The organism is Streptomyces sp. NPDC008313, assembly GCF_042956125.1.
Lineage (GTDB): Bacteria > Actinomycetota > Actinomycetes > Streptomycetales > Streptomycetaceae > Streptomyces.
Map to the genome: position 1 here is coordinate 115,046 of NZ_JBIBFR010000002.1, position 80,976 is coordinate 196,021.

The window sequence follows — 80,976 nt, forward strand, 5'->3', positions numbered from 1 at the left end:
CGAGGAGCGGCTGCGCGGCGCGGCGGCCGACGTCGTCGTCACCACCATCGACAACCTCGACGACGCCTCGATCTTCTTCCGCTCCATGCACCATCTGAGCCCCGAGAAGAACAAGCAGGTGCGCGCCGCCCGCCGGCATTACCACGAGCGCTTCCGCGCCCTGGTGGAGGAGGGCCAGAAGTCCGGCGTGTTCTCCACGGCCACCCCAGCCGACCTGGTCGTCGACTACCACTTCGGCAGCGTGCACCACCTGTCGACCTGGTACCGGCCGGGCGGCCCCCTCGGTCCGCAGGAGGTCGCCGGCCACCTGGCCGACCTGCTGCTGCGCGCCCTGCGCCCGTAGCGGCACGGTGAGGGGGGCGGACGCCGTGGCGTCCGCCCCCCTCACGTTCACCGCGTACGGCGGCTCACAGGTACTTCTTGATCTCCCGCCGCGCCAGCGACCGCTGGTGCACCTCGTCGGGTCCGTCGGCCAGCCGCAGGGTGCGGGCGCCCGCCCAGAGTTCGGCCAGCGGGAAGTCCTGGCTGACCCCGCCCGCGCCGTGCAGCTGCACCGCCTTGTCGATGATGTCGACGACCGTGCGCGGGGTGGCGATCTTGATGGCCTGGATCTCGGTGTGCGCCCCCCGGTTGCCGACCGTGTCCATCATCCAGGCCGTCTTCAGGACCAGCAGCCGCAGCTGCTCGACGGCCACGCGCGCGTCGGCGATCCAGTTGTGCACCACGCCCTGCCGGGCCAGCGGCTTCCCGAACGCCGTGCGCTCCACCGCCCGCCGGCACATCAGCTCGATCGCCCGCTCGGCCATGCCGATCAGCCGCATGCAGTGGTGGATGCGGCCCGGGCCGAGCCGGGCCTGGGCGATCGCGAACCCGCCGCCCTCCTCGCCGACCAGGTTGGCCACCGGCACGCGCGCGTGGTCGAAGACCACCTCGGCGTGACCCCCGTGGTAGTGGTCCTCGTACCCGTAGACCTGCATGGCGCGCCGGATCTCGACGCCGGGCGTGTCACGCGGGACCAGGACCATCGACTGCTGGCGGCGGATGTCGTCGCCGTCCGGGTCGGTCTTGCCCATCACGATGAGGATCGCGCAGTCCGGGTTCATCGCACCGGAGATGTACCACTTGCGTCCCGTGATGACGTACTCGTCGCCGTCCCGCTCGATCAGCGTCGTGATGTTCGTGGCGTCGGAGGAGGCCACCTCCGGCTCGGTCATCGCGAACGCCGAGCGGATCTCGCCCGCCAGCAGCGGCTCGAGCCACTGCTTGCGCTGCCGCTCGTCGCCGAACTGCGCCAGCACCTCCATGTTGCCGGTGTCCGGCGCCGCGCAGTTCAGCGCGGTCGGCGCCAGCTGCGGACTGCGGCCGGTGATCTCGGCGAGCGGCGCGTACTGGAGGTTCGTCAGCCCGCCCCCGTACGCGGGGTCCGGCAGGAAGAGGTTCCACAGGCCCTGCCTGCGGGCCTCGGCCTTCAGCTCCTCCACCACCGCCGGCGTGTCCCACGGCGAGGCGAGCAGGGCGCGCTGCTCGTGCGCCGTGGTCTCCGCCGGGTACACGTACTCGTCCATGAAGGCCAGCAGCCTGTGGCGCAGTTCCTCGGTGCGCGCGTCGAATGCGAAGTCCATGCGGATCAGCCCTCCTGAAGAGTGGTCAGGCCGTGCTCGATGAAGACCGGGACCAGGTCGCCGATGCGGTCGAAACCGCCGCCGACGGTCTGGCCGAGGGTGTAGCGGTAGTGGATGCCCTCGAGGATCACGGCGAGCTTGAACCAGGCGAACGCCGTGTACCAGGAGACCGCCGACACGTCGCGCCCCGAGCGCGCGGCGTACCGCTCGGTGATCTCCGCGGCGGACGGGTGGCCCTGCGCCGTCGCCGTCGTGCTGATGGGGGAGCCGGGCAGCTCCAGCGGCGTGCTGTACATCACCAGGAGCCCGAGGTCGGTCAGCGGGTCGCCGAGCGTGGACATCTCCCAGTCGAGGATGGCGTTGATGCGGTCGTCCGAGCCGATCAGGACGTTGTCCAGCCGGTAGTCGCCGTGCACCACGCAGGGCGCGGGAGAGGCCGGCAGGTCACGGCCCAGCGCGGCGTGCAGCTCGTCGATCCCGGCCAGCTCGCGGTTGCGGGAGGCGTCCAGCTGCTTGCCCCAGCGGCGCAGCTGCCGGTCCAGGAAGCCCTCGGGACGCCCGAAGTCCCCCAGGCCCACCTCCGCGGGGTCGACGGCGTGCAGCTCGACGAGGGTGTCGACGAGCGAGAGGACCGCGGCGCGGGTGCGTTCGGGGCCGAGCGGCGCGAGCTGGGCGGCGGTGCGGTACGGGGTGCCCTCCACGAACTCCATGACGTAGAACGGAGCGCCCAGTACCGTGTCGTCCTCGCACAGCAGCAGCGGCCGGGGCACCGGCACGGCCGTCGGGTGCAGCGCGCTGATCACCCGGTGCTCGCGCCGCATGTCGTGCGCGGTGGCCAGGACGTGGCCCAGCGGAGGCCGCCGCACGACCCACTCCGAGGTGCCGTCCGTGACCGCGTACGTGAGGTTCGACCGCCCGCCCTCGATGAGCCGGCCGGTGAGAGGGCCGAGCGCCAGGCCGGGCCGCTCGCTGTCGAGAAGGCCGCGCAGCCGGTCGAGGTCGAGACCCGGCGGGTGGTCTGGGCTCATCATTGCTCCTGTTCGGGCGTGGACGGGACGGCACTATGATGCCGACCGGTCGGTATGTCGTCCAGTAGGGGAACCGAACGTGATCGGCGTCTCGCGGGTGCGCCAGGCCCCGCGAGCCCGGCGTGATCCGAACGAGAGGCCTAGATCACCAGCGCCGCCGCGCACACCGCCAGCGCCAGCGTGCACAGGGCGGCCGCCGACGCGTGCCGCGCGCCGAGCACCGGGGGCGGGACCCGGCCGGACGCCGCGAGCACCCGGATACGGCGGTGGGCGACGGCCAGGAAGCCCAGCCAGAGCGCGCAGCACAGGGCGCCGGCCGCCGCGTACACCGGCCGCACGTCCTGCAGCGCCGCCTTCACGGCCAGCACGGTGGCGACGGTGCTCGACAGGGTCGTACGCCGCCAGGCCAGCCGGGTCCGTTCGGGCTGGAGTCCCGGATCGCGTTCCGGGGCGGGCCCGGTCATCCTTCCCAGCCGAAGAGCACGACGAGGACCATCGCGACGGCGACGACCGCGACCGCGATGCTCAGCAGCGCGGGGAAACGCGACACCGGCAGATCGCCGCCCCGCCGGATCGCCCGCTCGCAGCGCACCCAGTGGTTGACCGCGCGCAGCGAGCACAGCACGCCCGCCGCGAGGAGCGCCAGCGCCAGCCCGACCCGCCATCCCCACCGCAGGTCCGGCAGGAACTGGTCCACCGCGAACCCGCCGCCGATCAGCGCCAGCGCGGTGCGCAGCCACGCGAGGAAGGTCCGCTCGTTGGCCAGGGAGAACCGGTAGTCGGGCGTGTCGCCCTCCTCCCGTACCTCCTGCGGCGCGAACCACAGCCGGACGTTCCGCGCGAATTCGATCACGCTCGCGACACTAACGGCGGCGGCCGCCCGCGTCACGCGGCGCCCCGACGCCGGTCCGGCCTCAGCCCATGGCGCGGCGGGCCCTGAGGTGTTCGTGGGCGGCCAGGCCGTCCGGGACCCAGGGCCACTCGGCCAGGCGCAGCTCCAGCTCGTCCTCGGTGAGGAAGCCGTACCAGGCGACCTCCTCCTTCTGCGGATCGACCGGGAGCTCGCAGCGCACCTCGTACACGGCCGACCACCAGCTCCGCCCCGCGCCGTCGTCGTAGAGGAACCGGAGCACGGGGACGGGCCGGGGGAGACCCGAGACGCCCAGCTCCTCCTCTGCCTCGCGCAGTGCCGCCTCGTCGTACGTCTCGCCCGCGCCGACGACACCGCCGACGAACATGTCGTACAGGGAGGGGAAGACCGCCTTGGCGGCGGTCCGGCGGTGGACGAAGACCCGGCCCTCGGCGTCCCGGACCCGGACGAAGGCGCAGCGGTGGCGCAGGCCCCGCGCGTACACCTCACCCCGGGGCGCCTGCCCGACGACCCGGTCGTCCTCGTCCACGATGTCGAGCAGTTCGTCGGCGTCACGCATGGGCATGGTCATGTCCGTAGTCTCCTCCGCGGTCGCCCGGGGCATTCCCGGGCCCGGCCGTCCGCGCTCAGCGTGCCTGGAGGTCGCGCGGCTCGGCCTGGTGCGTCGCGTACCCCGGCATCGCCGGGTGCAGCCCGAGCAGCACGATGCCCACCACGATCGCGGCGAGGCCCGTCGCCTGCCAGGCGAGGGCGGCCACGTCCGTGCGCAGCTGGTCCCCCATGAACCCGATCCCGCAGAAGATCCCGGCGAGCGGCTCGGCCGCGGTGAGCGCGGGCAGGGACATGCGCAGCGGCGCCGTCTCGAAGGCGCTCTGCATCAGCAGCAGCCCGGTCGTCCCGAGCAGCACCACCGCGTACGGCTGCCAGCTGGTGAGGACCCCGGTCAGCCCGCCCTCGCCGAACCGCTGGCCGCTGACCCGGGTGAGCGCGTCCTGCACCCCGTACAGCAGTCCCGCGGCCGTGCCCAGCAGGACCGGGGCGACGCCGAGCCGGGTACGTTTCGCGTACGTGGTGAGCAGCAGGGCGAGGCCGACGACGATGCCGATGACCAGCCAGTGGCGCAGGGGGTCGGTGACGGCGTCGCCGCCCTTGGGCCGCCCCGCGACGATGAACAGGGTGACGCCCCCCGCCAGCAGCGCGAGCCCGGCCCAGCCCTGATGGCTCAGCGGCTGCTTGGTCTGTTTGCGCGACAGCGCCAGGGCGAACAGCAGGTTGGTCGCGAGGAGCGGCTCGACCAGGGAGATCTCGCCCTGCCCCAGGGCGACGGCGCCGAGGACCATGCCGCAGATCATGAGCCCGATGCCGCCCAGCCAGACCGGAACGCGCACCAGGTCGAGCAGCAGCCGGGGGGAGAGGTAGTCGCTCAGCGGCGCGTGCGAGGCGGCGTTCTGCTGGAGCACGAAGCCGAAACCCAGGCAGCAGGCCGCGCACAGGGAGAGGACCAGAACGAGAACCGACACGCTGCGTACCTCGCTACCTCAGGATTCAGCTCAGGCCACGGGCGGGTGTCCCACCGGCTCCGGCGTCGAAGGCCTGAGCCTGCCACCGAGAGTACCCGTAACCGCACGGTTGACTCGGTCACTCCCGTACCCAAGGATCTGACCGACCGGTAATTACGGGGTCCCGACCAGCGGGAACACCGGAGAACCCCAGGGAACACCAGAGAGGGCGGGCGCATGGCGTACGACGCGGACGTGATCGTGATCGGGGCGGGTCTGGCGGGACTCGCGGCGACCGCGGAGCTCGTCGACGCCGGCCGTACGGTGATCCTCCTCGACCAGGAGCCCGAGCAGTCGATCGGCGGCCAGGCCCACTGGTCCTTCGGCGGCCTCTTCTTCGTCGACTCGCCGGAACAGCGCCGGATGCGGATCAAGGACAGCCACGCGCTCGCCCTCCAGGACTGGATGGGCACGGCCGCGTTCGACCGTCCGGAGGACCACTGGCCGCGCAAGTGGGCCGAGGCGTATGTCGACTTCGCGGCCGGCGAGAAGCGCTCCTGGCTGCACCGGCAGGGTGTCCGCTTCTTCCCGGTGGTCGGCTGGGCCGAGCGCGGCGGCTACGACGCGGGCGGGCACGGCAACTCCGTACCCCGTTTCCACATCACCTGGGGCACCGGACCCGGCCTCGTCGCCCCCTTCGAGCGCCGGGTGCGGGCCGGGGTCGCGAAGGGCCTGGTCCGCCTGGCGTTCCGCCACCGCGTCACCGGCCTCGGGCGCAGCGCGGGCGCCGTCGACACGGTCACCGGCGAGATCCTGGAGCCCTCGGCGGCCGAACGCGGCGAGGCCAGCAGCCGGGAGGCCACCGGCTCCTTCGAGTTCCGGGCGCAGGCGGTGATCGTCACCTCGGGCGGGATCGGCGGCAACCACGACCTGGTACGCGCGAACTGGCCCGAGCGCCTCGGCAGCCCGCCCCGGCGGATGATCTCCGGGGTGCCCGCACACGTCGACGGCCGGATGATCGGCATCGCCGAGGACGCGGGAGCCCACCACATCAACCGCGACCGCATGTGGCACTACACCGAGGGCATCCAGAACTGGAGCCCCATCTGGGAGAACCACGGCATCCGCATCCTGCCCGGCCCCTCCTCGCTCTGGCTCGACGCGCGCGGCAACCGGCTGCCCGTGCCGCTCTTCCCCGGCTTCGACACGCTCGGCACCCTCGAACACATCATGGGCACCGGGTACGACCACACCTGGTTCGTGCTCGACCAGAAGATCATCGGCAAGGAGTTCGCCCTCTCCGGCTCCGAACAGAACCCCGACCTCACGGGCAAGTCCGTCCGGGGTGTGTTCGAGCGGGCGCGGACCGAGGTGCCCGGCCCCGTCAAGGCGTTCATGGACCACGGAGCCGACTTCGTCGTCGAGAAGGACCTGGGCGCCCTGGTCCGGGGGATGAACGCGCTCACCGAGGAGCCGCTCATCGACGAGGCCGCGCTGCGCCGCGTGATCACCGAACGGGACCGGGAGATCGCCAACCCGTTCACCAAGGACCTCCAGGTGACCGCCATGCGCGGCGCCCGCGCCTACCTCGGCGACAAGCTGATCCGCACGGCGGCGCCGCACCGCATCCTCGACCCGAAGGCCGGCCCGCTGATCGCCGTGCGCCTCAACATCCTCACCCGCAAGTCCCTGGGCGGCCTGGAGACCGACCTCTCCGCGCGCGTGCTCACCGAGGGCGGCACCCCGCTGCCCGGCGTGTACGCCGCGGGGGAGGCCGCCGGGTTCGGCGGCGGCGGCGTGCACGGTTACCGGTCGCTGGAGGGCACCTTCCTCGGCGGCTGCCTGTTCTCCGGCCGCGCCGCGGGGCGGGCGGCGGCCCGCGCGGTGGACTGAGCTTCGGGTGATGGGTGGACTGAGCTTCGGGCGGTGGGCTGAGTCCCGAGTGGTGGGCTGAGTCCCGCGTGGTGGGCTGAGTCCCGGCCGGCCTGGCCCGGCCGGTGGCGGACCGGACCCGGCCGGGTGGCGGCACGGATCCGGGCTGGCGGCGGTCCGGACCCGGGCCCGGGGTCAACTCCACGGCGTGTCGGGTGTGTTGACACGTGTAAGGGCACAGTCTGCCCTTGACGGGAAGCATTGGCTCCGGGTTGGCTGTCCGTGATCAGCCCCTGACAATGCGCACCTTGTGAGGAATGCCCGCGGTGCCCCCACCTCCGCCACCCCTCGGCCGCGGTCGCAAGCGCGCGGCCCACGTCTTCGACGCCGCCCTCGACGACGCCGAACTCGTCACCGCGCGCGCCGCCCTCACCCAGGGCCGCTGGGCCGCCGTCCGCGCCCTGCTGGCCGCGACCGGCGACGACTGGGACCGGCGCGGGCACCGGGTCACCGTCCTCGCCCGCGAGCCCGCCGCCCGCGCCTGGGTCCGCGACTGGCTGCTCGCCGAAGCCGAGTCGGCCGATGCCTCCGTTCTGCTCGCCTGCGCCACCGTCGAGAGCGCTCTCGGCGGCAGGGAGCGGCCCGAGCGGGCCCGCGAGGCCTGCCGCGCCGCGGCCGGGCTGGCCCCCGCCGACCCCACTCCGTGGCTCGGCATGCTCCTCCTGGAACGCACCCTCGGCACCGAGGAGGACGTGGTCCGGCTCTTCGACGAGGTGCGCCTGCGGCACGCCGACCACCACCACGCCCACCACCTGATGGTCGCCCGGCTCGCCGAGCGCCGCGCCGGCGCCGGACAGGACCCGCTGCACGAGGTCTACGACTTCGCGAACTGGGCCGCCGAACAGGCCCCGGCCGATTCCCCGCTCGCCATCCTCCCGGTCGTCGCCCACGCCGAGCGCTACCGCGTCCTCGCCACCGCCGGGAGCGAGCCCGCCGACCCCGCCGCCTCCGGGCACTGGGTCGGACGCCGGGCGCGCCAGGTGATGAAGGCGGCCTTCGACTGGTGGCTGGAATGGGAGCACGAGGGCCACCCACGCCGTCACGTCGACCTGAACTACCTGGCCCACGCCAAGTCGTGCGAGGGCCGGGGCGCCGAGGCTGCCGCCCTCTTCCACCGCATCGGACCGCACGCCACCCCCACCCCGTGGTCGTACCCGGACCGCGATCCGTCCGTCGCCTTCCGTACCGCACGCGCCGGCGCGCTCGGCACGGCCTGAGACCCCCGATGAAACCGACCAGCCGAAAGGGCGACCCCGCGATGACCACGGGCAGTTCGAGCACGCCGAGCACCTCTCCGAGCAAGGCGAGAGCCGCCGCCGCGGACGGCGGCATCAGCACCTTCAAGGGCCAGGACCGCGCCCTGCGCGCCGACCGGCTGGGCACGGGAGGGCTGCTGCTGTCCGTCCTGGCGGCCACCGCGCCCCTCATGGTCGTCGCGGGTGTCATGCCCACCACATTCGCGGTGATGGGGGTCGTCGGACAGCCCCTCCTCTTCGTCGTCCTCGGCCTGGTCCTCGCGCTCTTCAGCGTCGGATACGCCGAGATGAGCCGTCATGTCCACAACGCGGGCGCCTTCTATGCGTACATCTCGCGCGGTCTCGGGGGCACCGCGGGCGCCGGGGCCGCCCTGGTCGCGCTCGTCGCCTACAGCTCGCTCCAGGTCGGCATCTACGGCATCTTCGGCTTCGAGGTCTCCGGGCTGTGCGCCACCTACCTCGACGTCGAGGTCGTCTGGTGGGTGCCCGCGCTGGCCGCCGTGCTCGCCGTCGGTGTGCTCGCCTGGCTGAAGATCGACGTCAACGCGCGCGTGCTGGGCGTCCTCCTGCTGATCGAGGTCGTCCTCGTCGTCGTCTTCGACGTCGCGGCGGTCGCCGACCCCGCCAAGGAGGGGCTGTCCCTGCACGCGTTCAACCCGGACACGCTCACCGGGGCGGGCATCGGCACCGCGCTGTGCTTCTGCATCGCGGCCTTCCTCGGCTTCGAGCAGGCCCCCGTGTACGCGGAGGAGACCAGCAGGCCGCACATCCTGGTCCCGCGTGTCATGTTCCTCGCGGTCTCCGGGGTCGCCGTCTTCTTCGCCCTCAGCTCCTGGGCGCTCACGGTGGCCGCCGGGCCCTCCGCGATCGTCGGCCTCTCCCAGAAGCAGAGCGCCGGGCTGCTGTTCTTCCTCACCGAGTCGCGGCTCGGCACCACCTTCACCGACGTCCTGCACGTCCTGTTCGTCACCGGGATGCTGGCCGCGATGCTCAGCTTCCACAACGTGGTCGCCCGGTACGCGTTCGCCATGGGCCGCGAGGGCCTGCTGCCCTCCGCCTTCGGCCGCACCACCGGCACGAACGGCGCCCCCGGCACCGGCTCCCTGCTGCAGACCGCCGTCGCCCTGATCGCCGTCGTCGCCTTCGCCGTGGCCGACGACAAGCCGACCGGCGACCCGACCGCGCCCGTGCTCCACCTCTTCACCTGGTTCGGCAACGTCGGCGCCCTCGGCGTCATCGTGCTGATGGCCGCCGCCTCCCTCTCCGTCATCGTGTTCTTCGCCCGCCGCGGCGCCGCCCGCGCCCAGGCGTGGCGCCTCGTGGCGTCGGCACTCGCGGGGATCGCGCTGCTCGTCATCGCCGGATACACGGTCAAGGACTTCGACGTCCTCGTCGGGGCCGGCCCCGGCTCCTCGCTGAGCTGGCTGCTGCCCGGCATCATCGGGGCCGCACTCGTCGCCGGCCTGGTCCAGGGCCTCGTCCTGCGCTCCCGCAGGCCCGAGGCACACGCGAGGATCGGCCTCGGCAACGAGGCCTTCCAGCTCGACAAGGCCGCAGACCCGGCCCCCTGAGGCGCGTACGCGGGGCAATGGTCACGGTGTTCCGTGGGGCACTGGTTACGGAATCCTGACGGGCACCCGTCTCCCCTGGCCGAACGGGGGTGGCGGGTGTTCGAATCAAGAGGTGACACGAGAACACCCCGAAGAACCGGAGACCGAGGAACCGGAGCACGGGGAACCGGAGCGCGGAGAGCCGGATACCGGGGAACCGGAGGACGGACACCCCCGGGAACAGGGGGCGCCCATCGGCCGCCGGGTCCTCCTCGGCACCCTGGGGCTCGGCGCGCTGGGCGTGCTGGCCGCCCCCACGCTCCAGCGCGGCCTGGAGTCCTTCCTCGGCGGCGCCGCCGACCGCGACCCCACCGGCCTGACCGGACTGCTCCCCAACGGCGGCGGCTTCCGCTACTACTCGGTGACGTCCTCCGTCCCGCACAAGGACGAGAGCGACTACCGCCTCACCGTCGGCGGACTGGTCGACCACCCGAAGAGCTACACCCTCGCCGACCTGCGCGCGCTGCGGCAGACCCGGCTCGTGCGCGACGTCCAGTGCGTCACGGGCTGGCGGGTGCCCGGCACCCCGTTCGAGGGGGTGCGGCTGTCCCGGCTGCTGGACGCCGCGGGAGTACGCCCGTCGGCCAGGGCGGTCCGCTTCCGCTGCTTCGACGGCGCGTACACGGAGAGCCTCACCCTCGACCAGGCCCGCCGCGCGGACGTCCTGGTGGCCCTGCGGATGCGGGACGAGGACCTCGGCCACAGCCACGGCGGCCCCGTCCGCCTCTACGTGGCCCCCATGTACTTCTACAAGTCCGCCAAGTGGCTCTCCGGCGTCGAGCTCACCGAGGACGTCCGTCCCGGGTACTGGGAGCACCGCGGCTACGACGTGGACGCGTGGGTCGGCAGATCGAACGGGCGGGGCGATGAACCCACGAGCTGACAGCACGTCCGAGACGCCCGGGGCGGCCGGGCCCGCCGCGCCCTCCGTACGCCCCTCGCGCGTGCCCCGCTTCACCCGGGCCGAGCGCTGGGTGCACCGGGCGACGGCCGTGCTGATGGGCCTGTGCGTGGCGACGGCCGCCTGCCTCTACATCCCGACGTTCGCCGAACTCGTGGGCCGCCGCGCGCTCGTCGTCACGGTGCACGAGTGGGCCGGGCTGCTGCTGCCCGTACCCGTCCTCGCGGGGCTCGCCTCCCGCGCCTTCCGCGCGGATCTGGGACGCCTCAACCGCTGGGGCCCGCACGACCGGGCCTGGCTGCGTGCCGCACTGCGCCGGGACACGCGCGGCCCGGCGCGCCCGGCGGCCAAGTTCAACGCGGGGCAGAAGACCTACGCGGCCTGGATCGCCGGCGCCGCGCTGGTGATGCTGGGCACGGGTCTCCTGATGTGGTTCACCCACCTCACCCCGCTGATGTGGCGGACCAGCGCGACATTCGTGCACGACTGGCTCGCCCTGACCGTCGGCGTCGTCCTCGGCGGCCACATCGGCATGGCCCTCGCCGACCCAGAGGCCCGCCGCGGCCTGCGCACGGGCTCGGTGAGCCGTGAGTGGGCCGAGCGGGAACACCCCTTGTGGCGCCCGTGGGCGGCCTGGGGAGACGGGAACGGGGACGGGGACGGGAGGGCGAGCCGTGGTCGTACGCAGGACCGCCCGTCCGGATCAGGCCGGGGCCGCGGGGCCTGATCCGGACGAGAGTCCCTAGATGACCAGGGACAGGAGCAGGACAAGACCGCCGGCGACCACCGAGATGATCGTCTCCATGACGGACCAGGTCTTGACGGTCTGCCCGACGTTCAGGCCGAAGTACTCCTTCACCAGCCAGAAGCCGGCGTCGTTGACGTGGCTGAAGAAGAGCGAGCCGGCGCCGATGGCCAGGACCAGCAGGGCCGCGTGGGTCGTCGACATGTCGGCCGCGAGCGGGGCGACGAGGCCGGCCGCCGAGACGGTGGCCACGGTCGCCGAGCCGGTGGCCAGTCGGATCGCCACCGCGATCAGCCAGGCCAGCAGCAGCGCCGGGATCGACCAGTCCTTGGAGATCTCCAGAATCATCTGGCCCACCCCGGAGTCGATCAGCGTCTGCTTGAAGCCGCCGCCCGCGCCGACGATCAGCAGGATGCCCGCGATGGGCGCGAGGCCCTTCTCGACGAGGCCCGAGACGCGGTCCTTGGCGAAGCCCGCGGGCCGCAGCAGCGTGAAGATGCCCAAGAGCACGGAGGCGAGCAGGGCGATCAGCGGCGAGCCGATGACGTCGAAGACGCGCTGCACCAGGTGGCCGGGGTCGTCGACGATGATGTCGACGAGGGCCTTGGCGAGCATCAGCACGACCGGCAGCAGGATCGTGGCGAGGGTGGCGCCGAAGCTCGGCCGCTTGTCGAGCTGCTCGGAGGCGCGCTGCGGGATCATGCGGTCGGGAGCGGGGACGTCCACCCAGCGGGCCGCGTACTTCGAGAACACCGGACCGGCGATGATCACCGTCGGGACGGCCACCAGGACACCCAGCGCCAGCGTGACACCGAGGTTGGCGCCGACCGCGTCGATCGCGACCAGCGGACCGGGGTGCGGCGGGACCAGGCCGTGCATCACGGACAGGCCGGCGAGGGCGGGGATGCCGATGCGCATCAGGGAGTAGTTGCCGCGCTTGGCGACCATCAGCACCACCGGGATCAGCAGCACGATGCCGACCTCGAAGAACAGCGGCAGACCGATGACGGAGGCGATCAGCACCATCGCCCACGGCATGGACCGGGCGCTCGACCGGGCCAGGATCGTGTCCACGACCTGGTCCGCGCCGCCGGAGTCGGCGAGCATCTTGCCGAGGATCGCGCCGAGGGCGATCAGGACGCCCACACCGGCGACGGTGGAGCCGAGCCCGCTGGAGAAGCTGGCGATGACCTTGTCCAGGGGCGCCCCGGCGAACGCGCCGAGGGCCAGCGACCCGATGGTCAGCGCCAGGAAGGCGTGCAACTTGAACTTGGTGATGAGCAGGACGATGACGGCGATGCCTGCGAGCACGGCGATGCCCAGCTGGGCGTGGCCCGCGGAGGTGATCGGCTCGACAGTGTCCGCTGCCAGTATCTCGGCGCTGAGTCTGGTCACGGTGGTTTCCCTTGTGTGTACGGGGACGGGGGTGCGGGGGAAGGGGCCCCGGGCCGGGAAGCGGCCAGGGGCGGCCCGGCGGGACTACCGCGAGGGTCGGGCCAGGGCATCGAGAGCGGTGACGGCCCGCTCGGTGATCTCCTCGGGGCTGCCGGAGACGTCCACGGCGACACCCGCCTCGTCCGCCTGGAGCGGCTGGAGGGTGGCGAACTGGGAGTGCAGGAGCGCCGTCGGCATGAAGTGGCCCTGGCGGTGCGACATCCGGTCCTCGATCAGTTTCCGGTCACCGGTCAGATGCACGAAGACGACTCCGGGAGCGGCTGCCCGCAACCGGTCGCGGTAACTCCGCTTCAGCGCCGAACTGCTGACCACCCCGCCGAGCTCCGCCCGGCCGTGCGCCCACCGGCCGATGGCGTCGAGCCACGGCCGGCGGTCGTCGTCGGTGAGCGGGGTCCCGGCCGACATCTTGGCGACGTTGGCCTCGGGGTGGAAGTCGTCGCCCTCGGCGTACGGGACGCCGAGCCGGTCCGCCAGCAGAGGACCGATGGTGGTCTTGCCGGTACCCGCGACCCCCATGACCACGATCACGAGGGGGCTGCGACTCTGCTGCTTCATTCTGCGCTCGCTGTCTTCGTCGACATCTGATGTCGACGACACTGAAACCTATTAGGTACGACGAATTCAAGAGTCTGTGACGTATAAGTCTGACTTTTTGTTCGGAGCGCTGTCCTCGTACGCTGACCTCATGACCACACGGGGCCGGGGGCTGCACGGACATGTACTGGACACCCTCGGGCCCGCCATCACCGCGGGGGAGTATCCACCCGGGAGCGTGCTGCGCACGGACGAACTGGCGCAGCGTTTCGAGGTGTCGCGCTCCGTCATGCGCGAGGCCGTCCGCGTCCTGGAGTCCATGCACCTGGTGGAGTCCCGCCGCCGCGTCGGCGTGACCGTCCGCCCCAAGGCCGAATGGAACGTCTACGACCCGCAGGTCATCCGCTGGCGGCTGGCCGGCGCCGACCGCCCGCACCAGCTGCGCTCGCTCACCGTGCTGCGCTCCGCCCTGGAACCCGTCGCCGCGGGCCTGGCCGCACGGCACGCCACGGCCGCCCAGTGCGCCGAGCTGACGGAGTGCGCCCTGGGCATGGTCGCCACCTCACGCGGCCAGCAGCTGGAGGGGTACCTGGTCCACGACATCGCCTTCCACCGGGTGATCCTCAACGCCTCGGGCAACGAGATGTTCGCCCGCCTCGGTGACGTCGTCGCCGAGGTCCTCGCCGGACGCACCCATCACGAGGTCATGTTCGAGGACCCCGACCCGGCCGCCGTCACCCTGCACGTCGGGGTCGCCGAGGCGGTCCGCGAGGGCGACGCCGTCCGCGCCGAGGAACTCACCCGCGAGATCACCGTCGGCGCCCTCCAGGAACTGGACATCCTGGCGCCCTGAGGCGCGGGACCCGGCTGGTGGCCGCCCGCCCCGCGGGGCGGGTCACTCCAGGAAGTCCCCGTCGACGTACACCCAGGCGCCGTCGGCCCTCTCGAACCGGCTCCGCTCGTGCAGCGAGCCGCCGCGGTACGAGGCCCGGAACGTCACGGTCCCGGTGGCATGGAAGGCGGAGCCGTCGGTGGCGTCCACGATCTCCAGCCCGGTCCACCGCGTCCCGCCGTCGAACTCCACGCGCGCGGGCCGCTTCGCCGGATGCCAGGTCCGCAGCAGATACGCCTCGTCCCGCTTCACGAAGGCGCTGTACCGGGACCGCATGAGGGCCTGGGCCGTCGGAGCCGCGGCCTCGCCCCGGTGGAAGCGGCCGCAGCACTCGGCATAGGTCTTCGGCAGGCCGCAGGGACAGGAGGGCGAGGTCATGCCGCCATTGTGCCGTCTCCGGCCGCGCGAGCCACCGCCCGCTCCCGTACCCCCACGACGACGAACGAGGGCCGCGATCATGTGATCGCGGCCCTCGTTCGACTGAAGTGTCCGAGGGGGGACTTGAACCCCCACGCCCGATAAAGGGCACTAGCACCTCAAGCTAGCGCGTCTGCCATTCCGCCACCCGGACAAGGTGTCTGCCGCGCGGTCTCCCGCGGCGACAGAGAAAACATTACCAGGCTTTCGAGCACCCCTGATCACCCCCTTTGCCGTGTGGACGGCGTGTGACGGGCCGGGTCCGGCCTTGGGGCGCGACCGGGTCGGAGGCAGGATGAGGGGGACCGTCGGCAGCGACAGTGGGAGGAAGCAGCGTGAGCGAGTCGAACACGGCAGGGAGCCCGGTCTCGGGCGAGGACGAGGTCGTGGACCTCTGCCGCGAGCTGATCCGGATCGACACCAGCAACTACGGGGACCACTCGGGGCCGGGCGAGCGCAAGGCCGCCGAGTACGTGGCCGAGAAGCTCGCCGAGGTCGGCCTCGAACCCCGCATCTTCGAGTCGCACCAGGGGCGCGCCTCCACGGTGGCCCGCATCGAGGGCGAGGACCCCTCGCGGCCCGCGCTGCTCATCCACGGCCACACCGACGTCGTACCGGCGAACGCGGCGGACTGGACGCACCACCCGTTCTCCGGGGAGATCGCGGACGGCTGCGTGTGGGGCCGCGGCGCGGTCGACATGAAGGACATGGACGCGATGACCCTCGCGGTCGTACGCGAGCGGATGCGCACCGGCCGCAAGCCCCCGCGGGACATCGTCCTCGCCTTCCTCGCGGACGAGGAGGCGGGCGGTACGTGGGGCGCGCGGCACCTGGTCGACAGGCACCCGGAGCTCTTCGAGGGCGTCACGGAGGCGATCGGCGAGGTCGGCGGCTTCTCCTTCACGGTCAACGAGAAGCTGCGGCTCTATCTCGTCGAGACCGCCCAGAAGGGCATGCACTGGATGAAGCTGACCGTGGACGGCACCGCCGGGCACGGTTCGATGATCCACCGGGACAACGCCATCACCGAGCTGTCCGAGGCCGTGGGCCGGCTCGGCCGGCACACCTTCCCGGTCCGGGTGACCAAGACGCTGCGGCACTTCCTCGACGAACTCGGCGACGCGCTCGGCACCGAACTGGACCCCGAGAACATGGACGAGACGCTCGCCAGGCTCGGCGGCATCGCCAAGCTGATCGGCGCCTCGCTCCAGAACACCGCGAACCCGACCCAGCTGGGCGCGGGCTACAAGGTGAACGTGATCCCGGGGCAGGCCACCGCGCACGTCGACGGCCGCTATCTGCCGGGGTACGAGGAGGAGTTCCTCGCGGACCTGGACCGCGTCCTCGGCCCGCGGGTGAGGCGCGAGGACGTGCACGCGGACAAGGCGCTGGAGACCACCTTCGACGGAGCCCTCGTCGACGCCATGCAGACCGCGCTGTCCGCCGAGGACCCGATCGCCCGGGCCGTGCCGTACATGCTCTCCGCCGGTACCGACGCCAAGTCCTTCGACGACCTCGGCATCCGCTGCTTCGGCTTCGCGCCGCTGAAGCTGCCGCCGGAGCTGGACTTCGCGGGCATGTTCCACGGCGTCGACGAGCGGGTCCCGGTCGACGCGCTGAAGTTCGGCGTCCGGGTGCTCGACCGGTTCATCGAGGCGTCGTGAGCCGGAGGCGGCTCCCGGCATTCGCCAGCGTGTACGGAGTTGACTGAGAAGAGTGAATCCGACCATAAGCTCGTAGCTCCATTACTCCCTCCTCGTTACAGATCATGCGGTCCGAGGCTTGGACCGCTCTTGCCAACTAGGAGGAATAATGATCAAGAAGGTTGCCGCCATCGCGGCCGCCACCGGTGGCCTGGTTCTCGCGGGTGCGGGTCTGGCCGCCGCCGACTCGGGCGCCCAGGGTGCCGCCGTGCACTCCCCGGGTGTCCTCTCCGGCAACGTGGTCCAGGTCCCCGTTCACGTCCCCGTGAACGTCTGCGGCAACACCGTTTCCGTGATCGGGCTGCTGAACCCGGCCTTCGGCAACACCTGCGTCAACGACTGACGTCGTTCCTCACCCCATGAGGTTCTGAGTCCGTCGGCTCCGGAGCGCACGCGCTGCGCTCCGGAGCCGACCGGCCTTTCCGCGCGCACGTCGTCCCGTGCGCGCCTCCCACGCAGTCCACGACAAGGGCTAAGGCAGGAAATCAGCTATGCGACAGGTCACCCGCAAGGGCCTGATGACCGTGGCGGCCGCGACCGGCGTACTCGCCGCCACAGGTGGCTACGCACACGCCGACTCGGGTGCGTACGGCTCCGCTTCGGACTCTCCCGGCGTGCTGTCGGGCAACACCGTCCAGGCACCGGTTCACGTCCCGGTCAACGTCTGCGGCAACACCGTGAACGTCATCGGACTGCTCAACCCGGCGGTGGGCAACACCTGCGTCAACCGGGGCGGCCACGGCGGTGCGCACGGCGGCGGTTCGCACGGGGACTCCCACGGCGGCGGCTCGCACGCCGGCGGTCACACCAGCGGCTCCCCGGGCGTCGGCTCCGGCAACCACGTGCAGGTCCCGGTCGACGTGCCCGTCAACGTGTGCGGCAACAGCGTGAACGTGGTGGGGCTCGGCAACCCGGCGGCGGGCAACAAGTGCGCCAACGACTCGGGCGGCGGCCACACCACGCCTCCGGGCGGTGGCCACGAGACGCCTCCCGGCGGCGGTCACGAGACGCCTCCCGGTGGTGGCCACGAGACGCCCCCGGGCGGCGGTCACGAGACGCCCCCGGGCGGCGGTCACGAGACGCCCCCCGGTGGTGGTCACGAGACGCCTCCCGGCGGCTCCTCGCACGGCAACACCCCGGGGACGCGGACCGTCACCCACCCCGAGGGCACTGACCAGCTCGCCCACACCGGCAGCGACATGCCGCTCGGCCTGCTGCTGCCGGCCGGCGCGGGCGCGCTGCTCGGCGGCGCCGTGCTCTACCGCAAGGCGCGCGCTGCGGCGTGACCGCCCGGCGCGCGCCCGCGGGCCCGGCGGACGGGCCCGCGGCGGCGACGCCCGTGCCATGAGCACGTGTGCCGGAGGAAACGGAGTGGGCCCCGCCGCGGCGGGGCCCACTCCGTTCCGTTCTCTCGCTCACCAGGTGGCGCGCACCTGGCGGATGATCCGTCGGCGCAGCCGCACCCTGCGACTCCCGTCCGGGTGCAGGCTGAGGCGGTCCAACTCCCAGTGTCCGTACTCCGCGTGGTCCGTCAGCAGGCGTGTCGTCTCCTTGCGGGACACCCCGCGCGGCACGTACACGTCGACAAATTCGTATTCCGGCATCGCATCTATTGTGCGGGCAGAGGCCCGGTACGGATAGCGTCTGCACTATGTCTGATGCTGCGCAGCCCACCGCTGCCGAGGTACGTGCCGCCGCCGAGGCGGTCAAGACCGCGCTCGACCGCCACCTGGCCGCGGTCGAGCGCAGGACGGGGGACGACGACCCGGCCGTCTACGAGGCGTTCAACGAGCTGGCCGCCGCCGCCGAGGAGTACGACGAACTGCTCTACGACCGCTACGACGAGGTCACGCCCTTCGAGATCCCCGGCGCCGAGGACACGCTGCCCCGGTACGAGGGCCCCGAGGAGCCGAACGCGCTGAGCGTGCTGATCCGCCGGGACTACGCGGTGGTGGAGCCGCAGCGGCTGCTGGCGCAGGCCGAGCGCGTGGAGGCCGTCGAGGAGGAGGGGGCCACCGCCACGGCGGGCTTCGACGCGGCGTCCGGCACGGTCCACGGGGCGCTCGGCGTCCTGTTCGGCGAGTTCGAACCGGACGAGATCGCCTCGCGGCACAAGGAGTTCGGCCTGGAGGAGGGCGACTCGACCCTCTGGGTCACGGCAGCGGACGAACCCGCGGAGCCCGGCGACTGGCTCGAAGCGCCCTTCGACGAGGTCGACGCGCAGCGGGTCGTCTGCCGCTTCGACGTGAGCTCCGTCTTCGACGACGAGCTGGACGACGAGCTGGAGGACGACCTCGCCCCGGACACCGAGCTGGTGGGCGGCGGCCTGGCCGACGCGGACGACGTGGCGGACGACGAGGACCGCTGAGCATCTCGCACACGGCGGCGGGGGTGGCGATCACCGGGTCACGGTGATCACCACCCCCGCCGCCGTACGGCCGGCCGGCGCGGCGGGTCAGCCAGCGGCCGAGGGGACCTGCGTCCTGAGCAGCACCGGCAGGCGGGTGGTGCGCGGCTTCTGCGGAACCTCCGCGACCGCCCGCGGCAGCGCCTGGTCGACGCCGTGGACGACCGACAGATGGCGCTCCGCCCGGCCGAAGGCCGTGTACACCCAGGGCCTGGTCAGCGCCTGAGCCGCATCACCGGGGAGCACCACGACGACGGCGGGCGAGCGCAGGCCGGCCGCCTGGTGCGCGGTCAGCGCCCAGCCGTGCCGCACGGACTGCTCGACCCGCTCCCTCGGTACGACGACGGCGGTGCCCGCGCACTCCAGGCGCAGCCCCTCCGCGTCGGCGCCCACCACGTGCCCCAGGGCCGTACGCCCCGGCGCGGGGGAGTAGGCGATCCGGTCACCCGGGTCGAAACCGCCGAACCGGCCGGGGCCCGGGTTGAGCCGCTCCTTGAGCGCGGCGTTCAGCGCGCGGGTGCCGGCCGCGCCGCCGTGACCCGGCGTGATCACCTGCGTCTGCGCGTCCGGGACGCCGATCGCCCGCGGCACCGAGTCGGCGACGAGCTGCACGGTGCGGTGGACGGCCTCGGCGGCGTCCCTGACCGGCACGATCACGACCTCCTTGCCGGGCGCCTCGATCTGGTTGAGCTCGCCGATGCCGATCCCGGAGACCAGCTCGCCCACGGGCCCGGGGTCCGGGGTGCGGGATGCCACCTGGGGGCAGACCCGCGCGGCGACGAGGTCCGCGAAGACCCGGCCGGGCCCCGCCGACCAGAGCACCCCCGGGTCACCGCTGAGCACCAGGCGGGCACCGTCCGGCAGCGACTCGGCCAGCGCGGCGGCGCTCTCCACGTCCAGCTGCGGTGCGTCGAGCACCACCAGCAGGTCGAGGCGGAGGGCGCCGTCCGCGTCCCGGCCGGGGCCCTCGACGCCGGAGAGCAGCCCGGCCACGGTCGTCACCGCCTCGGCGGCCTCGGCCGGCGGCGCGGGCAGCAGTCCGGTGAAACGCCGGCGGCCGTCCGGGGTGTGCGTGGCCGCGTACGCCCGCAGCCCGAGCGTGCGCGCCGCCGCGACGAGCGCGGCCGCCTCCGCGCGGGAGGCCTCGCCGCCGGTGTGCAGGACCAGACCGTGGCCGGCGGCGGCGCGGATCAGCTCGGCCGCGGAACCGGTCGCCCGCCCGGCCGCCCCGCTCCAGTCCGTGGCGTCCTCCCTGGGCAGCGAGTTGACGATCCGGGCCAGGCCGTCCGCGAGGCTCTCCTCCGCGAGGGCGTACCGCTCCAGGCCGATGAGGACGCGGACCGGCCGCTCCTCGCCCTCCTCGCCTCCGTCGCCGGACTCCCGCGCGGGGCCCGTCGTCTCCAGGGCGTCCTGGAAGGCGAACGCCTCTCCCTCGGCCAGGGCGCTCTGCACGGCCGCGTCCGGGTCGGGTACCGCGTACCTCCCGAGCGCGGCGGTGAGCGCCGGGGCCTCCAGCGCGGTGTGCCCGGCGACGGCCGCCTGCTCCAGCAGCCAGCCGGTGACGGCGCGGCCGCGCCGCTCGTCGTCCGGGCCGCACTCCGCGCCGAGCAGGGCCCGCGCGAACGTGTCGGCCTGCTCGGGGCGCACCCCGGGGACGCGCAGCAGCAGCCAGGGGTCGGAGCGCAGCGCGTCCGCCGCGCCGTCGCCCAGGGCGGTCACGGCCGGGAGGGCGAGGGAGCCGGGCGCGCCGCCCTCGGTCAGCACGGCGCGGACGGCGTCGGCGCTCGCCGCGGAGGGCGCGGCCGCCGCGGGCGCCTGCCGCGCGGGCTCGCGCGGCGCGGCGGGGGCGGGTGCCTGCCGCCGGGGGGCGGGGTCGGGCCCGGGGAAGGGGCCGGACACCGGCTTCTCGCCGCTCTCCACGGCCCGTACGGCCGCGAGCAGATCGGCGGCGGTGCCGCTGAGCTTGGTACCGGCGGCGATGGGCCCCGCCTTCTCGGCCTTGCGCCGGGCGATCCGCTCCTGAAGCTCCCGCTGAGCCGCCAGTTCGGCCTCCGCCTCGGACATCTCCCCCGCGGCGCCGGGCTCACCGACCCCCTCTGCGTCGGCCGTGCCCCCCTCCGCGTCAGCCGCGTGAGCCTCCCCGCCGGCGGTGTCCGCCTCCGCCTTCGCGTCCGCCTCCCCGTCGGCCGTGTCCGTGTCAGGCGCGTCCGCCTCCCCGTCGGCCTCGACGCCCTCGCCTTCGGAGGCCGCGCCCGCCCCGGCCCCCGGCGTGCCCTCGTCCCGGTCCCCGGCGTCCCCGGCGGCCTCCGCGGCCCCGGGCTCCGGGCCGGTGCCCGGGGTCCCCGGCTCGGGCTGCTCCGTGCTGGCGGGGTCCGTGCTCACAGCGTGCTCCAGTCGTGATCGGGATAGCGGTGCACCGGCGCCGACACGTCGTCGAGGGCCCGGCAGATCTCGTCAGGAAGACTAAGGGTCTCCACTGACAACGCCGCCGTGAGCTGGTGCGCGTTGCGCGCGCCGACGATGGGCGCGGCCACCCCGGGCCGGTCCCGGACCCAGGCGAGCGCCACCTGCAGCGGCGTCGCGGCGAGTCCGTCCGCGGCGGTCGCCAGCGCGTCCACGACACTGTTCGCCGCGTCGTCGAGGTACGGCGCGACGAACGCGGCGAGATGCTCCGACCCGCCCCGCGAGTCGGCGGGCGTCCCCTTGCGGTACTTGCCCGTCAGCACGCCCCGCCCCAGCGGCGAGGAGGGCAGCAGCCCGACGCCCAGGTCCAGCGCGGCCGGCAGCACCTCCCGCTCCACGCCCCGCTGCAGCAGGGAGTACTCCATCTGCGTGCTGGCGAGCCGGGTCCGTGTCCCGGGCGCCGCGAGCTGCCAGGTCGCCGCCTTCGTCAGCTGCCAGCCGCAGAAGTTGGACACGCCGACGTACCGGGCGCGGCCGCTGCTCACGGCCAGGTCGAGTGCCTGGAGCGTCTCCTCCAGCGGCGTGCACGGGTCGAAGGCGTGGATCTGCCACAGGTCCACGTAGTCCGTGCCGAGCCGCTGGAGCGAGGCGTCGAGCGCGGCCAGCAGATGGCCCCGCGAGCCGTCGAAGCGCCGGTCGGGGTCCGGGACGCTGCCGGCCTTCGTCGACACCACCAGGTCGCGGCGGGGGACGAGCCCCTCCATGAGCCGGCCCAGCAGATACTCGGCCTCCCCGTCCCCGTACACGTCCGCGGTGTCGACGAGGGTCCCGCCCGCCTCCCAGAACACCTTCAACAGGTCCGCGGCGTCGTGCTCGTCGGTGTCACGGCCCCAGGTGAGGGTGCCGAGTCCGATCCGGGACACACGCAGGCCGGTACGGCCGAGATGCCTCTGCTCCATGGACGCCGAGATTACTGTCCGGACGCCGGCGCGTGGTGCCCTGTGGACAACGGAAATCACGCGAGCGGCGAACCCGTTCCCGCCCCGCCGCGGGCCCGCACGCTAGGGTCTCGGGCACAAGGTACGTTACCGATCGGTAAGGGGAATCGGCCATGCAGCTCGGGATCAACCTCGGCTACTGGGGTGCCGGAATGGACGCGGACAATCTCGCCGTCGCCCGGGAGGCCGACCGTCTCGGCTACGCGGTCTGCTGGGCCGCCGAGGCCTACGGCTCCGACGCGGCGACCGTGCTCAGCTGGGTCGCGGCCCAGACCGAGCGCATCGACGTGGGATCGGCCATCTTCCAGATCCCCGCCCGCCAGCCCGCGATGACCGCGATGACCGCCGCCACCCTCGACTCGCTGTCCGGCGGCCGCTTCCGCCTCGGCCTCGGCGTCTCGGGCCCCCAGGTCTCCGAGGGCTGGTACGGCGTCAGGTTCGACAAGCCGCTGGCCCGCACCCGCGAGTACGTGGAGATCGTCCGCAGGGCGATGACCCGCGAGCGCCTCTCCTACGAGGGCGAGCACTGGACGCTGCCGCTGCCCGGCGGCCCCGGCAAGCCGCTCAAGCTGACCGTGCACCCCGAGCGCGAGCACATCCCGCTGTACATCGCCGCGATCGGCCCGAAGAACCTGGAGCAGACCGGCGAGATCGCCGACGGCGCCCTGCTGATCTTCCCCTCGGCCGAGCACCTGGAGGACACGGCCATCGCCCCGCTGCGCGCGGGCCGCGAGAAGGCCGGGCTCACGATGGAGGGCTTCGACGTCTGCCCGACGCTGCCGCTCGCGCTGGGCGAGGACAAGGACGTGCCCGCGCTGGCCGACATGTTCCGCCCGTACACCGCGCTGTACGTCGGCGGCATGGGCAGTCGCAAGCAGAACTTCTACAACCGGCTCGCGCAGCGCATGGGGTACGAGAAGGAGGCCGCCGAGATCCAGGACAAGTACCTCGCCGGCGACAAGGAGGGCGCCGCCGCCGCGATCCCGCACGCGCTCATCGACCAGACCACGCTGCTCGGCTCCGTCGACCGCATCGCCGACCGGATGAAGGCGTACGCGGCGGCCGGCGTCACCACGCTCACGCTCGCTCCCGCGGGATTCACCCTGGACGACCGGCTGGCCTCGCTCCGGGCCGGCACCGAGGCCCTGGAGCGCGCCGGCCTCGGGTGACCCCACCGGGGCGGCCGTGGGCGGGGCTGGCGGACGCCGTGCGGGCCCGGCCGTAAGGCCGGGCACCGCCGCGCAGGTGGCGCGGAGAGGTTTCCGCGGCCGCGGTGGGGGCTCGGGGGTCTCCCCGCCACGGCCGTTCCCGGGAGAACGCTCCGGCACCCCGGCCGGTCACGCGCCGAACCCGCCGGCACCGCGAACTCGCCCGCCCCGCGAGCCCGGCGGCGCCGGGGACGGCCCCGCGCGTCCTTCGTTCGGCTCAACGGGCCGCCGCTTCGGTTGCCGACGCACCACCGTGCCCGTTGACTCGGAGTCCTGCGAAGTCCGTGGGGGCGACCTCCGGGAAGGCGGCGGCGATGCTCTCGGCCAAGGGGCTGTTCCAGGAGATCCTCGACAACGACGAGTCGTTCCGGCTCTTCTGCTCCATCGCCGCCGGCGGCGAGTCCCAGGGCGGCTGGGAGAACGGGCGGATCGCCGCCCTCGTCCCGCCCGGCCGGCGGGAACTCGCGCCCAGGATCAGCCGGCACGGCGCGGACGAGGACAAGCACGGACGGATCTTCCGCGCCCTGCTGCGCAGACGCGGCCTCGCGCCCGTCGACGTACCGCCCGAGACCGACTACACGATGCTCCTGGAGCAGCGCGGCATCGGCCTCTCCCACGACAGGCTGCGCGGCCGTGAACCCCTGACCGAGCGGGACCTCATCACCTACCTCGCCCACAGCCGGGTCACCGAACAGCGCGCCTCGGAGCAGATGGGGATGCTGCGCGGGCACTTCGCCGACCACCCGGACATCGGCCGCGCGGTGCGGATGATCGCCGACGACGAGGACAACCACCTCGCCTACTGCCACGAGGAACTGCTGCGCCTCGCCTACGAGGGGCACGGCCGGGTCGTCCAGCGGACGCTGCGGGCCTGCGCGCGCGCCGAGATCCGCGTCTACCGGGACGTCAGCCTGGCCGTGACGGACCACATGGGCCGCGCCCTGCACTGGTCCCGCCCCAAGGCGGCGGTGCTCGCCGCGGGCATCCGGGCCGTGTACGCGTACGAGCGGCTGTGGGGCTGGCGGCGCATGGTGACGCTCCGGATGCCCGAACGGCGCGACGCGCTCGGCGGACCGGCGACGCAGGCGCCCGAGTTCGCGTAGACCCGGCCGACGGGTCGCACGGCCGCCCGCACCGCTCGACGGGCGTCACAGCCGTCCCCTCACAGCCACTCCCGCCGCTTGAAGAGCCGGTACAGGCCGACCTCCAGCACCGCCATCACCCCGATGACCGCGGGATACGACCAGACCCAGCGCAGTTCCGGCATGTGCTCGAAGTTCATCCCGTAGATCCCCGCGAGCATGGTGGGGATCGCGGCCATGGCGGCCCACGCCGAGATCTTGCGCATGTCGTCGTTCTGCCGGACGCCCGTCTGCGCGAGATGCGCGGAGAGGATGTCGGAGACGAGCCGGTCGAGACCCTCCACCGACTCGTTCACGCGCGTGACGTGGTCGCTGACGTCGCGGAAGAAGGGCTGCGCGTCGTCGTTCACGAAGGGCACCCCCGTGCTGTAGCCGCCCGAGCCGGAGAGGCGGCCGAGCGGGACGGCCAGTGGCCCCGTCGCCCTGCGGAACTCCAGGACCTGCCGCTTGAACGTGTAGATGCGGGAGGCGGTGTTGCGCGAACCGCCGATGTTCGGCGAGAACACCTCGGCCTCCAGCTCCTCCAGGTCCGTCTGGAGTTCGGCCGCCACGTCCAGGTAGTGGTCGACGGTCGCGTCCGCGATCGAGTACAGCACCGACGTCGGACCGTGGCTGAGCGTCTGCGGGTCCTTCTCCAGACGGTCCCGCACCGTGTCCAGCGGCGAGCTGTCGCCGTGCCGGACGGTCACGACGAACGAGTCGCCGATGAAGACCATGATCTCGCCGGTGGACACGGAGTCGCTGTCCTGCTCGTACACGACCGGCTTGATGACCATGAACAGCGAGTCGTCGTACACCTCCAGCTTGGGCCGCTGATGCGCCTTCAGGGCGTCCTCGACCGCCAGGGGGTGCAGGCCGAACTCCTCGGTGACGTGTTCGAACTCCTCCGGCGTCGGCTCGTGCAGCCCGATCCAGACGAAGTCGTCCCTGCGGGCCCGGGCCCGGTCGAGAGCCTCGGAGAGGTCGTCCGGGCCCTCCGTCCGGCGCCCGTCGTGGTAGATGGCACAGTCGACGATCACGAAGCGCATTCTCCCGTCGCTCGATGCGGGGCGCACCGCCACGGCACCCCCGGTTCCGCTCTGGACCTACGCTGGAGCGCATGCCCACGTTGATCCTCGTCCGGCACGGACGTTCCACCGCCAACACCGCGGGACTGCTCGCCGGGCGGACCCCCGGTGTCGCCCTCGACGAGCGCGGCGCCGCGCAGGCAGCGGCGCTGCCCGGGCGGCTCGCCGCCCTGCCGGTCGCCGAGGTGGTCACCAGCCCCCTGCAGCGCTGCCTGGAGACCGTACAGCCGCTGCTCGACGCCCGCCCCGGCCTGCGGCCGCACACCGACGAGCGCATCGGCGAGTGCGACTACGGGGACTGGTCCGGCCGCAAGCTCGCCGAACTCAAGGACGAACCGCTGATGGAGGTCGTCCAGGCGCACCCCACCGCGGCCGCGTTCCCCGGCGGCGAGTCGATGCGGACCATGCAGACCCGCGCCGCCGAGGCCGTACGCGAGTGGAACGCGCGCGTGGAGCGCGATCACGGCGGTGACGCCGTCTACCTGATGTGCTCGCACGGCGACATCATCAAGTCCCTCGTCGCGGACGCACTCGGACTTCATCTCGACCTCTTCCAGCGGATCTCTGTGGAACCGTGTTCCATCACCGCGATCCGTTACACCCGTCTGCGGCCGTTTCTCGTCCGGCTCGGGGACACCGGCGACTTCGACTCGCTGGCCCCGCGCGAGGAGGGGCCGGGCGGGGACGCACCGGTCGGGGGCGGTGCGGGCGCACCGTGATCGTCGGCCGCAGTAGGGTGAAGCGGTCCAGGGTCTGTCCGGCGGATCAAGTCCCCACTCACCGGCGTTGATCATGCGGACAGATCCTGAGCAGCACAGCAGTTGTCAGCAACCGATGGGAACCCCCGCGGGCCGACCCGGCCGGCCGGTTCCGACGCCGATTCCAATGGAGACAGGACGTGTCGCGTCAGGTGTTCCTCTTTGACCCGCCGGACCGCTTCGTGGCCGGTACGGTCGGGCTGCCCGGGCGCCGTACCTTCTTCCTGCAGGCCACCTCGGGGCCCAGGGTGACGAGTGTGGCCCTGGAGAAGACGCAGGTGGCCGCGCTCGCCGAGCGGATGGACGAACTCCTCGACGAGGTCGTCCGGCGTACCGGCGGCAGCGCCCCCGTCCCCGCGATGGTCCCCGCCGAGGTCACCGACACGGGACCGCTGGACACCCCCGTCGAGGAGGAGTTCCGGGTCGGCACCATGGCGCTGGCCTGGGACGGCGACGAGCAGCGCATGATCGTCGAGGCGCAGGCACTGGTGGAGCTCGACGCGGAGTCCGACGAGGACCTCGCCGAGGCCGAGGAAAGGCTTCTGCAGGACGAGGAGAGCGGGCCGCCGATGCTGCGGGTGCGGCTCACCGGCGCGCAGGCCCGCGCCTTCGCCAAGCGTGCCCTGGACGTCGTCAACGCGGGGCGTCCGCCCTGCCCGCTGTGCAGCCTCCCGCTCGACCCGGAAGGACACGTATGCCCGCGCCAGAACGGATACCGCCGCGGAGCGTGACCACCGCCGAGCTGCTCGCCGAGGGCGAGCTGACCGTTCGCGGGCAGATCCGTGAGGCGTCCAACGCGGTGCTCTACTGCTCCGTCTCCCACGAGGGCCGGGAGGCGTTCTGCGTCTACAAGCCGGTCGCCGGCGAGCGCCCCCTGTGGGACTTCCCCGACGGGACCCTCGCCGAGCGCGAGGTCGCCGCGTACGAGGTGTCGGAGGCGACGGGCTGGGGCCTGGTGCCGCCCACCGTGCTGCGCGAGGGGCCGTACGGCCGGGGCATGTGCCAGCTGTGGATCGAGGGCGAGGCGGGCGACGGGCTGCTCTCCCTGGTGGACGCCGAGGAGCCCGGGGAGGGCTGGCGGGCCGTCGGCCTCGCCGACGTGGGTCAGGGACGTACGGCCCTGCTCGTGCACGCCGACGACGAGCGGCTGCGCAGGCTCGCCGTCCTCGATGCCGTGATCAACAACGCCGACCGCAAGGGCGGTCACCTGCTGCCCGCCGCCGGGGGCAGGCTGTACGGCATCGACCACGGGGTCACCTTCAACGCCGAGAACAAGCTGCGCACGCTCCTGTGGGGCTGGGCGGGGGAGCGGCTCACCCCGGAGGCGGTCGGGGCCCTGGAGCGCCTCCGGGGCTCTCTGGCCGAGGGCGGCCCGCTCGCCGCCCGGCTGTCCGAGCTGATCACCGCCGCCGAGGTCGACGCCACGCGCGCGCGTGTGGACGCCCTGCTGGCCTCCGGCCGTCACCCCGAGCCGGGCGGCGAGTGGCCCGCCATTCCGTGGCCGCCCGTGTAGCGGGCGGGTGAGCGTGCCGTGTGCCGGAGGAGCGGAACACGATGCACACGGGGAGGGAAGGCACAAGAGCGCCTTCCCGGCCATCCGGCCCGGTCCGGTTCGTGTACGGAACACCAGTCCGGTTACGCTCATGGAATGCATGCCTGGCCCGCTTCTGAGGTCCCCGCCCTGCCCGGTCAGGGCCGCGACCTCCGGATCCACGACACCGCGACCGGGGGCCCTGTGACCCTCGACCCCGGTCCCGTCGCCCGTATCTACGTCTGCGGCATCACGCCGTACGACGCGACCCACATCGGTCACGCGGCGACCTACAACGCGTTCGACCTCGTTCAGCGCGTATGGCTGGACACCAAGCGGCAGGTTCACTACATCCAGAACGTGACCGACGTCGACGATCCGCTGCTGGAGCGCGCCCAGCGGGACGGCGTCGACTGGGTCGGGCTCGCCGAGAAGGAGACCGCCCTCTTCCGCGAGGACATGACCGCCCTGCGCATCCTGCCCCCGGCCCACTACATCGGCGCGGTCGAGGCGATACCCGGGATCGTCCCGCTCGTCGAGCGGCTGCGCGACGCCGGAGCCGCGTACGAACTCGGGGGCGACCTCTACTTCTCCGTCGAGTCCGACCCGCACTTCGGCAAGGTGTCCCGCCTGGACGCCGAGGCCATGCGGCTGCTGTCGGCCGAGCGCGGCGGCGACCCGGACCGTCCGGGCAAGAAGAACCCCCTCGACCCGATGCTCTGGATGGCCGCCCGCGAGGGCGAGCCGAGCTGGGACGGCGGCACGCTGGGCCGCGGCCGGCCCGGCTGGCACATCGAGTGCGTCGCCATAGCCCTCGATCACCTCGGCATGGGCTTCGACGTCCAGGGCGGCGGGTCCGACCTCGCCTTCCCGCACCACGAGATGGGCGCCTCGCACGCCCAGGTGCTGACCGGCGAGTTCCCCATGGCCAAGGCGTACGTCCACGCCGGCATGGTGGCCCTGGACGGCGAGAAGATGTCGAAGTCCAAGGGCAACCTGGTCTTCGTCTCGAAGCTGCGCCACGACGGCGTCGACCCGGCGGCCATCCGCCTCGCCCTGCTCGCCCACCACTACCGGGCCGACTGGGAGTGGACCGACTCCGTCCTCGAAGCGGCGGTCGCGCGGCTGGCGACCTGGCGCTCGGCGGTGTCGCGGCCCGACGGCCCCACGGCCGACGCGCTCGTCGAGGAGATCCGCGACGCCCTCGCCGACGACCTGGACGCGCCCGCCGCGCTCGCCGCCGTCGACCGCTGGGCCGCCCGGCAGCACACCGAGGGCGGTACGGACGCGTCCGCCCCCGGCGTCGTCTCACGGTCCGTGGACGCCCTGCTGGGCGTGGCCCTGTAACGCGGTCCCACCGGACAGGGCCCGAGGGGCGGTGCGCTCGACGCGCACCGCCCCTCGGGCCCTTCCGTTCAGTGGACCCGGCTCAGTCCCCGTCGCCTTCCGAGTCCCCGGGAGCCGTGCCGTCGCCCTCGGAGCCCTCGCCCGCGCCCTCCGGGCCGGTCTCGGGACGCTCCGGACGCGGGGAGCGCGTGCGCCCGCCCGGGGTGTCCCTGAGGTACGGCGCGGCGTCGCCGCTCTCCGTCGCGTGGCCGCCGGGCGGGGCCGGCGGGCCGCCGCCGTCGCGGCGCCGCAGATAGCGCTCGAACTCCCGGGCGATCGCCTCGCCCGACGCCTCCGGCAGCTCCGCGGTGTCCCGGGCCTCCTCCAGCGTCTGCACGTACTCGGCGACCTCGCTGTCCTCGGCCGCCAGCTGGTCCACGCCCAGCTGCCAGGCCCGTGCGTCCTCGGGCAGCTCGCCCAGCGGGATGCGCAGGCCGATCAGGTCCTCCAGACGGTTCAGGAGGGCCAGCGTCGCCTTCGGGTTCGGCGGCTGCGAGACGTAGTGCGGAACGGCCGCCCACAGGGACACGGCCGGGACGCCCGCGTGCGTGCACGCCTCCTGGAGAATGCCGACGATCCCCGTGGGGCCCTCGTACTTGGTCTCCTCCAGGTCCATGGTGCGCGCCAGGTCCGGATCGGACGTGACGCCGCTGACCGGCACCGGACGGGTGTGCGGGGTGTCGCCGAGCAGCGCGCCCAGGACCACCACCAGTTCCACGCCCAGCTCGTGCGCGAAGCCCAGGATCTCGTTGCAGAACGAACGCCAGCGCATCGACGGCTCGATACCGCGCACCAGCACCAGGTCGCGCGGCTTGTCGCCGCCCACCCGGACCACCGACAGCCGTGTCGTGGGCCAGGTGACCTTGCGCACCCCGTTGTCCAGCCAGACCGTGGGGCGGTTGACCTGGAAGTCGTAGTAGTCCTCGGCGTCGAGCGCCGCGAACACCTCGCCCTTCCACTCCCGCTCCAGATGCGCGACCGCGGTGGAAGCGGCGTCGCCGGCGTCGTTCCAGCCCTCGAACGCGGCCACCATGACCGGGTCGACCAGCTCGGGAACCCCCTCGAGCTCGATCACCCAGCGCCTCCTTCCGACGTGCCCTCACGTACGCCCCAACCTTACGGCCCGCACGGGGCGGTGCCGCAGCCCCCTCGCACGGGGCGGTGAACGCATCACTGCCCCGCCAACTGCCCCTGGACACCCGCGAACGCGATCCGGAAGGCCGGCGTCACGGGTACCGGCCAGACGCCGAGGGGCGGCCTCCCCCGTGGAGCCGCCCCTCGCCGCGCCCGCCCGCCCGCCGGACCTGACCTACTCGCCGTCCAGCAGGCCCCGCACCTTCCCGCGCACCTCGTCCGTGGCCAGACCGCGGATCGTCAGCGTCGTCCGGCGGCGCAGCACGTCGTCCACCGTCTCGGCCCACTCGTTGTCGCGCGCGTAGACGACCTGCGCCCAGATCTCCGGGGCGTCGGGGTGGACCCGCTCGGCGAGTTCGGGGCTCTCCTCCGCCAGCCGGGCGATGTCGAAGGCCAGCGATCCGTAGTGGGTGGCCAGGTGCCTGGCGGTGTCCGCGGCCATCCGCGGGCCGGGCGCCGGGCCGTCCACGAGCAGCCGGTGGGCGACCGCGCGCGGGTTGGCGACACCCGGCAGCGGCAGCTTCCGCGGCAGCGCGGAGACCGGCTCGAAGTCGTCGCCCAGCGGGTGCCCGGGAAGCTCCTGGAGCTTCCTCATGACCGTGCGGCCGATGTGCCGGAACGTGGTCCACTTGCCGCCCGCGACGGACAGCATGCCGCCGCGGCCCTCGGTGACGACCGTCTCCCGCTTGGCCTTCGACGTGTCGCCGGGACCGCCCGGCAGCACCCGCAGACCGGCGAAGGAGTAGGTGATCAGGTCACGGGACAGCTGCTGGTCACGGATGGAGAATGCGGCCTCGTCGAGTATCTGGGCGATGTCCTTCTCGGTCACCGCGACGTCCGCCGGGTCGCCCTCGAACTCCTCGTCGGTCGTGCCGAGCAGCAGCATGTCCTCCCAGGGCAGGGCGAACGTGATGCGGTACTTGTCGATCGGCGTCGCCAGCGCCGCCTTCCACGGCGAGGTGCGCCTGAGGACCAGGTGCGCCCCCTTCGACAGCCGGATCGACGGGGCCGCGTTCGCGTCCTCCATCCGGCGCAGGTGGTCGACCCAGGGGCCGGTCGCGTTCAGCACGAGGCGGGCGTCCACGCCGAACTCGTCGCCCGTCGTACGGTCCTTGAGCTCGGCGCCGGTCACCCGCCCCCGGGTGAAGCGCAGCCCGGTGACCTCGGCGTGGTTGAGGACGACGGCGCCCGAGTCGACGGCCGCGCGGACCGTCATCAGGGCCATCCGGGAGTCGTTCATCTGGTCGTCGCCGTACACGGCCACGGCCTTCAGGTTGTCGGTGCGCAGCTCGGGCACGTCCTGCCGCGCCTTGGCCGGCGAGAGCAGGTGCCCGACGCCGTCGCCGAAGGCGGACAGCGCCGAGTACGCGAACACACCGGCACCGAGCTTCGCGGCGCCGTGCGGGCCGCCCTTGTACACGGGGAGGTAGAAGGTCAGCGGGTTCGCCAGGTGGGGGGCCACCTGGCGGGAGACCGCACGGCGCTCGAAGTGGTTCTCCGCGACCAGCTTCACCGCGCCGGTCTGCAGGTAGCGCAGACCGCCGTGGAGCAGCTTGGAGGAGGCGGAGGAGGTGGCGCCGGCGAAGTCGCCGGCGTCCACCAGGGCCACCCGCAGGCCCGACTGCGCGGCATGCCAGGCGGTGGAGATGCCCAGGATCCCGCCACCGATCACCAGAAGGTCGTACGTCGCCTTGGACAGCCGCTCCCGGGTCTCGGCGCGGCTCACCGTCCTCGGGCCGAACGCGGCGGAGCCGGCCGGGTGCGTCCCGAGAGCCGGGACACTCTGCAGGGTGGTCATTGCGTCTTACTCCTCGTCCTCGATCCAGCCCATGGTCCGCTCGACGGCCTTGAGCCAGCTCTTGTACTCGCGGTCGCGGGTGTCCGCGGCCATGTTCGGGGTCCACTCGGCGGCCCGGCGCCAGTTGGCGCGCAGGTCGTCCGTGCTGGACCAGAAGCCGACGGCGAGGCCGGCGGCGTAGGCGGCGCCGAGGCAGGTGGTCTCGGCGACCATCGGACGCACCACGGGGGCGTCCAGGAAGTCGGCGAGGGTCTGCATCAGCAGGTTGTTGGAGGTCATGCCGCCGTCGACCTTGAGGGCCGTGAGCTCGACGCCGGAGTCCTTCGTCATGGCGTCGGTGATCTCACGGGTCTGCCAGGCCGTGGCCTCCAGGACGGCGCGCGCGATGTGCGCCTTGGTGACGTACCGGGTGAGTCCGGCGATCACACCGCGGGCGTCGGAGCGCCAGTACGGGGCGAAGAGGCCGGAGAAGGCCGGTACGAAGTAGGCGCCGCCGTTGTCCTCGACCGACGACGCGAGCGTCTCGATCTCGGCGGCGGACTTGATGATGCCCATCTGGTCGCGCATCCACTGCACCAGCGAACCGGTGACGGCGATCGAGCCCTCGAGGGCGTAGACCGGCTTCTGGTCGCCGATGCGGTAGCCGACGGTGGTCAGCAGGCCGTTGTAGGAGTTGACCGGCTTGTCACCGGTGTTCATCAGCAGGAAGGTGCCGGTGCCGTAGGTCGACTTGGCCTCGCCCTCGGCGAAGCAGGTCTGGCCGAACAGGGCGGCCTGCTGGTCGCCGAGCGCGGACGCGACGGGGATGCCGCCGAGGAGGTCGCCGAGGCGGCCGCCGGTGACCTCGCCGTAGACCTCGGCGGAGGAGCGGATCTCGGGGAGCATCCGGGTCGGCACGCCGATGGACTCGGCGATCTTCTCGTCCCACTCCAGGGTGTGCAGGTTCATCAGGAGCGTGCGGGAGGCGTTGGTGACGTCGGTGACGTGCTTGCCGCCGTCGACGCCGCCCGTCAGGTTCCAGATGACCCAGCTGTCCATCGTGCCGAAGAGGATGTCGCCGGCCTCGGCGCGCTCGCGCAGACCCTCGACGTTGTCGAGCAGCCAGCGGGCCTTGGGGCCCGCGAAGTACGAGGCGAGGGGGAGACCGGTCTCGCGGCGGAAGCGGTCCTGGCCGACGTTGCGGCCGAGCTCCTTGCAGAGGGCGTCGGTGCGGGTGTCCTGCCAGACGAGGGCGTTGTGGACGGGCTCACCGGTGTTCTTGTCCCACAGCAGCGTCGTCTCGCGCTGGTTGGTGATGCCGATGGCCTTGATGTCGTCGCGGGTGATGCCGGCCTTCCCGATGGCCCCGGCGACGACCTCCTGGACGTTGGTCCAGATCTCCGCGGCGTCGTGCTCGACCCAGCCCGGCTTGGGGAAGATCTGCTCGTGCTCCTTCTGGTCGACGGCGACGATGCGTCCGTCGCGGTCGAAGACGATGCAGCGGCTGGACGTGGTGCCCTGGTCGATGGCCGCGATGAACGGGCCGGCGGTGTGTGCGTCGGTCACAGTGTGCTCCTGAAGTCCGTATGGTCCGTGTGGGTGGGGCCGTCCTGCGACGGGACGGCCCGCGGCTTCGGATGTCCCGGGGATCCGGAGCCCGGCGGGTGCTCCGGATCCACGGGTATCTAGGCGAAGGCGACGTTGTATATGCCCGCCGCGACGGCGCCGCCGATGATCGGGCCGACCACCGGGATCCAGGCGTAGCCCCAGTCCGAGCCGCCCTTGTTGGGCAGCGGCAGCAGGGCGTGCACGATGCGCGGACCGAGGTCGCGGGCCGGGTTGATCGCGTAGCCGGTCGGGCCGCCCAGCGAGAGGCCGATGCTGACGACGACCAGCGCGGTGATCAGGGCGCCCAGCGTGCCCAGGCCGTTGCCGTTGTCGTTCAGGCCCTGGGTGAGGACCGCGAGCACCAGCACGAAGGTGCCGATGATCTCCGTGGCGAGGTTCTGCACCGCGTGCCGGATCTCCGGGCCGGTGGAGAAGACACCGAGCACGGGGCCGGCCTGCGCCTCCTGCGCCTCGACCGCCTTGAGGTCCTGGGCGCCGGGGCCGCCGACGACCTCACGGTCGGTGAGGTGCGCGAGGAACTGGCCGTAGTAGGCGACCCACACCAATGCCGCGCCGATCATGGCGCCCAGCAGCTGTCCCGCCCAGTAGGTGGGGACGTCGCTCCAGTCGCCGTCCTTGATCGCGATGCCGACCGTCACGGCCGGGTTCAGGTGGGCACCCGAGAGGGGCGCCGAGATGTAGACCGCGGTGAGGACCGCGAAGCCCCACCCGAAGGTGATGGCGAGCCAGCCGGCGTTGCGTGCCTTGGAGGCCTTCAGCGTCACGGCGGCGCACACGCCGCCGCCGAGCAGGATGAGTACGGCGGTACCTATGGTCTCGCCGATGAAGATGTCGGAGCTGGACACCCGCGACTCCTTTGTCCTTCGTCCAGGGGAAGCCGAACCCCGGGTCCCTCCGGTGGTTCGCGCCCTCGGGGTGAGGGCAGTCTCGGCCCGTGACGTCGTCACACTCTAACGCGTATTACCGGTAGGTGTTCGACAATGTCGACCGATGGACGGGAGTCTTGCCTGGGGTCACCGGCTCGTCAAGGGTTCTGTTATCGAAAGCACGATCGTTATTGATCGCCCCGTGCTATCGATCTTGGGCACCGTCGCGGCGCACTCCCGCGCCCGCCTCGAACCGCACGTCACAGCAGGGAAGAGGCGTCCGCGGCGTCCGGCTCGGAAGGCCGTCCGAGGGGGCCGGCCGGGCCGTGGACCGCCGCGCCGCCGGGGGTGCCGTGGCGGCGGACGGCGGCGGGGACGCGGAAGGCCGGGGCGCCCCCGGCGCCCCGGCCCTGTGCCGTGTCGTACGCGGGGTCAGAACCGTCCGGCGCCGAGGTCCCGGGAGACCGAGCGGGCGCAGTCCCGCACCGCCGCGATCAGCTCGGGCCGCAGCTCGCCGTCCTTGCAGACCCGCTCCACGGCGCCGGTGATGCCCACCGCGCCCACCGGCATCCGCCGCTGGTTGTGGATGGGCGCCGCCACCGAGGCCACGCCCGTCCAGGTCTCCTCGACGTCCGCCGCGTACCCGCGGGCCCGGGTCAGGTCCAGGACGTTCTCGAACAGGTCCAGCTCGCTCACGGTGCGCGGGGTGAAGGTGCGGCGTTCCGCCTCCACGACCTCGCTGTGCGCCACCGGGTCGTACGCCGAGAGCACCTTGCCCAGCGCCGTGGAGTGCAGTGGCTGCATGGCGCCGACCTCCAGCACCTGACGGCTGTCGTCGGGCCGGAAGACGTGGTGCACGATCAGCACGCCCCGCTGGTGCAGCACGCCCAGATAGACGCTCTCGCCGCTGGAACGGGCCAGATCGTCCGTCCACACCAGCGCCCGCGCCCGCAGCTCGTGCACGTCGAGGTACGTGGTGCCCAGACGCAGCAGCTCGGCGCCGAGCTGATAGCGCCCGGAGGCCGCGTCCTGCTCGACGAAACCCTCGTGCTGGAGGGTCCGCAGTATCCCGTGCGCCGTACCCTTGGCCAGGCCCAGCGAGGAGGCGATGTCCGACAGGCCGAGCCGTCGCTCACCGCCCGCGAGCAGCCGCAGCATCGCGGCCGCCCGTTCGAGCGACTGGATGTTCCGTGCCATCCCAGTCCCGCCTCCGTCCCCTTGACCGCCGACGTGCGACTCCGCTGACGTCGTTCGGCAATGCCGAACACTACCGTTCATGGACCGCCTCCCGCCAACGGGTGACGGACCCATGTTTCACCGTCCCCCGCCCGAGGTCGTGCACCGGGCCCCCCGAACGTCCGTCCGTCCGCCCCGTGGACGCCCCCACGCCCGCTCGGCGGCTTGGGGCTACGCTGGCGGCGTGCGCCTTCCACGAGAAGCCGCAAAGCCGACAGCCGTCGCACTCCAGGGAGCACCTACATGGCCTCGTCGCCGAACCCGTCCCCTACGTCCGACTCCGCGGTGAGTCCGGCCGGCCCCGCGGACAGCCGGGCCAGGACCGACGCACTCCGCCACGCCCTCGCCACCCGCGTCGTGGTGGCCGACGGAGCGATGGGCACGATGCTCCAGGCGCAGGACCCCACGCTCGAGGACTTCGAGAACCTCGAGGGCTGCAACGAGATCCTCAACCTCACGCGCCCCGACGTCGTCCGCTCCGTCCACGACGCGTACTTCGCGGTGGGCGTCGACTGCGTCGAGACCAACACCTTCGGCGCGAACCTCGCGGCCCTCGGCGAGTACGACATCGCCCACCGCGTCCACGAACTCTCCGAGGCGGGCGCCCGCATCGCCCGCGAGGCCGCCGACGCGTTCACCGCCTCCACCGGCCGGCAGCGCTGGGTACTGGGCTCCATGGGCCCCGGCACCAAGCTGCCGACCCTCGGCCACGCCCCGTATACCGCGCTGCGCGACGCCTACCAGCGAAACGCCGAGGGCATGATCGCCGGGGGCGCCGACGCCCTGCTCGTGGAGACCACCCAGGACCTGCTGCAGACCAAGGCGTCCGTGCTCGGCGCCCGCCGCGCCCTCGACGCCACCGGCACCGACCTCCCGCTGATCGTCTCCGTGACCGTCGAGACCACCGGCACCATGCTCCTCGGCTCCGAGATCGGTGCCGCCCTCACGGCGCTTGAGCCGCTCGGCATCGACATGATCGGACTGAACTGCGCCACAGGCCCGGCCGAGATGAGCGAGCACCTGCGCTACCTCGCCCGCCACTCCCGCATCCCGCTGTCCTGCATGCCCAACGCCGGTCTGCCCGTCCTCGGCAAGGACGGCGCGCACTACCCGCTGAGCGCCCCCGAGCTCGCCGACGCCCAGGAGACGTTCGTGCGCGAGTACGGGCTCTCGCTGGTCGGAGGCTGCTGCGGCACCACCCCCGAGCACCTGCGCCAGGTCGTCGAGCGCGTCCGCGACCTCACGCCCGCCGAGCGCAGCCCCCAGCCCGAGCCCGGCGCCGCCTCGCTGTACCAGACCGTGCCCTTCCGCCAGGACACCGCCTACATGGCGATCGGCGAGCGCACCAACGCCAACGGCTCGAAGAAGTTCCGCGAGGCCATGCTGGAGGGCCGCTGGGACGACTGCGTGGAGATGGCCCGCGACCAGATCCGCGAGGGCGCCCACATGCTCGACCTGTGCGTCGACTACGTAGGCCGGGACGGCGTCGCCGACATGGAGGAGCTCGCCGGACGCTTCGCCACCGCCTCGACGCTGCCCGTCGTCCTCGACTCCACCGAGGTCGACGTGCTGCGCGCGGGCCTGGAGAGGCTCGGCGGCCGCGCCGTTCTCAACTCCGTGAACTACGAGGACGGCGACGGCCCCGAGTCGCGGTTCGTGAAGGTCACCCGCCTCGCCCAGGAGCACGGCGCCGCCCTGATCGCGCTGACCATCGACGAGGTGGGCCAGGCCCGCACCGTCGAGACCAAGGTCGCCGTCGCCGAACGGCTCATCGAGGACCTGACGACGAACTGGGGCATCCACGAGTCGGACATCCTCATCGACTGCCTCACCTTCACCATCTGCACCGGCCAGGAGGAGTCCCGGGGGGACGGTCTCGCCACCATCGAGGCGATCCGCGAACTGAAGCGCCGCCGCCCCGGTGTCCAGACCACGCTCGGCCTGTCCAACATCTCCTTCGGCCTCAACCCGGCCGCCCGCATCCTGCTCAACTCCGTCTTCCTCGACGAGTGCGTCAAGGCCGGGCTCGACTCCGCGATCGTGCATGCCAGCAAGATCCTGCCGATCGCGCGCTTCGACGAGGAGCAGGTCACCACCGCCCTCGACCTCATCTACGACCGCCGCCGCGAGGGCTACGACCCCCTCCAGAAGCTGATGGCCCTGTTCGAGGGCGCCACCGCCAAGTCCCTCAAGGCCGGCAAGGCCGAGGAACTGGCCGCGCTGCCCCTGGAGGAGCGGCTCAAGCGCCGCATCATCGACGGCGAGAAGAACGGCCTGGAGGCCGACCTCGACGAGGCCCTCGCCGACCGCCCCGCGCTCGACATCGTCAACGACACCCTGCTGGACGGCATGAAGGTCGTCGGCGAGCTGTTCGGCTCCGGCCAGATGCAGCTGCCGTTCGTCCTCCAGTCCGCCGAGGTCATGAAGTCCGCGGTCGCCCACCTCGAACCGCACATGGAGAAGTCGGATTCCGAGGGCAAGGGCACCATCGTGCTGGCCACCGTCCGCGGCGACGTCCACGACATCGGCAAGAACCTCGTCGACATCATCCTGTCCAACAACGGCTACAACGTCGTCAACCTCGGCATCAAGCAGCCCGTCTCCGCGATCCTGGAGGCGGCCGAGGAGCACCGGGCCGACGTCATCGGCATGTCCGGCCTCCTGGTCAAGTCCACGGTGATCATGAAGGAGAACCTGGAGGAGCTCAACCAGCGCGGCCTGGCCTCCGGCTACCCCGTCATCCTTGGCGGAGCCGCCCTGACCAGGGCCTACGTCGAACAGGACCTCCACGAGATCTACCAGGGCGAGGTCCGCTACGCCCGGGACGCCTTCGAGGGCCTGCGCCTGATGGACGCGCTGATCGCCGTCAAGCGCGGAGTTCCCGGCGCCAGTCTCCCCGAGCTGAAGCAGCGCAGGGTGCGGCCCGCCGCCACCGCCGCCGTCGAGGAGCGCCCTGAGGAGGGCGCGGTCCGCTCCGACGTCGCCACCGACAACCCGGTCCCCGCCCCGCCCTTCTGGGGCACCCGGATCGTCAAGGGCATCCAGCTCAAGGAGTACGCCTCCTGGCTGGACGAGGGCGCCCTGTTCAAGGGCCAGTGGGGGCTCAAGCAGGCCCGCACCGGCGAGGGGCCCTCCTACGAGGAACTGGTGGAGACCGACGGGCGGCCCCGGCTGCGCGGCCTCCTGGACAGCCTGCAGACCGACAACCTCCTCGAGGCGGCCGTCGTCTACGGCTACTTCCCCTGCGTCTCCAAGGACGACGACCTGATCGTCCTGGACGAGCAGGGCAACGAGCGCACCCGCTTCACCTTCCCCCGCCAGCGCCGCGGCCGCCGGCTGTGCCTGGCCGACTTCTTCCGCCCGGAGGAGAGCGGCGAGCAGGACGTCGTCGGCTTCCAGGTCGTCACCGTCGGCTCCCGGATCGGTGAGCGGACCGCCCAGCTCTTCGAGGCCAACTCCTACCGCGACTACCTCGAACTGCACGGCCTGTCCGTACAGCTGGCGGAGGCCCTGGCCGAGTACTGGCACGCGCGCGTCCGCTCGGAACTCGGCTTCGCCGGGGAGGACCCGGCCGACGTCGAGGACATGTTCGCCCTCAAGTACCGGGGCGCCCGTTTCTCCCTCGGCTACGGCGCCTGCCCCGACCTGGAGGACCGGGCCAAGATCGCCGCGCTGCTGGAGCCCGAGCGCATCGGCGTCCACCTCTCGGAGGAGTTCCAGCTCCACCCCGAGCAGTCCACGGACGCCATCGTCATCCACCACCCGGAAGCCAAGTACTTCAACGCCCGCTAGGACGCCCGCACCGAAGGCCCCGGCGCCACACCAGGCGTTCCGGTCCCGCACGTCGTAGACTGGTCGGTCCACCGCAGGCCGGTTCCCCTCGTGGGAACCGGCCTGACCGTCCCTCAAGGAGGTACGTGGATGACCAGTACTGTCCCCGCTCTCGGAACCCTTCCCCAGGCTCCCGGCGCCGCTCGGCCAGGGGGCATCCCTGCGACCGAGGGCTCCACCCTGCAGGCCGTGCTCCTCGACATGGACGGAACCCTGGTGGACACCGAGGGCTTCTGGTGGGACGTCGAGAGGGAGGTCTTCGCCTCCCTCGGCCACACCCTCGACGACTCCTGGCGTCACGTGGTGGTCGGCGGACCCATGACCCGCAGCGCGGGTTTCCTGATCGAGGCCACCGGCGCCGACATCACCCTCGCCGAACTCACCGTCCTGCTCAACGACGGGTTCGAGCAGCGCATCGACCGCGACCTGCCGCTCATGCCCGGCGCCACCCGGCTGCTCACGGAACTCTCGGCGTACGGGATCCCGACCGCCCTGGTGTCCGCCTCGCACCGGCGCATCATCGACCGCGTCCTGACCTCGCTCGGCCCGCACCACTTCGCCCTCACCGTGGCGGGCGACGAGGTGGAGCGGACCAAGCCCTTCCCCGACCCCTATCTGCTCGCGGCCGCCGGCCTCGGCGCCGAAGCGGCCCGGTGCGCCGTCGTGGAGGACACCGCCACCGGTGTGGCCGCCGCCGAGGCGGCCGGCTGCCACGTGGTCGCCGTGCCCTCCGTCGCTCCCATCGCGCCCGCGGCCCGCCGTACCGTCGTGACGTCCCTGGAAGAGATCGATCTCGCTTTCCTGCGCGGACTGATGACGGAAAGGCGCTAGGCCCTTCACCCAGCGTGCGGGAACTCGCCCGGGGGGTAAACCCGGTGGCGACTGCACGGAACAATTCGCGGGGTGCCGGATGGCCGAATCCCGGTACCGCCGAACCCTCGCGGCGGTGTGATGTTCGCCACTTGACGGAGGGTCGACGCTGGGTCCGGCGTGTGCTCTTGCCCCCATTTCGGAGGGGCATGCCGTGCCCTTGTGTCCCGATTGGTGGAACGCTGCACGAATCCTTCCGCTGTCGGGTTATCGGTGCGTCCACGTCCGGTTTCACAGCGTGATGGAAGTCCAACTCCGGTCGCTGCGGGTGGTCCTGGCGGCGCGGACTAATGTCGTCGCGAGAACATCGCCGTAACCCCGTGACCCGACCGCACCACCCCTGTATGCCGGGTTCATGGAATCGACAGCTCTGGAGAAACTCGAGCATGAACCGTAAGACTTTGGTGCTGCCGGCCGTGATCGGTCTGCTCGCGCCGGTTCTCGCCGCCTGTGGCGGGTCCGACAGCGGGGACAAGGGCGGGGACGCCATCGTCGTCGGCACCACGGACCGGTTCACCGTCTCGAAGGCGGCACCGGCCCCCGTCGACCCGGCCTGGGCCTACGACGTCGGCACGTGGAACATCCTCCGCCAGACCGTGCAGACCCTGATGGCCCAGCCGCGCGGCGACGGTGAACCGCAGCCCGAGGCGGCCGAGGAGTGCCACTTCTCCGACAGCGGCAACGAGCGCTACTCCTGCACCCTGCGCAAGGACCTGAAGTTCTCCAACGGTGACCCGGTCACCGCGAAGGACGTCAAGTTCTCCATCGACCGCGCGCTGTCCCTCAAGGCCGACAGCGGCGTCTTCGCCCTGCTGTCGACCGTCGAGCTGGTCGAGACGAAGGGCGACCGCGAGGTCATCTTCCACCTCAACAGCCCCGACGCGACCTTCCCGTTCAAGCTGTCGACCCCGGTCGCCGGCATCGTCAACCCCGACGACTACGAGAAGGGCAAGCTCCGCGAGGGCTTCCAGGTCGACGGCTCGGGTCCCTACACCCTCGACAGCGAGGTCAAGGGCGACCAGCTCGTCAAGGCCGTCTTCACCAAGAACCCGAACTACAAGGGTCTGCTGAAGCCGAAGAACGACAAGGTCGTCCTGAAGTCGTTCGACGACGCGAACGCCATGAACACGGCGCTCCAGGACGGCGACATCGACCTGATGACCCGTTCGATGACCCCGGCGCAGATCAAGAAGCTGTCCAACGCCACGGACAGCAAGATCGACCTGGTCGAGATGCCCGGTCTGGAGATCCGCTACCTCGGCTTCAACACCGGCGCCTCCTCGGTGAAGACGAAGGCCGTCCGCCAGGCCATGGCCCAGGTCATCAACCGCGGCGAGCTGATCTCCAAGGTGTACGGCTCCCAGGCCGATCCGCTGTTCTCGATGGTCCCCGCCACCATCACCGGGCACTCCAACTCGTTCTTCAACAAGTACGGCGAACCGAGCACCGGCAAGGCCAAGAACCTGCTGAGCAAGGCCGGCATCACCACTCCGGTCACCCTCACCCTGCACTACACGACCGACCACTACGGCTCGGCCACCAAGCAGGAGTTCGAGGTGCTGAAGAAACAGCTCAACGCGAGCGGCCTGTTCGACGTCACCGTCAAGGGCGCCCCGTGGGACAAGTTCCGTCCCGCGGAGATGAAGGGTGACTACGACGTCTACGGGATGGGCTGGTTCCCCGACTTCCCGGACGCGGACAACTACCTCGCCCCGTTTCTCGACAAGGACAACACCCTCGGCTCGCCGTACGCCAACAGCGACATCCGCAGCAAGCTGATCCCCGAGTCCCGGCGCGAGGCCGACCGTCTGGCCGCCTCCGACAGCCTGACGAAGATGCAGGACATCATCGCCGACGACGTACCGCTGCTGCCGCTGTGGCAGGGCAAGCAGTACATCGCCACCCGCGACGACATCACGGGTGCCGAGTGGGCCATCAACTCCTCCTCCACGCTGCAGCTCTGGGAGCTCGGCCGCGGTGTGAGCGAGTGACGCGAGCCGCCCGCGGCGGCCGGTAGCGCACACGGGAGTGGGGCGCCCCCTCGGGGGGCGCCCCACTTTCGTCTGCTGTCCCGTCTTCGCCGTCCGGCCCGCTACTGGGCGCCGGGACGGACCAGACCGCTCTCGTACGCGTAGACCGCGGCCTGCACCCGGTCGCGCAGGCCCAGCTTGGTCAGCACATGGCCCACGTGCGTCTTCACGGTGGTCTCACTGACGAAGAGGTCTGCGGCGATCTCCGCGTTCGACAGGCCGCGCGCCACGAGCTTCAGCACCTCCACCTCACGCTCGGTCAGCGTGTGCAGGGTGTCCGGCACCGGCTCGTCGCCGGACGGCAGGTGGTCCGCGTACTTGTCGAGCAGCCGGCGTGTGATGCTCGGCGCGAGCATCGCCTCGCCCGCCGCCACCACCCGGATCGCCTGCACCAGCTCGTTGGCCGGGGCGTCCTTCAGCAGGAAGCCGCTGGCACCGGCGCGCAACGCCTCCACCACGTACTCGTCGAGGTCGAAGGTCGTCAGCACCAGGACCTTGGCCGGACCGTCCCGGCCGGGGCCGGTGATCTGACGGGTCGCCTCGACCCCGTCCATGCGCGGCATGCGGATGTCCATCAGGACCACATCGGGCTGCAGGGCACGTACCTGATCGAGCGCCTGGAGGCCGTCTCCGGCCTCGCCGACGACCGCGAGGTCCTGCTCGGCCTCCAGGATCATCCTGAAGCCGGTACGCAGCAGCGGCTGGTCGTCGACCAGTAGGACGCGGATGGCCACGTAAGTCTCCTTCGCCGGGGTATCAGACACCCCCTAGTCCGGCCCCATTCTGCCCTGCTCCCTCCCGCGCGACTCGGGCGCCCTGACCGGGGACCGCCGCGCGCTCGGGGCCGGCCCGCTTCAGCCGCCGGCCGGGTCCGCTCCCGTGCCCACGTCCGTTCCCGCGCCCACGTCCGCTCCGGCGAGCGGCAGCGGGTACGGCGGGGGAGTGCCGCCGAACTCCGGGCACACCTCCTGGTGGTCGCACCAGCCGCAGAGCTTGCTGGGCCGGGGCCGCCAGTCGCCGGTCTCGGTGGCCACCCGGATCGCCTCCCACAGCGCGAGCAGCTTGCGCTCCACCCTCTCCAGATCCGCGATCACCGGGTCGTACGTCAGTACGTCACCGCTGCCCAGGTAGACGAGCTGGAGGCGGCGCGGGACCACCTGCTTCAGCCGCCACACCACCAGCGCGTAGAACTTCATCTGGAACAGTGCGCCCTCCGCGTACTGCGGACGCGGCGCCTTCCCCGTCTTGTAGTCGACGATCCGCACCTCGCCGGTGGGCGCGACGTCGACCCGGTCGATGATGCCGCGCAGCCTGAGCCCCGACTCCATCTCGGCCTCCACGAACAGCTCGCGCTCCGCCGGTTCGAGCCGGGTCGGGTCCTCCAGGGTGAACCAGCGCTCCACCAGCCGCTCGGCCTGGCCCAGCCAGGTCGCCATCCGCTCGCCCTCCGGGTCGTCGGCGAACAGCTCCACGACCTCCGGGCGGGTCTCGCGCAGCCGGTCCCACTGGCCGGGGATCAGCGACTTGGCCCGCGGCACGGTCCGGTCGGCGGCCGGCGCGTCGAAGAGCCGCTCCAGCACCGCGTGCACCAGGGTGCCCCGGGTGGCCGCCTCGCTCGGCTTCTCCGGCAGCCTGTCGATCACCCGGAACCGGTAGAGCAACGGGCACTGCATGAAGTCACCGGCACGCGAGGGCGACAACGAGGCGGGCGGAGCGGCGGGTCTGCGCGCGACCGAGTCCGCGACGGTCTCCGTGACCGCGTCCGCGACGGTGCCCGTGACCGTGTCCGCGACGGTCTCCGTGATCGTCCGCGCGACGCCCTTCGGCGGTCGCGCCGCGCCGCCGTCGCCCGCCGTGTCCTCGGTGCTCGTCTCCATGACCACAGACTTTACGGCCCGGCACCGACAGCGCCCCAGCCGTCGTCCCGCCCGACGGCGACGGTGCGTGGCGCACCGGGAGCGGGGGGTGCCGGGGCGGAACGCGCCGGGACGGCCGCATACCATCGACGACAGACCCTCCCGCCCCTCATGATCGGGGGTGGGAGACGCTTCGAACGAGGGGACATCGTGGACGAGAGCGGCGGGAGCGGGAAGCCGCGCTCCGGCGACGACGAGGCGACCGAGCACCACGACAGGCCCGCGGCCGCCCCCGAGCCAGACCCGGACACACGGGCGCCCGAGCCGGCAGGCCCCGGCGCGCACCACCCCGGCCCGTCCGGCCCGGCGGACGGGGAAGCCGCCGGCCAGGACCCCGCGGACGGGGGAGCCGACGACGGGCCGGACGGCCACGGACCCGCCGGGCCGGGGCGCACGGACCACGGATCCGCCGGTGCCGACACGGCCGCCGGCCAGGGAGCCGGCGGCCGGGACCGCGCCGGGGACGGGGCGCCCGCGGGCGCCGCGCCCGGTGACCGTCCGCCCGCCAGGACACGGGCCCGTGCCGGGCGCAGGGGAAGGGCGGCCCGGGACGGAAAGGACCCCGGCGGAGGCATCCTCATGGGGCGGCCCTTCGGTGTCCCCGTGTACGTCGCACCCAGCTGGTTCCTGGTCGCCGCGCTGATCACCTGGGTCTTCGGCGGCCAGCTCGACCGCGTCCTGCCCGAGCTCGGCGCCGCGCGCTATCTCGTCTCCCTCTTCTTCGCGGTCGCCTTCTACGCCTCCGTACTCGTCCACGAGCTCGCCCACACCATCGCGGCGCTCCGCTTCAAGCTGCCCGTGCGCCGCATCCAGCTCCAGTTCTTCGGCGGCGTCTCCGAGATCGAGAAGGAGTCCGACACCCCGGGACGGGAGTTCGTCCTGGCCTTCGTCGGCCCGCTCCTGTCCCTCGTCCTCTCCGGCGTCTTCTACCTCGCCATGCAGGCCGTCGAACCGGGCACCGTCCCCGGCGTGCTGCTCGCCGGGCTGATGGTCTCCAACCTGCTCGTCGCCGGGTTCAACCTGCTGCCGGGCCTGCCCCTCGACGGCGGCCGGATGCTCCGCGCCGTCGTCTGGAAGATCACCGGAAAGCCCATGAGCGGCACCGTCGCCGCCGCCTGGGTCGGCCGCGCCCTCGCCGTCTGCGTCCTCATCGGCCTGCCCCTGCTCACCCAGACCGGCGTTCTCGGCTCCGACGCCGAGGACATCAGCGGCATGGACACCGTCACCGACGCCCTGCTGGCCGCCATCCTCGCCGCGATCATCTGGACCGGCGCCGGGAACAGCCTGCGCATGGCCCGCCTGCGTGAACACCTCCCGGAGCTCCAGGCCCGCTCCCTCACCCGGCGCGCGGTCCCCGTCGAGACCGGCACCCCGCTCTCCGAGGCCCTGCGCCGCGCCAACGACGCGGGCGCCCGCGCCCTCGTCGTCGTCGACCCCGACGGAGAGCCCGTCTCCCTCGTCCGCGAGGCCGCCATCGTCGGCGTTCCCGAGCACCGGCGGCCCTGGGTCGCCGTCAGCGGACTCGCCCAGGACCTCACCGACGGCATGCGCCTGTCCGCCGAGCTCGCCGGCGAGGAACTCCTCGACGTCATGCGCGCCACACCCGCCACCGAGTACCTGGTCGTCGAGGACTCCGGCGAGATCTACGGAGTGCTCTCCGCGGCCGACGTGGAGCGCGCCTTCGTCAAGGCCATGGCCCGCCCCAGCTGAGCCCGCCCGCCGGTCCCCGGCCGGGGACCGGCGTGGTCCGCGCGCCCCGCCGGGACCGGTAGGCTGGTCACATGTCCGAACCGACCGGTGCCGCCCGCAGGCGCGGGCCCTTCAAGGTCGGGGACCAGGTTCAGCTGACCGACCCCAAGGGCCGCCACTACACGTTCACGCTCGAGGCCGGGAAGAACTTCCACACCCACAAGGGTTCCTTCCCCCACGACGAGCTGATCGGCGCTCCCGAGGGCAGCGTTGTCCGCACCACGGGGAACGTCGCCTATCTCGCGCTGCGCCCCCTGCTCCCCGACTACGTCCTGTCCATGCCCCGCGGCGCCGCCGTGGTCTACCCGAAGGACGCGGGGCAGATCCTGTCCTTCGCCGACATCTTCCCCGGCGCACGCGTCGTCGAGGCCGGCGTCGGCTCCGGATCGCTCAGCGCCTTCCTGCTGCGCGCCATCGGTGACCAGGGCATGCTGCACTCCTACGAGCGCCGCGAGGACTTCGCCGAGATCGCCCAGCAGAACGTGGAGCGCTACTTCGGCGGTCCCCACCCGGCCTGGCAGCTCACCGTCGGCGACCTCCAGGACAACCTGAGCGACACCGACGTCGACCGCGTCATCCTCGACATGCTCGCCCCCTGGGAGTGCCTGGAGGCCGTCTCCAAGGCGCTCGTCCCCGGCGGCATCCTCTGCTGCTACGTCGCCACCACCACCCAGCTCGCCCGGACCGTCGAGTCCATCCGCGAGATCGGCTCCTTCAACGAGCCGACCGCCTGGGAGACGATGATCCGCAACTGGCACATCGAGGGCCTGGCCGTCCGTCCCGACCACCGGATGATCGGCCACACCGGCTTCCTGCTCACCGCACGCCGCCTCGCGGACGGTGTCGAGCCGCCCATGCGCCGCCGCCGCCCCGCCAAGGGCGCCTACGGCGAGGACTACGCAGGCCCGAACGCCGACGGCGGTACCGGCCGCTGACCCTCCAACGCACCGCGGCCGTGGCCGAGTTCCCCGTACCGTCGGGGAACTCGGCCACGGCTTTTCTCCGTTGACGGGCCCGAGCGTCCGCCGACGGCCGGGAGCCACTCGCGACCCCGGCGTTCCCCAGCGGTGTGACGTGTGGCACCATGCTGGCCACCCCACCGGCACAGCCCCACGCAGGAGACACTCCTAGTGCAGCAATCCGCCGTTCCGGAACTGGCACACACGCACACCCGCCCCATCCACTGGCTCGCCACCGCCACCGCGCTGGCCGGGGTAGTCGCGCTCTCCTCCGTGCTGCAGCCCGGCTCCGCGACCGCCGCCCAGCCCGGCACCGAGGCGAAGGCCGCCCACGCGCCGGCCGCCGCGGCACCCGATCCCAAGGGCGTCGACTTCCCCGTCGAGTGCGGCCCCGTCAAGGCCCTCGTGCGCGAGAAGGCCTCCGGAGACCTCGACGGCGACGGCCGCCCCGAGACCGTGGCCGTCGTCCGCTGCGACGCGGGCTCGGGCACCCCGCCCGACGGCGTCTACGTCCTCACCCAGGCCGCCGGTGCCGCGCACCCGCGGGTGGTGGCCACCCTCGTCGACCCCCGGGACCGCACCAGCGTCACCGACTTCGCGCTCCGCGACGGCGCCGTCACCGCCACCCTGCTCGGCTACTCGTCCCAGGACGTACCCAGTTGCTGCCCCGACGTGACGGACCACGCCAAGTGGCAGTGGCGCGACGGCGCGTTCGTCCGCTCGACCCCCTCCGAGGCCCGCAGCGTCTGAGGCGGGGGCCCTGGGCCGCGCCGGCCGCGTGAGAAAGCGGACGGCCGATGACGTCGAGTGGCCCTCAGGTCACTCGGCGTCCGGACCGTAGACCTCGACCCTGTCCGAAACCCGGCGTACGTGGATGCAGTCGCCGGGGCACTCCTTCGCCGAGTCCGCGACATCGCGCAGAAGCGTCAGCGGTACGGGCGTTGTGGCGCCCGGAGCCTGCAGCAGCTCGTCGCCCGCGCCCTTCACGTACGCCAGACCGTCGATGTCCAGCTCGAAGACCTCGGGCGCGTACTGGGCGCAGATCCCGTCGCCCGTACACAGATCCTGATCGATCCAGACCTCCAGCGCCTCGGCGCGGCCTCCGGCCTCCTGCTGCACGCTCACATCTCCTGCCGTTTCCTGCTCCGAGGCGTCCGAAATGCCTACAAGTCGGGCCAGCCCTGACGGGTGTTGAACACTTCGACCCTACCTCCGCCTGCTTCCCCCACCGGTTGTGTGGGTATTCCCCTGGCGTGAGGGAGAGCGCAAGGGTGAAGATCGGACACACCCCCACAGTCTTTGTGATCTAGGGGTTTCAATCGACACCCACCCAGGTAGGGTCTGGAAGCGTCCAGCTCCCCTTGGAGGAGGTGAGGACCGTGGCAGCCCACGACGACGACATGAACCGCGGCATCCGCCCGGGACGAGGGTCCGACGACCCCGCCGGAGAGATTGCCTATCTTGAGCAGGAGATCGCCGTCCTGCGACGCAAGCTCGCCGACTCTCCGCGGCACACGAGGATTCTCGAAGAGCGGATCGTCGAGCTGCAGACCAACCTGGCCGGCGTGTCCGCGCAGAACGAGCGGCTCGCGAGCACGCTCCGTGAGGCCCGCGACCAGATCGTGGCCCTCAAGGAGGAGGTCGACCGGCTCGCACAGCCGCCGGCCGGCTTCGGTGTCTTCCTCACGGCGAACGAGGACGGCACGGCCGACATCTTCACCGGCGGCCGCAAGCTGCGGGTGAACGTCAGCCCCGGCGTCGAGCTCGACGAGCTCAGGCGCGGCCAGGAAGTGATGCTGAACGAAGCGCTCAACGTGGTCGAGGCCATGGAGTACGAGAGCGTCGGGGACATCGTCACCCTCAAGGAGATCCTCGAGGACGGCGAGCGGGCCCTCGTCATCGGGCACACCGACGAGGAGCGGGTGGTACGGCTCGCCGAGCCGCTGCTGGACGTCACCATCCGCGCCGGCGACGCCCTGCTTCTCGAACCCCGCTCCGGCTATGTCTACGAGGTCGTTCCCAAGAGCGAGGTCGAGGAGCTCGTCCTCGAAGAGGTCCCGGACATCGGCTACGAGCAGATCGGCGGACTGGGCAACCAGATCGAACTGATCCGCGACGCGGTCGAGCTCCCCTACCTCTACCCCGACCTGTTCAAGGAGCACGAACTGCGGCCGCCCAAGGGTGTCCTGCTGTACGGGCCCCCGGGATGCGGCAAGACGCTCATCGCCAAGGCCGTCGCCAACTCGCTGGCCAAGAAGGTCGCCGAGGTGACCGGCCAGGCGGCGGGCAAGAGCTTCTTCCTCAACATCAAGGGACCCGAGCTCCTCAACAAGTACGTCGGTGAGACCGAGCGGCAGATCCGCCTCGTCTTCCAGCGCGCACGTGAGAAGGCCAGCGAGGGCACGCCCGTCATCGTCTTCTTCGACGAGATGGAGTCCCTCTTCCGCACCCGCGGCTCCGGCGTCAGCTCGGACGTGGAGAACACCATCGTCCCCCAGCTGCTCGCCGAGATCGACGGTGTCGAGGGCCTGGAGAACGTGGTCGTCATCGGTGCCTCCAACCGCGAGGACATGATCGACCCCGCGATCCTGCGCCCCGGCCGGCTCGATGTGAAGATCAAGATCGAGCGCCCGGACGCCGAGGCGGCCAAGGACATCTTCGCCAAGTACCTCACCGAGCGGCTCCCCCTGCACACCGACGACCTCGGTGAACACGGCGGAGACCGGGCGGCCACGGTGCACGGCATGATCCAGACCGCGGTGGAACAGATGTACGCCGAATCCGAGGAGAACCGCTTCCTCGAGGTCACCTACGCCAATGGCGACAAGGAAGTCCTCTACTTCAAGGACTTCAATTCCGGCGCCATGATCGAGAACATCGTCGGACGCGCCAAGAAGGCGGCCATCAAGGCCTTCCTCGAACAGAAGCAGAAGGGCCTTCGGGTCTCCCATCTCCTCCAGGCGTGTGTGGACGAGTTCAAGGAGAACGAGGACCTGCCCAACACCACCAACCCCGACGACTGGGCCCGCATCTCCGGAAAGAAGGGCGAGCGGATCGTGTACATCCGCACCCTTGTCACCGGAAAGCAGGGAGCGGACACCGGTCGCTCCATCGACACCGTGGCCAATACCGGCCAGTACCTGTAAAACACAGGGCGGCTGCGGGTGCCCACCACGGGTATCCGCAGCCGACTGCTTTTCCGGCCACGGCTGGAGCACAGCAATGACGCAAATGATCTCCCCACCAGCGCAGAGGCGTTCTAGGCTCTTTCGTACCGCCGGGTCGCGCAGTGCGGGGACGGGCACCGCACACGCACCGGAGCACCAGCGGTACTTGAGCAGCGCCCCCGACCGAGGGCGCCGCCGGGCAAGGAGGGCCGCATGACCGTACGGCGAGTAATGGGCATCGAGACGGAGTACGGGATCTCCGTCCCCGGCCACCCGAACGCCAATGCCATGCTCACCTCGTCCCAGATCGTCAACGCCTACGCGGCGGCGATTCACCGGGCGCGCCGCGCCCGCTGGGACTTCGAGGAGGAGAACCCGCTGCGTGACGCGCGGGGCTTCGACCTCGCCCGCGAGGCGGCGGACAACAGTCAGCTCACCGACGAGGACATCGGCCTCGCCAACGTCATCCTGACCAACGGCGCGCGGCTCTACGTGGACCACGCGCACCCCGAGTACAGCGCCCCCGAGGTCACCAACCCCCTCGACGCCGTGCTCTGGGACAAGGCCGGCGAGCGCATCATGGCCGAGGCCGCCGAGCGCGCCGCCCAGCTCCCCGGCGCCCAGCCGATCCACCTCTACAAGAACAACACCGACAACAAGGGCGCCTCCTACGGCACGCACGAGAACTACCTGATGAAGCGGGAGACGCCCTTCTCGGACATCGTGCGCCACCTGACGCCCTTCTTCGTCTCCCGCCAGGTCGTCACCGGCGCCGGACGGGTCGGTATCGGCCAGGACGGCCACGAGCACGGCTTCCAGCTCAGTCAGCGCGCCGACTACTTCGAGGTCGAGGTCGGACTGGAGACCACCCTCAAACGGCCGATCATCAACACCCGGGACGAACCGCACGCGGACGCGGAGAAGTACCGCAGGCTGCACGTCATCATCGGCGACGCCAACCTGTCCGAGATCTCGACCTATCTGAAGCTGGGCACGACGGCCCTGGTCCTGTCCATGATCGAGGACGGCTTCATCGCCGTCGACCTCGCCGTCGACCAGCCCGTGCGCACGCTCCACCAGGTCTCGCACGACCCCGGGCTCCAGCACCTCATCACCCTGCGCAGCGGACGCACACTGACCGCGGTCCAGCTCCAGATGGAGTACTTCGAGCTCGCCCGCAAATACGTCGAGGAGCGGTACGGCGTGGACGCGGACGACCAGACCAAGGACGTGCTGGCCCGCTGGGAGGACGTCCTGGGCCGTCTGGAGAGCGATCCGATGAGTCTGGCCGGGGAGCTGGACTGGGTGGCCAAGCGGGAGCTCATGGAGGGCTACAGGCGCCGTGACGGACTCGACTGGGACGCCGCCCGGCTCCACCTCGTCGACCTCCAGTACGCCGACGTACGGGCCGACAAGGGCCTGTACAACCGGCTGGCGGCCCGCGGGAGGATCAAGCGCCTGCTGGACGAGGCCGACGTCGAGCGGGCCCGTACGCAGCCGCCGGAGGACACCCGCGCCTACTTCCGCGGGCGCTGCCTCGAGCAGTACGCGGACGACGTGGCGGCGGCCTCCTGGGACTCGGTCATCTTCGACCTGCCGGGCCGGGACTCCCTCCAGCGGGTGCCAACCCTCGAGCCGCTTCGCGGAACGCGTAATCATGTCAAGGAGCTCCTGGACCGCTGCCGCACCGCGGACGACCTGGTCAGGGTCCTGTCGGGCGGCTGAGCCGGCCGGGGCGGCCGGGGCGGCGAGAAACCCCGGGCGGGGTGCAAAGGGGCCGCGTCCGGGAATCATCGAGGTGGCCCCCGCACGTTGTGACAACTGCGGGGCCGATGTCGGACCCTGCTTGTAGGGTCTGATCAAGAACGTCGAACCGAGCGGGGTGAGGGTTATGGCGACCAAGGACACCGGCGGCGGGCAGCAGAAGGCCACGCGTTCCACCGAGGAGGCCGAGGAGCAGACGCAGGAAGCCCAGGCGACCGACGACCTCAAGGAACGCCAGGAGAAGCTGAGCGACGACGTCGACTCGGTGCTGGACGAGATCGATGACGTACTCGAGGAAAATGCAGAGGATTTCGTGCGAAGCTTCGTGCAAAAAGGTGGAGAGTAAAGGCCGCTGTGGCGCGTCACCTTCGAAGTGAAAATGGCGGGGGGCGTGGTGGCCGGCGAGCCGGATGCGAAGCGATGCAGGAAATGCAAGCGCGAACTGCCTCGTGCCGCATTTGCGCGGGACAAGAACCGGAGAGACGGCCTCCAGGTGGATTGCCGAGAGTGCGTGGCGGAGTACAGCGCCGCGCACTATCGGCGCCGCCGGGAGGCGCTCGGGAAGTCGGTCCGCGAGAAGGTCGAGATTCCAGAGGGCTACAAGCTGTGCCGGACCTGTGGAGAGGTGAAGCCGCACAGCGAGTGGCACCGCAACGCGACGGCGTCCGACGGCCTCTCGACGCGCTGCAAGGCCTGCCGGGCGATCCAGGGCCGGCAGGGCCATCTGAAGCGCCAGTACGGCATCACCGAAGCCGAGCGTGACGAGTTGATCGCCTCTCAGGCGGGGGTCTGCTGCATCTGTTTGGCGACTGTGCCCGAGCATGTGGATCACTGCCACGAGACGGGTAGGGTCCGAGGCGTACTGTGCTTCAGCTGCAATGCCGCACTGGGGCAGTTCAAGGATCGGCCCGATGCCATAAGGCGGGCTGCCGCATACGTGGAAGGAATCGCGTGGAAGCCAACACTCGTAGCACCGGGCGTCTACCAGCTGCCTTCCTGACGCCCGGGTCGTCGTCCTTCGTGGACTTCCTGTCCGTGCACCAGCCCGAAATGCTCCCCGGCAACCGCACGTTGCCGCCGGTGGCGGGGGCGATCGAGGCGCCGCACGGCACGACCATCGTGGCCGCCACGTTCCCCGGGGGCGTGGTGCTCGCAGGTGACCGCCGGGCCACCATGGGCAACGTCATCGCACAGCGCGACATCGAGAAGGTCTTCCCGGCGGACGAGTACTCGGCGGTGGGCATCGCCGGTACGGCGGGTCTGGCCGTGGAGATGGTGAAGCTGTTCCAGCTGGAGCTGGAGCACTTCGAGAAGGTGGAGGGCGCCACGCTCTCCCTGGAGGGCAAGGCGAACCGGCTCTCCACGATGATCCGGTCGAACCTGGGCATGGCCATGCAGGGCCTGGCCGTCGTGCCGCTGTTCGCGGGGTACGACGTGGACCGCGAGCGGGGCCGGATCTTCTCGTACGACGTGACCGGCGGCCGCTCCGAGGAGCACGGATTCGCCGCGACGGGCTCCGGTTCGATCTTCGCCCGGGGCGCGATGAAGAAGCTGTACACCAAGGATCTGTCCGAGGAGCAGGCGACGACGCTGGTCGTGCAGGCCCTGTACGACGCCGCCGACGACGACTCGGCGACGGGCGGCCCGGACGTGGCCCGCCGGATCTACCCGATCGTCACCGTGATCACCGATGAGGGATTCCGCAGGCTCACCGACGCCGAGTCCTCCGAGATCGCCCGCGCGATCCTGGAGCGGCGTATGGAGCAGCCCGACGGCCCGCGTGCCGCGCTGCTCTGACCCCGTCCCCTCTTGTGAGTGACCCCGTGACTTCTCCAGAAAGGGATGGATAACCGGTGTCGACGCCGTTCTATGTGTCACCCCAGCAGGCGATGGCCGACCGGGCGGAGTACGCCCGCAAGGGCATCGCGCGCGGCCGGAGCCTGGTCGTGCTGCAGTATGCCGACGGCATCGTGTTCGTCGGCGAGAACCCGTCCCGCGCGCTGCACAAGTTCAGCGAGATCTACGACCGGATCGGTTTCGCGGCCGCCGGCAAGTACAACGAGTACGAGAACCTGCGGATCGGCGGTGTGCGGTACGCGGATCTCAGGGGCTACACGTACGACCGCGACGACGTCACGGCGCGTGGCCTGGCGAACGTCTACGCGCAGACGCTGGGCACGATCTTCTCCAGTGCGGCGGAGAAGCCGTACGAGGTGGAGCTCGTGGTCGCCGAGGTGGGGGAGACTCCGGAGGGCGACCAGATCTACCGGCTGCCGCACGACGGATCGATCGTGGACGAGCACGGCTCGGTCGCGGTCGGCGGCAACGCCGAGCAGATCAGCGGCTATCTCGACCAGCGCCACCAGGACGGCATGACGCTGGCGGAGGCGCTGAAGCTGGCCGTGCAGGCGCTGTCGCGGGAGCCGAACGGCGGTGAGCGGGAGATTCCCGCCGAGCGCCTGGAGGTCGCGGTGCTGGACCGTACGCGTCCGCAGCAGCGCAAGTTCAAGCGGATCGTGGGCCGCCAGCTGGGGCGTCTGCTGGAGGCCGGCGGGGCCTCGACGGCGGCCGAGGCGGAGGACACCGAGGACGAGGAGTGAGCCGTCCGCTCGGTGGATGACCCGCCGGGCGGTGCGACCCGCGCCCCGGCCACGACGGCCGGGGCGCGTCGCGTCCGGGAAGGGCCCTAGATCGCCGGCGGCGGCGCCGTGGAGCCGCGTACGACGAGGTGGACGGGGATGTCCCCCGCCGGGGGCGTGCGGTCCTCCAGGACGGCGAGGAGGGCCCGCATGCCGCGGTCGCCGAAGAGCTCGGCGTCGAGGCGGACGGTGGTGAGCTCGGGGTCGATCGCCCGGGCGAGGGCGAGGTCGTCGAGGCCGGTGACGGAGAGGTCGTCGGGGACGCGCAGGCCGAGCCGCCGGGCTGCCTTGTAGGCGCCGGCGGCGAGGTTGTCGTCGTCGCAGACGACCGCGGTGGGCCGGGGGCCGGGCGCGGTGAGGGCGGTCTGCGCGGCGGCGAGCGCGCCCTCGATGGTCAGCGGCGCGCGGGCCCGGCGGACGTCCGTGCCCGGCACCGCGCCGAGGCGGGCGTCGAGCCCGCGCGCGCGGATGTCGAAGGTCCAGGACGAGACGTCGGCGGCGAGGTGCAGGAACCGCCGGTGGCCGAGGCCGAGCAGGTGCTCGGTGACCTGGCGCACGCCGTCGGCGATGTCGAGGTTGACGGTCGCGGCGCCGAGGCTGCCCGCGGGGTCGCTGTCGAGCATGACGAGGGGGAGCTGGTCGCCGCGGATGGCGGTGAGGGCGTCGGCCGCCATGGAGGAGGCGATGACCCCGTCGAGGGCGGCCTGCGCGGAGCCGAACGGGTCGCGGGCGGGGCCGATGCCCTGGGGCGAGGGGTAGAGGACGACGCCGAAGCCGTGCTCGGCGGCGACGCGGGCGGCGCCGGTGTAGACGCCGGCGAAGAACTCCGTGGTGAGCGCCGGGACGACGAGCAGGACGGTACGGGTGCGGCCCAGGCGCAGGTTGCGGGCGGCGAGGTTGGGCCGGTAGCCGAGGCGGTGCGCGGCCTCCCGTACGCGCTCGGCGGTCTGCTCGGAGACGCGTCCGCGCCATTTGCCGCCGAGGACGAGGGACACGGCGGCCTGGGAGACACCGGCGGCGTGGGCGACGTCTCGGCTGGTGGGGCGCGTGCTTGCTCGGGCCACCGGCGGCTGCTCCTTCGTCTGGACGCGTGGGCTGGCCACATGGTACGTATGACGAGGGACGTTATACGTAAAACCAGAGGGAGGCGGGAGACCGCCCCGGGCGGCTGCCGGCGGAAGGAGGCGGAGGACATGGCCTCGGGCTATGCGGAGATCCTCAGGGCGAAGCACGCCGCCCGGCTGCTGACCGGCACCCTGGTGGGCCGGCTGCCCAACGCGGTCGCCGCGATCGCGATCGTGCTGTTCGTCCGCGCCGAGGGCGGGACGTACAGCCTCGCGGGAGCGCTCGCCGCGGTGTACGGGGTGGCGAACGCGGTCGGCCAGCCGCTGCTGGGGCGCCTGGTGGACCTGTACGGGCAGCCGAGGATCCAGCTTCCCGCCGCGCTGGTCTCCGCGCTCGGCATGGCCCTCTTCGCCTGGACGGGCACGGACCCGCTGCCGCTCGCCCACGCCTTCGTGGCGGTCGCCGGACTGTTCACACCGCCGCTGGAGGGCGGCCTGAGGGCCCTGTGGCCCTCCGTGCTGCGCAGACAGGACCAGGTGCACACGGCCTACGCGATGGACGCGGTCGCGCAGGAGGTCATGTTCACCGTCGGGCCCTTGCTGGTGACGCTGTGCGCGTCGCTCTGGTCGGCGAGGGCCGCGCTCCTCGTACTCAACGTGATCGGGGTGCTGGGGGCCCTGTCGGTGGTCCTCTCACCGCCCGCGCGCGCCTGGCGGTCGGAGCCCCGCGAGGCGCACTGGCTGGGCGCCCTGCGCTCCACGGGTCTTCTGGCGCTGCTCGCGGCGTTCCTGTTCATCGGCATGGCGCTGGGCTCCATCGCGGTCGCCGCGGTGTCGTACGCGGACGGCAACGGCGGGGACGCGGTGTACGGCTGGCTGATGGCGGCGCTCGGCCTCGGCGCCCTGGCCGGCGGCACCGTCTACGGGGCGCGGCGATGGGCGGGGGCGCCGGAGCGGCGACTGCGGGTGCTGGTGGCACTGCTGGCGGTGTGTTACCTCCCGCTGACGCTGGTGCCCGGCGTGGCCGCGATGACGGCGCTGAGCGCGCTGGCCGGCGTCTTCCTGGCCCCCTGCATCGCCTGCGCGTTCATCATCGTGGACCGGCACGCGCCGGCCGGGACGGTCACCGAGGCGTTCTCGTGGCTGGTGACCACCTTCACCGTGGGCGCCTCCCTGGGGACGGCGCTCGCGGGTCCGGTGGTCGAGTGGGGCGGGACGCGCTGGGGCTTCGCCGTGCCGGGGTGCGCGGGTGCCGTCTCGTTGCTCGTCCTGCTGGCCACCGGACGGGTTCTCGCGGCCACCGGGGACGGCGCGGTGGTTGCGGCGTCAAAGGAAAATGATCCGAACCGTGCCGTCCAACCCCGTTTCAGCTCGGGTGATCGGGCGTAATGTTCAGTCATGGACCGCCGCATTTTCGGGCTGGAGAACGAGTACGGCGTCACGTGTACGTTCAGGGGACAGCGGCGCCTGTCTCCCGACGAGGTGGCGCGGTACCTCTTCCGCCGTGTCGTGTCATGGGGCCGCAGCAGTAACGTCTTCCTGCGCAACGGCGCCCGCCTCTATCTCGACGTGGGATCACATCCGGAATACGCGACACCCGAATGTGACAACGTGACGGAACTGGTCACCCACGACAAGGCCGGCGAGCGCATTCTGGAAGGACTCCTGGTAGACGCCGAACGACGCCTGCACGAGGAAGGAATCGCGGGCGACGTCTATCTGTTCAAGAACAACACGGACTCGGCCGGTAACTCCTACGGGTGCCACGAGAACTATCTGGTCGCCCGGCACGGGGAGTTCTCCCGGCTCGCGGACATCCTCATCCCCTTCCTCGTCACGAGGCAGTTGCTCTGCGGTGCCGGAAAGGTGCTGCAGACACCCCGGGGCGCCGTCTACTGCGTCAGTCAGCGCGCCGAGCACATCTGGGAGGGCGTCAGCTCCGCGACGACGCGCTCCCGGCCGATCATCAACACCCGCGACGAGCCGCACGCGGACGCCGAGCGGTACCGCCGGCTGCACGTCATCGTCGGCGACTCGAACATGTCCGAGACGACCATGCTGCTCAAGGTCGGTGCCACCGACCTGGTGCTGCGCATGATCGAGGCGGGCACGGTGATGCGTGACCTCACCCTGGAGAACCCGATCCGGGCGATCCGCGAGGTCAGCCACGACGTCACGGGCCGCCGCAAGGTGCGCCTGGCCAGCGGCCGGGAGGCCTCGGCGCTCGAGGTGCAGCGCGAGTACTACGAGAAGGCCGTGGACTTCTGCGAGCGTCGCGGGATCCGCACGGGCACCGTCGAGCAGGTCCTGGAGCTGTGGGGCCGGACGCTCGACGCGATCGAGGCCGAGGACCTCGACCGGATCGGCACCGAGATCGACTGGGTGATGAAGTACCAGCTCATCGAGCGGTACCGGGCCAAGCACAACATGACGATGTCGCATCCGCGGGTCGCGCAGATAGACCTCGCGTACCACGACATCCACCGTCGTCGGGGTCTCTACTACCTGCTGGAGAAGAAGGGTCAGGCGACCCGGATCTGCGACGATCTGAAGATCTTCGAGGGCAAGTCGGTGCCGCCGCAGACCACTCGGGCGCGGCTGCGCGGTGACTTCATCCGGCGCGCGCAGGAACAGCGCCGTGACTTCACCGTCGACTGGGTGCATCTGAAGCTGAACGACCAGGCGCAGCGCACGGTGTTGTGCAAGGACCCGTTCCGCTCGGTGGACGACCGGGTGGAGAAGCTCATCGCCGGCATGTGAGCCGGCGCCCGGGAGCCTCCCGGGACCGCGCGCGAAGGGCGTCGTACGTCTCCCGTACGGCGCCCTTCGCGTGTGCCGGATCCGGTCCTCCGGAGGGGCAACGCCCGGCCGTCCGGCTGAATTCGGCGCGGGCCTGATCCCGGGGCCGCCCGTAAACGTCAGTAAGGTGGCGCGGACGCCATTCCACTGGATCGACCGATACGAGGCCCTCACCGTGCGCCGACGCTCCCTTCTTCTCGCTGTACCCGCTGGACTGGTCACGCTCGCCGGATGCGGTGACGACAAGTCGGACGACGCCGAGTCCAGCGGCAGCCCGTCGCCTTCGGCATCCGTCTCGGAGGCGCCGCCGCCGAAGATCGTCGACGGCCCGCTGCCGGGCATCACGGCGGGGAAGAAGTTCGGCGAGAAGCCGACCGTCGCCAAGGGCAGCGGTGAGCCGTCGAAGAACCTGGCGGTGAAGACGGTCATCGCGGGCAGCGGCAGGACGATCGCCGAGAACGACTACGTCCAGGCGAACTACCTGGGCCAGATCTGGTCCTCGGGGAAGGTCTTCGACAACTCCTACGACCGCAAGACGCCGCTGCTCATCCAGCTCGCCAAGGGCAGCATCATCGACGGCTGGCGCTACGGCCTCGCGGGCAAGAAGGCCGGCAGCCGGGTCGAGATGGCGGTCCCGCCGACCTGGGGCTACGGCAAGGAGGGCAACAAGCAGGCGGGTATCGAGGGGACGGACACCCTCGTCTTCGTGATCGACGTCGAGGACGCCTTCAACGCGAAGAGCTCGGCCAAGGGCAAGAAGGTGACGCAGGACGACGCCGCGCTGCCCCGGGTCGGCACCGCGACCGACGGCTCGGCGCCCTCCATCGACGTGCCCAAGGGCAAGGCGCCGACGAAGCTGGTCGCCGAGTACGTGCTGGAGGGCGACGGCGACGAGGTGAAGGCGGACAGCACCCTCCTCGTGCAGTACAAGGGCGTGCTCTGGGAGGACGGCAAGGAGTTCGACTCCACGTACAGCAGGGACCAGCTGGCGTCGTTCTCGCTGCAGCAGGTCGTCAAGGGCTGGGCGCAGGGGCTCACCGGCAAGAAGGTCGGCAGCCGGGTGCTCGTCGTCGTCCCGCCGAAGCTCGGCTACGGCGACAACCCGCCGAGCGGCAGCAGCATCAAGAAGGACTCCACGCTGGTCTTCACGGTGGACATCCTCGCCAAGATGTGACCGCCGCCGCGCCGCCCGCCGCCCCGCCCCGCGGTCCCGCCGCCCCGCCCCGCGGTCCCGCCGCCCCGCCGGGCGTGCTCGCGGCGTCCGGCACGGCCGCGGGATGAAAGACTGTCGCTGCCCATCAGCGAACAAGCAGGAGCCTGAGACGTGAGCATCGAGAAGCCCGAGATCGACTTCCCGGGCGGCGAGCCCCCGGCGGACCTCGAGATCAAGGACATCTGGGAGGGTGAGGGACCCGTCGCCAAGGCGGGCGACACCGTCTCCGTCCACTACGTGGGCGTCGCCTTCTCCACCGGCGAGGAGTTCGACGCGAGCTGGAACCGCGGTACGCCGTTCCGCTTCCCGCTCGGTGGCGGCCGCGTCATCGCGGGCTGGGACAAGGGCGTGCAGGGCATGAAGGTCGGCGGCCGCCGCCAGCTGACCATCCCGGCCCACCTCGCCTACGGCAACCAGAGCCCGACCCCGGCCATCAAGCCCGGCGAGACGCTGATCTTCGTGGTCGATCTGCTCGGAGTCTGACCGACGTCCGAACGGACAGTGATCAGACCCGGTCATCCGGGGCCCATGCCCGTCGGGGCATGGGCCCTCGGCTTTTGCCGCGACACTCCGGAGCGGTACGGTCATCGGTCGGAAGCACCATAGGAAGGGCGTCGATGGCCATTGCCAAGGCCGAGCGGCTGATGAACCTGGCGCTGTGTCTGCTCGGGACGCGGCGGCCGCTCAGCAAGCGGGAGCTGCGCGAGTCCATCGAGGCGTACCTGGAGGCGAACTCCGAGGACAGCTTCAACCGCATGTTCGAGCGCGACAAGGACGACCTGCGCGAACTCGGACTGGTCATCGAGACGGTGGAGAACGTCGAGGGCGAGATCGGATACCTCGCCCGCCGCGACAGCAACCGCCTGCCTCCCATCACCCTCGACGCCGAGGAGGCCGCCGCCCTGGGCCTCGCCGCCAAGGTGTGGCAGCAGGCCCGCCTCGCGGGCGCGGCGAGCGGCGCCCTGCAGAAGCTGCGCGCCGCCGGCATGGCCGAGGACTTCGACCCCTACGAGGCCCACGGCGCCCTGGAGCCCCGCATCCCCGTGCACGAGGCGTCCTTCGAGCCGCTGATGCTGGCCTGCCGTGACCGCCGCCCCGTCGCCTTCGACTACCGCAAGGCCACCGCGGCCCGCCCCGAACCCCGGCTCGTCGAACCGTGGGCGCTGGAGTGCTGGCGCGGTCACTGGTACCTGGCCGGCTGGGACCGTGAGCGCGGCGCCGAGCGGGTCTTCCGGCTCTCCCGGATCACCGGCAGGGTCCGCACCCGCCCCGGCAAGTACACCGCGCCGGTGCCCGACGTCGTCACCGTCCGCGAGACGGTCGCCGGCTGGGCGGGGGAGAGCGCCGACCGGTCCGCGCTGATCCGGCTGCGTGCGGGCGCCGGCTACCCGCTGCGCGCCAAGGCCGTCTCCGTACGGGAACTCGGCGACGGCTGGGACGAGTTGGAGATTCCGTACGGGCACGGCCTGGACGCCTGGCTCGTCGAGTTCGGGCCCGACGTGGTCGTGCTGGAGCCCGCTGAGCTGCGGGCGGACGTCGTGGACCGGCTGCGCGCCGTGGCCAAAGGCTGAGGGGACGCGGGACAGTGGCAGGAAAACCGGCCAGGCCGGCCAGCGCGATCGACCAGACGCGGCGGATGCTCTCCCTGGTGACCTATCTGCGCGAGCGCCCCGGCGCCCGGGTCGGTGACGTCGCCCGGGCCTTCGGCATCAGCGAGGACGAGCTGATCTCCGACCTCGACGTGCTGCCGCTGTGCGGGACCAGCTTCCGCGGCGGCGACCTCCTCGACATCGACACCGACGGCGACCGGATCTGGTGGCACAACCCGGACGACGTCGCGGAACCGCTGCGGATCGCCTCCGACGAGGCCACCGCCCTGCTGGTGGCCGCCCGCGCCGTGTCCACGCTGCCCGGTCTGCGCGAGGGGGACCGCCAGGCCCTGCTGCGGGCCACCGCCAAGCTGGAGACGGCCTCCGGCGACGCGGCGGGCGCGAGCGCCCGGCTGTCGGTGACCTTCGAGTCCGAGGGCGGCGTCTTCGCGGACGTCGACCGGGCGATCTCCGAGCGCCGCCGGCTGTGGATCCGTTACTACTCGCCCGCCCGGGACGAGCTCACCGAGCGCGAGATCGACCCGATCCGGCTGGTCAGCGTCGGCCACACCTATGTGGAGGCCTGGTGCCGCCGCTCCGAGGCGCGCCGCACCTTCCGGCTGGACCGCGTCGCCGAGATCCGCATCCTCGACGAGCCGTCCGCGCCGCCCGAGGTGGAGCTGCGCGATCTGTCGGAGGGGCTGGTGCAGCCCGCGGCGGAGGACCCCGAGGTTGTCGTCGAGGTGGGGCCCGGCGGGCGCTGGGTCGCCGAGTACTACCCGCACGACAGCGCCGAGGAGCTGCCCGACGGCGGGCTGCGGATCACCCTGCGCACCCCCGACCCCGCCTCGCTGCGGCGGCTCGCCCTGCGGCTGGGCCGCGACGGGCGGATCGTGTCGCCGCGGCCGCTCGCCGACAGCGCCCGGCAGGCGGCCCGCGACGCGCTCGCCGCGTACGACGCACCGCCCCCGGGGGACGGAAGGGACGACAGGCAGGAGCAGGAGCTGTGAGCGGATTCGCCGGGTCCGGGACGCGGGAGCGGGAGATGTCGGTGGCGTCCGCCTTCGCGGGCATGTCACGCGTGGCCCCGGTGCTGTTCAGGGCGGGCTGCCCCGACTGCCGGGCCCGCTTCGAGCTGGCCGCGAGCGCGCTGAGGCTCGCCATCGGGGCCAGCAGCCGCACCACCTTCTACTCCTTCACCTGCCCCGAGTGCGGCTCGGCGGTCCGCAAGCCCGCGGGCGAGCGCATCGTCGAACTTCTCACCGGGGGCGGGGTGCGCACCCTGCGCCTGTACGCGAGCGTCTAGGCTCGACGCATGTTCTGGCCGATGCTGGCGGTAGCCGTGGGGTTTCTGGGTCTGGTGGTGCTGGGCGTTCTCGGCGTCCGGGTGTTCGTGGAGGCCGAGCGGCTGGGCAGGCAGGTGTCCGACTCGGCGCGCCGGATCAACCGCGCGGCGGACGAACTGGAGCGGGCGTCGGTCGGGGTGGCCCAGTCCGTGGATCAGGTATGAGTCCGTTCCTGACCGTGCGATGAGCCACTTCGGCCTGTCGGCTGGCCACCGGGGGCAGGTACGCTGCTGAACGCGGCACGCATAACGAGGCGCGGGCCGCGACCGGGAGTACGCACAGGGATTGCCCAGCGTTTACCCCCTGCGCGTTACGATCGCTGTCGACACGACGATCGGACACATGTCCGACCGATCGGACAGCACCCCGCCCCTGCCGCCTCGGTGAGAAGGTAAAGACTTATGTTCGGAAGGCTCGGAGCTCCCGAGATCATTCTCATCCTCGTCGTCATCATCCTGCTGTTCGGCGCGAAGAAGCTTCCGGACATGGCGCGGTCCCTCGGCAAGTCCGCGCGCATCCTCAAGAGCGAGGCCAAGGCGATGAAGTCGGAGGGCGGCCAGGACAGCACCCCGGCGGGCCCGCCCCCCACCGACGAGCAGACCCCGTCGCAGCGCACCATCCAGGCCGCACCCGGCGACGTGACCAGCTCCCGGCCGGTCACCGAGCCGACGGACTCGACCAAGCGCTGACGCAGGGCCGGTGACCTCCGGCCCGCCGCACGAGATGGGAACGTGGGTTGCTCAAGCCTGCCCGCAAGAAGGAGAAGGATCCCGAGGGGCGGATGCCCCTGGTGGAGCACCTTCGTGAGCTGCGCAACAGACTGGCGAAGGCCGTCCTGGCCATCGTGGTCGTCGCCATTGTGGCGGCATTCTTCAGCGAGCAGCTGATGCAGTTCCTGGCGGACCCGGTGCCGAAGTGCGCCAAGGGGCTCGCGGAGAGCAACGGCGGCAACTGCGCCGTTGTGACCTTCAATACGCTCCTCGCGCCGTTCTCGTTGACCGTCAAGGTCAGCCTGATGGCGGGTGTGATCGTGTCCAGCCCGGTCTGGCTGTACCAGCTCTGGGCGTTCATCGCCCCGGGTCTGCACAAGAACGAGAAGAAGTACACGTACGCCTTCGTGGTTCTGGCTGTCCCGCTGTTCGTCGGTGGCGCGGCTCTGGCCTACCAGGTCATCCCGGTCAGCATGCAGGTGTTGCTCAGCCTCACCCCGGAAGGCTCCGGCAACATCCTCGGCCTGGACGACGTCGTGGACTTCACGGTCCGGATGGTGCTGGTCTTCGGGCTCGCCTTCGAGCTGCCGCTGCTGCTGGTGATGCTCAACGCCGTGGGCCTCGTGACCGGGACCCGTATGGCGAGCTGGTGGCGCGGCGTCATCATGGGCGTTTTCGTGTTCGGGGCCGTCGCGACCCCGACCACGGACCCGGTCGGCATGATCGCTCTGTCAGGCCCGATCGTGGTGCTGTACTTCTTCGCGGTGCTGTTCTCCTTGATGAACGACCGGCGGCGGCGCCGCGGCAACCCCGACGCCGCACTCGACGACGACGAGGCCTCCGAGCTGGATCTCACCCCCGAGGACATCGGCGAGATCGAGACCGTGCCGCCCGCCCGTGCCGCCCTGCCGGAGCAGGCGGGGCCGGACCGGGTCAACGGTTATGACGATGTGACCTGACGGCGCCGGTGACCTTGTAAGGTCCGGCCGTGACCAGCGAGATCACCCTCTTCGTCAATCCCACCGCGGGACGCGGCCGGGGCGCCCGCGCGGCGCAGCCGGCCGCTTCCGCGCTCCGGGCGGCCGGCTTCTCCGTGCGGACCGTCCTCGGTGAGGACGCCCGGGACGCGCTGCGCCGGGCGCGGGAGGCCGTCGCGGGCGGCACGGGCGCCCTGGTGGCCGTCGGTGGCGACGGCATGGCGAGCCTGGCGCTCCAGGCCGTCGCCGGGACCCGTACCCCGCTGGGGCTGGTCGCCGTCGGCACCGGCAACGACTTCGCGCGCGCCCTGGACCTGCCGGTGCGCGACCCCGAGGCCGCGGGCCGCGTGGTGGCCGACGCGCTCAAGGGCGGTCTGCTGCGGGACGTCGACCTCGGCCGGGCCGGCGGCACCTGGTTCGGGACGGTTCTCGCCTCCGGCTTCGACTCGCGGGTCAACGACCGCGGCAACCGCATGCGATGGCCCACCGGGCGGCTGAGGTACGACCTGGCGATCCTCGCCGAGCTGACCGCCTTCACCCCGTTCCCGTACCGGATCACGCTGGACGACGGCGCCGTCCTGGAGACCGAGGCCACGCTCGTGGCCGTCGGCAACGGACCGTCGTACGGCGGTGGCATGAGGATCTGCGCGGACGCCGACCTCGAGGACGGGCTCTTCGACGTGACGGTGGTGGGGGACTGCGGCCGCGCGACCCTGCTGAAGGTCTTCCCCAAGGTCTACAAGGGCACCCACCTCGGTCATCCGAAGGTGAGCGTGTACCGGGCCGCGAAGGTCGAACTGGTGGCGGAGGGCATCACGGGATACGCGGACGGTGAGCGGATCGGCCCGCTGCCGCTGACCGCCGAGTGCGTGCCCGGAGCGGTGCGGGTCGCGGTGCGCTGACCGGCGCACTCGTACGGTGAGCTGCGGAGATCCGCGGCCCGCGCGGGAGCGGATCCCGATAATGATCGACCTGTTGTCAGCGGCTGCCGGTAGTCTCGAAAGCACGATGACAGAGGACCTCTCACCGGCCGAGCGGTACGCGGCAGCACGAAAGCGCGCTGTCGAGCAGGCCACCGCGCTCGCGTCCTTCCGCGAGATGTACGACTTCGGCCTCGACCCCTTCCAGATCGAGGCCTGCCAGGCGCTGGAGGCGGGCAAGGGCGTGCTCGTGGCCGCACCGACCGGCTCGGGCAAGACGATCGTCGGCGAGTTCGCCGTCCACCTCGCCCTCGGACAGGGCAAGAAGTGTTTCTACACGACGCCCATCAAGGCGCTCTCCAACCAGAAGTACGCCGACCTCGCCCGCCGTTACGGCGCGGACAAGGTGGGTCTGCTCACCGGTGACAACAGCGTCAACTCCGAGGCACCGGTGGTCGTGATGACCACCGAGGTGCTCCGCAACATGCTGTACGCGGGCTCGCAGACCCTCAGCGGCCTCGGTTACGTGGTGATGGACGAGGTGCACTACCTCTCCGACCGCTTCCGCGGCGCCGTCTGGGAGGAAGTGATCATCCACCTCCCCGAGTCGGTGACCCTGGTGTCGCTCTCCGCCACCGTGTCGAACGCGGAGGAGTTCGGCGACTGGCTGGACACCGTCCGCGGCGACACCCAGGTGATCGTCTCCGAGCACCGCCCCGTGCCGCTGTTCCAGCACGTGCTCGCCGGACGCCGGATGTACGACCTGTTCGAGGAGGGCGAGGGCCACAAGAAGGCCGTCAACCCCGACCTGATGCGCCTGGCGCGCATGGAGGACAGCCGTCCGTACGGGCGTGACCGGCGGCGCGGCAAGAACATACGCGAGGCGGACCGGGAGCGGGAGCGGCGGCAGCGGTCGCGGGTGTGGACGCCCGGCAGACCCGAGGTCATCGAGCGGCTCGACTCCGAGGGGCTGCTGCCCGCCATCACGTTCATCTTCAGCCGCGCCGCCTGCGAGGCCGCCGTCCAGCAGTGCCTGTACGCGGGGCTGCGGCTGAACGACGACGCGGCGCGGGCGCGGGTGCGGGAGATCGTCGAGGAGCGCACGGCCTCGATCCCGGACGAGGACCTGCACGTCCTCGGCTACTACGAGTTCCTGGAGGGCGCGGAGCGCGGCATCGCGGCCCACCACGCCGGCATGCTGCCGACGTTCAAGGAGATCGTCGAGGAACTGTTCGTGCGCGGCCTGGTCAAGGCCGTCTTCGCCACCGAGACCCTCGCGCTCGGCATCAACATGCCCGCCCGCTCGGTGGTTCTGGAGAAGCTCGTCAAGTGGAACGGCGAGCAGCACGCCGACATCACCCCCGGCGAGTACACCCAGCTGACCGGCCGCGCCGGACGCCGCGGCATCGACGTCGAGGGCCACGCCGTGGTGCTGTGGCAGCGCGGGACGAGCCCCGAGCACCTGGCGGGACTGGCCGGCACCCGGACGTATCCGCTGCGCTCCAGCTTCAAGCCGTCGTACAACATGGCGGTGAACCTGGTCGAGCAGTTCGGGCGGCACCGCTCGCGCGAGCTGCTGGAGACGTCGTTCGCGCAGTTCCAGGCCGACAAGTCGGTCGTCGGGATCTCCCGGCAGGTCCAGCGCAACGAGGAGGGGCTGGAGGGCTACAAGGAGTCCATGACCTGCCACCTCGGCGACTTCGACGCGTACATGGGCCTGCGCCGCGACCTGAAGGACCGCGAGACGGAACTGGCCAGGCAGGGCGCGTCGCAGCGGCGTGCGGAGGCGGCCGTCGCCCTGGAGAAGCTCAAGCCCGGTGACGTCATCCACGTCCCGACGGGCAAGTACGCGGGTCTCGCGCTGGTCCTCGACCCGGGCCTGCCCGCCGGCCGGTCGAACGGGCACAGGGGCTACGAGTACCACGACGGCCCCCGCCCGCTCGTCCTCACCTCCGAGCGCCAGGTGAAGCGGCTGGCCTCGATGGACTTCCCGGTGCCCGTCGAGGCACTGGAGCGGATGCGCATCCCGAAGTCCTTCAACGCGCGCTCCCCGCAGTCCCGCAGGGATCTCGCCTCGGCGCTGCGCACCAAGGCGGGGCACATCGTGCCCGACCGGCACCGCAAGTCGCGCTCGGCGGCAGCCGACGACCGGGAGATCGCCCGGCTGCGCACGGCGATCCGCGCCCACCCCTGCCACGGCTGCAGCGACCGCGAGGACCACGCCCGCTGGGCCGAGCGCTACCACCGGCTGCTGCGCGACACCTCGCAGCTGGAGCGGCGCATCGAGGGCCGCACGAACACCATCGCCCGTACCTTCGACCGGATCGTCGCGCTCCTCACCGAGCTCGACTACCTCCGGGGCAACGAGGTGACCGAGCACGGCAAGCGGCTGGCCCGGCTGTACGGGGAGCTCGACCTGCTCGCCAGCGAGTGCCTGCGCGCCGGTGTCTGGGAGGGTCTGTCCCCGGCCGAACTGGCCGCCTGCGTCTCCGCGTTGGTGTACGAGTCCCGGGTCGGGGACGACGCCATGGCGCCGAAGGTGCCGTCCGGGCAGGCCAAGGCCGCGCTCGGCGAGATGGTCCGCATCTGGGGCCGGCTCGACGCGCTGGAGGAGGACTTCAAGATCCGGCAGACCGAGGGCGTGGGCCAGCGCGAGCCGGACCTCGGCTTCGCCTGGCCGGCGTACGAGTGGGCGTCCGGGAAGGGCCTCGACGAGGTGCTGCGCGAGGCGGAGATGCCCGCGGGCGACTTCGTGCGCTGGTGCAAGCAGGTCATCGACGTGCTCGGGCAGATCGCGGCGGCGCCGGCCGCGCGCGAGGGGTCGACGGTGGCGAAGAACGCGCGCAAGGCCGTGGACGGGCTGCTGCGGGGAGTGGTGGCCTACTCGTCGGTGGGCTGAGCCCGGCCGGCCGGTGGGCTGAGGCCGCCCGGTCGGTGGACTCAACCCGCCCGGTCGGTGGGCCGGGTCCCGCGCGACGTCCGGGCTCCGCTCGGCCGGCCCGTCCGCACCGCTGGACACTGTGCCCCTGAACGCCGTCCGGGCCGGGGAAGGCAGCCGCCTTCCCCGGCCCGGACTGCGTTCGCGCGTTCTGGAGGCGGCCCTCGTCCGGCGTCCGGAAGTGCCGGTTCCCCCTCCGTCCCACCTGCGCGGGGGTTCTTTTTCGTACACCTGTGCCCCGTGACGCAGCGTGTGCGAACGGGGGCTGAGCGTGTAAATGGGGCCGACAGTACTCCTGTGGCAGAGGGCAATTCAGGTGCTTGCCGAATATGACACCGCGATGATCCGGTCGGACTAAGCTCGCCCGCAGCGCACCGAGTTGGCATGTATTCGTGCGCTTGTTCCCAAACATGCCGAAGGTCAAGAAAGTCCAAGTCCCCCATGTGGGCAGTACGTTCCCCCCGACCCAGCCGATTTGTCTCAGAGGGCATACATGGTGAGTGTTCAATCGCCTCCCGGTGGCCGTGAACTTTCCTCCGCACGCGTGCTGGTGCTGCCGGCCGTCCTGATGGCCGTGGCGACCGGAGCCGCCGTCGCCCTGGTGACGGAGCCGGCCAGGACCGCGGTCGGCTGGTGCGGTGCCGTCGCGACGCTCCTGGTCGTCGCGACCGCCGCCGAAGCCGTACGCCGAGCCCGTATCGTCCGCGCGCTGCGCGCCGAGCACCACCGCCGCAGCACCCAGCTGGAACAGCGCGTCGCCGGCCACGACCAGGAGATCGTGCGGCTCGGCAAGGAAGTCGTGCCCGTCGCGCTCAACCGGATGCGCCGCGGCCTGTCCCCGCAGGAGGCGCTGCAGGAGACCATCGCCTGCGAACCCGCCTACCAGGGGCTCCCGGCGTCGCAGCGGGACATCGTCCGCACCGTCCTGGAGATCGTGGACCACGAGCAGATGCTGCGCGACTCCGGGCAGCGCGCCTTCGTCCACATCGCCCGGCGCGTCCAGGCGATCGTCCACCAGCAGGCCAAGGAACTCCGCGAGATGGAGGAGGACCACGGCCGCAACCCCGAGGTCTTCGACGACCTGCTGCGCATCGACCACGGCACCGCGCTGATCGGACGCCTCGCCGACTCCATCGCGGTGCTCGGCGGCGGCCGCCCCGGACGCCAGTGGCCCCAGCCCGTACCGCTGTTCAGCGTCCTGCGAGGCGCGATGTCGCGGATCCTGGAGTACCGCCGCGTCGAACTGCACTCCATCGCCGAGGTCTCCGTGGGCGGCCTGTCCGTGGAACCGGTCATCCACGCCTGCGCCGAACTCCTCGACAACGCCACCCGCTACTCGCCGCCGCAGACCAGGGTGCACGTCACCGCCGTCGAGGTGCAGACCGGCATCGCCATCGAGATCGAGGACGGCGGCGTCAGCCTCAGCGAGGAGGGCCGCGCCAAGGCGGAGGGCATGCTCGCCGCGGCGCAGGCCGGCGTGGAGGTCAACGACCTGGGCGACGCCCCCCGGCTCGGCCTGGCCGTCGTCGGCCGCCTCACCAAGATGTTCGACATGCAGATCTCGCTGCGGCAGTCCGCGTACGGCGGTGTCCGTGCCGTGCTCATCGTGCCGCACGCCATGCTCACCACCGGTCCCGGCGCCGGTCTCGCGCACGGCGTCGGGGCGTCCTCGGTGCCGAGCATGGACACCGGCGGGGTCGAGGGCCCCAAGCGCGTACCGAAGAAGCGCCGTCCGACCACCGGACCACGCGTCCCCGCCCCCGCGGGCGGTTCCCTGGACGACGACGTCCCCGAGGTCACCGAGTGGACCCCGAACGGCCTGCCGCAGCGCCGCAGCCGGGTCAAGACGCCGCTCAGCCAGCGCATCGCCGAGGCCCGCGCGGCCGAGGCCGCCCAGGAGGCGGCCCGCGCGGCGGCGCCCGCCTGGGCGTCCGAGCCGGTGCCGGAGAAGAAGGAGCCCGAACCCGGCCTGTGGGTCGAGGCCTTCATGAAGGGACTCAAGGGCGACCCGGACCCGGCGGCGGCGACCGGCACGACCGACCGGCCTGCCCGAGTGGAGGCCGACGACGAGGGGGACCTCACGTGATCCAGCAGCGAGCCAATTTCGACTGGATGCTCAAGGAGCTTGCCGACGGCGTGCCCGGCACCCGGCAGATCGTCGTGCTCTCCGCCGACGGACTGCGCATCGCCCGGTACGGCGGCGATCCCGACCAGGCCGACCGCGTCGCCGCGGCCTGCGCCGGACTGCAGAGCCTGGCCACCGCCGTCGCCACCGAGATCCCCGAGAGCAACGGCCGGATGCGCATGGTCATCATCGAGATCGACGGCGGCTACTTCTATCTGATGGCGGCCGGCCCCAACGCCTACCTCGCCGTGCTCGCCAACCAGATCGCGGACGCCGGGCTGATGAGCAACCGCATGCGCGACCTCGTCGTGCGGATCGGGGCCCATCTGACGAGTCCGCCCCGGCACAACGGGCAGACCGTATGACTCCTCCGCAACGCCGACGGCGCCACCCCGGGGAAGAGCCCGCCGGGCCTCCCGCGACGGACCCCCACGACGACGGCCCGCTCGACGACGGCCCCGGCCCGGGCGGACCCGCGCCGCAGGAACGGGACGGCAAGAACCCCGAGCGGCTGTACGTGCTCACCGGCGGCGCGGACGGCGACCGCGCCGAACTCGACCTCGTCACGCTCATCGTGGCGCGGGCCGACCCGCCTCCCACCGCACAGCCCGAGCAGGCGGCCCTGCTCAGGCTCTCCAGGACCCCTCTGTCCGTGGCCGAGATCTCGGCCTACCTCTGTCTGCCGTGCAGCGTGGTGACCGTCCTGCTCACCGAGCTGCTGGCGGCCGGACTGGTACAGGCGCGCGCCCCGATCGTCCGCTCGGCGCTCCCCGACCGTTCCCTCCTCGAAGCGGTGATGCATGGACTTCAAAAACTCTGACACCCTCACCGGACCGCGGGCACAGGACCATCTGCCCCACACGGCGACCGCCGCCGTGAAGATCGTGATCGTGGGCGGTTTCGGCGTCGGCAAGACGACCATGGTGGGCTCCGTCAGCGAGATCAGACCGCTGACCACCGAGGAGACCATGACGCAGGCCGGTATCGGCGTCGACGACAACTACGGCTCCGACACCAAGACGGCGACCACCGTCGCCATGGACTTCGGCCGCATCAGCATCACGGACCAGCTGGTGCTGTACCTGTTCGGCACGCCCGGCCAGGAGCGCTTCTGGTTCCTGTGGAACGGGCTGTTCGAGGGCGCGCTCGGCGCGGTGGTGCTCATCGACACCCGCCGCCTGGAGGTCAGCTTCGACGTGATCGGCCGCCTGGAGGAGCGCGGCGTGCCGTTCGTCATCGCCATGAACGCCTTCCCGGACGCGCCCCACTACCCGGTCGAGGACCTGCGCGCCGCGCTCGACCTGGCCGAGGAGATCCCGATCGTGCAGTGCGACGCGCGGCGCCGGGCCTCCAGCAGGGACGTGCTGATGACGCTGATGCGCTTCCTGCACTCCCTGACGACGTCCCCGTCCGCCTGAACCCGAACCCGGCCCGCACGCCCGGAGCCCCCGCCTCCGGCTTCACTCCCGCCCCGTCCCCACCCCGCCCCCGTCCCCACCCCCTTCAGCCTTCCGTCCTCTGCTTTTCTGCCTCGGAGCGATCACCGTGACGCCTGAATCCCACGTCCCGACCGGTACGGACGATCCCACGCTCGGTCCGCCGCCGGGCTGCCCCGCGCACGGCCTCGGCCCCGGCGGACGGAGCCGGCTGTACGGCCCCGAGGCGGAGGACCTCGGGGCCCTCTACGAGAAGCTCCGCGCCGAGCACGGCCCCGTCGCCCCCGCCCTCATCCACAACGACGTGCCGATCTGGGCGGTCCTCGGCCACGCAGAGAACCTGCACATGGTCCGCACCCCCTCGCACTTCACCCGCGACAGCCGCGTGTGGACCGCCGTGCGGGACGGCACGGCGGGCCCCGACCATCCGCTCGCGCCGCACTTCGTCTGGCAGCCCATCTGCTCCATGGCCGAGGGCGACGAGCACCTGCGGCTGCGCGGCGCCGTCACCGCCGCCATGGCGACCATCGACTACCGCAGCATCCGCCGTTCCATCAACCGCTCCACGCAGCGCATCGTCAACGAGTTCTGCGAGGAGGGCGCCGCCGACCTGGTCGGCCAGTTCGCCGAGCACCTGCCGATGGCCGTGATGTGCGAGATCCTCGGCATGCCCGAGGAGTACGACGAGCGGCTGGTCCAGGCGGCCCGCGACATGCTCAAGGGCACCGAGACGGCCGTCGCCAGCAACGCGTACATCATGGACGTGCTGATGCGGCTCACCGCCCGCCGCCGGGCCGAGCCCCTGGACGACGTCGCCAGCCACCTCATCACCCACTCGGCACGGCTCACCGACGACGAGGTCTCCGAGCACCTGCGTCTCGTGCTGATCGCCGCGTACGAGGCCACGGCCAACCTGATCGCCAACGTGCTGCGCGTGGTGCTCACCGACCCGCGCTTCCGCGCCCAGCTCAGCGGCGGCCAGATGACGGTGCCCGAGGCGGTCGAACAGTCGCTGTGGGACGAGCCGCCGTTCAGCACCATCCTCGGCTACTTCGCCAAGCAGGACACGGAGTTCGGCGGTCAGTACATCCGCAAGGGCGACGGGCTGATCCTGGGGATCGCCCCGGCCAACGTCGACCCGCGGGTGCGCCCCGACCTCTCCGTCGACATGCAGGGCAACCGCTCGCACCTCGCCTTCGGCGGCGGTTCGCACGAGTGCCCCGGCCAGGACATCGGCCGTGCCATCGCCGACACCGGTGTCGACGCGCTGCTGATGCGTCTGCCCGACGTCCAGCTCGCGTGCGGGGAGGACGAGCTGCGGTGGAGGTCGTCGATCGCGTCACGGCACCTGGTGGAGCTGCCGGTGGCCTTCGTGCCGAAGCCGCAGCAGGACGTGGAGCTGCAGCCCGGGGCGCATCCGACGCAGCCGGTACGCGAGTGGACGGTCACCGTGCCGGAGTCGGCGGCCGCGGCACCGGCGTCGGCACCGGCACCGGCGTCGGCACCGGCACCGGCGTCGGTGCCGGCACCGAGGCCGGTACCGCCGACGGTGCCCGACCGGCCGGCGCAGGCACCCCGGGCGGACGCCGGGACCGTCCGCCGGACGGGCATCCGGCAGCGGCTGCTGCGCTGGTGGCGCGGTTACTGAGGGCTCCCGCCGCCCGGCGGCCCGGCCCACTCCACGTACGCCGACCAGGACCGGAGCACCCGCTCACTGACGAACCGATGCTGCCGTCCCGTGACCGGATCGGTGAACTCCAGTGTCCGCGCCAGCAGTTGCAGCGGACGGCTGAAGTCACCGGCCGGTACGGGGCCGGTCACCACCGGGTAGAGCGGGTCACCGAGGATCGGCAGCCCCAAGGCGCTCATGTGCACGCGCAGTTGATGGGTCTGGCCGGTGTCGGGCGTCAGCCGGTAGTGCCCCAGCCGGCCGCGCCGCGCCAGCAGTTCGACCCGGCTCACGGCGTTCGGCTCGCCGTCGACCTCACGGGCGGCCAGGACCCCGCGCTCCTTCACGATCCGGCTGCGGACCGTGCGGGGCAGGGCCACGGACGGGTCGTACGGGGCGACGGCCTCGTACTCCTTGCCCACGAGCCGGTCGCGGAACAGCGACTGGTAGGCGCCCCGTTCCTCCGGCCGCACGGTGAACAGCACGAGACCTGCCGTCAGCCGGTCCAGACGGTGCGCGGCGCCGAGGGTGGGCACGCCCAGTTCCCGGCGGAGCCGGGCCAGGGCGGTCTCGGCGACGTGGCTGCCGCGCGGGGTGGTCGCGAGGAAGTGCGGTTTGTCGGCGACGACGATGTGCTCGTCGCGGTGGACCACGTCCAGCGCGAAGGGCACCTGTTCCTCCTCGGGCAGCTCGCGGTGGAACCACAGGTACAGGCCCGGGGTGTACGGGTGGTCGCCTCGCACGGGGCGGCCGTCGGCGCCGACGATCAGTCCGGCGTCGAGCATCCCGTCGACGACGCCGTCCCCGGCCGCCGCCAGCCGCTCCACCAGGTGCTCCCGCACCGTGCGCCAGCCCCCGCCCGCCGGAAGCCGCACGCGCACCGGATCCACCCCGTCACGCTGCCCCAACGGCGCCCCCGGCACCCGCGCCCTACGCCCCATCCCCCCACCCTACGAAACCCCCGGTTCCCCACCTGTCCGAGCCCCCACAAGGGGCGCGAGGAACGGCGCGCGCAACCCCCACCGTCCCGCAGCACTTCTCCGGGCCGAAGCCCCGCAAGGGGCGCGGGGAACTGCGCGCCCAACCCCCACCGTCCCGCAGCACTTCACTGGGCCGAAGCCCCGCAAGGGGCGCGGGGAACTGCGCGCCCAACCCCCACCGCCCCGCAGCTCCCCACCCGGGGCCGAAGCCCCCAGCCGTGGGGCCCCCAGCCCTGGGGCGTCCCTGACCGTGGGGCGGCCCCAGGCGTGGGCTGGGGCGGGGCGGTCACCCCAGTGACCGCCCCGCCCCACGCGAACCCGCGCCCCCACCCGGAGGGCTACGCTCCTTGCTCCGCCTCCACCCGCGCGTTCCACTCCCGCTTCGACGCCTGCCACCCGTCCTCGTTGTGCCCGAGCCGCCAGTACCCGGAGATCGACAGGTCCTCGCGCGGGATGTCCCGCTCGACTCGCAGCAGCCGGCGCAGCTCCTTCACGAAGCCCGCCTCGCCGTGCACGAAGGCGTGGACGCGGCCCTCGGGGAAGTCCAGCGCGCGGACCGCCTCCAACAGCGCCTCGCCGACCGGCCGGTCCCCGCGGTGCAGCCACACCACGTCCACGTCGGAGTCGATCTTCTGCTCCTCCTCGGGGCCGGCGACCTCCACGAGGGCGCGGGCCACCGCGCCGTCGGGCAGCGACTCCAGGGCGGCGGCGATCGCGGGCAGTGCGCTCTCGTCACCGGCCAGCAGATGCCAGTCGGCGCTCGCGTCGGGCGCGTACGCGCCGCCGGGGCCCATGAACCGTACGACGTCGCCCGGCTGCGCGCGGACGGCCCAGGGGCCCGCGAGTCCCTCGTCGCCGTGGATGACGAAGTCGAGCGTCAGCTCGCGCACCTCGGGGTCCCAGGCGCGCACGGTGTACGTCCGCCGCACGGGCCACTGCTCGCGCGGCAGCTCCGCGCGGATGCGCTCCTCGTCGAAGGGCTCGGGGTATGTGACCCCGTCGGGCGCGAACAGCAGCTTCACGTAGTGATCGGTGCTCGTACCCGCGGCGAAGGCGGCGAGGCCCTCGCCGCCGAGGACGACACGCTGCATGTGCGGGCTCAGCCGTTCGGTACGGACGACTCGTGCGGTGTGGAGCGGGCGAGTCCTGCGTGCCGGACGCTCTGCCATGGCGGCCTCCCAGTTCACGTGCTTAGGTATGCCTAAGTTAGCACTGTCGCCGGGGGGAAACTCACACTTCGAGTGTCGCGAGCAGCCGCTGCAGCGACCCGCCAAGCCCCCAGCGTGCCGCGAGGGCCGCCAGCGCGTCCGGATCGCGCGGTCCGCGCGGCAGGGTGGTGTCCACATCGGGCAGGGGGACGTCGTCCGCGACCCGCACGACCGTGGGGGCGACCGCCAGATACGGTCCCGCGTCGTGCAGCCGTCTGCGCTGCGTGGGCGTCAGCCGGGCAGCGGGGTCGTCGGCCGCGGCCATGATCCCGGCCAGGTCGCCGAACTCGGCGAGCAGCTTCGCGGCCGTCTTCTCGCCGATCCCCTGCACCCCGGGCAGCCCGTCGCTCGGGTCGCCGCGCAGCAGCGCCAGGTCCGCGTACCCCGCGCCGTCGACGCCGTACTTGCCGCGCAGCCAGCTCTCGTCGGTGAACTGCAGCGTGCCGACGCCCTTGAGCGGGTAGAGCACGCGGACGCCGCGCGCGTCGTCCACCAGCTGGTAGAGGTCGCGGTCCCCGGTGACGATGTCGACCGGGCCCGTCGCCCGCGCGGTGAACGTGCCGATCACGTCGTCCGCCTCGTACCCCGCGACGCCGACGCGCGCGATGCCGAGCGCGTCGAGGACCGCCTCGATCACGGGCACCTGGGGGGAGAGGGTGTCGGGTACCTCCTCCTCGTCCGGCCCGCCCGCGCGCTCCTCGGCCACCCGGTGCGCCTTGTACGAGGGGATCAGGTCGACCCGCCACTGCGGGCGCCAGTCCGCGTCCATGCAGGCCACCAGCGCGTCGGGGCGGTGGTCCTTGACCAGCCGGTCGATGAACTCGAGCAGTCCTCGCACGGCGTTCACCGGCGTGCCGTCGGGGGCCCTCACCGAGTCGGGGACCCCGAAGTAGGCCCGGAAGTACAGGGAAGCGGTGTCGAGCAGCATCAGTCGTCCGGTCACGCCTCAGATCATGCCGTACGGCACTGACAGTCACCCCGGTGTGAGCTGGACCACTTCTGTGTTTGCTCCGGTCGCGTGGGGGCAGGCGCGGCCCCGGAGCAGAGCCGGTTGCGCTTTCAACCGAATCGCCGCGCACGAGAAGCGCGCGGGAACGGCGTGGGCGCACCGGCTGCGGCGGGCGGAACCCGTCCCGCTCCACGGCCCGCCGGCGGGGGAGGCGGGCCGTCGTTCGTTCCGACGAGAGGCTCACGTGTCATCCAGGCTGCAGGCCGAGAACCTGTACAAAGTGTTCGGCAGACGACCCGGCGAGGCGGTGAGCCGGCTGCGGGACGGCGCCGACCGCGACGACCTGCGTGCCGAGGGCACCACCGCCGCGGTGATCGACGCCTCGTTCGACGTCGAACCGGGGCAGACGTTCGTCGTCATGGGCCTGTCGGGTTCCGGCAAGTCCACGTTGCTGCGCATGCTCAACGGGCTGCTCGAACCGACCGCGGGGCACGTGCGCTTCGACGGCCAGGACCTCACCGCGCTCAGCGACCGCGAACTGCGCGAGGTGCGCTCACGGAAGATCAGCATGGTCTTCCAGCACTTCGCGCTCTTCCCGCACCGCAGCGTCCTCGACAACGCCGCCTACGGCCTGGAGGTCCAGGGCGTGCCGGGCGGCGAGCGCAGGAAGCGCGCGGCCGAGGCGCTGGAGCTGGTCGGGCTGGCCGGCTGGGAGAAGTCCTGGCCGGACGAGCTGTCCGGAGGCATGCAGCAGCGCGTCGGCCTCGCCCGGGCCCTCGCCACCGACGCCGACCTGCTGCTCATGGACGAGTCGTTCAGCGCCCTCGACCCGCTGATCCGCAGGGACATGCAGGACCAGCTGGTCGAACTGCAGCGCAAGCTGAAGAAGACGATCGTCTTCATCACCCACGACCTGAACGAGGCCATGCGCCTCGGCGACCGGATCGCGGTCATGCGTGACGGCCGGATCGTCCAGACCGGCACCGCCGAGGACATCCTGGTCCGCCCCGCCAACGACTACGTCGCCTCCTTCACCCAGGACGTGGACCGCTCCCGGGTGCTCACCGCGGGCGCCGTCATGGACGAGTCCGTACGCGGTGACGAGGCGGACTGCGGCTGCGACACCGCCACACCGGACACGCCGTTCGTGGAACTGTGCGCGCTCAGCGCCCGGCTCTCCCACCCGGTGGCCGTCCTCGACGACGGGCGGGAGCTGGTCGGCGTCGTGCCCCAGCAGCGGCTCGTCGGCTTCCTGGGGGACGAGCGGGGTGGTGCCGAGGCCTGCGACAGCCCGCGCGAGCAGGCCCCGAAGGCGGTGAGGACCGGTGCCTAGGATTCCCTTCGGCGACTGGGTCAACGACGTGGTCGACTGGCTGCTGAACCACATGTCGTGGCTCTTCGACTTCTTCAAGACCGTCTTCCTGGGCGCCTACGACGGCATCAACGCCGTCCTGCAGGCCCCGCCGCCCCTCATCCTCGCCGGCATCTTCGCCGTGATCGCCTTCTGGCTGCGCGGCACGGTCGCCGGTGTCCTCACCTTCGCGGGGTTCGCCTTCATCGACTCCCTCGAACTGTGGGAGGACGCGATGGTGACCCTGGCGCTCGTCCTCGTGGCGACGATCATCGCGCTCGTCGTCTCCGTGCCCGTGGGCATCTGGGCGGCGCGCTCGAACCGGGTCAGCAGCGTCGTGCGCCCCGTGCTCGACTTCATGCAGACGCTGCCCGCGATGATCTACCTCATCCCGGCGATCCTGTTCTTCGGCACCGGCGCCCCCGCCGGAATCGTCGCCACCCTGATCTTCGCGCTGGCACCCGGTGTCCGCATGACCGAACTGGGCATCCGGCAGGTCGACAAGGAACTGGTCGAGGCGGCCGAGGCGTTCGGCACCACCCCCGGCAAGACCCTCCTGCGCGTCCAGCTGCCGCTGGCGCTTCCCACCGTCATGGCCGGTGTCAACCAGGTCATCATGCTGGGCCTGTCCATGGCCGCCATCGCGGGCATGGTCGGCACCGGCGGCCTCGGCGGAGACGTCAACGAGGCCATCGGGCAGCTCAACGTGGGCCTCGGCTCCGAGTCCGGTGTCGCCATCGTCATCCTCGCGATCTACCTGGACCGCATGACGAGCGCCCTGGGCACCCAGGTGTCGCCGCTCGGCCGCCGCGCCGCCGCCAGGCTGCGCGCCACGCAGGGCGCGATGATCTGGTCCTACCGCCCGCGGCCCGCCGTGGCCGTGGTCGGCGTCGTCGTCCTCGCGCTGGTCGCGGGCGGCATGGGCGTCTTCGGCGGATCCGACGGCGGCAGCGCCGAGGCCGGCGGGAAGAACGTCGGCCAGGGCAAGAAGGTCACCATCGGCTACATCCCCTGGGACGAGGGCGTCGCCTCCACCTTCCTGTGGAAGGAGGTCCTGGAGGAGCGCGGCTTCGACGTCGAGACCAAGCAGTTCGACGCCGGACCGCTGTACACCTCGCTGGCCCAGGGGAGCGTCGACTTCCAGACGGACTCCTGGCTGCCGACCACCCACGAGCAGTACTGGAAGAGGTACGGCGAGCGGCTCGACGACCTCGGCTCGTGGTACGGCCCGACGTCGCTGGAGCTGAGCGTCCCCGCGTACATGAAGGACGTCGACTCGCTGGCGGACCTCAAGGGCAAGGCCAAGACGTTCGACGGGAAGATCACCGGCATCGAGTCGAGCGCCGGGATGATGGGCCTGCTGAAGAGCAAGGTGCTGAAGGCGTACGGACTCGACAAGGAGTACGACGTCGTCGACAGCTCCACGCCCGCCATGCTGGCCGAGCTGAAGCGCGCGTACGCCAAGAAGGAGCCGGCCCTCGTCACGCTCTGGTCGCCGCACTGGGCGTACAGCGACTACGAGCTGAAGAAGCTCAAGGACCCCAAGGGCGCCTGGGGCAAGGGCGACGGGGTGCACACGATCTCGCGCAAGGGCTTCGCCCAGGACAACCCGGTCGTCGGCGAGTGGCTCGAGAACTTCAAGATGACCGAGAAGCAGCTCACGGGTCTCGAGGCCGAGATCAACAAGGCGGGCAAGGGCAGGCAGCAGGACGCCGTGCGCGCCTGGCTGAAGAAGAACCCCGGGCTCGTCGACAGGCTGGCTCCGGTGGCCGGGTCCTCCTCGGACACCCCGGCCGAGGCGAAGCGCGCGCTCGACGTGGCCTGGTTCCCCTGGGACGAGGACGTCGCCGTCACGTACCTGTGGAAGAACGTGCTGGAGCGGCGCGGCTACAAGCTGAACCTGAAGCAGATGGACGTCGGTCCCGTCTACACCGGCCTGGCCGGTGACGACCTCGACCTCAACTTCGACGCGTGGCTGCCGCACGCCCAGAAGAACTACTGGGACCAGCACAGGAACGACCTGACGGACCTCGGGACCTGGTACCGGCCGACCTCGCTGGAGATCGCCGTGCCGTCGTACGTCAAGGACGTCAGGTCGCTGGCGGACCTCAAGGGCAAGGCCGACACCTTCGACGGGAAGATCATCGGCATCGAACCCGGCACGGGCGAGATGAACCTGCTCAAGAAGGACGTCCTGCCGGGCTACGGCCTGGACAAGGAGTACAAGGTCGTCGACGGCTCCACGCCCGCGATGCTGGCCGAGCTGAAGCGCGCGTATGCCAAGAAGGAACCCGTCGCCGTCGTCCTGTGGTCCCCGCACTGGGCCTACAGCGAGTACGACCTGACCAAGCTGAAGGACGACAAGAAGCTCTTCGGTGAGGGCAACACCATCCGCACCATCGCCGGCAAGAAGTTCACCGAGCGGTATCCGAGGCTCACCGGGTGGATCAAGGACTTCCGGATGAGCGAGGACGAGCTCGGCAGCCTGGAGGCCGAGATCAAGAAGCGCGGCCAGGGCCATGAGGAGGACGCCGTCGCCGGATGGCTGAAGGAGCACCCGGACATGGTGGGGCGGATGACTCCGCAGTAGTCCGCTGACGGGCGGACCGCGGCCGTCGCCGGCACGGACCGCGGCCGTCCGGCCGAGGGGCGGGTGCCGCTCCGGAACCCAGCGGGGTTCCGGAGGGGGCCCCCCCCCGCCCGGCGGTGGCGGGGCCGGGGGGCGGGCCGGGCCCCCCCGCCGGGGGGGGGGGCCCCCCCCGGGGCCCGG

The 80,976-nt window shown here is 71.8% G+C and carries 73 protein-coding genes and 1 tRNA gene (1 of these 74 running past the window's edge); 48 read left to right on the forward strand and 26 right to left on the reverse strand.

Translation table 11 applies throughout. The annotated features are described in order from the left end of the window. On the forward strand, positions 1–343 hold the 3' portion of the coding sequence (locus ACFY93_RS03305; protein WP_391353139.1) for a TetR family transcriptional regulator. 251 nt of this gene lie to the left of the window's left edge; the window shows 343 of its 594 coding nt (coding positions 252–594); its start codon lies beyond the left edge, outside the window; it ends in the stop codon at positions 341–343. Between the two features lie 64 nt (positions 344–407). Here ACFY93_RS03305 and ACFY93_RS03310 read toward each other — a convergent pair whose 3' ends face one another. The 6 genes from ACFY93_RS03310 to ACFY93_RS03335 form a co-directional block, all read right to left on the reverse strand. Further along, on the reverse strand, positions 408–1,622 hold the full coding sequence (locus tag ACFY93_RS03310) for an acyl-CoA dehydrogenase family protein (RefSeq protein WP_391353141.1): 1,215 nt from the start codon (positions 1,620–1,622) through the stop codon (positions 408–410). Positions 1,623–1,627: 5 nt separating this feature from the next. After that, complete coding sequence (locus tag ACFY93_RS03315) at positions 1,628–2,650, reverse strand: phosphotransferase (protein ID WP_391353143.1); 1,023 nt, start codon at positions 2,648–2,650, stop codon at positions 1,628–1,630. 140 nt (positions 2,651–2,790) lie between these two features. Further along, complete coding sequence (locus ACFY93_RS03320; RefSeq protein WP_391353145.1) at positions 2,791–3,114, reverse strand: DUF202 domain-containing protein; 324 nt, start codon at positions 3,112–3,114, stop codon at positions 2,791–2,793. Beyond that, positions 3,111–3,503 carry a DUF202 domain-containing protein gene (locus tag ACFY93_RS03325; protein ID WP_391353147.1) on the reverse strand — a complete coding sequence of 131 codons (393 nt, stop codon included), beginning with the start codon at positions 3,501–3,503 and terminating at the stop codon, positions 3,111–3,113. Before ACFY93_RS03325 ends, ACFY93_RS03320 begins: the two co-directional genes overlap by 4 nt. Positions 3,504–3,564: 61 nt before the next feature. Continuing rightward, a complete protein-coding gene (locus tag ACFY93_RS03330; RefSeq protein WP_391353572.1) occupies positions 3,565–4,080 on the reverse strand; it encodes an NUDIX domain-containing protein in 516 nt (171 codons plus the stop codon). 67 nt (positions 4,081–4,147) lie between these two features. After that, positions 4,148–5,041, reverse strand: a complete 894-nt coding sequence (locus tag ACFY93_RS03335) for a DMT family transporter (RefSeq protein ID WP_391353149.1) — start codon at positions 5,039–5,041, stop codon at positions 4,148–4,150. 216 nt (positions 5,042–5,257) lie between these two features. Here ACFY93_RS03335 and ACFY93_RS03340 point away from each other — a divergent pair, with 216 nt between their 5' ends. The 5 genes from ACFY93_RS03340 (at position 5,258) to ACFY93_RS03360 (ending at position 11,446) form a co-directional block, all read left to right on the forward strand. Then, on the forward strand, positions 5,258–6,913 hold the full coding sequence (locus ACFY93_RS03340) for an FAD-binding dehydrogenase (RefSeq protein ID WP_391353151.1): 1,656 nt from the start codon (positions 5,258–5,260) through the stop codon (positions 6,911–6,913). 305 nt (positions 6,914–7,218) lie between these two features. Beyond that, positions 7,219–8,169 (forward strand): hypothetical protein, encoded by a 951-nt coding sequence (locus tag ACFY93_RS03345; protein WP_391353153.1) that lies wholly within the window; start codon positions 7,219–7,221, stop codon positions 8,167–8,169. 41 nt (positions 8,170–8,210) lie between these two features. Continuing rightward, positions 8,211–9,779, forward strand: coding sequence for an APC family permease (locus ACFY93_RS03350; protein ID WP_391353155.1), 1,569 nt, complete (start codon positions 8,211–8,213; stop codon positions 9,777–9,779). 112 nt (positions 9,780–9,891) lie between these two features. After that, complete coding sequence (locus ACFY93_RS03355; RefSeq protein ID WP_391353157.1) at positions 9,892–10,701, forward strand: molybdopterin-dependent oxidoreductase; 810 nt, start codon at positions 9,892–9,894, stop codon at positions 10,699–10,701. After that, a complete protein-coding gene (locus ACFY93_RS03360; protein WP_391353159.1) occupies positions 10,685–11,446 on the forward strand; it encodes a cytochrome b/b6 domain-containing protein in 762 nt (253 codons plus the stop codon). The genes ACFY93_RS03355 and ACFY93_RS03360 overlap by 17 nt, the downstream gene beginning before the upstream one ends. Before the next feature lie 15 nt (positions 11,447–11,461). Here the strand turns inward: ACFY93_RS03360 and ACFY93_RS03365 are convergent, their stop codons facing one another. Together ACFY93_RS03365 and ACFY93_RS03370 are read right to left on the reverse strand one after the other, a co-directional pair. Further along, positions 11,462–12,859 carry a gluconate:H+ symporter gene (locus ACFY93_RS03365; RefSeq protein WP_391353161.1) on the reverse strand — a complete coding sequence of 466 codons (1,398 nt, stop codon included), beginning with the start codon at positions 12,857–12,859 and terminating at the stop codon, positions 11,462–11,464. 84 nt (positions 12,860–12,943) lie between these two features. Then, positions 12,944–13,474 (reverse strand): gluconokinase, GntK/IdnK-type, encoded by a 531-nt coding sequence (locus ACFY93_RS03370; RefSeq protein ID WP_391353163.1) that lies wholly within the window; start codon positions 13,472–13,474, stop codon positions 12,944–12,946. Between the two features lie 130 nt (positions 13,475–13,604). On the opposite strand from ACFY93_RS03370, the gene ACFY93_RS03375 reads away from it, so the two are divergent. After that, the gene (locus tag ACFY93_RS03375) at positions 13,605–14,306 is read left to right on the forward strand and encodes an FCD domain-containing protein (protein WP_391353165.1); all 702 of its coding nucleotides are present in this window, start codon (positions 13,605–13,607) and stop codon (positions 14,304–14,306) included. 42 nt (positions 14,307–14,348) lie between these two features. On the opposite strand, the gene ACFY93_RS03380 is transcribed toward ACFY93_RS03375, so the two are convergent. Beyond that, a complete protein-coding gene (locus ACFY93_RS03380) occupies positions 14,349–14,723 on the reverse strand; it encodes a YchJ family metal-binding protein (protein WP_391353167.1) in 375 nt (124 codons plus the stop codon). A 108-nt stretch (positions 14,724–14,831) separates the two neighbouring features. Further along, positions 14,832–14,916 (reverse strand) — tRNA-Leu (locus tag ACFY93_RS03385). Positions 14,917–15,097: 181 nt separating this feature from the next. On the opposite strand from ACFY93_RS03385, the gene ACFY93_RS03390 reads away from it, so the two are divergent. From ACFY93_RS03390 to ACFY93_RS03400, 3 genes are all read left to right on the forward strand, one after another. Beyond that, on the forward strand, positions 15,098–16,426 hold the full coding sequence (locus ACFY93_RS03390) for a M20/M25/M40 family metallo-hydrolase (protein ID WP_391353169.1): 1,329 nt from the start codon (positions 15,098–15,100) through the stop codon (positions 16,424–16,426). Positions 16,427–16,574: 148 nt separating this feature from the next. After that, positions 16,575–16,808: a chaplin ChpH gene (chpH, locus tag ACFY93_RS03395; protein ID WP_391353171.1), complete on the forward strand. Its 234-nt coding sequence runs from the start codon at positions 16,575–16,577 to the stop codon at positions 16,806–16,808. 148 nt (positions 16,809–16,956) lie between these two features. Next, positions 16,957–17,751, forward strand: coding sequence for a chaplin family protein (locus ACFY93_RS03400; RefSeq protein WP_391353173.1), 795 nt, complete (start codon positions 16,957–16,959; stop codon positions 17,749–17,751). 129 nt (positions 17,752–17,880) lie between these two features. On the opposite strand, the gene ACFY93_RS03405 is transcribed toward ACFY93_RS03400, so the two are convergent. Further along, positions 17,881–18,069, reverse strand: a complete 189-nt coding sequence (locus ACFY93_RS03405) for a DUF5703 family protein (protein WP_033323315.1) — start codon at positions 18,067–18,069, stop codon at positions 17,881–17,883. Positions 18,070–18,116: 47 nt separating this feature from the next. Between ACFY93_RS03405 and ACFY93_RS03410 the strand changes: the two genes are divergently transcribed. Continuing rightward, the gene (locus ACFY93_RS03410) at positions 18,117–18,833 is read left to right on the forward strand and encodes a hypothetical protein (protein ID WP_391353174.1); all 717 of its coding nucleotides are present in this window, start codon (positions 18,117–18,119) and stop codon (positions 18,831–18,833) included. An 87-nt stretch (positions 18,834–18,920) separates the two neighbouring features. Here ACFY93_RS03410 and ACFY93_RS03415 read toward each other — a convergent pair whose 3' ends face one another. Beyond that, positions 18,921–21,254, reverse strand: coding sequence for a helix-hairpin-helix domain-containing protein (locus ACFY93_RS03415; RefSeq protein ID WP_391353175.1), 2,334 nt, complete (start codon positions 21,252–21,254; stop codon positions 18,921–18,923). Beyond that, on the reverse strand, positions 21,251–22,234 hold the full coding sequence (locus ACFY93_RS03420) for an aldo/keto reductase (protein ID WP_391353177.1): 984 nt from the start codon (positions 22,232–22,234) through the stop codon (positions 21,251–21,253). Before ACFY93_RS03420 ends, ACFY93_RS03415 begins: the two co-directional genes overlap by 4 nt. A 152-nt stretch (positions 22,235–22,386) precedes the next feature. Here ACFY93_RS03420 and ACFY93_RS03425 point away from each other — a divergent pair, with 152 nt between their 5' ends. Further along, positions 22,387–23,442: an LLM class F420-dependent oxidoreductase gene (locus ACFY93_RS03425; RefSeq protein ID WP_391353179.1), complete on the forward strand. Its 1,056-nt coding sequence runs from the start codon at positions 22,387–22,389 to the stop codon at positions 23,440–23,442. Between the two features lie 353 nt (positions 23,443–23,795). Then, positions 23,796–24,584, forward strand: a complete 789-nt coding sequence (locus ACFY93_RS03430) for a ferritin-like domain-containing protein (protein WP_391353574.1) — start codon at positions 23,796–23,798, stop codon at positions 24,582–24,584. Positions 24,585–24,643: 59 nt separating this feature from the next. On the opposite strand, the gene corA is transcribed toward ACFY93_RS03430, so the two are convergent. Continuing rightward, complete coding sequence (corA, locus tag ACFY93_RS03435; protein ID WP_391353181.1) at positions 24,644–25,642, reverse strand: magnesium/cobalt transporter CorA; 999 nt, start codon at positions 25,640–25,642, stop codon at positions 24,644–24,646. Between the two features lie 80 nt (positions 25,643–25,722). On the opposite strand from corA, the gene ACFY93_RS03440 reads away from it, so the two are divergent. The 4 genes from ACFY93_RS03440 (at position 25,723) to mshC (ending at position 29,326) form a co-directional block, all read left to right on the forward strand. Beyond that, positions 25,723–26,409, forward strand: a complete 687-nt coding sequence (locus ACFY93_RS03440) for an MSMEG_4193 family putative phosphomutase (RefSeq protein ID WP_391353182.1) — start codon at positions 25,723–25,725, stop codon at positions 26,407–26,409. A gap of 179 nt (positions 26,410–26,588) precedes the next feature. Next, positions 26,589–27,179 (forward strand): DUF3090 family protein, encoded by a 591-nt coding sequence (locus ACFY93_RS03445; protein WP_391353183.1) that lies wholly within the window; start codon positions 26,589–26,591, stop codon positions 27,177–27,179. Beyond that, positions 27,143–27,961: an SCO1664 family protein gene (locus tag ACFY93_RS03450; protein ID WP_391353184.1), complete on the forward strand. Its 819-nt coding sequence runs from the start codon at positions 27,143–27,145 to the stop codon at positions 27,959–27,961. The genes ACFY93_RS03445 and ACFY93_RS03450 overlap by 37 nt, the downstream gene beginning before the upstream one ends. A gap of 135 nt (positions 27,962–28,096) precedes the next feature. Continuing rightward, entirely contained in the window at positions 28,097–29,326 is a 1,230-nt protein-coding gene (gene mshC, locus ACFY93_RS03455; RefSeq protein WP_391353186.1) for a cysteine--1-D-myo-inosityl 2-amino-2-deoxy-alpha-D-glucopyranoside ligase, read from the forward strand. Between the two features lie 82 nt (positions 29,327–29,408). On the opposite strand, the gene ACFY93_RS03460 is transcribed toward mshC, so the two are convergent. The 5 genes from ACFY93_RS03460 to ACFY93_RS03480 all read right to left on the reverse strand — a co-directional run bounded on the left by ACFY93_RS03460 (position 29,409) and on the right by ACFY93_RS03480 (position 35,968). After that, entirely contained in the window at positions 29,409–30,440 is a 1,032-nt protein-coding gene (locus ACFY93_RS03460) for a PAC2 family protein (RefSeq protein WP_391353187.1), read from the reverse strand. Positions 30,441–30,674: 234 nt separating this feature from the next. Then, positions 30,675–32,297 (reverse strand): FAD-dependent oxidoreductase, encoded by a 1,623-nt coding sequence (locus ACFY93_RS03465; protein ID WP_391353188.1) that lies wholly within the window; start codon positions 32,295–32,297, stop codon positions 30,675–30,677. Between the two features lie 6 nt (positions 32,298–32,303). Further along, positions 32,304–33,842 (reverse strand): glycerol kinase GlpK, encoded by a 1,539-nt coding sequence (gene glpK, locus ACFY93_RS03470; protein ID WP_391353189.1) that lies wholly within the window; start codon positions 33,840–33,842, stop codon positions 32,304–32,306. Positions 33,843–33,961: 119 nt separating this feature from the next. Then, positions 33,962–34,750: an MIP family channel protein gene (locus tag ACFY93_RS03475; RefSeq protein ID WP_391353190.1), complete on the reverse strand. Its 789-nt coding sequence runs from the start codon at positions 34,748–34,750 to the stop codon at positions 33,962–33,964. A 453-nt stretch (positions 34,751–35,203) separates the two neighbouring features. Beyond that, positions 35,204–35,968 carry an IclR family transcriptional regulator C-terminal domain-containing protein gene (locus ACFY93_RS03480; protein ID WP_391353191.1) on the reverse strand — a complete coding sequence of 255 codons (765 nt, stop codon included), beginning with the start codon at positions 35,966–35,968 and terminating at the stop codon, positions 35,204–35,206. 282 nt (positions 35,969–36,250) lie between these two features. On the opposite strand from ACFY93_RS03480, the gene metH reads away from it, so the two are divergent. The 3 genes from metH (at position 36,251) to ACFY93_RS03495 (ending at position 42,699) form a co-directional block, all read left to right on the forward strand. Beyond that, positions 36,251–39,799, forward strand: a complete 3,549-nt coding sequence (gene metH, locus ACFY93_RS03485; RefSeq protein ID WP_391353193.1) for a methionine synthase — start codon at positions 36,251–36,253, stop codon at positions 39,797–39,799. A gap of 129 nt (positions 39,800–39,928) precedes the next feature. Further along, on the forward strand, positions 39,929–40,669 hold the full coding sequence (locus tag ACFY93_RS03490; protein ID WP_391353195.1) for an HAD-IA family hydrolase: 741 nt from the start codon (positions 39,929–39,931) through the stop codon (positions 40,667–40,669). Positions 40,670–41,094: 425 nt separating this feature from the next. Further along, on the forward strand, positions 41,095–42,699 hold the full coding sequence (locus ACFY93_RS03495) for an ABC transporter substrate-binding protein (protein WP_391353196.1): 1,605 nt from the start codon (positions 41,095–41,097) through the stop codon (positions 42,697–42,699). A gap of 101 nt (positions 42,700–42,800) precedes the next feature. On the opposite strand, the gene ACFY93_RS03500 is transcribed toward ACFY93_RS03495, so the two are convergent. Both ACFY93_RS03500 and ACFY93_RS03505 read right to left on the reverse strand, forming a co-directional pair. Continuing rightward, positions 42,801–43,472, reverse strand: coding sequence for a response regulator (locus ACFY93_RS03500; protein WP_391353198.1), 672 nt, complete (start codon positions 43,470–43,472; stop codon positions 42,801–42,803). Between the two features lie 120 nt (positions 43,473–43,592). After that, complete coding sequence (locus tag ACFY93_RS03505; RefSeq protein ID WP_391353200.1) at positions 43,593–44,615, reverse strand: PD-(D/E)XK nuclease family protein; 1,023 nt, start codon at positions 44,613–44,615, stop codon at positions 43,593–43,595. A 189-nt stretch (positions 44,616–44,804) separates the two neighbouring features. Between ACFY93_RS03505 and ACFY93_RS03510 the strand changes: the two genes are divergently transcribed. From ACFY93_RS03510 to ACFY93_RS03520, 3 genes are all read left to right on the forward strand, one after another. Then, positions 44,805–46,364 carry a site-2 protease family protein gene (locus ACFY93_RS03510; RefSeq protein WP_391353202.1) on the forward strand — a complete coding sequence of 520 codons (1,560 nt, stop codon included), beginning with the start codon at positions 44,805–44,807 and terminating at the stop codon, positions 46,362–46,364. A 71-nt stretch (positions 46,365–46,435) separates the two neighbouring features. Further along, positions 46,436–47,338 (forward strand): tRNA (adenine-N1)-methyltransferase, encoded by a 903-nt coding sequence (locus ACFY93_RS03515; protein WP_391353203.1) that lies wholly within the window; start codon positions 46,436–46,438, stop codon positions 47,336–47,338. A 195-nt stretch (positions 47,339–47,533) separates the two neighbouring features. After that, positions 47,534–48,112 carry a hypothetical protein gene (locus tag ACFY93_RS03520; protein WP_391353205.1) on the forward strand — a complete coding sequence of 193 codons (579 nt, stop codon included), beginning with the start codon at positions 47,534–47,536 and terminating at the stop codon, positions 48,110–48,112. A gap of 69 nt (positions 48,113–48,181) precedes the next feature. Here ACFY93_RS03520 and ACFY93_RS03525 read toward each other — a convergent pair whose 3' ends face one another. Further along, positions 48,182–48,487, reverse strand: a complete 306-nt coding sequence (locus ACFY93_RS03525; protein ID WP_391353206.1) for a ferredoxin — start codon at positions 48,485–48,487, stop codon at positions 48,182–48,184. Between the two features lie 254 nt (positions 48,488–48,741). Here ACFY93_RS03525 and arc point away from each other — a divergent pair, with 254 nt between their 5' ends. From arc to prcA, 6 genes are all read left to right on the forward strand, one after another. After that, positions 48,742–50,508 carry a proteasome ATPase gene (gene arc / locus ACFY93_RS03530; protein ID WP_391353207.1) on the forward strand — a complete coding sequence of 589 codons (1,767 nt, stop codon included), beginning with the start codon at positions 48,742–48,744 and terminating at the stop codon, positions 50,506–50,508. A gap of 234 nt (positions 50,509–50,742) precedes the next feature. Then, positions 50,743–52,254: a depupylase/deamidase Dop gene (gene dop / locus ACFY93_RS03535; protein WP_391353208.1), complete on the forward strand. Its 1,512-nt coding sequence runs from the start codon at positions 50,743–50,745 to the stop codon at positions 52,252–52,254. 166 nt (positions 52,255–52,420) lie between these two features. Further along, positions 52,421–52,639 carry a ubiquitin-like protein Pup gene (locus ACFY93_RS03540; protein ID WP_391353210.1) on the forward strand — a complete coding sequence of 73 codons (219 nt, stop codon included), beginning with the start codon at positions 52,421–52,423 and terminating at the stop codon, positions 52,637–52,639. A 33-nt stretch (positions 52,640–52,672) separates the two neighbouring features. Then, positions 52,673–53,293, forward strand: a complete 621-nt coding sequence (locus tag ACFY93_RS03545; RefSeq protein ID WP_391353576.1) for an endonuclease domain-containing protein — start codon at positions 52,673–52,675, stop codon at positions 53,291–53,293. Then, positions 53,245–54,090 (forward strand): proteasome subunit beta, encoded by an 846-nt coding sequence (gene prcB, locus ACFY93_RS03550; protein ID WP_391353211.1) that lies wholly within the window; start codon positions 53,245–53,247, stop codon positions 54,088–54,090. The genes ACFY93_RS03545 and prcB overlap by 49 nt, the downstream gene beginning before the upstream one ends. 56 nt (positions 54,091–54,146) lie before the next feature. Then, a complete protein-coding gene (prcA, locus tag ACFY93_RS03555; RefSeq protein WP_391353213.1) occupies positions 54,147–54,893 on the forward strand; it encodes a proteasome subunit alpha in 747 nt (248 codons plus the stop codon). A gap of 86 nt (positions 54,894–54,979) precedes the next feature. On the opposite strand, the gene ACFY93_RS03560 is transcribed toward prcA, so the two are convergent. Next, positions 54,980–55,996, reverse strand: a complete 1,017-nt coding sequence (locus ACFY93_RS03560; RefSeq protein WP_391353214.1) for a substrate-binding domain-containing protein — start codon at positions 55,994–55,996, stop codon at positions 54,980–54,982. 129 nt (positions 55,997–56,125) lie between these two features. Between ACFY93_RS03560 and ACFY93_RS03565 the strand changes: the two genes are divergently transcribed. The 17 genes from ACFY93_RS03565 (at position 56,126) to ACFY93_RS03645 (ending at position 73,697) form a co-directional block, all read left to right on the forward strand. Continuing rightward, the gene (locus tag ACFY93_RS03565; protein ID WP_391353216.1) at positions 56,126–57,385 is read left to right on the forward strand and encodes an MFS transporter; all 1,260 of its coding nucleotides are present in this window, start codon (positions 56,126–56,128) and stop codon (positions 57,383–57,385) included. Positions 57,386–57,394: 9 nt separating this feature from the next. After that, complete coding sequence (gene pafA, locus ACFY93_RS03570) at positions 57,395–58,756, forward strand: Pup--protein ligase (protein WP_391353218.1); 1,362 nt, start codon at positions 57,395–57,397, stop codon at positions 58,754–58,756. 214 nt (positions 58,757–58,970) lie between these two features. Continuing rightward, positions 58,971–59,969: an FKBP-type peptidyl-prolyl cis-trans isomerase gene (locus ACFY93_RS03575; RefSeq protein ID WP_391353578.1), complete on the forward strand. Its 999-nt coding sequence runs from the start codon at positions 58,971–58,973 to the stop codon at positions 59,967–59,969. Positions 59,970–60,119: 150 nt separating this feature from the next. Further along, positions 60,120–60,491, forward strand: coding sequence for an FKBP-type peptidyl-prolyl cis-trans isomerase (locus ACFY93_RS03580; RefSeq protein ID WP_391353219.1), 372 nt, complete (start codon positions 60,120–60,122; stop codon positions 60,489–60,491). A 134-nt stretch (positions 60,492–60,625) separates the two neighbouring features. Then, on the forward strand, positions 60,626–61,579 hold the full coding sequence (locus tag ACFY93_RS03585) for a WYL domain-containing protein (protein WP_391353220.1): 954 nt from the start codon (positions 60,626–60,628) through the stop codon (positions 61,577–61,579). A gap of 14 nt (positions 61,580–61,593) precedes the next feature. Continuing rightward, positions 61,594–62,607 (forward strand): WYL domain-containing protein, encoded by a 1,014-nt coding sequence (locus tag ACFY93_RS03590; protein WP_391353221.1) that lies wholly within the window; start codon positions 61,594–61,596, stop codon positions 62,605–62,607. Between the two features lie 35 nt (positions 62,608–62,642). Continuing rightward, the gene (locus ACFY93_RS03595) at positions 62,643–62,903 is read left to right on the forward strand and encodes a hypothetical protein (protein WP_391353580.1); all 261 of its coding nucleotides are present in this window, start codon (positions 62,643–62,645) and stop codon (positions 62,901–62,903) included. A 9-nt stretch (positions 62,904–62,912) separates the two neighbouring features. After that, positions 62,913–63,107 (forward strand): hypothetical protein, encoded by a 195-nt coding sequence (locus ACFY93_RS03600; protein ID WP_391353223.1) that lies wholly within the window; start codon positions 62,913–62,915, stop codon positions 63,105–63,107. Between the two features lie 237 nt (positions 63,108–63,344). Continuing rightward, positions 63,345–63,632: a Sec-independent protein translocase subunit TatA gene (gene tatA / locus ACFY93_RS03605; RefSeq protein ID WP_391353224.1), complete on the forward strand. Its 288-nt coding sequence runs from the start codon at positions 63,345–63,347 to the stop codon at positions 63,630–63,632. Between the two features lie 92 nt (positions 63,633–63,724). Further along, on the forward strand, positions 63,725–64,612 hold the full coding sequence (gene tatC, locus ACFY93_RS03610) for a twin-arginine translocase subunit TatC (protein WP_391353582.1): 888 nt from the start codon (positions 63,725–63,727) through the stop codon (positions 64,610–64,612). A gap of 29 nt (positions 64,613–64,641) precedes the next feature. Further along, the gene (locus tag ACFY93_RS03615) at positions 64,642–65,532 is read left to right on the forward strand and encodes a diacylglycerol kinase (protein WP_391353226.1); all 891 of its coding nucleotides are present in this window, start codon (positions 64,642–64,644) and stop codon (positions 65,530–65,532) included. A 61-nt stretch (positions 65,533–65,593) separates the two neighbouring features. Then, positions 65,594–68,449 (forward strand): DEAD/DEAH box helicase, encoded by a 2,856-nt coding sequence (locus ACFY93_RS03620; protein ID WP_391353228.1) that lies wholly within the window; start codon positions 65,594–65,596, stop codon positions 68,447–68,449. Positions 68,450–68,981: 532 nt separating this feature from the next. Next, the gene (locus tag ACFY93_RS03625) at positions 68,982–70,574 is read left to right on the forward strand and encodes an ATP-binding protein (RefSeq protein WP_391353229.1); all 1,593 of its coding nucleotides are present in this window, start codon (positions 68,982–68,984) and stop codon (positions 70,572–70,574) included. Then, positions 70,571–70,978 carry a roadblock/LC7 domain-containing protein gene (locus ACFY93_RS03630; RefSeq protein ID WP_391353231.1) on the forward strand — a complete coding sequence of 136 codons (408 nt, stop codon included), beginning with the start codon at positions 70,571–70,573 and terminating at the stop codon, positions 70,976–70,978. Before ACFY93_RS03625 ends, ACFY93_RS03630 begins: the two co-directional genes overlap by 4 nt. After that, positions 70,975–71,433: a DUF742 domain-containing protein gene (locus tag ACFY93_RS03635; protein WP_391353233.1), complete on the forward strand. Its 459-nt coding sequence runs from the start codon at positions 70,975–70,977 to the stop codon at positions 71,431–71,433. The genes ACFY93_RS03630 and ACFY93_RS03635 overlap by 4 nt, the downstream gene beginning before the upstream one ends. Continuing rightward, complete coding sequence (locus tag ACFY93_RS03640) at positions 71,414–72,031, forward strand: ATP/GTP-binding protein (RefSeq protein WP_391353235.1); 618 nt, start codon at positions 71,414–71,416, stop codon at positions 72,029–72,031. The genes ACFY93_RS03635 and ACFY93_RS03640 overlap by 20 nt, the downstream gene beginning before the upstream one ends. A 127-nt stretch (positions 72,032–72,158) precedes the next feature. After that, the gene (locus ACFY93_RS03645; protein ID WP_391353236.1) at positions 72,159–73,697 is read left to right on the forward strand and encodes a cytochrome P450; all 1,539 of its coding nucleotides are present in this window, start codon (positions 72,159–72,161) and stop codon (positions 73,695–73,697) included. Here ACFY93_RS03645 and ACFY93_RS03650 read toward each other — a convergent pair. The 3 genes from ACFY93_RS03650 to ACFY93_RS03660 all read right to left on the reverse strand — a co-directional run bounded on the left by ACFY93_RS03650 (position 73,691) and on the right by ACFY93_RS03660 (position 76,834). Further along, positions 73,691–74,659 carry a pseudouridine synthase gene (locus ACFY93_RS03650; protein ID WP_391353238.1) on the reverse strand — a complete coding sequence of 323 codons (969 nt, stop codon included), beginning with the start codon at positions 74,657–74,659 and terminating at the stop codon, positions 73,691–73,693. The two genes, ACFY93_RS03645 and ACFY93_RS03650, sit on opposite strands and share 7 nt — an antisense overlap. Positions 74,660–75,036: 377 nt before the next feature. Then, positions 75,037–75,867 carry a siderophore-interacting protein gene (locus ACFY93_RS03655; RefSeq protein WP_391353239.1) on the reverse strand — a complete coding sequence of 277 codons (831 nt, stop codon included), beginning with the start codon at positions 75,865–75,867 and terminating at the stop codon, positions 75,037–75,039. Positions 75,868–75,928: 61 nt separating this feature from the next. Continuing rightward, the gene (locus ACFY93_RS03660) at positions 75,929–76,834 is read right to left on the reverse strand and encodes a 5'-3' exonuclease H3TH domain-containing protein (RefSeq protein WP_391353584.1); all 906 of its coding nucleotides are present in this window, start codon (positions 76,832–76,834) and stop codon (positions 75,929–75,931) included. A gap of 265 nt (positions 76,835–77,099) precedes the next feature. Between ACFY93_RS03660 and ACFY93_RS03665 the strand changes: the two genes are divergently transcribed. Both ACFY93_RS03665 and ACFY93_RS03670 read left to right on the forward strand, forming a co-directional pair. Then, a complete protein-coding gene (locus ACFY93_RS03665) occupies positions 77,100–78,188 on the forward strand; it encodes a betaine/proline/choline family ABC transporter ATP-binding protein (protein WP_391353241.1) in 1,089 nt (362 codons plus the stop codon). Next, positions 78,181–80,796 carry a glycine betaine ABC transporter substrate-binding protein gene (locus ACFY93_RS03670; protein ID WP_391353242.1) on the forward strand — a complete coding sequence of 872 codons (2,616 nt, stop codon included), beginning with the start codon at positions 78,181–78,183 and terminating at the stop codon, positions 80,794–80,796. The genes ACFY93_RS03665 and ACFY93_RS03670 overlap by 8 nt, the downstream gene beginning before the upstream one ends. Positions 80,797–80,976: the final 180 nt, after the last annotated feature.

What these genes read in the sequence shown, in the direction of transcription:
- ACFY93_RS03375 (WP_391353165.1), top strand. Translation starts at nt 13,605, where the DNA reads ATGACCACACGGGGCCGGGGGCTGCACGGACATGTACTGGACACCCTC.
- ACFY93_RS03370 (WP_391353163.1), bottom strand. Translation starts at nt 13,474, where the DNA reads ATGAAGCAGCAGAGTCGCAGCCCCCTCGTGATCGTGGTCATGGGGGTC.
- pafA (WP_391353218.1), top strand. Translation starts at nt 57,395, where the DNA reads ATGGACCGCCGCATTTTCGGGCTGGAGAACGAGTACGGCGTCACGTGT.
- ACFY93_RS03400 (WP_391353173.1), top strand. Translation starts at nt 16,957, where the DNA reads ATGCGACAGGTCACCCGCAAGGGCCTGATGACCGTGGCGGCCGCGACC.
- metH (WP_391353193.1), top strand. Translation starts at nt 36,251, where the DNA reads ATGGCCTCGTCGCCGAACCCGTCCCCTACGTCCGACTCCGCGGTGAGT.
- ACFY93_RS03620 (WP_391353228.1), top strand. Translation starts at nt 65,594, where the DNA reads ATGATCGACCTGTTGTCAGCGGCTGCCGGTAGTCTCGAAAGCACGATG.
- ACFY93_RS03380 (WP_391353167.1), bottom strand. Translation starts at nt 14,723, where the DNA reads ATGACCTCGCCCTCCTGTCCCTGCGGCCTGCCGAAGACCTATGCCGAG.
- ACFY93_RS03540 (WP_391353210.1), top strand. Translation starts at nt 52,421, where the DNA reads ATGGCGACCAAGGACACCGGCGGCGGGCAGCAGAAGGCCACGCGTTCC.
- ACFY93_RS03360 (WP_391353159.1), top strand. Translation starts at nt 10,685, where the DNA reads ATGAACCCACGAGCTGACAGCACGTCCGAGACGCCCGGGGCGGCCGGG.
- ACFY93_RS03465 (WP_391353188.1), bottom strand. Translation starts at nt 32,297, where the DNA reads ATGACCACCCTGCAGAGTGTCCCGGCTCTCGGGACGCACCCGGCCGGC.
- dop (WP_391353208.1), top strand. Translation starts at nt 50,743, where the DNA reads ATGACCGTACGGCGAGTAATGGGCATCGAGACGGAGTACGGGATCTCC.
- ACFY93_RS03425 (WP_391353179.1), top strand. Translation starts at nt 22,387, where the DNA reads ATGCAGCTCGGGATCAACCTCGGCTACTGGGGTGCCGGAATGGACGCG.
- ACFY93_RS03340 (WP_391353151.1), top strand. Translation starts at nt 5,258, where the DNA reads ATGGCGTACGACGCGGACGTGATCGTGATCGGGGCGGGTCTGGCGGGA.
- ACFY93_RS03655 (WP_391353239.1), bottom strand. Translation starts at nt 75,867, where the DNA reads ATGGCAGAGCGTCCGGCACGCAGGACTCGCCCGCTCCACACCGCACGA.
- chpH (WP_391353171.1), top strand. Translation starts at nt 16,575, where the DNA reads ATGATCAAGAAGGTTGCCGCCATCGCGGCCGCCACCGGTGGCCTGGTT.
- ACFY93_RS03600 (WP_391353223.1), top strand. Translation starts at nt 62,913, where the DNA reads ATGTTCTGGCCGATGCTGGCGGTAGCCGTGGGGTTTCTGGGTCTGGTG.
- mshC (WP_391353186.1), top strand. Translation starts at nt 28,097, where the DNA reads ATGCATGCCTGGCCCGCTTCTGAGGTCCCCGCCCTGCCCGGTCAGGGC.
- ACFY93_RS03660 (WP_391353584.1), bottom strand. Translation starts at nt 76,834, where the DNA reads ATGCTGCTCGACACCGCTTCCCTGTACTTCCGGGCCTACTTCGGGGTC.
- ACFY93_RS03320 (WP_391353145.1), bottom strand. Translation starts at nt 3,114, where the DNA reads ATGACCGGGCCCGCCCCGGAACGCGATCCGGGACTCCAGCCCGAACGG.
- ACFY93_RS03315 (WP_391353143.1), bottom strand. Translation starts at nt 2,650, where the DNA reads ATGAGCCCAGACCACCCGCCGGGTCTCGACCTCGACCGGCTGCGCGGC.
- ACFY93_RS03585 (WP_391353220.1), top strand. Translation starts at nt 60,626, where the DNA reads ATGGCCATTGCCAAGGCCGAGCGGCTGATGAACCTGGCGCTGTGTCTG.
- ACFY93_RS03640 (WP_391353235.1), top strand. Translation starts at nt 71,414, where the DNA reads ATGGACTTCAAAAACTCTGACACCCTCACCGGACCGCGGGCACAGGAC.
- ACFY93_RS03565 (WP_391353216.1), top strand. Translation starts at nt 56,126, where the DNA reads ATGGCCTCGGGCTATGCGGAGATCCTCAGGGCGAAGCACGCCGCCCGG.
- ACFY93_RS03350 (WP_391353155.1), top strand. Translation starts at nt 8,211, where the DNA reads ATGACCACGGGCAGTTCGAGCACGCCGAGCACCTCTCCGAGCAAGGCG.
- tatA (WP_391353224.1), top strand. Translation starts at nt 63,345, where the DNA reads ATGTTCGGAAGGCTCGGAGCTCCCGAGATCATTCTCATCCTCGTCGTC.
- ACFY93_RS03515 (WP_391353203.1), top strand. Translation starts at nt 46,436, where the DNA reads ATGTCCGAACCGACCGGTGCCGCCCGCAGGCGCGGGCCCTTCAAGGTC.
- ACFY93_RS03635 (WP_391353233.1), top strand. Translation starts at nt 70,975, where the DNA reads ATGACTCCTCCGCAACGCCGACGGCGCCACCCCGGGGAAGAGCCCGCC.
- ACFY93_RS03505 (WP_391353200.1), bottom strand. Translation starts at nt 44,615, where the DNA reads ATGGAGACGAGCACCGAGGACACGGCGGGCGACGGCGGCGCGGCGCGA.
- ACFY93_RS03405 (WP_033323315.1), bottom strand. Translation starts at nt 18,069, where the DNA reads ATGCCGGAATACGAATTTGTCGACGTGTACGTGCCGCGCGGGGTGTCC.
- ACFY93_RS03440 (WP_391353182.1), top strand. Translation starts at nt 25,723, where the DNA reads ATGCCCACGTTGATCCTCGTCCGGCACGGACGTTCCACCGCCAACACC.
- ACFY93_RS03545 (WP_391353576.1), top strand. Translation starts at nt 52,673, where the DNA reads ATGGCGGGGGGCGTGGTGGCCGGCGAGCCGGATGCGAAGCGATGCAGG.
- tatC (WP_391353582.1), top strand. Translation starts at nt 63,725, where the DNA reads ATGCCCCTGGTGGAGCACCTTCGTGAGCTGCGCAACAGACTGGCGAAG.
- ACFY93_RS03420 (WP_391353177.1), bottom strand. Translation starts at nt 22,234, where the DNA reads ATGGAGCAGAGGCATCTCGGCCGTACCGGCCTGCGTGTGTCCCGGATC.
- ACFY93_RS03330 (WP_391353572.1), bottom strand. Translation starts at nt 4,080, where the DNA reads ATGCGTGACGCCGACGAACTGCTCGACATCGTGGACGAGGACGACCGG.
- ACFY93_RS03495 (WP_391353196.1), top strand. Translation starts at nt 41,095, where the DNA reads ATGAACCGTAAGACTTTGGTGCTGCCGGCCGTGATCGGTCTGCTCGCG.
- ACFY93_RS03595 (WP_391353580.1), top strand. Translation starts at nt 62,643, where the DNA reads ATGTCGGTGGCGTCCGCCTTCGCGGGCATGTCACGCGTGGCCCCGGTG.
- ACFY93_RS03625 (WP_391353229.1), top strand. Translation starts at nt 68,982, where the DNA reads ATGGTGAGTGTTCAATCGCCTCCCGGTGGCCGTGAACTTTCCTCCGCA.
- ACFY93_RS03490 (WP_391353195.1), top strand. Translation starts at nt 39,929, where the DNA reads ATGACCAGTACTGTCCCCGCTCTCGGAACCCTTCCCCAGGCTCCCGGC.
- ACFY93_RS03310 (WP_391353141.1), bottom strand. Translation starts at nt 1,622, where the DNA reads ATGGACTTCGCATTCGACGCGCGCACCGAGGAACTGCGCCACAGGCTG.
- ACFY93_RS03430 (WP_391353574.1), top strand. Translation starts at nt 23,796, where the DNA reads ATGCTCTCGGCCAAGGGGCTGTTCCAGGAGATCCTCGACAACGACGAG.
- ACFY93_RS03650 (WP_391353238.1), bottom strand. Translation starts at nt 74,659, where the DNA reads ATGGGGCGTAGGGCGCGGGTGCCGGGGGCGCCGTTGGGGCAGCGTGAC.
- ACFY93_RS03480 (WP_391353191.1), bottom strand. Translation starts at nt 35,968, where the DNA reads ATGGCACGGAACATCCAGTCGCTCGAACGGGCGGCCGCGATGCTGCGG.
- ACFY93_RS03410 (WP_391353174.1), top strand. Translation starts at nt 18,117, where the DNA reads ATGTCTGATGCTGCGCAGCCCACCGCTGCCGAGGTACGTGCCGCCGCC.
- ACFY93_RS03450 (WP_391353184.1), top strand. Translation starts at nt 27,143, where the DNA reads ATGCCCGCGCCAGAACGGATACCGCCGCGGAGCGTGACCACCGCCGAG.